At 71.4% G+C, this 111852-nt stretch carries 116 protein-coding genes and 1 pseudogene (2 of these 117 cut by a window edge); 54 read left to right on the top strand and 63 right to left on the bottom strand.

Features of this window, described 5'->3' with window-relative positions:
- Both ygfZ and J2S42_RS24220 read left to right on the top strand, forming a co-directional pair.
- Positions 1-439, top strand: partial view of a CAF17-like 4Fe-4S cluster assembly/insertion protein YgfZ gene (gene ygfZ / locus J2S42_RS24215; RefSeq protein ID WP_307242633.1) — the final stretch only. It extends 656 nt beyond the left edge of the window; only the last 439 of its 1095 coding nucleotides appear in the window; the start codon falls outside the window, past its left edge; its stop codon occupies positions 437-439.
- Between the two features lie 18 nt (positions 440-457).
- Positions 458-1285 (top strand): beta-keto acid cleavage family enzyme, encoded by an 828-nt coding sequence (locus J2S42_RS24220; protein ID WP_307242634.1) that lies wholly within the window; start codon positions 458-460, stop codon positions 1283-1285.
- A 42-nt stretch (positions 1286-1327) separates the two neighbouring features.
- Here J2S42_RS24220 and J2S42_RS24225 read toward each other — a convergent pair whose 3' ends face one another.
- Positions 1328-2137 (bottom strand): alpha/beta fold hydrolase, encoded by an 810-nt coding sequence (locus tag J2S42_RS24225; RefSeq protein WP_307242635.1) that lies wholly within the window; start codon positions 2135-2137, stop codon positions 1328-1330.
- Between the two features lie 137 nt (positions 2138-2274).
- Between J2S42_RS24225 and J2S42_RS24230 the strand changes: the two genes are divergently transcribed.
- The 7 genes from J2S42_RS24230 to J2S42_RS24260 all read left to right on the top strand — a co-directional run bounded on the left by J2S42_RS24230 (position 2275) and on the right by J2S42_RS24260 (position 6684).
- Complete coding sequence (locus tag J2S42_RS24230; protein ID WP_307242636.1) at positions 2275-2796, top strand: helix-turn-helix domain-containing protein; 522 nt, start codon at positions 2275-2277, stop codon at positions 2794-2796.
- Positions 2793-3392, top strand: coding sequence for a hypothetical protein (locus J2S42_RS24235; RefSeq protein ID WP_307242637.1), 600 nt, complete (start codon positions 2793-2795; stop codon positions 3390-3392). Before J2S42_RS24230 ends, J2S42_RS24235 begins: the two co-directional genes overlap by 4 nt.
- Before the next feature lie 77 nt (positions 3393-3469).
- Positions 3470-3781 (top strand): DUF2516 family protein, encoded by a 312-nt coding sequence (locus J2S42_RS24240; protein WP_307242638.1) that lies wholly within the window; start codon positions 3470-3472, stop codon positions 3779-3781.
- Positions 3778-4662 carry an alpha/beta fold hydrolase gene (locus J2S42_RS24245; RefSeq protein WP_307242639.1) on the top strand — a complete coding sequence of 295 codons (885 nt, stop codon included), beginning with the start codon at positions 3778-3780 and terminating at the stop codon, positions 4660-4662. The genes J2S42_RS24240 and J2S42_RS24245 overlap by 4 nt, the downstream gene beginning before the upstream one ends.
- Before the next feature lie 69 nt (positions 4663-4731).
- Positions 4732-5619 carry a hypothetical protein gene (locus J2S42_RS24250; protein ID WP_307242640.1) on the top strand — a complete coding sequence of 296 codons (888 nt, stop codon included), beginning with the start codon at positions 4732-4734 and terminating at the stop codon, positions 5617-5619.
- 95 nt (positions 5620-5714) lie between these two features.
- Positions 5715-6506 carry an EI24 domain-containing protein gene (locus J2S42_RS24255; RefSeq protein ID WP_370879427.1) on the top strand — a complete coding sequence of 264 codons (792 nt, stop codon included), beginning with the start codon at positions 5715-5717 and terminating at the stop codon, positions 6504-6506.
- Between the two features lie 37 nt (positions 6507-6543).
- Positions 6544-6684 carry a hypothetical protein gene (locus tag J2S42_RS24260; RefSeq protein WP_307242641.1) on the top strand — a complete coding sequence of 47 codons (141 nt, stop codon included), beginning with the start codon at positions 6544-6546 and terminating at the stop codon, positions 6682-6684.
- Between the two features lie 664 nt (positions 6685-7348).
- Here the strand turns inward: J2S42_RS24260 and J2S42_RS24265 are convergent.
- Positions 7349-8728: a GH1 family beta-glucosidase gene (locus J2S42_RS24265; RefSeq protein ID WP_307242642.1), complete on the bottom strand. Its 1380-nt coding sequence runs from the start codon at positions 8726-8728 to the stop codon at positions 7349-7351.
- A 39-nt stretch (positions 8729-8767) separates the two neighbouring features.
- The gene (locus J2S42_RS24270) at positions 8768-9529 is read right to left on the bottom strand and encodes a maleylpyruvate isomerase family mycothiol-dependent enzyme (protein WP_307242643.1); all 762 of its coding nucleotides are present in this window, start codon (positions 9527-9529) and stop codon (positions 8768-8770) included.
- 57 nt (positions 9530-9586) lie between these two features.
- Here J2S42_RS24270 and J2S42_RS24275 point away from each other — a divergent pair, with 57 nt between their 5' ends.
- Positions 9587-10672 (top strand): UDP-N-acetylmuramate dehydrogenase, encoded by a 1086-nt coding sequence (locus J2S42_RS24275; RefSeq protein WP_370879237.1) that lies wholly within the window; start codon positions 9587-9589, stop codon positions 10670-10672.
- A 75-nt stretch (positions 10673-10747) separates the two neighbouring features.
- On the opposite strand, the gene J2S42_RS24280 is transcribed toward J2S42_RS24275, so the two are convergent.
- The gene (locus tag J2S42_RS24280) at positions 10748-11224 is read right to left on the bottom strand and encodes a CAP domain-containing protein (protein ID WP_307242645.1); all 477 of its coding nucleotides are present in this window, start codon (positions 11222-11224) and stop codon (positions 10748-10750) included.
- Between the two features lie 233 nt (positions 11225-11457).
- Between J2S42_RS24280 and J2S42_RS24285 the strand changes: the two genes are divergently transcribed.
- On the top strand, positions 11458-11925 hold the full coding sequence (locus J2S42_RS24285; RefSeq protein WP_307242646.1) for a GGDEF domain-containing protein: 468 nt from the start codon (positions 11458-11460) through the stop codon (positions 11923-11925).
- Here J2S42_RS24285 and J2S42_RS24290 read toward each other — a convergent pair whose 3' ends face one another.
- On the bottom strand, positions 11926-12615 hold the full coding sequence (locus J2S42_RS24290) for a sensor histidine kinase (protein WP_307242647.1): 690 nt from the start codon (positions 12613-12615) through the stop codon (positions 11926-11928).
- Between the two features lie 189 nt (positions 12616-12804).
- Between J2S42_RS24290 and J2S42_RS24295 the strand changes: the two genes are divergently transcribed.
- The 11 genes from J2S42_RS24295 to J2S42_RS24345 all read left to right on the top strand — a co-directional run bounded on the left by J2S42_RS24295 (position 12805) and on the right by J2S42_RS24345 (position 22033).
- The gene (locus J2S42_RS24295) at positions 12805-13503 is read left to right on the top strand and encodes a response regulator transcription factor (protein WP_307242648.1); all 699 of its coding nucleotides are present in this window, start codon (positions 12805-12807) and stop codon (positions 13501-13503) included.
- A 61-nt stretch (positions 13504-13564) separates the two neighbouring features.
- Positions 13565-15979 (top strand): chemotaxis protein CheW, encoded by a 2415-nt coding sequence (locus J2S42_RS24300; RefSeq protein ID WP_307242649.1) that lies wholly within the window; start codon positions 13565-13567, stop codon positions 15977-15979.
- 1 nt (position 15980) lies between these two features.
- On the top strand, positions 15981-16424 hold the full coding sequence (locus J2S42_RS24305; protein WP_033346646.1) for a chemotaxis protein CheW: 444 nt from the start codon (positions 15981-15983) through the stop codon (positions 16422-16424).
- Between the two features lie 101 nt (positions 16425-16525).
- Positions 16526-17401 carry a hypothetical protein gene (locus J2S42_RS24310; RefSeq protein ID WP_307242650.1) on the top strand — a complete coding sequence of 292 codons (876 nt, stop codon included), beginning with the start codon at positions 16526-16528 and terminating at the stop codon, positions 17399-17401.
- 118 nt (positions 17402-17519) lie between these two features.
- Positions 17520-18677, top strand: a complete 1158-nt coding sequence (locus tag J2S42_RS24315) for a protein-glutamate methylesterase/protein-glutamine glutaminase (protein WP_307242651.1) — start codon at positions 17520-17522, stop codon at positions 18675-18677.
- Complete coding sequence (locus tag J2S42_RS24320; protein WP_307242652.1) at positions 18674-19519, top strand: CheR family methyltransferase; 846 nt, start codon at positions 18674-18676, stop codon at positions 19517-19519. Before J2S42_RS24315 ends, J2S42_RS24320 begins: the two co-directional genes overlap by 4 nt.
- 5 nt (positions 19520-19524) lie before the next feature.
- A complete protein-coding gene (locus J2S42_RS24325; protein WP_307242653.1) occupies positions 19525-19911 on the top strand; it encodes a response regulator in 387 nt (128 codons plus the stop codon).
- Positions 19908-20390: a chemotaxis protein CheX gene (locus J2S42_RS24330; RefSeq protein WP_307242654.1), complete on the top strand. Its 483-nt coding sequence runs from the start codon at positions 19908-19910 to the stop codon at positions 20388-20390. Before J2S42_RS24325 ends, J2S42_RS24330 begins: the two co-directional genes overlap by 4 nt.
- A complete protein-coding gene (locus J2S42_RS24335) occupies positions 20387-20749 on the top strand; it encodes a response regulator (RefSeq protein WP_307242655.1) in 363 nt (120 codons plus the stop codon). The genes J2S42_RS24330 and J2S42_RS24335 overlap by 4 nt, the downstream gene beginning before the upstream one ends.
- Positions 20750-20757: 8 nt before the next feature.
- A complete protein-coding gene (locus J2S42_RS24340) occupies positions 20758-21243 on the top strand; it encodes a hypothetical protein (RefSeq protein ID WP_307242656.1) in 486 nt (161 codons plus the stop codon).
- Between the two features lie 178 nt (positions 21244-21421).
- The gene (locus tag J2S42_RS24345; protein WP_307242657.1) at positions 21422-22033 is read left to right on the top strand and encodes a hypothetical protein; all 612 of its coding nucleotides are present in this window, start codon (positions 21422-21424) and stop codon (positions 22031-22033) included.
- 58 nt (positions 22034-22091) lie between these two features.
- Here the strand turns inward: J2S42_RS24345 and J2S42_RS24350 are convergent, their stop codons facing one another.
- A complete protein-coding gene (locus J2S42_RS24350; RefSeq protein ID WP_307242658.1) occupies positions 22092-22358 on the bottom strand; it encodes a hypothetical protein in 267 nt (88 codons plus the stop codon).
- Between the two features lie 14 nt (positions 22359-22372).
- Positions 22373-24025 carry a sodium:solute symporter family protein gene (locus J2S42_RS24355; protein ID WP_307242659.1) on the bottom strand — a complete coding sequence of 551 codons (1653 nt, stop codon included), beginning with the start codon at positions 24023-24025 and terminating at the stop codon, positions 22373-22375.
- Between the two features lie 153 nt (positions 24026-24178).
- On the opposite strand from J2S42_RS24355, the gene J2S42_RS24360 reads away from it, so the two are divergent.
- Positions 24179-25606, top strand: a complete 1428-nt coding sequence (locus tag J2S42_RS24360; protein ID WP_307242660.1) for a DHA2 family efflux MFS transporter permease subunit — start codon at positions 24179-24181, stop codon at positions 25604-25606.
- A gap of 193 nt (positions 25607-25799) precedes the next feature.
- On the opposite strand, the gene J2S42_RS24365 is transcribed toward J2S42_RS24360, so the two are convergent.
- The gene (locus tag J2S42_RS24365) at positions 25800-26165 is read right to left on the bottom strand and encodes a winged helix-turn-helix transcriptional regulator (RefSeq protein WP_307242661.1); all 366 of its coding nucleotides are present in this window, start codon (positions 26163-26165) and stop codon (positions 25800-25802) included.
- A 92-nt stretch (positions 26166-26257) separates the two neighbouring features.
- On the opposite strand from J2S42_RS24365, the gene J2S42_RS24370 reads away from it, so the two are divergent.
- A complete protein-coding gene (locus J2S42_RS24370) occupies positions 26258-27271 on the top strand; it encodes a zinc-binding alcohol dehydrogenase family protein (protein ID WP_307242662.1) in 1014 nt (337 codons plus the stop codon).
- A 46-nt stretch (positions 27272-27317) separates the two neighbouring features.
- Here J2S42_RS24370 and J2S42_RS24375 read toward each other — a convergent pair whose 3' ends face one another.
- The 36 genes from J2S42_RS24375 to J2S42_RS24550 form a co-directional block, all read right to left on the bottom strand.
- Complete coding sequence (locus J2S42_RS24375) at positions 27318-28097, bottom strand: S1 family peptidase (protein WP_307242663.1); 780 nt, start codon at positions 28095-28097, stop codon at positions 27318-27320.
- A gap of 110 nt (positions 28098-28207) precedes the next feature.
- Complete coding sequence (locus tag J2S42_RS24380; RefSeq protein ID WP_307242664.1) at positions 28208-29197, bottom strand: ABC transporter permease; 990 nt, start codon at positions 29195-29197, stop codon at positions 28208-28210.
- On the bottom strand, positions 29190-30710 hold the full coding sequence (locus J2S42_RS24385) for a sugar ABC transporter ATP-binding protein (protein ID WP_307242665.1): 1521 nt from the start codon (positions 30708-30710) through the stop codon (positions 29190-29192). Before J2S42_RS24385 ends, J2S42_RS24380 begins: the two co-directional genes overlap by 8 nt.
- Positions 30707-31747 carry an ABC transporter substrate-binding protein gene (locus tag J2S42_RS24390; protein ID WP_307242666.1) on the bottom strand — a complete coding sequence of 347 codons (1041 nt, stop codon included), beginning with the start codon at positions 31745-31747 and terminating at the stop codon, positions 30707-30709. Before J2S42_RS24390 ends, J2S42_RS24385 begins: the two co-directional genes overlap by 4 nt.
- Positions 31748-31870: 123 nt before the next feature.
- Complete coding sequence (locus tag J2S42_RS24395; protein WP_307242667.1) at positions 31871-32143, bottom strand: hypothetical protein; 273 nt, start codon at positions 32141-32143, stop codon at positions 31871-31873.
- Positions 32143-33744: a hypothetical protein gene (locus tag J2S42_RS24400; protein WP_307242668.1), complete on the bottom strand. Its 1602-nt coding sequence runs from the start codon at positions 33742-33744 to the stop codon at positions 32143-32145. The genes J2S42_RS24395 and J2S42_RS24400 overlap by 1 nt, the downstream gene beginning before the upstream one ends.
- Positions 33722-35773, bottom strand: a complete 2052-nt coding sequence (gene flhA, locus J2S42_RS24405; protein ID WP_307242669.1) for a flagellar biosynthesis protein FlhA — start codon at positions 35771-35773, stop codon at positions 33722-33724. The genes J2S42_RS24400 and flhA overlap by 23 nt, the downstream gene beginning before the upstream one ends.
- A 107-nt stretch (positions 35774-35880) precedes the next feature.
- Positions 35881-36954 carry a flagellar biosynthesis protein FlhB gene (gene flhB / locus J2S42_RS24410; protein ID WP_307242670.1) on the bottom strand — a complete coding sequence of 358 codons (1074 nt, stop codon included), beginning with the start codon at positions 36952-36954 and terminating at the stop codon, positions 35881-35883.
- 16 nt (positions 36955-36970) lie between these two features.
- Entirely contained in the window at positions 36971-37729 is a 759-nt protein-coding gene (fliR, locus tag J2S42_RS24415; RefSeq protein WP_307242671.1) for a flagellar biosynthetic protein FliR, read from the bottom strand.
- A gap of 28 nt (positions 37730-37757) precedes the next feature.
- Positions 37758-38027: a flagellar biosynthesis protein FliQ gene (gene fliQ, locus J2S42_RS24420; protein WP_307242672.1), complete on the bottom strand. Its 270-nt coding sequence runs from the start codon at positions 38025-38027 to the stop codon at positions 37758-37760.
- A 697-nt stretch (positions 38028-38724) separates the two neighbouring features.
- Entirely contained in the window at positions 38725-38994 is a 270-nt protein-coding gene (fliQ, locus tag J2S42_RS24425; RefSeq protein ID WP_307242673.1) for a flagellar biosynthesis protein FliQ, read from the bottom strand.
- Between the two features lie 110 nt (positions 38995-39104).
- On the bottom strand, positions 39105-39878 hold the full coding sequence (gene fliP / locus J2S42_RS24430; protein WP_307242674.1) for a flagellar type III secretion system pore protein FliP: 774 nt from the start codon (positions 39876-39878) through the stop codon (positions 39105-39107).
- Complete coding sequence (locus J2S42_RS24435; RefSeq protein ID WP_307242675.1) at positions 39875-40321, bottom strand: FliO/MopB family protein; 447 nt, start codon at positions 40319-40321, stop codon at positions 39875-39877. The genes fliP and J2S42_RS24435 overlap by 4 nt, the downstream gene beginning before the upstream one ends.
- 10 nt (positions 40322-40331) lie before the next feature.
- Positions 40332-41072, bottom strand: a complete 741-nt coding sequence (gene fliN / locus J2S42_RS24440) for a flagellar motor switch protein FliN (protein WP_307242676.1) — start codon at positions 41070-41072, stop codon at positions 40332-40334.
- A gap of 22 nt (positions 41073-41094) precedes the next feature.
- The gene (locus tag J2S42_RS24445; RefSeq protein WP_307242677.1) at positions 41095-42003 is read right to left on the bottom strand and encodes a flagellar motor switch protein FliM; all 909 of its coding nucleotides are present in this window, start codon (positions 42001-42003) and stop codon (positions 41095-41097) included.
- Between the two features lie 173 nt (positions 42004-42176).
- Complete coding sequence (locus J2S42_RS24450) at positions 42177-42629, bottom strand: flagellar basal body-associated FliL family protein (RefSeq protein WP_307242678.1); 453 nt, start codon at positions 42627-42629, stop codon at positions 42177-42179.
- A 43-nt stretch (positions 42630-42672) separates the two neighbouring features.
- Positions 42673-43572 carry an OmpA/MotB family protein gene (locus J2S42_RS24455; RefSeq protein WP_307242679.1) on the bottom strand — a complete coding sequence of 300 codons (900 nt, stop codon included), beginning with the start codon at positions 43570-43572 and terminating at the stop codon, positions 42673-42675.
- Positions 43573-43610: 38 nt separating this feature from the next.
- On the bottom strand, positions 43611-44396 hold the full coding sequence (locus J2S42_RS24460) for a motility protein A (RefSeq protein ID WP_307242680.1): 786 nt from the start codon (positions 44394-44396) through the stop codon (positions 43611-43613).
- On the bottom strand, positions 44396-44791 hold the full coding sequence (locus J2S42_RS24465) for a flagellar FlbD family protein (protein WP_307242681.1): 396 nt from the start codon (positions 44789-44791) through the stop codon (positions 44396-44398). The genes J2S42_RS24460 and J2S42_RS24465 overlap by 1 nt, the downstream gene beginning before the upstream one ends.
- 117 nt (positions 44792-44908) lie before the next feature.
- Positions 44909-46075, bottom strand: a complete 1167-nt coding sequence (locus J2S42_RS24470; RefSeq protein WP_307242682.1) for a flagellar hook protein FlgE — start codon at positions 46073-46075, stop codon at positions 44909-44911.
- Between the two features lie 59 nt (positions 46076-46134).
- On the bottom strand, positions 46135-46611 hold the full coding sequence (locus tag J2S42_RS24475; RefSeq protein WP_307242683.1) for a flagellar hook assembly protein FlgD: 477 nt from the start codon (positions 46609-46611) through the stop codon (positions 46135-46137).
- A gap of 9 nt (positions 46612-46620) precedes the next feature.
- Positions 46621-48360 carry a flagellar hook-length control protein FliK gene (locus tag J2S42_RS24480; protein WP_307242684.1) on the bottom strand — a complete coding sequence of 580 codons (1740 nt, stop codon included), beginning with the start codon at positions 48358-48360 and terminating at the stop codon, positions 46621-46623.
- A gap of 50 nt (positions 48361-48410) precedes the next feature.
- Entirely contained in the window at positions 48411-49406 is a 996-nt protein-coding gene (locus J2S42_RS24485) for a transglycosylase SLT domain-containing protein (protein ID WP_307242685.1), read from the bottom strand.
- Positions 49403-49816 carry a cell envelope biogenesis protein TolA gene (locus J2S42_RS24490; RefSeq protein ID WP_307242686.1) on the bottom strand — a complete coding sequence of 138 codons (414 nt, stop codon included), beginning with the start codon at positions 49814-49816 and terminating at the stop codon, positions 49403-49405. Before J2S42_RS24490 ends, J2S42_RS24485 begins: the two co-directional genes overlap by 4 nt.
- A gap of 29 nt (positions 49817-49845) precedes the next feature.
- On the bottom strand, positions 49846-51180 hold the full coding sequence (locus J2S42_RS24495; RefSeq protein ID WP_307242687.1) for a FliI/YscN family ATPase: 1335 nt from the start codon (positions 51178-51180) through the stop codon (positions 49846-49848).
- Positions 51177-51845 carry a FliH/SctL family protein gene (locus J2S42_RS24500; protein WP_307242688.1) on the bottom strand — a complete coding sequence of 223 codons (669 nt, stop codon included), beginning with the start codon at positions 51843-51845 and terminating at the stop codon, positions 51177-51179. The genes J2S42_RS24495 and J2S42_RS24500 overlap by 4 nt, the downstream gene beginning before the upstream one ends.
- Entirely contained in the window at positions 51829-52845 is a 1017-nt protein-coding gene (gene fliG, locus J2S42_RS24505) for a flagellar motor switch protein FliG (RefSeq protein ID WP_307242689.1), read from the bottom strand. The genes J2S42_RS24500 and fliG overlap by 17 nt, the downstream gene beginning before the upstream one ends.
- 67 nt (positions 52846-52912) lie before the next feature.
- On the bottom strand, positions 52913-54496 hold the full coding sequence (fliF, locus tag J2S42_RS24510; RefSeq protein WP_307242690.1) for a flagellar basal-body MS-ring/collar protein FliF: 1584 nt from the start codon (positions 54494-54496) through the stop codon (positions 52913-52915).
- The gene (fliE, locus tag J2S42_RS24515; protein WP_307242691.1) at positions 54496-54819 is read right to left on the bottom strand and encodes a flagellar hook-basal body complex protein FliE; all 324 of its coding nucleotides are present in this window, start codon (positions 54817-54819) and stop codon (positions 54496-54498) included. Before fliE ends, fliF begins: the two co-directional genes overlap by 1 nt.
- Positions 54819-55217 (bottom strand): flagellar basal body rod protein FlgC, encoded by a 399-nt coding sequence (locus tag J2S42_RS24520; protein WP_307242692.1) that lies wholly within the window; start codon positions 55215-55217, stop codon positions 54819-54821. Before J2S42_RS24520 ends, fliE begins: the two co-directional genes overlap by 1 nt.
- Positions 55218-55229: 12 nt before the next feature.
- Positions 55230-55571: a flagellar basal body rod protein FlgB gene (locus tag J2S42_RS24525; RefSeq protein WP_307242693.1), complete on the bottom strand. Its 342-nt coding sequence runs from the start codon at positions 55569-55571 to the stop codon at positions 55230-55232.
- Between the two features lie 228 nt (positions 55572-55799).
- Positions 55800-56141 carry a hypothetical protein gene (locus tag J2S42_RS24530; protein ID WP_307242694.1) on the bottom strand — a complete coding sequence of 114 codons (342 nt, stop codon included), beginning with the start codon at positions 56139-56141 and terminating at the stop codon, positions 55800-55802.
- Positions 56142-56152: 11 nt separating this feature from the next.
- Positions 56153-56536, bottom strand: a complete 384-nt coding sequence (fliS, locus tag J2S42_RS24535) for a flagellar export chaperone FliS (RefSeq protein ID WP_307242695.1) — start codon at positions 56534-56536, stop codon at positions 56153-56155.
- A 14-nt stretch (positions 56537-56550) separates the two neighbouring features.
- Positions 56551-57855 carry a flagellar filament capping protein FliD gene (gene fliD, locus J2S42_RS24540; RefSeq protein WP_307242696.1) on the bottom strand — a complete coding sequence of 435 codons (1305 nt, stop codon included), beginning with the start codon at positions 57853-57855 and terminating at the stop codon, positions 56551-56553.
- A gap of 125 nt (positions 57856-57980) precedes the next feature.
- Positions 57981-58808 (bottom strand): flagellin N-terminal helical domain-containing protein, encoded by an 828-nt coding sequence (locus tag J2S42_RS24545; protein WP_307242697.1) that lies wholly within the window; start codon positions 58806-58808, stop codon positions 57981-57983.
- 185 nt (positions 58809-58993) lie between these two features.
- Entirely contained in the window at positions 58994-59869 is an 876-nt protein-coding gene (locus J2S42_RS24550) for a sigma-70 family RNA polymerase sigma factor (RefSeq protein ID WP_307242698.1), read from the bottom strand.
- A gap of 216 nt (positions 59870-60085) precedes the next feature.
- On the opposite strand from J2S42_RS24550, the gene flgN reads away from it, so the two are divergent.
- From flgN to csrA, 5 genes are read left to right on the top strand one after another with little or no spacing between them, the layout of a single operon-like run.
- Positions 60086-60568 carry a flagellar export chaperone FlgN gene (gene flgN, locus J2S42_RS24555; protein ID WP_307242699.1) on the top strand — a complete coding sequence of 161 codons (483 nt, stop codon included), beginning with the start codon at positions 60086-60088 and terminating at the stop codon, positions 60566-60568.
- Complete coding sequence (gene flgK, locus J2S42_RS24560; protein WP_307242701.1) at positions 60568-61950, top strand: flagellar hook-associated protein FlgK; 1383 nt, start codon at positions 60568-60570, stop codon at positions 61948-61950. The genes flgN and flgK overlap by 1 nt, the downstream gene beginning before the upstream one ends.
- Before the next feature lie 12 nt (positions 61951-61962).
- Positions 61963-62865, top strand: a complete 903-nt coding sequence (flgL, locus tag J2S42_RS24565; RefSeq protein WP_307242703.1) for a flagellar hook-associated protein FlgL — start codon at positions 61963-61965, stop codon at positions 62863-62865.
- Positions 62866-62918: 53 nt separating this feature from the next.
- Positions 62919-63350 carry a flagellar assembly protein FliW gene (gene fliW, locus J2S42_RS24570; RefSeq protein WP_307242704.1) on the top strand — a complete coding sequence of 144 codons (432 nt, stop codon included), beginning with the start codon at positions 62919-62921 and terminating at the stop codon, positions 63348-63350.
- 51 nt (positions 63351-63401) lie between these two features.
- The gene (gene csrA / locus J2S42_RS24575) at positions 63402-63635 is read left to right on the top strand and encodes a carbon storage regulator CsrA (protein ID WP_033345968.1); all 234 of its coding nucleotides are present in this window, start codon (positions 63402-63404) and stop codon (positions 63633-63635) included.
- Positions 63636-63747: 112 nt separating this feature from the next.
- On the opposite strand, the gene J2S42_RS24580 is transcribed toward csrA, so the two are convergent.
- On the bottom strand, positions 63748-64593 hold the full coding sequence (locus tag J2S42_RS24580; protein WP_307242707.1) for a peptidoglycan DD-metalloendopeptidase family protein: 846 nt from the start codon (positions 64591-64593) through the stop codon (positions 63748-63750).
- 262 nt (positions 64594-64855) lie between these two features.
- Between J2S42_RS24580 and J2S42_RS24585 the strand changes: the two genes are divergently transcribed.
- The 3 genes from J2S42_RS24585 to J2S42_RS24595 all read left to right on the top strand — a co-directional run bounded on the left by J2S42_RS24585 (position 64856) and on the right by J2S42_RS24595 (position 68398).
- The gene (locus J2S42_RS24585) at positions 64856-66418 is read left to right on the top strand and encodes a methyl-accepting chemotaxis protein (RefSeq protein WP_307242709.1); all 1563 of its coding nucleotides are present in this window, start codon (positions 64856-64858) and stop codon (positions 66416-66418) included.
- A 197-nt stretch (positions 66419-66615) separates the two neighbouring features.
- Complete coding sequence (locus J2S42_RS24590; protein WP_307242710.1) at positions 66616-67350, top strand: hydrolase; 735 nt, start codon at positions 66616-66618, stop codon at positions 67348-67350.
- Positions 67351-67456: 106 nt separating this feature from the next.
- Positions 67457-68398: an SRPBCC family protein gene (locus J2S42_RS24595; protein WP_307242712.1), complete on the top strand. Its 942-nt coding sequence runs from the start codon at positions 67457-67459 to the stop codon at positions 68396-68398.
- Positions 68399-68781: 383 nt separating this feature from the next.
- Here the strand turns inward: J2S42_RS24595 and J2S42_RS24600 are convergent, their stop codons facing one another.
- Complete coding sequence (locus J2S42_RS24600) at positions 68782-69186, bottom strand: response regulator (RefSeq protein WP_307242714.1); 405 nt, start codon at positions 69184-69186, stop codon at positions 68782-68784.
- Positions 69187-69308: 122 nt separating this feature from the next.
- Positions 69309-70889, bottom strand: a complete 1581-nt coding sequence (locus J2S42_RS24605; protein WP_307242716.1) for a S8 family serine peptidase — start codon at positions 70887-70889, stop codon at positions 69309-69311.
- A gap of 344 nt (positions 70890-71233) precedes the next feature.
- On the opposite strand from J2S42_RS24605, the gene J2S42_RS24610 reads away from it, so the two are divergent.
- Positions 71234-71461, top strand: a complete 228-nt coding sequence (locus J2S42_RS24610; RefSeq protein ID WP_307242718.1) for a DUF7455 domain-containing protein — start codon at positions 71234-71236, stop codon at positions 71459-71461.
- A gap of 116 nt (positions 71462-71577) precedes the next feature.
- Positions 71578-73677: a sensor histidine kinase gene (locus tag J2S42_RS24615; protein ID WP_307242720.1), complete on the top strand. Its 2100-nt coding sequence runs from the start codon at positions 71578-71580 to the stop codon at positions 73675-73677.
- Positions 73678-73692: 15 nt separating this feature from the next.
- Here J2S42_RS24615 and J2S42_RS24620 read toward each other — a convergent pair whose 3' ends face one another.
- Positions 73693-75291, bottom strand: a complete 1599-nt coding sequence (locus J2S42_RS24620) for a PAS domain S-box protein (protein ID WP_307242722.1) — start codon at positions 75289-75291, stop codon at positions 73693-73695.
- A gap of 175 nt (positions 75292-75466) precedes the next feature.
- Between J2S42_RS24620 and J2S42_RS24625 the strand changes: the two genes are divergently transcribed.
- Positions 75467-77017 (top strand): CBM96 family carbohydrate-binding protein, encoded by a 1551-nt coding sequence (locus J2S42_RS24625; RefSeq protein WP_307242723.1) that lies wholly within the window; start codon positions 75467-75469, stop codon positions 77015-77017.
- 60 nt (positions 77018-77077) lie between these two features.
- Positions 77078-78814, top strand: a complete 1737-nt coding sequence (locus J2S42_RS24630; RefSeq protein WP_307242725.1) for a sensor histidine kinase — start codon at positions 77078-77080, stop codon at positions 78812-78814.
- Here J2S42_RS24630 and J2S42_RS24635 read toward each other — a convergent pair.
- The 3 genes from J2S42_RS24635 to J2S42_RS24645 are packed head-to-tail and all read right to left on the bottom strand — an operon-like array spanning position 78807 to position 81401.
- Positions 78807-79820: a tetratricopeptide repeat-containing glycosyltransferase family 2 protein gene (locus tag J2S42_RS24635; RefSeq protein ID WP_307242726.1), complete on the bottom strand. Its 1014-nt coding sequence runs from the start codon at positions 79818-79820 to the stop codon at positions 78807-78809. The genes J2S42_RS24630 and J2S42_RS24635 overlap by 8 nt on opposite strands.
- A 39-nt stretch (positions 79821-79859) precedes the next feature.
- Positions 79860-80639: a class I SAM-dependent methyltransferase gene (locus J2S42_RS24640; protein WP_307242728.1), complete on the bottom strand. Its 780-nt coding sequence runs from the start codon at positions 80637-80639 to the stop codon at positions 79860-79862.
- Positions 80640-81401, bottom strand: coding sequence for an SDR family NAD(P)-dependent oxidoreductase (locus tag J2S42_RS24645; protein ID WP_307242730.1), 762 nt, complete (start codon positions 81399-81401; stop codon positions 80640-80642).
- A gap of 229 nt (positions 81402-81630) precedes the next feature.
- On the opposite strand from J2S42_RS24645, the gene mshA reads away from it, so the two are divergent.
- Entirely contained in the window at positions 81631-82908 is a 1278-nt protein-coding gene (gene mshA / locus J2S42_RS24650; RefSeq protein WP_442320106.1) for a D-inositol-3-phosphate glycosyltransferase, read from the top strand.
- Entirely contained in the window at positions 82905-83393 is a 489-nt protein-coding gene (locus J2S42_RS24655) for a type III secretion system chaperone family protein (RefSeq protein ID WP_370879241.1), read from the top strand. The genes mshA and J2S42_RS24655 overlap by 4 nt, the downstream gene beginning before the upstream one ends.
- 167 nt (positions 83394-83560) lie before the next feature.
- Here the strand turns inward: J2S42_RS24655 and J2S42_RS24660 are convergent, their stop codons facing one another.
- Genes J2S42_RS24660 through J2S42_RS24670 form a run of 3 tightly spaced genes read right to left on the bottom strand, consistent with a single transcriptional unit; the run spans position 83561 to position 87588 of the window.
- Positions 83561-85078 (bottom strand): alpha/beta hydrolase, encoded by a 1518-nt coding sequence (locus J2S42_RS24660; protein ID WP_307242733.1) that lies wholly within the window; start codon positions 85076-85078, stop codon positions 83561-83563.
- A 21-nt stretch (positions 85079-85099) separates the two neighbouring features.
- Complete coding sequence (locus J2S42_RS24665) at positions 85100-86317, bottom strand: MFS transporter (RefSeq protein WP_307242735.1); 1218 nt, start codon at positions 86315-86317, stop codon at positions 85100-85102.
- Between the two features lie 23 nt (positions 86318-86340).
- A complete protein-coding gene (locus J2S42_RS24670) occupies positions 86341-87588 on the bottom strand; it encodes an MDR family MFS transporter (RefSeq protein ID WP_307242736.1) in 1248 nt (415 codons plus the stop codon).
- A 91-nt stretch (positions 87589-87679) separates the two neighbouring features.
- Between J2S42_RS24670 and J2S42_RS24675 the strand changes: the two genes are divergently transcribed.
- A complete protein-coding gene (locus J2S42_RS24675) occupies positions 87680-88429 on the top strand; it encodes a phosphoglyceromutase (protein WP_307242738.1) in 750 nt (249 codons plus the stop codon).
- 36 nt (positions 88430-88465) lie between these two features.
- On the opposite strand, the gene phoU is transcribed toward J2S42_RS24675, so the two are convergent.
- On the bottom strand, positions 88466-89131 hold the full coding sequence (gene phoU, locus J2S42_RS24680; protein ID WP_307242739.1) for a phosphate signaling complex protein PhoU: 666 nt from the start codon (positions 89129-89131) through the stop codon (positions 88466-88468).
- A gap of 258 nt (positions 89132-89389) precedes the next feature.
- Here phoU and J2S42_RS24685 point away from each other — a divergent pair, with 258 nt between their 5' ends.
- Together J2S42_RS24685 and J2S42_RS24690 are read left to right on the top strand one after the other, a co-directional pair.
- A complete protein-coding gene (locus tag J2S42_RS24685; RefSeq protein ID WP_370879428.1) occupies positions 89390-90613 on the top strand; it encodes a sensor histidine kinase in 1224 nt (407 codons plus the stop codon).
- Positions 90614-90642: 29 nt separating this feature from the next.
- Entirely contained in the window at positions 90643-91326 is a 684-nt protein-coding gene (locus tag J2S42_RS24690; RefSeq protein ID WP_306835638.1) for a response regulator, read from the top strand.
- Between the two features lie 40 nt (positions 91327-91366).
- Here J2S42_RS24690 and J2S42_RS24695 read toward each other — a convergent pair whose 3' ends face one another.
- Entirely contained in the window at positions 91367-92236 is an 870-nt protein-coding gene (locus tag J2S42_RS24695) for a DUF3109 family protein (protein WP_307242741.1), read from the bottom strand.
- 102 nt (positions 92237-92338) lie between these two features.
- Between J2S42_RS24695 and J2S42_RS24700 the strand changes: the two genes are divergently transcribed.
- Complete coding sequence (locus J2S42_RS24700) at positions 92339-93139, top strand: sugar phosphate isomerase/epimerase family protein (RefSeq protein ID WP_307242743.1); 801 nt, start codon at positions 92339-92341, stop codon at positions 93137-93139.
- 163 nt (positions 93140-93302) lie between these two features.
- Here the strand turns inward: J2S42_RS24700 and J2S42_RS24705 are convergent, their stop codons facing one another.
- The gene (locus J2S42_RS24705) at positions 93303-93869 is read right to left on the bottom strand and encodes a CGNR zinc finger domain-containing protein (protein ID WP_307242745.1); all 567 of its coding nucleotides are present in this window, start codon (positions 93867-93869) and stop codon (positions 93303-93305) included.
- A gap of 69 nt (positions 93870-93938) precedes the next feature.
- Here J2S42_RS24705 and J2S42_RS24710 point away from each other — a divergent pair, with 69 nt between their 5' ends.
- The 10 genes from J2S42_RS24710 to J2S42_RS24755 all read left to right on the top strand — a co-directional run bounded on the left by J2S42_RS24710 (position 93939) and on the right by J2S42_RS24755 (position 104296).
- Positions 93939-94859 (top strand): proline dehydrogenase family protein, encoded by a 921-nt coding sequence (locus J2S42_RS24710; RefSeq protein WP_307242747.1) that lies wholly within the window; start codon positions 93939-93941, stop codon positions 94857-94859.
- Between the two features lie 92 nt (positions 94860-94951).
- Positions 94952-96682 carry a hypothetical protein gene (locus J2S42_RS24715; RefSeq protein WP_307242749.1) on the top strand — a complete coding sequence of 577 codons (1731 nt, stop codon included), beginning with the start codon at positions 94952-94954 and terminating at the stop codon, positions 96680-96682.
- 4 nt (positions 96683-96686) lie between these two features.
- Complete coding sequence (locus tag J2S42_RS24720; RefSeq protein ID WP_307242751.1) at positions 96687-98018, top strand: efflux RND transporter periplasmic adaptor subunit; 1332 nt, start codon at positions 96687-96689, stop codon at positions 98016-98018.
- Complete coding sequence (locus J2S42_RS24725) at positions 98015-98704, top strand: ABC transporter ATP-binding protein (protein ID WP_307242752.1); 690 nt, start codon at positions 98015-98017, stop codon at positions 98702-98704. Before J2S42_RS24720 ends, J2S42_RS24725 begins: the two co-directional genes overlap by 4 nt.
- Positions 98701-99885 carry an ABC transporter permease gene (locus J2S42_RS24730; RefSeq protein ID WP_307242754.1) on the top strand — a complete coding sequence of 395 codons (1185 nt, stop codon included), beginning with the start codon at positions 98701-98703 and terminating at the stop codon, positions 99883-99885. Before J2S42_RS24725 ends, J2S42_RS24730 begins: the two co-directional genes overlap by 4 nt.
- 164 nt (positions 99886-100049) lie before the next feature.
- Positions 100050-100262, top strand: a complete 213-nt coding sequence (locus J2S42_RS24735; protein ID WP_033345947.1) for a helix-turn-helix domain-containing protein — start codon at positions 100050-100052, stop codon at positions 100260-100262.
- Positions 100263-100480: 218 nt separating this feature from the next.
- Positions 100481-100582 carry a 30S ribosomal protein bS22 gene (locus J2S42_RS24740; protein ID WP_007465623.1) on the top strand — a complete coding sequence of 34 codons (102 nt, stop codon included), beginning with the start codon at positions 100481-100483 and terminating at the stop codon, positions 100580-100582.
- A 104-nt stretch (positions 100583-100686) separates the two neighbouring features.
- Positions 100687-101745, top strand: a complete 1059-nt coding sequence (locus tag J2S42_RS24745; RefSeq protein WP_307242757.1) for an NAD-dependent epimerase/dehydratase family protein — start codon at positions 100687-100689, stop codon at positions 101743-101745.
- Positions 101742-102764, top strand: coding sequence for a lysophospholipid acyltransferase family protein (locus tag J2S42_RS24750; protein WP_307242758.1), 1023 nt, complete (start codon positions 101742-101744; stop codon positions 102762-102764). Before J2S42_RS24745 ends, J2S42_RS24750 begins: the two co-directional genes overlap by 4 nt.
- Before the next feature lie 656 nt (positions 102765-103420).
- The gene (locus tag J2S42_RS24755; protein WP_307242760.1) at positions 103421-104296 is read left to right on the top strand and encodes an LLM class flavin-dependent oxidoreductase; all 876 of its coding nucleotides are present in this window, start codon (positions 103421-103423) and stop codon (positions 104294-104296) included.
- Here the strand turns inward: J2S42_RS24755 and J2S42_RS24760 are convergent.
- From J2S42_RS24760 to J2S42_RS24775, 4 genes and pseudogenes are all read right to left on the bottom strand, one after another.
- The gene (locus tag J2S42_RS24760) at positions 104289-105413 is read right to left on the bottom strand and encodes a hypothetical protein (RefSeq protein WP_307242761.1); all 1125 of its coding nucleotides are present in this window, start codon (positions 105411-105413) and stop codon (positions 104289-104291) included. The two genes, J2S42_RS24755 and J2S42_RS24760, sit on opposite strands and share 8 nt — an antisense overlap.
- A complete protein-coding gene (locus J2S42_RS24765; RefSeq protein ID WP_307248998.1) occupies positions 105410-106267 on the bottom strand; it encodes an HAD family hydrolase in 858 nt (285 codons plus the stop codon). Before J2S42_RS24765 ends, J2S42_RS24760 begins: the two co-directional genes overlap by 4 nt.
- A 437-nt stretch (positions 106268-106704) precedes the next feature.
- A pseudogene (locus J2S42_RS24770) lies at positions 106705-107577 on the bottom strand (DUF5667 domain-containing protein); the annotation flags it as partial.
- Between the two features lie 155 nt (positions 107578-107732).
- Positions 107733-108518, bottom strand: coding sequence for an ECF subfamily RNA polymerase sigma factor, BldN family (locus J2S42_RS24775; RefSeq protein ID WP_307249000.1), 786 nt, complete (start codon positions 108516-108518; stop codon positions 107733-107735).
- Positions 108519-109016: 498 nt separating this feature from the next.
- Here J2S42_RS24775 and J2S42_RS24780 point away from each other — a divergent pair, with 498 nt between their 5' ends.
- Both J2S42_RS24780 and J2S42_RS24785 read left to right on the top strand, forming a co-directional pair.
- Positions 109017-109265 (top strand): glutaredoxin family protein, encoded by a 249-nt coding sequence (locus tag J2S42_RS24780; protein ID WP_307242764.1) that lies wholly within the window; start codon positions 109017-109019, stop codon positions 109263-109265.
- Positions 109266-109281: 16 nt separating this feature from the next.
- Positions 109282-109926: an HAD family hydrolase gene (locus tag J2S42_RS24785; RefSeq protein WP_307242766.1), complete on the top strand. Its 645-nt coding sequence runs from the start codon at positions 109282-109284 to the stop codon at positions 109924-109926.
- Here the strand turns inward: J2S42_RS24785 and J2S42_RS24790 are convergent.
- Positions 109923-110567 carry a response regulator gene (locus tag J2S42_RS24790; RefSeq protein WP_307242768.1) on the bottom strand — a complete coding sequence of 215 codons (645 nt, stop codon included), beginning with the start codon at positions 110565-110567 and terminating at the stop codon, positions 109923-109925. The genes J2S42_RS24785 and J2S42_RS24790 overlap by 4 nt on opposite strands.
- A 10-nt stretch (positions 110568-110577) precedes the next feature.
- On the bottom strand, positions 110578-111852 hold the 3' portion of the coding sequence (locus tag J2S42_RS24795; RefSeq protein ID WP_307242770.1) for a sensor histidine kinase. The gene runs 6 nt beyond the window's last position; the window shows 1275 of its 1281 coding nt (coding positions 7-1281); the start codon falls outside the window, past its right edge; its stop codon occupies positions 110578-110580.

The raw sequence follows: 111852 nt of genomic DNA on the forward strand, positions 1-111852 counted from the left end.
GGTGACGGCGCTCGGCGTACCCCCGGCTGGTCTGTGGGCCTATGAGGCGCTGCGGGTGGCGGCCGGCCTGCCGCGGGCCGGGTTCGAGACCGACCACCGGACGCTGCCGAGCGAGGTCGGGCTGATCGAGCCCGCGGTCCACCTGGACAAGGGGTGCTACCGCGGTCAGGAGACGATCGCGCGCGTGCACAACCTGGGCCGGCCGCCGCGCCGCATGGTGCTGCTGCACCTGGACGGGATCAGCTCGGACGAGCCGCCCGCGGTGCACACGCCGGTGACCAACGAGACCGGCAAGGAGATCGGTTTCGTCGGCACGGCCGTGCGGCACCACGAACTCGGTACGATCGCGCTGGCCGTGATCAAGCGGAACACGCCGGACGACGCGGCACTGCGCGTGGGCGTGGCGACCGCGGCGATCGACCCGACGATCACTCTGTAGCTCGCGGAAGGACGCCGGATGTCGCTCGGCACGTTGATCACCGTGGCGCCGACCGGGGCGGAGACGCGCAAGCAGGACGCGCCGGCGCTGCCGGTCACGCTCGACGAGCTGCTGGTCACCGCGAAGGAGTGCGCCGCGCTCGGCGCCGCGATGATCCACGTGCACGTGCGGGACGACGCCGGTGAGCCCACGCTCGACCCGGGCCGGCTACGCGAGACGGTGGCCGCGCTGCGCGCCGAGACCGACCTGATCGTGCAGCTCTCCACGGGCGGCGCGGTCGGCGACCCGGAGGACGCGCGCCGCGCGGTGCTGGACGCCGGGCCGGACGCGGCGTCGCTCACCATGGGCTCGGTCAACTTCGGCGACGGCGTGTTCCTGAACCGCTGGCCGTTCGTCGTCGACCTGCACCGCCGCATGCGGGAGCGCGGGATCGTGCCGGAGTACGAGATCTTCGACCTGGGCCAGCTGCACGCGCTGCGCCGGCTGCTGGCGGAGGACGGGCTGCCGGCCGGCGGGCACGTCCACCTCGACCTGGTGATGGGCGTGCCCGGCGGGATGGACGGCACCACGGAGACGCTCGCCGCGTGCCTGGCCGTGATGCGCGACCTGCCGGACGGTACGACGTTCACCGCGACCGGCATCGGCCGGACCACGATCCCGGTGATGCTTGCGGCGCTGTCCGCGGGCGGGCACCTGCGGGTCGGCATGGAGGACACGCTGACGTACGCCAAGCGCCGGCCGGTCGAGTCGAACATGCAGCTGGTGGCGCGGGCGGTGGGTCTCGCCCAGATCGCCCAGCGCCCGCCGCTGACGCCCGGGCAGGCCCGCGAGCTGCTCGGGCTGTGAGGCGCCGGTGGTGAGGCGCCCCGCGGGACGCCTCACCGCGCGTCAGCCCCGGAGTGCGCCGAGGAACGACAGCACGATGCGGTTGACCGCCTCCGGCTGTTCCAGCGGGGCCAGGTGCGCCGCGTCCGGGATGTCCGGCAGGCGGTGCGCGTTCGGGATCTCCGCGGCCATCCGGTCGGCCAGCCGGCGGATGTCCGGCACGTCCGCGGCACCGGCCGTGACCAGCGTCGGCGGGCGCACCTCGGCGAGCCGGTAGGTGGCGACCGGGTTCAGCTGGTGCACGTCCACCTGGCCCAGCGCGGCCTCGGCGGCGAGTGCGCGCCGGTCCATTCGCCAGGCGAGTTCGAGCAGGTCCGGGTCCATCTTCGCGATGTCCCGGCCGGGGCCGACCACCCAGAAGCGGACCTCCGCCTCGGCCATCGCGTCCACATCGTCCGTACCGACCTCGGCGGCGAGCGCCTCCCACAACTCGTCCACCTCTTCGGACCACTCGTGGCCGGAGAGCGCGGAGCCGATCAGCGCGAGCCCGGCGACCCGGTCCGGGTGGGCGATCGCGGTGTCGATCGCGACCGCGCCGCCGAACGACGCCCCGACCAGCACGGCCCGCTGGATCTGCAGCGCGTCGAGCAGCGCTGCCACGTCGTCGTGGTGTGCGAACGGCGTACGGGTCAACGTGGACTCACCGTAGCCACGCAGATCCAGCCGGATTACGCGGTGCATCACGGAGAGCGGGCCGACCTGCTCGCGCCACATGCGCCGATCGGCGATGCCCGCGTGCAGCAGGAGCACGGCGGGGCCGGTGCCGTCGTCGTCGTAGGCGAGGCTCGCCCCTGGAAGATCAAGATAAGGCACCTAGCGACAGTAGGTCGCATCGATGCCCGCGGCAATGCGAGTTCTGTCTACGTTCCGTAACGCGCGCGCAGTGACCGTGCTAACTCGCGCAAGCATTTTGCTTGCAACAGTTAGCACTCAGGGCTACCGTCGGAGGCATGGCACCGGCAGACCTCCCGCGCGACATCGGCGGATTCATCCGCGACATGCGGCGCAACGCGAAGATCTCGCTCCGGCAACTCGCCGAGCAGGCCGGGGTCAGCAATCCGTACCTGAGCCAGATCGAGCGTGGCCTGCGCAAGCCCAGCGCGGAGGTGTTGCAGCAGCTCGCGGGCGCGCTGCGGGTCTCCACCCCGGCCATGTACCTGCGGGCCGGGCTGCTGGAGGGCGACGCGCCCGGCGTGCTCGAGGCCATCGCGGGCGACCCGGACCTGACGATGGCGCAGAAGCAGTCACTCACCCAGATCTACGACACGTTCCGCCGGGAGAACGCACGCGAGGCGGCGGCCGCGGCTGCCGAGGCTGCGGACGCCACGGCCGAGGCGGCGGCCGCGGCTGCCGAGGTCGCGGACGCCACGGCCGAGGCGGCGGCGAAGACGGACGGTGACGCGGCCGCGCAGGCGCCCCCGGTGAAGAAGGCGCCGACCACGACCACCCCCACCACGGAGGAGACGTCATGACGAACCAGACCGAGACCACGACCCCGGCCGGCACCCGCATCCCCACGCCGCTCTACGCGGTGGCCGGTGCCGGTGACCTGGCGTACCAGCAGATCCGCAAGCTCCCCGAGGTGGTCGAGCAGCTGCGCGAGCGCGTGCCGGTCGCGGTGGCCGAGCTGCGCACCCGGGCCGAGGAGCTGAACGGGCGGCGCGACGAGATCCGTACCCGCGCGGTCGAGGGTTTGAAGGTCGCGCAGGCGCAGGCCGGCTCGCTGCGGCAGCGCGCCGCCGGCCCGGAGAGCGAGGTGGCGAAGCTGACCGAGGCCGCCAAGCGCAACGCGGTCGCCGCGCTCGCGGTCGCCCAGGCCGGTGCGCAGGTCGCGCAGCAGCGGGCGGTCAGCACGTACGCGGCGCTGGTCGCGCACGGCGAGCGCGTGGTCGGCACCGGTGTGGTGCAGGCCGCCGACACCGTGAACGCGGACATCGAGGCCACGGAGGCCCCGGCCGAGGTCACCGCGACCCCGGCGGACGTGACCGAGGCGATCGCCACCCCGGCCGACGTGGCCGCGGCGCCGCGGAAGCGGGTGGCGAAGAAGGCCGCACCGGCCGCGGAGTGACCCGGTGAGCGCGAGGCCCGGACCGCGGGCCTCGCGCTCCGCTACCCCGCGCCGGGGAACGCTCTAAGCTTGGGGGCATGGCAGCCGACGTCCCGATCTTCGCCTTCTACGTTCGCGGCATCATCGACCTGGTGATTCTCTTCCTGGCGCTGGTCGTCCTCGGCGTCTCGTTCGTGCACTGCCTCACCCAGCGGGCGGACGGTTTCCCCGCCATCGGCACCCTGCCCAAGGGCGGCTGGCTGGCGATCCTCGGTCTGTGCATGGTCTTCTGCCTCCTGCTGAGCCGGCAGACCATCTTCCAGATGATCGGCATCGCGGCCGGGATGGTGTACCTGCTGGACGTCCGCGTCGGCCTTCGGGACCTCTCCGACGGCAAAGGCTTCTGGTGAGGGATTTCCGCTGGCCGCCGCGACCCGACGGCGGCCCGCGGACCTACGGTCCCGGACCCTCCGCCCCACGCAGTGGCCGCCCCACGCTCCCCGAGCCGCCGACCGACATCGTGCAGACCCCGCACGGGGTACGGCTGGAGCGGCTGATCGGCGGCACCGGTGAGCCGGGCACCGTGTTCGCGCACGGGCTGGCCGGCAGCATCGCCGCGACCCGTCCGCTGGGCAGCGCCGTGCTCGGCCGCCGTGTCTTCTTCCAGTTCCGCGGCCACGGCCGATCGGAGGCGCCAGCCGGTCCGTGGGACTACGCCGACCTGGCCCGTGACCTGAGGGCCGTCGCCGACCTGTCGGACGCCACCCGCGCGCTCGGCGTCAGCATGGGCGCGGCCGCGCTGGCCCGTCTGCTCGCGGAGAGCCCCGGCCGGTTCGAGCGGGTGGTCTTCTTCCTGCCGATCCCGGTGGCCGAGCCGCGCGGCGACGCGCTGCGCGACCGGATCGAGACGCTGCTCGCGACCGTGCAGGACGGCGACCTGGCCGCGATCGCCGAGGCCGTCTCCGCCGAGCTGCCGCCGTCCGTGCGCAACACCCCGGCCGGCTGGGGCTACCTGCGGCAACGCGTCGAGCAGCTGTCCCGGGACGGGCTCGGCGCGGACCTCACCGGCCTGGCCGACGCGATCCCGGTGTCGGACCCCGGCGCGCTCGGCGCGGTGACCGCGGAGGCGCTGGTGATCGGCGCCCGCGGCGACGACCTGCACCCGGTGGAGGCGGCCGAGCACCTGGCAGGCCTGCTGCCGCGCGCGACGCTGCACGTCTACGACCGCCCCGGCCCGGTCTTCACCCACCGCGCCGACCTTCGCGAGCGCATCGCCGGCTTCCTGAACTGACCGTTCGGGAATCGGTGCCGGTAGCTGCGTAACCTTTAGCTTCCGTTTTGCGGTGATTCGGGTGTGAAGGTGTCGCCGAGGATCGTGTTCGCGGCCATCGTGGTGTGCGGCCTCCCATCCGCCATCCACGTGGGCTGGCGCCTGGGCGGCCTGTCCTCGCCGCTCGGCCCGTCCGGAGTAGGCCTGTTCGGCGACGCGCCCGCCGGCAGCGCCCCACCGAGCGCGGTCGCGACCTGGGGTACCGCGCCACCGGGCAGCACGCCGCACGACCCGCCCGGCACCGCCGCCGGTGCGGGCGTGGTGAGCCCGCTCCCCGGCGTGCCCGCACCGGCCGGCCAGCCGACCCCCGTCCGCCCCGGCACCGGCCCCACGCCACCGCCCACCACCGGCGGCGCGGCCACGCCGGCGCCACCGCCGTCCACCGGTTCCCCGTCCGCGCCGGCGACCTGCACGCCGGTGCCGCTGCTGCCGATCTGCGCGCCGACCGGCCCCAGCGGCCCGGCCGGCCCGGTCGAATCCGGTGGCCCCGGCAACCCGGAGGGCACGTTCTCCCCGGAGCCGATGCCCACCGCCGCATCACCCGAATCGACACCCTCCGGCGACTGGCCGGACTGGCCGGGCTGGCTGGAATCCGCCACGGCCGTGCCACCCCAGGAACCGCCTGCCGACCGGCCGGAACCAGAGCTACCGGACGAGTGGCTGGAGTCCGCCACGTCGGTACCGGAACCGTCCGGCGAGCGGCCGGAGTCGATCACGGTGCGCTCAGAAGCGGCTCGCGGGTGGCCGGAGCCGGCGGCGACGCAATCGGCGCCGTCCGGCGGGCTGCCGGGCGTGGCGTCTGCTGGTGGGTTGCCGGATCTGGCGCCGTCCGGCGAGCGGTCTACGGCCCGCCCCGAGCCGATCCCGACGCCGGACGGCGAGTGGTCCGGGGCAGAGCCGGGGGCGGAGCCCGCATAGGGCCGCGGTGGCCGGGAGGCGGTGATGGCGCGCTGCCCTTAGGCTTCCAGGTCGTGACGCTTCCGCAGCAGCCCGGGCCGCACGCCCGGCCCCCGATCACCGCACACCCGGCCGCCGTACGCGCCGGCAGCACCGCGCAGGAGTTCCTCGCCGGGATCCGGATGCTGCTGCGCGGCCTCGGGCTCTACGTCAGCAACCCGCGTCTGATGGCGTTCGGCCTGATCCCCGCGTTCATCTCCGGCCTGCTCTACCTCGCCGCGTTCGGCACGCTGTTCTACTTCGTCTCGGACATCTCGGAGTGGCTGACGCCGTTCGCCGACACCTGGGACCAGGGCTTCCAGGAGATCATCCGGCTCGCCGTGGCCGCGGCGGTGCTGGGCCTGTTCGTGTTGGTCGGCATGCTCACGTTCACCGCGATCACCCTGCTGATCGGCGACCCGTTCTACGAGAAGATCTCCGAGGCCGTCGAGAACCGCTACGGCGGCGTCCCCGACGAGGTCGACCTGCCCTGGCACCGGACCATGCGGCTGAGCCTGACCGACTCGATCCGCCTGATCGGCCTGACCGTCCTCTGCGGCATCCCGCTGTTCCTGCTCGGCTTCATCCCGCTGATCGGCCAGACCGTCGTCCCCGTGATCGCCGCGCTGGTCGGCGGATGGTTCCTGGCGATAGAACTGACCGGCTTCCCGTTCTACCGCCGCGGCCTCCGCCTCGCCGACCGCCGCCGCGTCCTCCGCGCCCACCGCCCCGCCGCACTCGGCTTCGGCGTCGGCGTCTTCATCTGCTTCCTCATCCCGCTCGGCGCCATCCTGGTCACCCCGGCCGCCGTCGCCGGCGCCGCGCTCCTCTCCCGCCGCTCTCTCGGCTTCCCCATCGATCACCACTGACCCAACTCGACAAAGGCCGATATTTCCGCTTCCGGTCGTGACCCTGAACGGTGCCGGCGCCGCGTTTGCGTCCATCGATGACGCGATCAAGAAGGTGCACGCTCTCGCGGACACCGACACCGACAACCGCCAGCCAACCTCGCCCCTCGGCTTCTCCGGCCACCCGGAGATCACTTAGAGGTGCGCTTCCTGGCCTTGCCGCCGGCCGCGTCATCGCGACAGGCCGCTCGAAGAGAAGGCGGGAGGCGAGGAAGGCAGAGGAAGCGGCACAAGCCCGCCGGACGCTCGCGGCCGAATCTGAGATGACCACCAGTCCGCCAGGCGGCCCGCCCGGAACTTCACGATAAAGACGAGATCCACAATCCTGCGGGGCGGTCGTTGCCGTGGACGTCGATCCGCGGTCTGGTCCGGACTCTCTTACGCAACATCGGCCACGCCAGCTTCGGGTCCTCGCTCGGAAGCGGGCCTCGGCCCCGGCTCGGGCTGGCCCCGGCTCGGCCTGGCCCCGGCTCGGCCTGGTCGGCGAGGACCCGGCCCGGATCGCGGCTGACCTGGTGCGACAGAGGACGGCGGCGCACATTTGAGCCAGGTAAGCAGAGCCAAGGTGGCGGGGAAGCTGGGCGCGGCTGGGGATTGAGTGCGGCCGGGGCCGGCGGGGGTCGGGAGTGGGCTGGGACCGGCTCCGTCGCGGAGGCCGGAGCGGAGCTGCCGGCGGAGTCGGAGGCCTCCGCGCGGTTTGCCCGCGGGAGCGTGCCCGACGTGGGCACGCCGGGAGCGGGAAGGTCGGTTCGGGGCGGTCGGGTGGGCGCCGGGTGGGGTGGAGGCCCGGCGCCCGGGGTGGGTCAGAGGCCGTTGTTGCGGATGACCTGGGAGTAGAAGCGGGCGCTGTCCTTCGGGATGCGGCGCTGGGTGTGGTAGTCGACGTAGACGACGCCGAAGCGTTTGCGGTAGCCCTCGGCCCACTCGTAGTTGTCCATCAGGGACCAGACGAAGTAGCCGCGCAGGTCGACGCCGCGGGCAATGGCGTCGTGGCAGGCGCGCAGGTGGCCGTCGAGGTAGGTGACGCGGTCGGTGTCGGGGACGCGGTCGCCGGTCTCGTCCGGGCCGGTGGGGTACGCGGCGCCGTTCTCGGTGATCATGAGTGGGGTGCCGGGATAGTCGCGGTGGATGCGTTCCAGCAGGCGGGTCAGCGCGGCCGGCTCGATCGCCCAGCCCATGTCGGTGACCGGGCCGGCGGCCGGCAGGAACTCGATGCCCTCGGTGCCGGGGGCGGTCGGGTTGCCGTCGATGCCGGGCTTCGACCGGACGTAGGTCGGCGAGTAGAAGTTGATGCCGAGCACGTCGATCGGCTGGTTGATGATCGTCTCGTCGCCGGTGCGCAGCCAGCTCAGGTCGGAGAACCGGCGGATGTGCTGGAGCACGTCGTCCGGGTAGGAGCCGCGCAGGATCGGGTCGAAGAAGATCCGGTTCTGCAGGCCGTCGACCAGGTGGGCGGCGGCCACGTCGGCCTCGCTCTCCGGGTCGGCGGGGGAGACCGCGGCGGGGTTGAGCGTGATGCCGAGCGTCTGCACGCCCGCGTCGCGGAGCGCGCGGGTGGCCAGGCCGTGGCCGAGCAGCAGGTGGTGGACGGCCTTGAACGCGGACTCCGGGTCCTGGACGCCGGGCGCGTGGATGCCGGCGGCGTAGCCGAGGTAGGCGGAGCACCACGGCTCGTTCAGCGTGGTCCAGGTCTCGACCCGGTCGCCGAGCCGCTTGTGGACGGCCTGCGCGTAGTCGGCGAACGCTAAGGCCGTGTCCCGGGAGGTCCAGCCGCCACGGTCCTCCAGCGACTGCGGCAGGTCCCAGTGGTAGAGCGTGACGACCGGGGTGATCCCCTTGCCGCGCAGCTCGTCCACCAGCCGGTCGTAGAAGTCCAGGCCGGCCGGGTTGACCGGGCCGGTGCCGTCCGGCTGGATGCGCGGCCATGCGATGGAGAACCGGTACGCCTGCAGGCCGAGGTCCGCCATCATGGCCACGTCGTCGCGGTACCGGTGGTAGTGGTCGCAGGCGACGTCGCCGGTGTGCCCGGCGTACACCTTGCCCGGTGTGCGGCTGAACGTGTCCCAGATCGAGGGGCCGCGGCCGTCTTCCCGGGCGGCGCCCTCGATCTGGTAGGAGGCGGTGGCGGCCCCCCAGAGGAAGCCCTTGGGGAACGTCACGCTCGGTGTTGGAGGGTTAGTCACGTCGCCATTATCACTCCCGGATCATGGCGGCGGGTGCGGTCAGCCGATGCGCAGGCCGTCCAGCAGAGAACGCTCTCCGGTGATCTCCAGAGTGTCGAACGGAATCCGGCCGTGCAGCGCGAGCAGAAGATCGCTGGCGGAACCGGCGGCGAGCACGCGCGCCCGGTGATCGTCGGAGTCCAGGATGGTGTCCGTGTCCAGCAGTGCCAGGCCCTCGCCGCGCAGCCGGACGAACCACTCGTGCTGGAGGTCGGACGCGACCAGGTGGATCATGCCGAACCGATCCCGCGGGCCGGTGCCACGCCCGGCCGGCAGCAGCGTGTCGAGCAACTCGGCCAGCCCGTCCGCGGCCAGCTTCGCCTCGATCGGCTCGGACAGCCCGATCGTCATCTGCGCGTCCCACCGGTGCAGCGTGGTCAGGTGCGCGGCGCGGCGCAGCCAGAACGCGGCCTTCTTCGGCGCGGGCATCGGATTCCACGCGGGCAGGTCCTCCTCCACGCCCTCCAGCGTGGCCAGGGCCGCCGCATACCGCTCGTCCCACCAGGTCAGCGGGTCGGCACCGGTCGGCGTGCCGGCCGGCTGCCGGGTCTCCTCGGGCGCGGTGGTCACGCCGCGGGTGACGTGCGTGGTGACCCACTCGTAGAAGCCGCCGAGGTGGCCGATCAGGTCCGTCACGGTCCACTCCGGACGCGTGGGAACGGGCGCGCCCGGCGTCTGTTCGGCGAGGGCCGCGCGGAACGCGGGACCCTCGGCGCGCAGTGCGCCGATCCAGAAGTCTTTCGTGGCATGCAGCTTCGTCATGACCGTTCCTCCCACGCGGCCGCCCAGTCCGCTCGCCCCCAGCCTAGGGTTAAGGGCGTGCACGACGTTAGCGCTGATTCGCCCACCGTCGCAGGGTCGACAGTCCCCAGTTCGCTCGCTCCGCACACCACGTTGCGGTTGGGCGGACCGGCCAGACGGCTGGTTTCCGCCGAAAATGCGGATGAACTGGTCGATTTGACGAGGACCGCGGGCCGAACGGGTGACCCGCTGTTGTTGCTGGCCGGTGGCAGCAACGTGGTGATCGGGGACGACGGATTCACCGGCACCGCGATTTTGGTCCGCAGCCGGGGCGTGGAGGTGATCAGCCGCCGCCCGGACCAGCTGATCGTCCGGGTCCAGGCCGGGCACCCGTGGGACGGGTTCGTGGCCGAGACGGTCGCGGCCGGCTGGGCCGGTGTCGAGTGCCTCTCCGGCATCCCCGGCTCGACCGGCGCCACCCCGATCCAGAACGTCGGGGCGTACGGGCAGGACGTGGCGGAGACGATCTCGTCGGTCACGGTCTACGACCGGTCCGAGGGCGTCGTCCGCGACATGCCGGCCGCCGACTGCGGCTTCGGCTACCGCGCGAGCATCTTCAAGCACAACGATCGGTACGTGGTGCTTTCCGTCGACTTCCGGCTGCGCCCCGCCGCGGAGTCCGGCCCGGTGCGCTACGCCGAGCTGGCCCGCACGCTCGGCGTGTCCCAGGGTGACCGGGTGCCGCTGACCGCCGCGCGCGAGACCGTGCTGTCGCTGCGCGCCGGCAAGGGCATGGTGCTCGACGCGGAGGACCGGGACACCTGGTCCGTCGGGTCGTTCTTCACCAACCCGGTGCTGGACGCCGCGGCCTGGGCGAAACTGCGCGAGGTCTCCGCCACCGAGCCGCCCGGCTGGCCCGGCGAGGGCGGCCGGGTGAAGGTCAGCGCGGCCTGGCTGATCGACCGGGCCGGGTTCGGCAAGGGCTACCCGGGCGGTGACGTGCCGGTCAGCATCTCCACCAAGCACACGCTGGCGCTGACCAACCGCGGCTCCGGCAGCGCCGCGCAGCTGCTCGGCCTGGCGCGGGAGATCCGCGACGGCGTGCGCGACCGCTTCGGCGTGGTGCTGCACCCGGAGCCGGTGCTGGTCGGCTGCACCCTCTGACCGAAACAGATCAAGGGATCGGCGTCCCGGAGGATGCCGATCCCTTGATCAACGGGGGGTGAGGGAGGTGTGTGGTCAGCCGCCGAATTCCTGGGTCCAGTAGATGGTGCCCTTGGTGTCGCGGGCGACGCCGACGCCGATCTTGATGGCTTTGCAGTTGAGGATGTTCTTGCGGTGGCCGGGGCTGTTCATCCAGCCGGTCATGACGCCGGTGGTGTCGCCGTAGCCCCAGGCGATGTTCTCGCCGACGGCGGGGGCGTAGCCGGCGGCTTTGACGCGGGCGGTGAAGGTGGAGCCGTTGCGGCCGGTGTGGGAGAAGTAGCCGTGCTTGGCCTGGTCGGAGGAGTGGCCGCGGGCGGCTTTGGTCAGGGCGGGGGAGATGATCAGCTTCTTGCAGCCGGCCTTGGCGCGTGCGGTGTTGGTGGCGGTGACGACCTGGGCCTCCAGCGTGGTGGCCGGCGTGACGGCGGCGGTCGCGGTGGTGGCGGTGCCACCGATGGCGAGGGCGGCGGTGACGGCGGTCAGGGCGGCGGAACGGACCAGCTTGCGCAAGGAGTCGGCCTTTCGGTCGGCGTTGCTTACGCCGGTCAAGTTCGGCCGGGTGTGCCACGCCTTGATAGATCGACCTGGTGCTATGCGGTGAGCGCTCGGTTCCCGGCCGGGTGCGGTAATCCACCACCGTTCGGCAACCCGACCGCTCAGGAACCACTCCCGCACGCCGATACGGCGGGTATGAGGCGGTCCGGGCCGGTGGCCTGCGCCGTACGACAGGAGGTTTCGCCGTTATGGACGCCCCGACCGGTGCCATCGACCGCAGCGCGTGGGAGGAGGAGCTGGAGCGTCGGGTCACCGCCGCGTACCGCGGCCGGTACCCGCTGGTGATCGTGCTGCTCGACCTGGACCACTTCGCGGCCTACCAGGCGGAGCACGGACGGGAGGCCGCCGAGCAGCTGCTCCTGGACTCCGGCGAGGCCTGGCGAGCCCATGTGCGCCCCGACGACCTGCTCGTCCGGTACGGCGAGGGGCAGTTCGGCGTGATACTCAGCCGGGTGCAGCTGCGCGCGGCGGAACGGATCATCGCGCGACTGCAGCAGGCCACCCCGGCCGCGCAGACGTTCTCCGCGGGCGTGGCGCTGTGGAACGGCTCCGAGGACTGGCAGTCACTCGTGGCGCGCGCGGTCGAGGCACTGGAGGCGGCGAAGGACGGCGGCCGCAACCGGTGCGTGGTGCACGGCACCTCCGCGCTGATCTGACTACCCGGCGGTCGGCAGCCGCACCGTGATCGCGGCGCCGGTCCGCGGGTCGAAGCCGATCGACACCGCCCCGCCGTGCCGGTGCGCGATCGCCCGGGCCAGCAACATCCAGAGCGCCAGGCTGCGGGTACGGCCGCCGCCGGGCACCGGCAGCGAGGTCGCCAGGAAGTACTCGTCGGTGAGCGTCTCGGCCTGCGTGCTGCGGATCGTGACGGTCCAGTGGTCGCCGAAGCAGGCGCCGTGGATCTCGCCGGTGCCGTCCAGCGCCCGCTCGGTCATCGCGCCGGTGACCGCGTAGAACAACTGGTGCAGCAGGTCCGCGTCGCCCGGGACGGGTGGACCGGGCTTCACCGTGCCGCGCACCGCCGCGGTCGGCACCACCCGTTCGACCTCGCGGCCGGCACCGGTGACCACCGGGGCCAGGTCGACCGGCTCGGACTGCACCGGCAGGTCACCGGACTCCAGGCGGGAGAGCAGCATCAGGTCCTCGATCAGCACCAGCATGCGCTCGGTGTTTCGTTGCACGACGGAGAGCGCGGTGGGACGTTCCCCCTCGGGCAGGTCGACGCCGGACAGCATCTCCGTGAACGCGGCGATGGAGGTCAGCGGCGTCCGCAACTCGTGCGAGACGACGGCAAGGAACTGGGCCTTGAATGCATCCCGTGATTCGGGCTCCGGTGCGGTTTTCACGAGCGGTCCTGTTTCGGATGCGGGCGCAAGCAGTGACTTCCCACGATAAACTCTGACTGTTCGGTTTTTTGCTCCTAATATCACCTTATAGGCATCGTAACCGATTCATGCCATATGGGCGGCTCTGGACGATGCTTCAGGGGGTGGGCTAATGCAGGGACCCATGTGTGCCCGGGCGGGGGCGATCCGGTGAGCAAGCTTCTGGTCGTCGAGGACGATCCGGACATCGCGCTGGCTCTGCGGATGCTCTTCGGTCGCGCCGGGTATGACATCTCACACGCCTCCGACGGCCGTAGCGGACTGCGCGAGGCCTACACGGAGAAGCCCGATCTGGTCGTCCTGGACGTGGGACTGCCGGAGATGGACGGCTGGCAGGTGCTGGAGCGGCTGCGGGACGTCTCGGACGTACCGGTGCTGGTCCTGACCGCGCACGGCCAGGAGGCGGAGAAGGTGCGCGGCCTGCGCGGCGGCGCCGACGACTACCTCACCAAGCCGTTCGCGAACGCGGAACTGCTGGCCCGTGTCGAGGCGCTGCTGCGCCGCTCGTCGTCCGGCCAGAACAGCTGGGCCAGCCAGGTCTACGACGACGGCGTCGTGCACCTGGACCCCACCCGGCGGCGCGTGTACGTCAAGGGGGAGGAGGTCCGGCTCACGCCGACCGAGTTCCGTCTGCTGAACGCGCTCGTCCGGCACGCCGGCGCGGTACTCAGCCCGAACCAGCTGCTGACCCAGGCGTGGGACGACCCGACCGGCATCGGCCAGGAGCGGGTGAAGTTCGCCGTGCTGCGCCTGCGCCGCAAGCTCGGCTGGTCCGACCCCGAAGAGTCACCCATCGAATCGGTACGAGGTTTCGGCTACCGGTACCGGAAGGCCAACCCCGATGCCTGATTCCTCAAGTACGTCCTTTTTCGGTCGATAGGGCTCCTGCACCGGAGCAGGAGGGAAGCCTGTGGAAGAGCTTGGCGAGATCGTCGGCGAGTTCCTGATGGAGAGCCACGAGAACCTGGACCAACTGGACCGGGACCTCGTGTCGCTGGAGCAGGACCCCGGATCGCGTGACCTGATCTCACGCATCTTTCGGACGATCCACACAATCAAGGGCACCAGCGGATTCCTCGCGTTCTCTCGGCTGGAGACCCTGACCCACGCCGGTGAGTCGCTGCTGTCGCGACTGCGCGACGGTGTGCAGCCGGTGACCGCGGAGACCATCACCGCACTGCTCGCGATGCTGGACGGCGTCCGAGCGCTGCTGGCCACGATCGAGGAGACCGGCGCCGAGGGCGACGTCGACGTGGACGGCATCATCGCCACCGTCAACGCGCAGATGGCCGAGCCGGGCGCCGCCCCCGCCGCGGCCAAGCCGGCCGCCGAGAAGCCCGCCGCCGAGGAAGCCCCGGCCGAGGCCGAGGCCGAGAAGCCCAAGGCGCCGGCCGGTGTGCCGTCCGCGTTCGAGGACGAGGCCGCATCGGACGAGTCCGGCGAGCAGCGCCCCACCCCGGAGCCGATCGAGGAGCAGCGCAAGCCGATCGGTGAGCAGCTGGTCGAGTCCGGCGCCGCCACCACCGCGGACGTCGCCTCCGCGCTGCAGCAGCAGATCGAGGGCGACGAGCGCAAGCTCGGCACGATCCTGCTCGACGAGGGCAAGACCGCACCGGCCGCGGTCAGCGACGCCGTGCAGAACCAGGCGCCGAAGCGCAGCGTCGCGGACAGCGCGATCCGCGTCGACGTCGACCTGCTCGACGGCCTGATGAACCTGGTCGGTGAGCTGGTGCTGGCCCGCAACCAGCTGGTCCGCGGCGTGGCCGAGACCGGCGACCAGGCGATGGTACGCAGCGCCCAGCGGCTCAACCTGATCACCAGTGAGCTGCAAGAGGGCATCATGAAGACCCGTATGCAGCCGATCGACCACATCTGGTCGAAGCTGCCGCGAGTCGTCCGGGACCTCTCCAAGGCGCTGGACAAGCAGATCAACCTGGTCATGGAGGGCAAGGAGACCGAGCTCGACCGGACGCTGCTGGAGGCGGTCAAGGACCCGCTGACCCACCTGGTCCGCAACGCGGTCGACCACGGCATCGAGGACGTACCCACCCGTCTCGCCGCCGGCAAGGGCCCGGAGGGCACGCTCACGCTGCGCGCGTTCCACGAGGGCGGCCACGTCACGGTGGAGGTCGCGGACGACGGCGCCGGCCTGAACGTGGAGCGGATCGCGAAGAAGGCCGTGGAGAACGGCCTGGCCAAGCCGGAGCAGATCGCGAACATGGACCGGCGCGAGATCATGTCGATGGTCTTCCAGCCCGGGTTCTCCACCGCCGCGAAGGTCACCAACGTCTCCGGCCGCGGCGTCGGCATGGACGTGGTGAAGACCAACATCGAGCGCGTCGGCGGCGCGGTCGGCGTCGACTCCATCCCGGGCAAGGGCACCACCTGGCGCCTCACCATCCCGCTGACGCTGGCGATCATCCAGGCGCTCACCATCGACTGCGCCGACCAGCGGTACGTGGTGCCGCAGGCCTCGGTGCTGGAACTGGTCTTCATCGACGGCAACTCGACGAAGATCGAGTACGCGTCCGGCGCGCCGGTCTACCGGCTGCGCGGCAAGCTGCTCCCGCTGGTCCGCCTGGACCGCACGCTCGGCCTGCCGGTCGGCGGCGACCAGGGCGTCTACATCGTGGTGCTGCAGGCCGACGGCCGCAGCTTCGGCCTGGTCGTGGACCGCGTCCTCAACACCGAGGAGGTCGTGGTCAAGGCGCTCAACTCGCGGTTCAAGGACGTCGGCCTGTACGCCGGCGCCACCATCCTGGGCCACGGCAAGGTCGGCCTGATCCTGGACGTCGCGTCGCTGGCCCGCCGGTCGAACCTGGCGACCAGCTCGGAGCGCGACTCCAGCATCAGCGCGCGGGACAGCCGCGGCCCGAGTGACAACGCGGAGCGCCTGCTGGTCACCGCGGTCGGCGAGCGCCGGGTGGCGATCCCGCTGGACACGGTCACCCGCCTGGAGGAGTTCCCGATCGCGAAGATCGAGCACGCCGGCAGCCGGGAGGTCGTGCAGTACCGCGGCCAGATCCTGCCGCTGGTCCGGCTGTCGTACCTGCTCGGTGCGATGCCGGAGGAGACCGGCGAGACGGTCTCCGTGGTGGTCTACAGCGAGGGCGAGCGCAGCGTCGCGCTGGTCGTCGACAAGATCGTGGACATCGTGGAGGACGCGATGACCGCCCGCCGGAACGTCGACGACGACGGCCTGGTCGGCACCGCGGTCATCCAGCAGCGGGTCACCGAGCTGCTCGACGTCCGCCGCGCGATCGTCGCGGCCGACCCGAACTTCTACAGCGACCTGCACGAGGACGAGATGCTGGTGGAGGCCTGAGATGGCGACCCGACAATTCGCCACGTTCGAGGTGGCGGGGCAGCTCTTCGGCGTCGAGGTGCACACGGTGCAGGAGGTGCTCTCCTACAACGAGTACACGATGGTGCCGCTGGCCCCGTCCGCGGTCGGCGGGCTGTTCAATCTGCGCGGCCAGGTGATCGCGGCGGTGGACCTGCGGGTGCAGCTGGGTCTGCCCCGGCAGTCGCTGGACGGCCCGGTGATGAACGTGATCCTGCGCGGCGACGAGGAGCCGGTCAGCCTGCTGGTCGACAAGATCGGCGAGGTGGTCGACCTGGACGAGGCCACGTTCGAACCGCCGCCGGACACGCTGAACGGCCCGACCCGCGAGCTGGTCGTCGGCACGTTCAAGCTGGAAGGCCGCCTGATGCTGGCGCTCAACGTGGCTCAGGCAGTTGACACCTACCGCACCCCGGCCGTGAGCTAGGGCCAGTGATCATCTCCGGACCCTCGCACCCCCGTGCCGCCGACCCGTCGGCGGGCGATGGGTGCGAGGGTTCGCTGTTTAAGGCCGGGTGCTGATTTCTCGTGTACAGCCTTGTCAGTGCGCCCGTGCTCGGCTTCGACCTGACCCGGTTGGCCGGTGGTGCCGCCACCGCCGAGGTGCTGCTGCGGGCGTTGCGGCTGAGCCGGGAGGACCTGCCGGTGCTGGCCGGCACGCTGCCGAGCGAGGAGATCCGCGCGCCGCTCTGGCTCGAGGTGGAGAGCGCGGCACGCCAGGTGCCGACGCTGCGCGGGCTGTCCGACATGGCGGACTCCGCGGCCGCGCTCACCATGGTCGAGCGCGCGCCGATCGGCAGCGTCGACTCGCTGCTCACCTGCGTGCGCTACGACGTGATGTCCTGGACCTGGGTCGGCAAGGGCCGCGGCGCCCGCCAGGACGACGTCGCGGAGAAGGCGACCGCGCTGCTCTGTGACGCGGTGGTCGCGTCGTACCTGCGCGAGGTCCTGGACGACACGGTGCGCCGCCGGCTCGGCGCCGGCTGGGTGGCCGCGGTCCGCCGGCTGCCCGGTGGCCCGCCGGTCGACCTCGGCCCGCACCACTACGTGGTCTCCTCGCTGCTGGAACGGCTGCGCTCGCTGACCGGGTCGGACGTGGAACGGCTGATCCGCTCCGGCGAGGACGCGCGGGTGAACTCCGGCGGCTGGTCCCCGGCCGTGCACTCGGCGTCCTGGGCGGCGTACCTGTCCGACCGGATCCGCACGGCCGCGGCCGCCCAGCTGCTGCTGGTGCAGGCGATCGACACGTCCGCGGTGCCGATGTCCGCGCGGGCCGGCGGCGTCTGGAACATGCTCAGCGGCGCGGTCCAGGCGCTGGTGGTCCGGGACCTGCTGGACACCGGTACCGCGCACCGGCTGCTGAGCCCGGTCGTAGCCGCTTTGGGGCCAGCATGGCTGTCCTGACCGTTATATCCCCGTTGCGAGAAAGCCTCAATTCGGTCGCGGTGGGGTCGATTCAAGGTTGCGGGTGGGGTGCGCACAGCGCGCAGACCCACCGGATGTGGCGCAGGGAGGCGAGGAAGTGACGATCGCAGTGATGGTGGTCGACGACTCAGTGGTCGTCCGCCGGCTGATCGTGGACGCGCTCGACGGCATGCCCGACATCAAGGTCGTCGGCACCGCCTCCAACGGCCGTCTGGCCCAGGCGAAGATCGACCAGCTGAAGCCGGACGTCATCACCATGGACATCGAGATGCCCGAGATGAACGGCATCGAGGCGGTCCGGGAGCTGCGCAAACGGCACAAGACGCCGGTGATCATGTTCAGTACGCTCAGCGCTGCGGGCGCCACCGCGACGCTGGACGCGCTGGCCGCCGGTGCCACCGACTACGTCACCAAACCGGCGAACGTCGGCAGCGTGCAGGCCTCCATCCAGGCGGTACGCGACCAGCTGGTGCCGAAGATCCACGCGCTGGCCGGACGCCGCGGCGGACCGCCGATGGCCGGCCGGCCACCGGCCCGCCCGACGGCCCCGATGGCCCCGGTCCGTCCCGGCGGTCCGATGGGCCGCCCCGGACTGCCGCCGCTGGCCGGCGGCCCGGCCCCGCACGGCGGTCCCGGGGCGCCCACCGGCCGGATCGACCTGATCGCGGTCGGCTGCTCGACCGGCGGCCCGGACGCGCTCGCCCGGGTGGTGCAGTCCTTCCCCGGAGACCTGCCGGTGCCGGTGGTGGTCACCCAGCACATGCCGCCGGTCTTCACGAAGATGTTCGCCGAACGGCTGGACCGCACGAACGCGATCCAGGTCGTCGAGGCGACGGACGGCATGACGCTCAAGCCGGGCGCCATGTACATCGCTCCCGGCGATCGCCACCTCGTCCTGGTCAAACGAGGAACCGGCGTGGTCACCCAGCTGTCCACGGCGCCACCGGAGAACTCATGCCGGCCCGCCGTGGACGTGATGTTCCGAGCGGTCGGCCGCGCCTACGGCGGCTCGACCCTCGCCGTGATCCTGACCGGCATGGGTCAGGACGGCCGCAATGGCTGCCAGGAACTCCGGGCGGCCGGCGCCGAGATCGTCGCGCAGGACGAGGCGACCTCGGTGGTGTGGGGAATGCCCGGCGCGGTGGTCACCGCGAACCTCGCCCATACCGTGCTGCCGCTGGACCAGATCGGCCCGTACCTGACCTCTCGTGTGAACGCCGGCCGCACGGCTCGGCCGAAGGTGGTGACTCGATGACACTGTCTCAACAAGACTTCTCATTCGTCGCTGGGCTCGTGCGACGCGAGGCGTCGATCGTGCTGGCACCGGGCAAGGAATACCTGGTCGAGGCACGGCTGATCCCGGTCGCCCGGCAGGTCGGCGCGGCCAGCGTGACCGAGTTCCTGGCGAACATGCAGCGCCGTCCGGATCCCACGCACCAGCGGATGATCGTGGACGCGCTGACCACGAACGAGACGTCCTGGTTCCGGGACCGTGAGCCGTTCACCGCCCTCACCGAGCAGATCCTGCCGGATCTGATCAGCGCCCGGGCGACCAGTCGCAAGCTGCGCTTCTGGTCGGCCGCGTGCTCCAGCGGGCAGGAGCCGTACAGCTTGGCGATCACGCTGCAGCAGGCGCTGCCGGCCGGCTGGAACTACGAGATCGTCGGCAGCGACATCTCCACCGAGATGATCAAGCGGGCCGAGGCCGGCGAGTTCAGCCAGGTGGAGATCAACCGGGGCCTGCCGGCCGCGCAGCTCGTGCACTACTTCGAGCGGGCCGGAGCGCACTGGCGGATCGCGCCCTCGCTGCGGCGCAACGTCTCCTTCACCCGGCTGAACCTGACCGCGCCGCTGCCGCCGATGCCGCCGTTCGACGTCGTGTTCCTGCGCAACGTGCTCATCTACTTCGACGTGGACACCAAGCGCACCGTGTTGCGCAACATCGGCCGGATGCTGCGGCCGGACGGGTGGCTCTTCCTGGGAGCCGCCGAGACAACAATCGGCATCGATGACAACTATGAGCGGGTCGTAGCCGGGCGCACGTCGGCGTACCGACTCAAGTCCGCGGTGCCGGCCGGCACCGCACGGAAGGGGTGAGCCACGTGCAGGCGATTTTGATCGACGACTCCCGGGCGATGCGTCTGATCCTGCGCCGCATCGTCGGGCAGATCGGCTTCGACGCGGTGGAGGCAGAGGACGGGCAGGCCGCCATCGACCTGCTCAACAGCATGGAGAAGGCGCCGGAACTGGCGCTCATTGACTGGAACATGCCCAACATGAACGGCCTCGAGTTCGTCACCGCGGTCCGCAAGGAACCGAAGTACCGCGAGATGACGCTCGTCATGGTCACGACCGAGAGCGAACAGAGCCAGATCGTACGAGCGCTCGCCGCCGGCGCGCACGAATACGTGATCAAGCCGTTCACCGCGGGCGCCATGATCGAAAAGCTGGCCCTGCTGGGCCTCGTCCCTCAGGGAGCGAGTTCATGAGTGATGTAGCTGCACTTCGGGTCGAAGACCTGCAGGAGATCGTCGAACAGGTGTGGTCGTCGTACCTCGATCCCGAGGGCATCGAGCCGCTGCTGCCGGTGTACGACGACATCGACGGCATGAAGACCGACATGCACGCGTCCGTGTCGATCACCGGCACCTGGCACGGGCACGTGGTCGTCGCCTGCAACGAGCCGGCCGCGAAGAACTGCTCGGCCGCCTTCCTGGCGATGGAGGTCGACGAGGTCGGCGAGGCCGACATGATGGACGTGCTGGGCGAGCTGGCCAACATCGTCGGCGGCAACGTGAAGAGCATGCTCCCGCCCGGCTGCTTCGTCTCGCTGCCGACCGTGGTGACCGGCGAGGCCCCGCACTACCCGTCCGCCGAGCCGGTCTGTCAGCTGGCCGGCACCTGGATGGGCGACCCGTTCGTCATCACCATGTGGCAGAGCCGCGGAGACGGAGGCGAGGCGGCATGAAGATCCTGATCGCTGACGACAGCCGGGTGATGCGCCAGATCGTCACCCGTACGCTGCGGCAGGCCGGTTTCGACGGGCACGACCTGGTCGAGGCGCAGGACGGCAAGCAGGCGTTCGACATGGTGCAGTCGGAGAAGCCGGACCTGGTGATCTCCGACTGGAACATGCCGGAGATGACCGGCGTCGAGTGCCTGCGTCAGCTGCGCGCGAACGGCAACAACGTCCGGTTCGGCTTCGTCACCTCGGAGTGCACGCCCGAGATGATGCAGCAGGCCGAAGCAGCCGGTGCCGAGTTCTTCATCATCAAGCCGTTCACAGCTGAACGATTTGATGAGGTCTTTAGTCCAATTTTGGGATGATATGAGCCATGTCTGACACTCTCGCAGTTCCCGCCTCTCTCGCGGTGCGCAACATGCTCGGGGACACCCTGGGCCGTGAGGTCACCGTCAATATCGGAAATCCGCTGACGCAGAAGGATCTGCCCACCGCCACGGTGGCGATCTATGTCGACTCCAGCAACCGGGTGGCGGCCGTCCTCGGGATGGACCTGAAGCTCGCCGCGTTCGCCGGTGCCGCGCTGGGTCTGCTGCCGGTCGGCGGAGCGGAGGACGCCATCGACGACAAGGAGCTCTACCCGAACCTGGCCGAGAACGTCGGCGAGCTCTGCAACATCCTGACCGGCCTGCTCAACAAGGAGGGCGCGCCGCACGTCAAGCTCGACCGCGTCGTCCTGCCGGGCGAGTCGCTGCCGAACGACGCGCAGGCCCACCTGCTCGCGCTCGGCCGCCGCATCGACCTGACGGTCGACATCCAGCGGTACGGCAGCGGCACGTTCTCGCTCTCGCTGGCCTGACCCCGTTCTCCCGCGCCGCCGGTCCCGCACGGGGCCGGCGGCGCGACGCGTTCCGGGACAGGAGACACCCGATCACGACGTGAGCCGCACCCCGTCCGGAATTCCTGGGATCCCGTCGCAACCGGCCGATAACCGGTTTACAGCGGGCCGTCTACCCCCGGTCCGGAAGGAGATCGACATGGGTTCCATCAGCAGCATCAGCGGTGGGGCGAACACCGCGTACGCGAACAGCGGCCGCGTCGAGCGCCGCGACCCGATGGCCACCGTCGCCAAGACGCTCGGCCTGGACAACAACACCCTCCGGGAGAAGATGAAGGAGGGGAACTCGCTCGCCGACATCGCGGAGACGCAGGGCGTCGCGAACGACGACCTGATCGCCGCGATCAAGCAGGGTCTGCCGGTGGACAAGGCCAACTCACCGCAGGCCACCGAGCTGGCGGAGTCGCTGGCCAATGCGACGAACGCGGGCGCGCTGGCCGCGGCCGGCGGTGCGGGCGGCCCGGGCGGCGCCGGTGCCGGCGGTCCGGGCGGCGGTCCCGGTGGCGGCCCGGGCGGCGGTCCCGGCGGCCAGCTCGGTGGTCCCGGGCTCAGCAGCCCGCCCCGCGCGACCACGGAATCGGAGTCGCTCAGCCGGATCAGCAATCTGCTGGAGATGTCCACCGACGAGGTCAGCGAGCAGGTGCACAGCGCCACCGACCTGCTCAACCTGGCCAGCTCCAAGGGCGTCACCACCGAGCAGCTGACCTCGGTCCTGCAGCGCAGCGGCAGCCTGGTCGACGTACGCGTCTGACCGGCCGCACACACGGCGAGGCCCGGGACGTACCGTCCCGGGCCTCTCGGGTTTTGATCTACTGCTCCTGGGCCGGTGGTTCCGGGGTCTCGGCCGGGCGCAGCCACTGCCAGGCCAGGAAGAGCAGGCCCAGCGCGAGCATGCCGAGGCCCATCCACAGGTTGATCCGGACGCCCTCGGCCTTGGCGATCTCGTCCTGGCCGTCGAAGAGGCCGACGGTGGTGACGATGATGCCGTAGAGCGTGAAGAGTCCGCCGATCACACGCCGGACGTCGAAGGTACGGGCGGCCGAGGCGCGCTTCTGTTCGAGTTCGTTGTCGGTCATCGTGGGTTCCCCCGTCACCAGATCGGGATGTAGAGCAGCACGGACAGGGCGAGGGCGATCACGCCCAGCAGCACCGGCGAGCGGTACCAGGCGGCGTCACCGGCCAGCGCGTCGCCGGCGCCGCCGGTGCCCTGCAGGCCGTAGACCAGGCCGCGCAGGTCGTCGTCGGACTTCGGGCGGGTCAGCGGCGTGATGATCAGCGCGACGACGACCACGGTGAAGAACGCGATGCCGGCGCCCCAGAAGCTCTCCTCGAGGTCGGAGCCGAACGGCAGCGTCCCGGCCTTGTAGAGCAGGTAGACCGTGAACGACGCGAGCGTGCCGAGCAGCAGCGACCAGAAACCGGCCTGCGCGGTCATGCGCTTCCAGAACATGCCGACGATAAATGTCGCGAACAATGGTGCATTGAATAAGCTGAATAGGGTTTGAATGTAGTTCATAATGTTGCTGAAATCGGCAGCGATAAATGCCGTGCCAATGCCGATCAGTACGCCGCAGACCGTGGCGATCCGGCCCACCCGAAGGTAGTGCTCGTCCGGCCGGTCCTTGCGGACATAGGCCTGCCAGATGTCGTACGTGAAGACCGTATTGAAACCGCTGACGTTCGCGGCCATGCCGGCCATGAACGACGCGATCAGACCGGTGACCGCGATGCCGAGCACGCCGTTCGGCAGCAGGTCACGCATCAGCAGCGGGATCGCGTTGTTGTACTGCAGCGCGCCGGATTCCGCGCCCAGCCCGGACACGGTCACCAGCGCGATCAGGCCGGGCACCACGACCACGGCCGGGATCAACAGCTTCGGGAACGCCGCGATGATCGGGGTACGCCGGGCCGCGCTCATGTTCCGGGCGCTCAGCGCGCGCTGCACCTCGGCGAAGTTCGTGGTCCAGTAACCGAACGAGAGCACGAAGCCGAGGCCGAAGACGATGCCGATCCAGCTCGCGCCCAGCGGGTTGTCCGAGCCGCCGGTGTTCGCCCAGGTGTGCAACCCGGCCTCGCCGAGCGTGCTGTTCCGGACCGCGTCCGCCAGGCCGTTCACGCCGCCCACCTTGACCAGGCCGATCACGGTCAGCGGGATCAGGCCGGCCAGGATCACGAAGAACTGCAGCACCTCGTTGTAGATCGCCGAGGTCAGGCCGCCGACCGTGATGTACGCCAGCACGATCAGCGCGCCGACCACGATGGAAACCCACAGCGGCCAGCCGAGCAGCGCCTCCAGAACCAGCGCCAGCGCGAACAGGTTCACGCCCGCGATCAGCACCTGGGCGACCGCGAAACTCAGCGCGTTCAGCAGGTGCGTCGGCCGGTTGAAGCGGCGGAGCAGGAACTCCGGCACGCTGCGAACCTTGGAGCCGTAGTAGAACGGCATCATCACGATGCCCAGGAAGACCATCGCCGGTACGGCGCCGATCAGGTAATAGTGCAGCGTCATCATGCCGTACTGCGCGCCGTTCGCGGCCATGCCGATGATCTCGAGCGCGCCCAGGTTGGCCGAGACGAACGCCAGGCCGGTCACCCACGCCGGCAGCGACCGGCCGGACAGGAAGAAGTCGACGCTGGTCTTGATCGCGCGCCGGGCCGCGAAGCCCACGCCCAGCACGGTGCCGAAGTAGAGCACCAGAATCAGATAGTCGATGATGCCAAGATCGAGTCTTAGCTCCTCCACGGAACACCTCCCCAGGTGCCGGCGTGGGGTGCCGGTCGCCGGGGCGTGGACTACCCCCCGGTAACGGCGCTTACACGCGCGAGATCGTGTTGCGCACCACGTGTCAGTTGATCACGAGCTAGGTAGGCTGCGGAGGTCGAAAAAGGGGGCGAAATGGGGCGTGGCCGTCGCCTGCTGATCCTGCTGATCTGCTGCATGAGCCTGCTGATCGTGGGCCTGGACAACACGATCGTCCAGGTCGCGCTGCCGTCCATTCGCGCCGACCTGGGCGCCTCCGTCTCCGGCCTGCAGTGGACCGTCGACGCGTACACGCTGGTCCTGGCGAGCCTCCTGATGCTGGCCGGCTCGACCGCGGACCGCGTCGGACGGCGGCGCGTGTTCCAGACCGGCCTGCTCGTCTTCGCGCTCGGCAGCCTGGCCTGCAGTCTCGCGCCCACCCTGGAGTGGCTGATCGCAGCGCGCGTGCTGCAGGCGATCGGCGGCTCGATGCTCAACCCGGTCGCCATGTCGATCATCACGAACACGTTCACCGACCCGCGCGAACGCGCCCAGGCGATCGGCGTCTGGGGCGCGGTCAGCGGCCTCGGCATGGCGCTCGGCCCGGTCCTCGGCGGCATCCTGATCAACAGCGTCGGCTGGGAGGCGATCTTCTGGATCAACATCCCGGTCGGCATCGCCGCGATCGCGCTGACCGCGCTCTACGTGCCGGAGTCGCGCGCCGAACATCCGCGCCGCCCGGACCCGGCCGGTCAGCTGCTGGTGCTGGCGTTCCTGGCCACGCTCACGTTCGGCATCATCGAGGGCCCGAACCTCGGCTGGACCTCGCCGGTCATCACCGGCGCGTTCGCCGTCGCCGCGCTGTCGCTGGCCGGACTGCTCCACTACGAACCGCGGCGTGACGAGCCCTTGCTCGACCTGCGCTTCTTCCGCAGCGCGCCGTTCTCCGGCGCGGTCGTCATCGCGATCAGCGGCTTCGCCGCGCTGGCCGGCATGCTCTTCCTCGGCACGCTCTACCTCCAGGAGGTGCGCGGCCTGTCCGCGCTGCACGCCGGCCTGTGGATGCTGCCGATCGCGGCCGCCACCGTCATCTTCTCGCCGATCGCCGGCCGGCTGGTCGGTGCGCGCGGCACCCGGCTCCCCCTGATCGTCGCGGGCGTCTCGATGACCGCGGCCGGTGCGATGCTCGCCGTGTTCACCGCCGCGACGCCGCTGCCGTGGATCCTGCTGCCGTACGCGCTGTTCGGCCTCGGGTTCGGCATGCTCAACACCCCGATCACCAACACCGCGGTCTCCGGCATGCCCCGCGCCCAGGCCGGACTGGCCGCCTCGGTCGCGTCCACCAGCCGTCAGGTCGGCCAGTCCCTCGGCGTGGCTGTGATCGGCGCCGTGGTCGCCACCGGCCTCGGCGACGCGACCGGCGCGTCGCTCGCCGCGGACTTCCCGGCCGCCAGCCGCCCCGGCTTCCTCGTCGTCGCCGCCGGCGGCCTCGTCGTGCTCCTCGTCGGCCTCGCCACCACCACACCGCGCGCCAGGGCCTCCGCCGCCCGCGTTGCCGCCGCTCTCGACCCGGTCCACACCTGACAACTCTCGCGCGGCATTCCCACGTAGCCCCCGCACCCGCGCGCTTTGCTCTGCTTACATGACCAGAAGCCACAAATCGCACCGGTACGATGATCGCCCCGGCGTACCGCACAGTCTGGTTTGGTGGGTTTTGGCGATGTAAGCAGAGCAAAGGTGGGCGGGGCGCGGGGCGGGGTGGGAATTGCGGGGGAGGCTAGGCGGCGGTCGGGAAGCGGTGGATGTTCTGCTCGACCCAGGTGCGCAGCAGCGCGAGCGGGGCGCAGGCGTCGCGGCCGAGGTCGGTCAGCGAGTACTCGACGTGCAGCGGTACGGCGGGGAAGACCGTGCGGTCGACCAGGCCGTGCGCCTCCAAGCCGCGCAGCGTGTGAGTGAGCACCTTCGGGCTGACGCCCTGCAGCCGGTCGCGGAGCGCGCCGAACCGCTGCGGGCCGTTCTCCAGCGCGCCGAGCGCGAGCGCGCTCCACTTGTTGGCCAGCAGGTCCAGCATGTCGCGGCAGGGGCAGGCGGCGGAGTAGACGTCGCGCGGGCCGCAGGTCTCGGCGTGGGGCTTGGCGGGCATCCGGCCAGGATAGTTCCCGAAGGGTAGTAGTTTCCTAGCGGTAACTACTGGTCATTGACGGTAACCACTACCCCGGGGATACCGTCCGGTCCATGAGCGAAACGATGCGCGCGGTCGCGTACCGCAAGAGTCTCCCGGCCGGCGAACCGGAGAGCCTGGTCGACGTGCAGCTGCCGGTGCCGGTGGCGCGCGGGCACGACCTGCTGGTGCGGGTGCACGCGGTCTCGGTCAACCCGGTGGACACGAAGGTGCGGCGCGGCGGGGACCCGAAGGACGGCCTGCGTGTGCTGGGCTTCGACGCGTCCGGCGTGGTCGAGGCGGTCGGACCGGACGTCACCCGGTTCGCGGTCGGCGACGAGGTCTATTACGCGGGCTCGATCGGCCGGTCCGGCAGCGACGCGGAACTGCACCTGGTCGACGAGCGGGTGACCGGGCCGAAACCGGCGACGCTGAGCCACGCGGAGGCGGCCGCGCTGCCGCTGACCACGATCACGGCGTGGGAGAGCCTGTTCGAGAAGCTGCGGGTGACCTCGGCCAGCACCGGCACGCTGCTGGTCGTCGGCGCGGCCGGTGGCGTCGGCTCGATGGTGATCCAGCTGGCCCGGCGGCTGACCGCGCTGACCGTGATCGCGACCGCGTCCCGGCCGGAGTCGCGCGAGTGGGCGCTGCGGATGGGCGCGCACCACGTGGTCGACCACCGCGGCGGGCTCGCGGACGCGGTGCTGGCGCTGGTGCCGGGCGGCGTGGACCACGTGTTCACGGCGTTCGCGGAGGCCTCGCCGATCAGCGAGTACGAGCGGCTGACCGCGCCGTTCGGGCAGATCGTGGCGATCGACGACCCGGAGACGCTGGATGTCGTGCCGCTGAAGGGGAAGAGCATCAGCTGGCACTGGGAACTGATGTTCACCAAGCCGCTGCACCTGCCGGCCGACGACGGACAGCACCGGCTGCTGACCGAGGTGGCCCGCCTGGTCGACGCGGGGGAGCTGCGGAGCACGCTCACCGAGGAGCTGGGCCCGATCGGCGCGGCGGCGCTGCGGAAGGCGCACACGCTGGTGGAGTCCGGCTCGGTGATCGGCAAGGTGGTCGTGTCCGGCGGGTTCTGAACCGGACGGAGGGCCGGCCGCCGAGACGGCCGGCCCTCCGAGGCCCTTACAACGTCGCGGCTGCCGCGGCGATCGCAGAGGCGAACGTGCTCACCTCGCTGTAGACACCCGGGTAGCCGGGACGGGCGCAGCCGGTGCCCCAGCTGACGATGCCGACCTGCACCAGGGCGCCGGTGGAGGTGGCCTTGAACATCGGGCCGCCGGAGTCACCCTGGCAGGTGTCCGTGCCGCCCTGCGCGTACCCGGCGCAGATCATGTCGCTGGCGACGAACCGGCCGGTGTAGGAGGACGCGCACGAGGTGTCGCTGACGAACGGCACCGACGCCTTGAGCAGGTACCGCTGCTGCGCGCCGCCCTCGGTCGCGGAACCCCAGCCGGCGACCGTGAACGTGCCCGAGTTGTTGGCGGTGTTCGTGGCGATCGGCAGCGTGGACAGACCGGTGACCGGCGAGGCCAGCTTGATCAGCGCCCAGTCCTTGCCGGTGGTGACGCTGCGGTAGCCGGGCGCCCGGTAGACGTAGCTGGACCGGACCGTGATTCGGCTGGAGGACTGCAGGTCGACCACGCCCAGCGTCGCGGTGATGCTGGTGTTCGCGCCGGTCGCGCCGACGCAGTGCGCCGCGGTCAGCACGATCTGCGACGTGTAGAGCGCGCCGCCGCAGCCCATCGAGAGCCGCACCATGAACGGGAACTCGCCCTGCGCGGCCCGCGTGCCGCCGACGACGTCCGGCCCGGCCTGCGCCACGCCGGGCATCGCGGTGCTGCCCAGCGCGACGGCCGTGATCAGCGCCAGCACCGTTCCGAGTGTCTTACGCCAACGAGTCATGTGTCCTCCCCGGACGCGTTCCGGTAAGCCTCGTGGGCGAACCGGTTCATTGGATTCAGGGGAGCCTATGGCCTCGGGGCCGGCGGAAGCACATATCGAATGAGACATACCTATGGTGTGGATCTGGAATTCCACTGGTCGAAGCCGACCGCGACCAGGATCAGCACGCCGATTGCGATCTGTAGATAGAACGCATTTATTGCCAGCAGGTTTCCGCCGTTGTTCAGCACGCCCATGATGAGTGCGCCGGTCGCCGCGCCGAGCGCGCTGCCCTTCGCACCGAACAGGCTGGCGCCGCCGATCACGCAGGCGGCGATCGCGTTGAGCTCGAACCCGGTGCCGGCGGTCGGGATGCCCGCGCCCAGCCGCGAGGTGAGCAGCACGCCGCCGAGCCCGGCCAGCAGCCCGGCGATCGCGTAGACCGAGATCGTCACGGCCCGGACCGGGACACCGGCCAGCCGCGCGGACTCCGGGTTGGAGCCGACCGCGTAGACGTACCGGCCGAATACCGTGCGGGTCAGCACGAACCACGCGGCCGCGACCACCAGCGCGGCGACGATCAGCAGGTTCGGTACGCCGGCGACGGTGCCGTTCGCGATCCGCTGAAAGCCCTCCGGCAGGCCCTGCACGGTCTGCGCGTCCGTGATCACCAGCACCACGCCGCGGGCGATGCCGAGCATGCCGAGCGTGGCGATGAACGGCGGGAGCTTCGCGCGCGTCACGAGCAGCCCGTTCACCAGCCCGAGCACGGTGCCGATCAGCACGCCGCAGAGGATCGCCAGCAGCGCCGGTACGCCCGCCACCAGCAGCTGCGCGGTGACGGCACCGGCCAGGCCGAGCACCGAGCCGACCGACAGGTCGATGCCCGCGGTGAGGATGACCAGCAGCTGACCGACCGCGATGATCGCGAAGATGGCCACCTGCCGGGCCAGGTTGGAAAGGTTTCCGGCGGTCAGGAAGTCGTCGCTGGCGAGCGTGAGCGCGCCGATCGCGACCAGCAGCACCACCAGCCCGCCGCTCTCCCGCCCGGCGAGGCTGCCGAGGGTGACGATCCGCCGGTCCACCGCCGGGACCGGTTCGCGCCAGACGAGCCTAGGCATCGCGATTCTCCTTCCCCGGGGTACGGGTGCCGGACGCCAGGTGCAGCACGTCCTCTTCGGACGCGTCGCCGGGCAGTTCGCCCGCGACCCGGCCGTCGCGCAGCACCACCACCCGGTCGGCGATCCCGAGCAGCTCCGGCAGGTACGACGAGACCACCACGATCGCGAGACCGCGCGCGGCCAGGTCGCCGATCACCGCGTACAGCTCGCCCTTCGCGCCCACGTCGATGCCTTTGGTCGGCTCGTCGAAGAGCAGTACCCGGGGCTCGGTGAGCAGCCACCGGGCGAGCAGCACCTTCTGCTGGTTGCCGCCGGACAGCGTGGCGACCGGCTGGTCGTACGACCCGGCGCGCAGCCGCAGCCCGTCCAGCAGCCGGTCCGCCGCCGCGGCGACCGCACGCCCGGGAAGCAGCCCGCGCCGGCCGGTGCGGTGCAGGCTGGCGATCGTCACGTTCTCCCGGATCGACAGCTGGGGTAGCAGGCCGAGCACCCTCCGGTCCTCGGAGAGCAGGCCGACACCGGCGCGCATCATCGCGCGCGGGCCGGCCGGCCGGACCGGCTCACCGTCGATCTCGATCGTGCCGCCGGCCACCGGCTCCGCACCGAAGATCGCCAGCAGCGTCTCGCTGCGCCCGGCGCCGAGCAGGCCGCCGATGCCGAGGACCTCGCCCTGGCGTACCGACAGGTCGACGGCCGGTCCGTCCGCGGACCGGCGCAGGCCGCGGGCCGTGAGCCGCTCCGGCCCCGGCGTGGCCGTGCGCTCCGGGTAGAGCGCGGTGATCTCCCGCCCGACCATCGCGGTGATCAGCCGGTCCTCGTCGTATCCGGAGATCGGCCCGGACTCGGAGAGCGCGCCGTCGCGCAGCACCGTGACGTGGTCACCGATCTCGAACATCTCCTCCAGCCGGTGCGAGACGTAGAGGATCGCCACGCCGCGGGCGCGGAGCCGGCGGATGTGGTCGAGCAGCCGGCCCGATTCCTCCTCGGTCAGCGCGGTGGTCGGCTCGTCGAACACGATCACCTTGACCCGCTCGGCCGTGAGCACCTTGGCGATCTCGACGAGCTGGCGGGTGGCGGCCGGCAGCGTCTCCACCAGGTCGCCGGGCTCGACCGCGTGCAGGCCCACCTCGTCCAGCGCGGCGCGCGCGGACCGGTGCAGCGCGCCGCGCCGGACCAGGCCACCGCGGGACGGCAGCCGTCCCATGTAGAGGTTCTCCGCCACCGACAGCTGCGGCAGCAGGCTCAGCTCCTGGTAGACGGCCTGCACCCCGGCCTGGCGGAGCGCGGCCGGCGTGGCGGCCGGCACCGGCCGCCCGTCGATCTCGAAGTCGCCGGAGTCGCGCGGCAACGCCCCGGTCAGCACCCTGATCAAGGTGGACTTGCCGGCGCCGTTCTCCCCGGCCAGGCAGTGCACCCGGCCGGCCGGCAGTCGCAGCGTGACGCCGTTGAGCGCGCGCACCGGGCCGAACGACTTGGTGATGTCCCGCAGCTCCAGGGCCGGTGGGGCGCTCATCCGCCGGTCTCCTCGGCCGGCGGTTCGAGCAGCGCCCGTACGGCCGGCTCGGTGCGGTTCCGCTGATCCGCCACGACCGCGCCCGGGTCGATGTCGGCCGGTGGGATCCGGCCGGCCGCGGCCATCGCGGCCGCGAGCACGCCCTGATAGCCGAAGAAGTACGGGTTCTGCACCACCAGCGCGTCGATCGAGCCGTCCGCGAGCGCCGCGTTCTCCTGCGGGTCGGAGTCGAACGCGACCACCGGCACCCGGTCCGCCGCCGCGTTGTCCTTCACCGCGCGCGCCGCGCCGACGCCGGACGTGTTGTTGTCCGCGAACACGCCGAGCAGCTCCCGGTTCGCCGTGAGCGCGTCGTTGACCTGCGCGGCCGCGGTGTTGATGTCGTTGTTGTTGTAGCGCTGCTGCGTCGCGTCGACCCGCGGGCACTTCTCCGCGAGCCCTTGGCGGAAGCCCGCGTCCCGGTCGGTGAGCGACTGGATGCCGGCCACCGACGACTCGATCAGGATCGCGCCGGTCGTCCGGTTCGCGGCCGTGAGCAGTTCGCACATCCGGCGCCCGGCCTGCGCGCCGGCCTTGACGTTGTCGGTGCCGATGAAGCCCTCGGTCGCCGTGGTCACCCGCGAGTCGACGGTGATCACCTTGACGCCGGCCTGGCGGGCCCGGTCGATCGCCGAGTTGAGCGCGCTGGACGAGTTCGCGGCCAGCACCAGGCCGTCGACGCCGCGGGAGACCGAGTTCTCCACCAGCTGGACCTGCTCGTCGATGTTGGTCTCCGAGGTGGGGCCGAACGTGCTCACCTCGATGCCGAAGTCGGCGGCGGCGTTGTTCGCCCCGGCCACCATGACCTGCCAGAACGACGAGTCGCTGGCCTTGATGATCACGTCGATGCGGGTGCCCGCGGCGTTGCCGACGCCACCTCCGCCCCGGGCCGGGCCGCCCGATCCGGTGGCGCGCCCGGTGACCACCCCGGCGACGAGCGCCACCAGCGCGATCACGGCGACGAAGGACAGTGAGAAGACGGTGCGGGATCTGGCCATGGCGGCCTCCTGGCCTCAGGCTTCGTACCGTGCGGCAGGAGTTCAGCATGCATCAATGTGTCGTTGCCGTAAACAGCGGCGAGCCGCCCCCGTGTGGGGAGCGGCTCGCCGTGCGATGTCGGGTCAGGCGGCGATGCGCGGGGTGGCGTCGGTGATCGTGCCCTCCAGCGGGGCCTCCGGGTGCTCGGTGACCATGCTCTTCGCCGGGTCAGGCCGGCCGTAGCCGAACGTCACGAACCGGAAGCCGGCCAACAGCAGCGCCGCGACCGGCACCGCGACCAGGAAGCGGATGAGCGCGTCCGTGACGTCCAGCGTCTGGAGCACCAGCGACTGGAAGAACGCCGGCAGGGAGAGGATCGCGGCGAACCACAGTGCAGACGGACGGATCAGCCCCATTAACGCCTCCGCTTTCGGGTCGACTTCTTCTCGGATTGGGTCAGACGCTGGCACAACATGGCGGCCCACGCGTGCGGTGACGCGTCCTGGCCGTCGATCGTGAAGATCGGTACTTCCAGACCCAGCACGGTGGCCGGATCCGCGGTCACGGCGGTGCCGTAGACCGCCACCGCGTCCACGTCACCCATTCCCTTAAGGTGGCGCAGCGTGTCCGCGGTCTTCCGGGTCGCGTCGACGGCCGCCCACACCTCGGTCGCACCGATGGCGTCGCAGACGTCCCGTACCCACTCCTCGTTCGGCTCGTTCACCGGCGCGTCCAGCACCACCACGTACGGTGTGTCGCCTCGGTGGATCTTGCGGGCCTTCTTCTCGGCCGCGCTCGGCCCGGAGATCTTCCGCGACGGGTGGATCCCGGTGCCGGCCGCGGACGGTCCGGCCAGCAGCAGCCGGGACGCGTCCAGCCGCAGCTGCTCGACCACCTTCCGGGCGACCGGCAGCGCGTGGCTCAGTTCCCCGGCCACCACCAGCACGTCACCGGCGCGGGCCGGCGGCTGCGGCCGGGCTGGCAGGTCGGCCAGCGCCTCCAGCACCCCGCCGTAGGCGTCCGGGCCGCTCGCCCGCTCCGCCATCGCGGCCGGCATGCCCAGCGCGACCAGCCTCTCGGCGATCGGGCTCCGCGCCACCTCGGCCGCGGCCTCCGGCTCCGGTTCCGGCACGGGCGCCGCCTTCGGCGCCGCGGGAGCGACGACCTCAGGAGCCTGCACCGGTACGGCTGGGAGCGCCGGATGCACCGGGACCAGCGCCGATCGTTCCGGTGGCGCCGGAGCGGCCGGGATGATCGGCGCCTCGGGCGCCATGGTCGCTGTTGCCATCGGTGTACTCATCGGCGGCGGCGCCGGTGCCGGCTGGGAAACCACGGGTGCCAACGGGTTTGTTTCCGCGATCAGCTGCTCCAGCAACGCCGGGCTGACCATCGGGGCGCCCGGTGCCGGTGGGCCGTCCGGCGACGTCGCGGCCGGTGGGCGGTACGGCCGCACGGTCGGCGCGGCCGGCTTGAGCGGCACGTCGATCGCGGGCGCGGCCCCGCCGGACGGCGCGGAGGGCGTGACGACGGGATACCCGGCCGGTGCTCCGGCGGTCACCGCACGCTCGGCCGGCGACCGGGTCAGGTGCCCGCTCTCCAGCCCGGCCATGATCTCGGCGAACGCCGGGCTCGCGGTGGAGACCAGCCCGGCGCGCGCGGGCAGCTCACCGCCGCCGCCCTGGCCGTACGTGTTCCGTACCGCCTGGGTGGTCTGCTGTTCCCGCGCGGCGGCCCGGCCGAAGCCGTCGTTGTCCGCGCGCTCCAGCAGCGCCGCCAGCGTGTCGGCCGGCTTCTCCCGCGACGGTGGCTGCTGACCGCCGCCGCCCGGCCGGCCGGACATCACGTCGTCCGGCACCTCCACGGACAGCTCGTACTTCTGTTTCGCGAAGAAGCCGCCGAAGCCGCCGGTGCGGACCTTTTCCGCGGAGATGATGCGCACCGACGTGCCGTACTCCCGGCGCACCTGCTCCAGCAGCGGCTCGATGGCCGGACCCTCAAGCAGCACCCGCGTAGGCACCGTTCACCACCCCCATCGTCTCGATCTGCGCGGTCGAACCGGCGATCTCGGAGTAGGACATGACCGCGGTCTTGCGCCCACCGGCCCGCAACAGCCGGTGCAGCGGCGGCCGCAGCTGCGGGGAGCAGGCCAGGACCGGGCTGGCGCCCTGCTGCTCCGCGGTCTCGGCGTGCATCCCGATCTGGTTCACCACGTTCTCGGCGAGCGCGGCGTCCAGCGCCAGGAACAGCCCGTTCTCGCTCGGCCGCAGCGACTCCAGCATCGCGTGCTCCAGCTGCGGGTCGAGCGTGATCACCGTCAGCGTGCCGCCGGTGGTGAACTGCTGCGCGATCGCCGGGCCGAGCGCCGCGCGGGCCGCCTCCACCAGGCCGTCGTGGTCGGTCGAGACCTTCGCGCGCAGCGACAGCGCCTCGAAGATGCGCACCAGGTCGCGGATGGCGACGCCCTCCTCCAGCAGCGACTGCAGCACGCGCTGGATCTGGCCGAGGCTGAGCAGCGACGGGGTCAGTTCCTCGACCACCACCGGGTGTGTGCGCTTGACCGTCTCCACCAGCGCCCGCACGTCCTCGCGGCCGAGCAGCCGGCTCGCGTTCGTGCGAACCACCTCGGCCAGATGCGTGATGATCACCGAGGCGCGGTCGACCACGGTGGCACCGGCCAGCTCCGCCTGGTAGTGCAGCTCGGCCGGGACCCACTTGCCGGCCAGCCCGAACACCGGCTCGATGCCGGCCCGGCCGGGCAGCGCGGAGAGGCCGTCGCCGATCGCCAGCACGGTGCCCGGCGGTGCCTGGCCGCGGCCGGTCTCCACGCCGCTGATCCGGATCGCGTAGCCGGACAGCGGAAGTTCAAGGTCATCGCGGGTACGGACCGGAGGCATCACCACGCCGAGCTCCAGCGCGATCTTGCGGCGCAGCGCGCGGACCCGGTCCAGCAGGTCACCGCCGGTCGGGTCGACCAGGTCCACCAGGTCGGGGGAGAGCGCCAGCTCCAGCGGGTCGACCCGCATCTCACCCATGATCGACTCGGTGGTGTCCGGGTTGACCGCGGCGGCCGCCGTACCCTCCGCGGCCTCGCCGTCCTTCGGCTCCTCCACCGGCGGCTTGAGCCGGGTGGACGCGAACAGCACCAGGCCACCGACCACCAGGAACGGCAACTTGGGCAGGCCCGGGATCACGCACAGCGCCAGCGCGGCACCGCCGCCGATCTGCAGCGCCAGCTTGTGCTGACTGAGCTGTTTGGTGACGCTGCTGCCCATGTCGCCCTCGGTGGCCGACCGGGTCACGATCAGACCGGTGGCCACCGACAGCAGCAGTGCCGGGATCTGCGAGACCAGGCCGTCACCCACGCTCAGCAGGCTGTACGTCTGGATCGCCTCGGCCGGTGCCATGCCCTTCTGCAGCATGCCCACGCCGAAGCCGCCGATCAGGTTGATCAGCGTGATGATGATGGCCGCGATCGCGTCACCCTTCACGAACTTCGAGGCACCGTCCATCGCGCCGTAGAAGTCCGCCTCCGCGGAGACCTCGGACCGTCGCTTCCGCGCCTCCGGCTCGTCGATCAGGCCCGCGTTCAGGTCCGCGTCGATCGCCATCTGCTTGCCGGGCATCGCGTCCAGCGTGAACCGGGCGCCGACCTCCGCGACCCGCTCCGCGCCCTTGGTCACCACGACCATCTGCACGATCACCAGAATGGTGAAGATGACCAGACCGACGATGAGCGAGCCGCCCACCACGAAGTGACCGAACGCCTCGATCACCTTGCCCGCGAAGCCGTCCATCAGCACCAGCCGGGTCGCGCTGATGTTCAGCGCCAGCCGGAACAGCGTGAAGATCAGAAGTAGCGCCGGGAAAATCGAGAACTCCAGCGGCTTTTGGACGAACATGCTGACCAGGACGATCAGGAGCGCGCCGGTGATGTTCAGCGCGATCAGCATGTCGAGCACCAGCGTCGGCAGCGGCACCACCATCATCACGATGATCGCGATGACCCCGATCGGTACGGCCAGCTGGCCCATCAGCCTCGTGTTCACGGCACCTTCCACGGGTGTGGGGGGTATTCCCGGGCTGGTCCGTGCCCCTGGGTGAAGGTGCCGTCCTGGCGACGTTCCGATCGGCAGCCCGGTGGGAGAGTTGAGGCTTACGCGGCCAGGCGGTGCGTGCCGGCCGCGGAACCGCGCGACTTCAGGCTCATCACGAACGCCAGCACCTTCGCCACCGCGCCGTAGAACTCGGCCGGGATCTCAGTGCCGATCTCGCAGCTGCCGTAGAGCGCGCGAGCCAGCGGCACGTCCTGGATCATCGGGATCCGGTTCTCGGTCGCCAGGTCGCGGATCTTCTGCGCGATGTTGCCCTGCCCCTTCGCGACCACCCGCGGCGCGCCCTTCTCCGGCTCGTAGCGCAGCGCCACCGCCACGTGCGTCGGGTTGACCAGCACCACGTCCGCCTTCGGCACGTCGGACATCATCCGGTTCCGTGCCATCGCGTGCTGCCGAGCCCGGATCTGGCCCTTGACGTGCGGGTCACCCTCGGTCTTCTTGTACTCGTCCTTCACCTCTTGCTTCGACATCTTCAGCTGCTTCATGGTGCGCATCCGCACCACGAAGTAGTCGGCCGCGGCCATCACCAGGCCGGCCACCGCGGCGGTCCGGATGATCGCGATGGTGGCGTCCTTGACCATGTCCAGCAGCACCGCGAGCGGCAGGTTGCCGGCCGTCATCAGCGACGGCACCAGGTCCTTGATCTGCATGTACAGCACGCCGGCCAGCACCAGCGTCTTGACCAGCGCCTTGACGCCCTCCCAGATCGCCTGCATGCCGAGGATCCGCTTGAAGCCCTGCAGCGGGTTGAGCCGGGAGAACTTCGGCATCAGCAGCTTGGTGGCGACGTGGATGCCGCCCTGCGCGCCCGAACCGGCGATGCCGATCAGCATCATCGCGACCGCGAGCGGCGCCACCGCGTACGCCGAACCCAGCAGGGCGTCCCGGAACATGTCCAGCGCGGACCCGACGTCCGGTCGCTCGACCACGTCCGGCAGCCGCAGAATCACCTCGCGCGCCTTCTCGACCGCCTTCTCCAGCGTCATCGGCACCAGCACGCTGGCCGCCGCGATGCCGGCCCAGGCACCCAGGTCCGGCGTCTTGCCGATCTGGCCCTCTTCGCGGGCCTTCTTGAGTTTCTGTGGTGTGGGTTTCTCGGTCTTCTCGCCGCTCACGTCTCACCTCCCCGCGTCAGGCCCCGGATAGGGTGACGACCGCGGAGACCGCCTTCTCGACGATGACGTCCAGCGCGCGTGGCAGCACCGCGATCGCGGTACCGCCCAGCATCAGCACCAGGAAGATCTTGGCGGGAAAGCCGAGCGAGAACGCGTTGAGCGCCGGCGCCACGCGGTTCAGCAGGCCGAAACCGACGTCCGTGAGGAACAGCACCGCGATCAGCGGACCGGCGATCTGGATCGCGGCCAGGAACATGTCCACCACGCCCTCGGTGAGCAGCCGGGACAGCGTCTCCAGGGACAGCGTGTCGTTCAGCGGCAGCGAGGTGTACGACATCATGAAGCCGCGCAGCACCATCTGGTGCCCCTCGGTCGCGAACAGCAGCGTCACGGCCAGCAGGTTGTAGAACCGGCCGAAGATCGAGCTTTGCACCTGGGACAGCGGGTCGAACGCCATGGCCAGTGTGAACCCGCCGAACAGGTCGATCATGTCACCGGCTGCCTGGATCGCGGCGAACAGCAGCGCGGTGATGAAGCCCAGCGCGGCGCCGACCAGCACCTGCTCGACCACGGAAACGAGAAGAGCCGATGTCGCCAGCTCCGGCACCTGACCGGCGAGCTTGGGCGACATCGGCAACGCGAGCGCGAGGGCGAGCAGGGCCTTGATCCGGGCCGGGATCAGCCGCGAGTTGAACGGCGGGCAGAGCGCCAGCCACGCGGACGCGCGAACCATGGCGAGCAGCAGCGCCGTGAGGTTCGCCGTCTGCAACTCCATCGACACCATCGCCCGGCCCGGCCCCCGCCTACCCGAGAAGGCTCGGGATCCGCTCGAACAGGTTGTGCGTGAAGGACATCATCTCGTGCAGCATCCAGTTGCCGCTGACCAGCAGCGCGACGCCACAGGCGATGGCCTTGGGCACGAAGCTGAGCGTAGCCTCCTGGATCTGGGTCACGGACTGGAACAGCGAAATGGCGAAGCCGATGGCCAGCGCGGTCAGCAGAACGGGCGCGCACAGCTTGGCCGCGATGGTCATGGCCTCAAGCCCGAGATGCACAACCTGCGTGTCCGTCAAGGTTTCGCCTTCCGTCGAGTTCCGCGGCGGCTCGTGCCCCGCTGACAACTACTCTCCGCCGCGCCCGTCGCAGCCCGGTTACCCTCCCGGTCACCGCTCGGTTGCCACGCCACTCCGCCGCCCCACATCGCCCGACACCGCGGACACCCGCCGGTGTACGCCAACCGCAGACCGGCGCCGCATCGCCGCTTCGGCCGCCGTCCGGACCGGCTCTACGCCACTTGCGACCATCGCGACTCGCTCGCGTTCGCCCTTCCACCGCCCCGTGGGAATCGCAGCCAGCCCGGGTCCGTGACTGCTTTCCGCCCGCCTTTGCTCTGCTTACATGCACAAAGCACGCGAATCGGCAGTCAGGGAGCGGCGTGCGCGCCGGCGGTTTGGAGGGTTTTGTTCATGTAAGCAGAGCAAAGCGCGCGCGGGAGGGGGCGGGGTGGTGCGGGTTGCGGCGCGTTGTGGGAGGTGAGAGACGTGGGAATCGCGAGGGTTGGTGAGTGGCTGGGACCGGCTCCGGCGCGGCGGCCGGAGCGGAGCGGAGCGCCAGCGGAGTCGGAGGCCTCCGCGCGGTTTGCCCGCGGGAGCATGCCCATCGCGACCACGCCGGGAGCGGGAAGATCGGTTTGGGGGGTTTCTGAGGTATTTGGGAGAAAGGGAGCAGGGCCCGGGTGGGGGAACCCGGGCCCTGCGGAGGAAGGACGTGTCAGCCGAGGAGGCTGGGGATGCGGTCGAAGAGCTGGTGGGTGAAGGACATCATCTCGTGGAGCATCCAGTTGCCGCTGACCAGCAGGGCGACGCCGCAGGCGATGGCCTTGGGGACGAAGGAGAGCGTGGCCTCCTGGATCTGGGTGACGGACTGGAAGAGGGAGATGGCGAAGCCGATGGCCAGCGCGGTGAGCAGAACGGGTGCGCAGAGCTTGGCCGCGATGGTCATAGCTTCGAGCCCGAGGTGCACGACCTGCGTGTCGGTCAAGGTTTCGCCTTTCGCCAGCGGTGTGCGGGGCGTTTGCCCCGCTGAGAAGTAATCTCCGGCACCGGCGTGGCGGGACGGGTACCGGCTCGGTGGCCGGCCGGTTGCAAGGGTCAGCCGTAGCTGCCGACGAGCGCGGTGATCACCAGGCCCCAGCCGTCGACGAGCACGAACAGCAGCAGCTTGAACGGGAGGGCCACGGTGACCGGCGGCAGCATCATCATGCCCAGTGACATCAGTGACGCGGACACCACGATGTCGATGATGAGGAACGGGATGAAGATGACGAAGCCGATGATGAACGCGGCGCGCAACTCGGACAGGATGAACGCGGGCACCAGCGTGGTGAGCGGTACGGCGTCCGGGTTGGCCGGTTTCTCGGCGTCGGCGACCTTGGTGAGCAGCGCGATCTCGTCCGGGCGGGTGTGCTCGAGCATGAACGCGCGCAGCGGGCGCACGCCGTCGTTGAACGCGGCGGTCTGGTCCTTGTCGCCCTTCAGGTAGGGCTGGACCCCGGTCGCGTTCACCTCGGACAGCACCGGGCTCATGATGAAGAACGTGATGAACAGCGCCAGGCCGGCGATCACCTGGTTCGGTGGCATCGAGGTGAGGCCGAGCGCGTTGCGGGTGATTCCGAGGACCATGAACACCTTGGTGAAGCACGTGCAGAGCAGCAGCAGCGCGGGCGCGACGGACAGCAGCGTGAGGCCGATCAGCAGCACGATCGAGGTGGACGGCTGGCCGGCGTCACCGCCGCCGTTGATGTTGATGTCGATCGTGCCGGCGTCGGTCGGCTGCGGCGCGGGCGCGGCCGCGACCGACGCGGGGCTGATCAGCAGCAGCGCGCCGAGCAGGAGCAGTAGTGCGACCGTACGCCTCGCGGTCATCGCCGGACCGTCCGCTCCCTCAGGAAGTTCAACGTCTGTGCCCAGGTACGACCGGAGGCCGCGCCGCCGTCCGACGGACGTTCCACGATCACGCTGTCCTCGGCGCCCTCACCGCTGAGGTCCTCGCCGGGCCGCACGTGCTCGGGCAGCGTGATCCGGTTGCGTTTCTCCAGCGGGCCCGCCAGCTGTCGCTCGACCGCGGCCAGGTCGGTCTCGCCGAGCAGCGTCACCTGGCCCTCGGTGACGCCCACGATCAGCGCGCGGTCCACCACCCGGATCAGCGCGACCGAGGAGCCCCGGCTGAGCTGCGCGCGGGACAGCACGTCCAGCGCGGCGCCGCTGTGCCGCCCGGTGAGCGGCTTCTTCAGCACGCGCGCCAGGCCCCACATCAGCCCGAAGACGATGGCCAGCGAGAAGGTGATCCGGAGGACCAGCTCGAGCACGAGGGTTCACCTACTCGTTCGGAGTCATGATCTCGGTGATCCGGATGCCGAAGTTCTCGTCGATCACGACCACCTCGCCGCGCGCGATCAGCCGGCCGTTGACCAGCAGGTCGGCCGGGCTGCCGGCGGCCCGGTCCAGCTCGACGATGGTGCCGGGGGTGACCGAGAGCAGGTCGCGCACGCTCATCCGGGTGCGCCCGAGCTCGGCCGAGACCTCCATCTCGACGTCGTGCAGCATCTCCAGGCCGGCCCGGACCGCGGTGGCCGGCGCGGTGGCGCGGGGTGCGACGTCACCGCCCTCGGACGGCCACGGTGAGAGCAGCACCGCCACCACGGCCCGGGTCTCGCCGCCCTCCAGCAGCGGCACGCTGACCGTCATGTCGCCCTTGACGGTCAGCGCGCTCATCGCGACCGCGGGCTCCATCACCTGTCCCGGATCCAGCACGACCGGGCCGAACGCGCGGGCCGCGCCCTCCAGCGCGGGCCGGACCGCGGTCGCCAGGTCGAGCTCGCCGAGCGGGCTGGTGCGCAGCGCGTCCGCGAGGTCCGCGCCGACGATCACGACCACCTCGCCGGTGGCCGCGCCGCTGAACCGCGCGGTGATCGCCTGGCCGTCCGGAAGGTCCGCGATCGCGCCCGAGACCGGCTGCCCGGCCTGCAGCGGCGTGCTGGTCGGCAGCACGGCGAGCGCGGCCTGGGCCGCGGAGCGCGCGAGCGTCAGCTGCGAGTCGGTGACGGTGGCCGCGGTCATGCGTGCACCCCCTGAGGCTGCGTCATTTGCGGGAGTCCTCCTTGGGCGAGGGCACGATCAGGCAGGCGAGACGCGCTCCCTGGGTCCCGGGGACGGCATGGGCGAAGACGGTGTCGTTGACCACGACGGAGAGGGGGACGGTGACCGGGTGGCCGAGCGGCACCACGTCACCGGGGCGCAGGTCGACGATGTCGTCCGTGCGCATCCGGATCGGCGCGAAGCGGACCGCCACGTCCAGCGGCGCGAGCGACAGGCCGGTGGTGAGGTTGGACTGCGCGCGCAGCAGGCTCATCCGTTCCTCCGGTGTCAGCTGCACGTCCTCGGTCGGCTTCTCCAGCACCGGCAGGATGCTGGCGAACGGGATGCAGATGCTGGCGATCGACTCCTCGGAGCCGACCCGGATCTCGAACGACGTGACCACCACGGCGTCGCCGGGCGCGATCGTGCGGACGAACTGCGGGTTGTACTCGATCGCGCCGAGCTTCGGCTGGACCGTGACCATGGCCTCCAGGCCGTACGCGAGCTCGCCCAGCATCTTCTCGATCAGACCGCGCAGCAGCGGCATCTCCAGATCGGTCAGCGGGCGTTCGGGCTGCGCGCCGCCGGGCCCGCCGAGCAGGTGGTCGATGCTGGCCATCGCGGTGCTGAGCGGCACCTCGAACAGGATCGAGCCGGTCAGCGGCTCCAGCGTGACCACGGCCAGCACGGTCGGGTTGTTGAGCTGGGTCTGGTACTCCTCGTAGGTGAGCTGCTCGATGGCGAGCAGGCCGACCTGGGAGACCGCCCGGAGCCGGGTGGTGAGCAGGGTCCCGCAGCTGCGCGCATACGTCTCGAAGGACATCTGCAGGTTCCGCATGTGCTCGCGGGACAGCTTGATCGGGCGCCGGAAGTCGTAGGGCTGCGGCCCCGTACCTCCACCGCGACGCGACATGCGGCCCGATGCGACTTTGCCTGAGACCGCGGACGGCGACTTGGTCACGCGGTTCCCATCGGCATCTTGAGAGCTTCACTGAGAAAACCGCCCAAACTCGCCTCGGGCGGTGCCGGCGTGCCCCGGCGGGCCCGGTGAACCGGAGCCCGCCTCGCACGTTACCGACATTTCGCTTATTGCGTGACGAAAGTCGTGTAGTAGATCGCCATGACCTCGTCCTCGTACGCTTCCTTGATCTTCTCGGTCAGCGCCTCCTTGAGCTTGGCCCGGCCCTCGGCCGTCTCCAGCTCGGCGACCTTCACGTTGGTGTACTGGTCGATCGCCAGGTTGAGCGCCTTGCTGCCGTCCGGCTCCTCGGTCGCGGTCGCGGTGGCCTGCAGCGCGATGCCGACCTTGAGGTAGTGCCCGGCGGCCAGGTTGATGGTGACCGGGTCCAGCGCCACGATCGCGCCCGGCTCCGGCGCCGGTGCGGCCTCCTCCTCGCTCGACCCGCCGGATAGCAGCATGAACGCGCCGCCGCCACCGCCACCGAGCAGCAGCACCGCCGCGATGATGATGATCAGGAGCTTCTTCTTGCCGCCCTTCTTGGGCGCGTCGCCCTCAGCGGCCTTCTCGTCCTTAGCCATGGAATTTCCCCTTTGAGCGTGTGGAAGCTGGTGTGTGTGTGTGCTACTTGTCGCCGACGACCGTGGGCAGCAGGCTCGCCTGCGTGGCCGGCAGGGTGGTCAGGATGATCACGTCGACCCGGCGGTTCATGGTCACCGAGCGCGGGTCCTTCGGGTCGATCAGCGGGCGGGTGTCCGCGAAGCCGTTCGCCATCAGGCGCTTGTCCGAGATGCCGTCCGCGATCAGCCGCCGGACCACCGACGACGCGCGGGCCGAGGAGAGCTCCCAGCCGCTCGGATACTCGCCGGCCGACACGTTGAGCTGGTTCGTGTGGCCGTCGACCTCGATGTTGTTCGGGATCTTCTTGAGCGCCGGCACCACCGAGTCAATGATCTTGTTGCCGCTCGGCCGCAGCTCGGCCTTGTTGCCGGCGAAGACCACCTCGTTGGTGACCACGGTGACGATCAGGCCGCGCGCGTCGATCGAGTACTTGACCTGATCCTGCAGACCGGCCTTCTTCAGCTCGGCGTCGATCTGCTGCTTGATCTTGTCCAGGTTCTCGGCCTCCGCCTGGGCGGCCGCCAGGTCCTGCGCCGCCTTCTGCCGGTCGTTCGCGGCCACGGCCTGCTCGATCTGGTCCTCGGTCGCGGTCTTCGGTACGCCGGACACCTCCTCGGCCAGGCCGGGGTTGATGTTCATGATGCTGGCGTCCGTGGCCGAGCCGTCGAGCAGCGAGATGTTGCCCTGCAGCGCGGCCGACTCGGCGCCGAAGCCCTGCTTGAGACCGGCCGCGAGCTCGGCGTACTTCGCCTTGTCCACGTTGCTCATCGAGTAGAGCACCACGAAGAGCACGAAGAGCAGGGTGAGCATGTCCGCGTACGACACGAGCCAGCGTTCGTGGTTGACGTGCTCCTCGTGCTCCTCGTGGCCGCCCTTCTTCTTGGGCTTGGCTGCCTTGGCCATTACTCACCTCCCTCGGATTCGATGTGACGTCGCATGGATCAGGCGGCCTTCTTGCCCTTGTCGTCCGCGGCCGGCTTGCCGCCCGGCGGGAGCAGGCTGCGCAGCTTCTGGGCGACCAGGCGCGGGTTGGAGCCGGACTGGATGGCCAGCACGCCCTCGATGGTCAGCTCCATCTGGTCGACCTCGAGCGCGCTGAGCCGGGTGAGCCGGTTCGCGATCGGCAGCCAGAGCACGTTCGCCGCGAGCACGCCCCAGAGCGTGGCGCAGAACGCCGCGGCGATCGCGTGGCCGAGACCCTCGGGCTTGTCCAGGTTCTCCAGCACGTGCACGAGGCCCATGACCGTACCGATGATGCCGATCGTCGGGGCGAAGCCGCCCATGTTCTCGAAGATCTTGATCCCGGCCTTGTCCGCCTTCTTCTTGGCGGTGATCTCGGCGTGCAGGATGTCGTGCAGCTCCTCCGGGTCGGTGCCGTCGATCGCCAGCTGCAGGCCGCGCTTCAGGAACGGGTGCGGCACCTCCTTGACCGCGTCCTCCAGCGCCAGCAGGCCCTCGCGGCGGGCCCGCTCGGCCAGCTTGACCACGTCGTCGACCAGCTTGTCCGAGGCGACGACCTTGGCCAGGAACGCCTTCTGCAGCGACGCGCCGACCCCGATGGTGTCCCGCATGATGCCGCCGGCCATGGCCGCACCGAGACCGCCGCCGAACACCAGGAGCATCGACGGGATCAGCAGGATGGAGCCGGCGTGACCGCCCTCGAGCGCCTGCACGACGAAGACGATGACGAGCGCACCGACTACTCCGATAATCGTTGCGAGGTCCATCAACGGTCCTTTCGGTGCAGCGGAAGGACCTTCGCGGTCTTTTCCGGATCAGGGTCAGTGGAGTCGGGGTCGTCGTCGAGCAGCTGGTGCGGCGTGTTGTCCAGGCGCTGCGCCTTGGCGATCAGGCCGGCGCGGTATCCCATGATCAGGTCGATGAACTCGGGCACGGATTCGGAGATGATGTACTTGGTGCCGTCGACCAGGGTCACGACCGTGTCCGGCGTGCAGTCGGCACGCTCGACGAGATCGGGGTTCAGGGCGAACACCGTGCCATTGAGGCGGGTAACCAGAATCACGGGATAAGCCGTCCTTTGGGGCGTCTTATTGGCTGGGCTGGAAGGCCGTCCGTGGCCTGCACATGACTCTTCGACGCCGGCGCCGGTGAGGTGAGTCATCGGAAGTAGCAGGGCGGTGGTAAGCCGTTGCCCGAACTGAGCGAAAAGCAGCTCTCAAAAAGCAACCGGGGCGGGCCACTGAGAGTGGCCCGCCCCGGCGGGTAACGCGACGAACGATTACCGCTTGATGTTGACCAGCTCCTCGAGGATCTGGTCGGAGGTGGTGATGATCCGGGAGTTCGCCTGGAAACCGCGCTGTGCGATGACCAGGTTGGTGAACTCGCTGGCGAGGTCGACGTTCGACATCTCCAGCATGCCGCTGGAGAGCGTGCCGAGTCCGCTGTCGGACGGCGTGCCCACCTGCGCCATGCCCGAGTTCACCGTGGTCCGGTACATCGAGTCTCCGACCTTCTCCAGGCCGCCGACGTTGTTGAAGTTCGCCAGCGCGACCTGACCCAGGGTCGACTTCATGCCGTTCGTGAAGACACCCACGATCTCACCGGTCTGCGAGATGTTGTACGAGGCCAGCGTGCCCGACGCGTTACCGTCCACCTGGTTCAGCTTCGGGTTGGTCTTGCCGCTGTACTCGGTCATCTTGCTGACGTCGACGGTGTAGTCGCCGAGCGTGATCGTGGGAGTGGTGGGGACACCGTCGGTGAAGTTGATCGTCGCGGTGCCTCCGCCGTCCGGCAGCTCGACGCTCCACGCGTCGTCGCCGGTCTTCGTGAAGCTGAGCGTCAGGCTCTTGGTCGCGCCGGTCTCCGTGAACACGCTGATCGGCAGCTCAACCGCGGGGTCGGTGGTGGCCGCCTCCGCGGAGAGGTTGCCGGTCAGCGTCACGGTGTCGGTCTCCTTCGGCGCGATGGTCTGGCCGAGCGGCAGCTTGATCGGCTCGATCGCGCCGTTGGCGTCGACCACACCGTCCGTCGCTTGCCAGCCCATCACCTTCTGGCCACCGACCGTGACCATGTTGCCCTGCGTGTCGAACGAGAACGAGCCAGCACGGGTGTACATGGTCTCGTTGCCGTTCTTCACCGCGAACATGCCGTCGCCCTGGATCATCAGGTCCGTGCTCCGACCGGTGGTCTGCGCGGAGCCCTGCGAGAAGTTGGTGTTGATGCCGGCGAGCTTCACGCCGAGTCCGATCTGAGCGGGGTTTGTCCCGCCAGCCGTGTCCTGCGGTGAGCCGGCTGAGCGAACCATCTGGCTGAGCGTGTCCTGGAAGACGGCGTTACTGGACTTGAATCCAGCCGTGTTCACGTTGGCAATGTTGTTGCCCGTGATATCCATCATCTGCTGGTGGACACGGAGGCCGCCGATACCCGAGAACAGCGAACGCAGCATAGAGGTGGTTTCCTTTGTTCGGTGGTGTGTTGCTGGACCGGTTGTTCACCACGAAGCGTTTAGCTGGGCTTCGCGGCCTGACGAACATCCTTGACGTCTGACAGCGCTACATCCTTGTCCCCGATTTTCAGCGTCGGGGTGCTGCCACCAAATGTCGCCGACGTGACGACACCAGTAATGTCGGCACCGCCGGCCGGATCCTTAGCGGTCACCGTCTTCCCGATCAGATTGCTCGCGCCCAGCATCAGCTGGCTCTGCAGCATCGACGCCTGCCCGCTGGCCAGCGTGTCCAGTTTCGCCACGCTGTCCGCGATCGCGCCGAGTTTCTCCACCTGGGTGAACTGCGCGGTCTGGGTGAGGAACTGGGTGGCGTCCGCCGGATTGCTCGGATCCTGGTATTTCATCTGCGCCACCAGCAGCTTCAGGAACGTGTCCTGGTCGAGCTTGTTGCTGGACTTCGCGGCCTCCTGGTTCGATTTGCCCAGCACATCGCTGATGTTGGTATATCCGGACCCGCCTACGGCGCCCGTGGTCATGTGTCCCCCTTAGGCCGTGGTGTCGACCCGGCGTGTGCCGCCGCGGTCGGTGAAGAAGCCGCGCGAGGCACCGGCCGGTGCGGCGGCCGGCTCCGCGACCGCGGACGCGTCGCCGTATCCACCGCGGTTCTGGTTGCGCAGCGCGAACTGGCGCTGGTACGCGTCCGTGTTCTGCTGCGGCGTGCCGGAGCCGAGGTCGAGGTTCGTGTTGCCGAAGCCGGCGTCCTGCAGCTCCTTGCGCAGGTCGTTCATCGAGTTGCGCAGCGCCTCCCGGCCCGCCTCGGTGCCGCCGGTCAGCTGCACGTTGATGTCGCCGTTGCGGATCTCCGCCACCACGCTCACCGGGCCGAGGTCGACCGGGTGCAGGTGCACGGTGAGCCGGTGGATGCCGTCCGCCTCCAGCCGCAGCGGCGCGATGTGCATCGCGACCTGGTGGGACGGCGGCGTGTTCGGCGTGCCGGTGTAGGCCGGTGCCGGCGTGACCGCGGTGACCGGTGCGGACGGTGCCGGCGCGGCGGGCTGCGCGATCGCACCCGCGGCCAGAGACGGGTCCGGCGTGCCGGCCGACCGCGCCGCGGCGCGTGCGGGATCCGGACCCGGCGTGGGTGTGGTCTGCGGCCCGGCCGCGGTCGCGTCCGGCGCGGTCTCCAGGGGCGTCGAGGGTACGGCCGGAGCCGCGGTCCCGGACGCGTCGCCACCCTGCTGCCCGCCGCCGGCCGTGGCGTCCTGGCCGGTGGCCGCCGTGGCGGTGGTGGCGGTCGTGGTGGACGCCGGGCCGGTGGTGCCGCCGGCGTCGGACGGGGCCGTGGTGAGCGCCGGGTCGGCGGCGAGCGCCGGGTCCGCCGGTGCGGCGGTGGCCGGTGCCGGGGTGAGCGCGCCGGGCAGCGCGACGGTCTCGCCGTCGGCCACCGGCGTGAGGCCCTCCGGCAGCGGGCCGCCGGTCCGCGTGACGTCGGCGGGGGTGATCGTGGTGGGCGCGGTGCCGGCGACCGGGCCGGCCGCCTGGGCGAGCCCGGCGCCGGCCGGGGTGATCGGCGTGGCCGCCGTGGCCTGTCCGGTCACGGCCGGTGCGGCGGTGGTGTCGGCCGGTGCGGTGGCGGCGCCGGCGGGCGCGGGCGAGGTCGGGATCACGGACGCGAGCAGCGCGGTGGCGGCGTCCATCGGCACGGCGGCCGGCTTCTGCGCGTCCCCCGCGTCGGCGGTGGTGGTCTCCGCGGCCTCGGCCTTCGCCTCGCCCTCGGCGGTCTGCTCGGTGCCCTCGGCCGCGCCGGTCTCCCGCGCTTCGCCGGTCTCCCGCGCTTCGCCGGTCTCCCGCCGCCCGCGGGCCTCCTTCGCACCGCCGGTCTCCCCGGTCTCGCGTGCGGCACGGGCGTCACCCGCGTCCCGCGAGTCACGGCTCTCCCGGGTGTCACGTGATTCCCGGACCTCACGGCTCGCGCGTACACCGCCGGCCTCGCCGGCGTCACGGGTCTCGCGGGTGCGGGTGTCGCGGACCTCGCGGCCGAGGCGGTTGTCCCGCGGCGGCCGGGCCGCGTCGTGGTCGCGGCGCTCGGCGGAGCGGTCGTCGTGACGCGGGGAGTCCGGGCGCTGCGACTGCGGGCGCTGGGTCTCCGGCCGCTTCGAGTCCACCTCGGTGGCCAGCATCGAGGAGAACGCGTCGGCGTCGCCGCCGGGCCGCTTGGCGGTGGCGCCGGAGGCGGTGGTCTTCGCCGTGGCGTTCGACGCGTTGATGGACATCGGGTTGGTCATCGGCTGGAACGTCTCCCTAAAAAAGGCGATATTTCCGGTCGCAGTCGGGGTCAGCCGAGGGCGGCCAGTGCGGCCTTCACCTTCGGCACGTACGCCTGGGTCTCCGCGAACGGCGGGATCCCGTCGTACTTGCGCACCGCACCGCCGCCGGCGTTGTAGGCCGCCAGCGCAAGGTCGAGCGACTTGAACTCCTTCAGGTTCGACTTCAGCAGCTTGGCCGCCCCCTCGATGGCCTGCTTCGGGTCGAACGCGTTGTCGACGCCGAGACCGCGTGCGGTCGACGGCATCAGCTGCATGAGGCCCTGCGCACCGGCCGGGCTGACCGCCCGCGGGTTGTAGCCGGACTCCACCTTCGCGACCGCGGCCAGCAGCTTCGCCGGTACGCCGTGCTTCGCCGCGGCCTGCGTGAACAGGTCCGCGTACGGCACGCCGCTCAGCGACGCACTGGTGCCGAGCGCGGCGGCGCGCAGCCCGGGCACCGCCGCGGCGGAGACCGGCCCGGTGGCGGCCGATTCGTCGATCACCCGGCGGATCGTGCTGGGCGTCTCGTACACCTTCTGGATCTTGACGTGGTCACCCGGCTTCGGCGCGGCGATCATCTTGTTGTCGCCGAGGTAGATGCCGACGTGGTCCACCGGCCGGTTGAACGCGAGGATGTCGCCCGGCTTGGCCTGCGCGAGGCTCTGCACCGCGGTGCCGGCCTTCGCCTGGTCGGCCGCGATGCGCGGAAGCTTGACGCCCATGTCGGAGTAGGCGCGTTGCACAAGAGACGAGCAGTCCAGGCCCTTGTCCGGATTCGTGCTGCCGAACACGTACGGCACGCCGAGGTACTTCTTCGCTGCCTCGACGATGCCGGCGCCGGTGGCGCCGCTCGTGGCCGGCGAGGACCCGGTCGCCGCGGTGAGCGCGGAGGCGAAGCTGGCGCCCTTCGCGGCGGTGGTGCTGGTGGTGCTGACCGTTACCGGGTTCGTGCTGGTCGGATTAAGGCCTAGCTGAGTCTGCAGTTGCGCGATGCGCTGCTGGACGTTAGCGATGCCTTTGATCACGCACTGGCTCCCCGGGCCGAAGCCCGCTGGCCGTTCGTCACGGCCAGTTCGTCGATCGCCTTCTGGTCACTTGCCATCTCGTGGGCCTTGCGAGCCTCGGCGTGCCGCTCGGCCAGCCGCTCCACCGCACGCCGCTTCTTGGCGGCGTCCGCGAGCAGCTGCTGCTGCAGCGCCGTGACCTCACCGGCCTCGACGACCTTCGCCTCCGCGGCGGCCAGGTTGGCGGCGAGCGCCTGCCGGGCCACCAGGGCGGCGACGATCGCCCGGGCGGTACCTTCGGTCGGCGCCTCCGCGCCGACCAGGTCGAGCGACGCCCGCTTCGCCAGGTCCTGAGCACTGCGCTCGGCGGACTTGGCACGGACGAGCTCGCCCTTCGCCGCGTCTTCCTGCGCCTGTCGAGCGCGGAGCACCGGTGCAAGGCGGAAGTGGCGGCGGTTCATCATGACCTTCCTTCAATCGGCAGGCTGTCGGCGTTCAGTAGGGAATTCAGCAAAGCCCAGGAATGCTCGGCCGGGGTCGGCTCGTCCAGGCTCTGCCGAAGGAAGGCGAGGATCTGTGGCCACATGGCGTTGGCCAGGTCGGCGTCCGGGTTGGTGCCGGGGACGTACGCGCCGATCTCGACCAGCTCGCGCACGTCGCGGTGTGCGGCCAGCAGCCGGCGCAGCCGGGTGGCGAGCGCACGCTGCTCCGGCGTGGTGACCACGTTCGCCACCCGGGAGATCGACTCCAGTGCCTCGATCGCCGGGAAGTGCCCGGCCGTCGCCAGCTTCCGGTCCAGCACGATGTGGCCGTCCAGGATGCCGCGCGCCGCGTCCGCGATCGGCTCGTTGTGGTCGTCGCCCTCGACCAGCACGGTATAGAGCGCGGTGATGCTGCCGACCGCGCCCGGACCGGCGCGTTCCAGCAGCGACGCCATCATGCCGAAGACCGACGGCGGGTAACCGCGGGTGGCCGGCGGCTCGCCGACCGACAGACCGACCTCACGCTGGGCCATCGCGGTACGCGTGACGCTGTCCATCATCAGCAGCACGTCGTTGCCCTCGTCGCGGAACCACTCGGCCATCCGGGTCGCCACGAACGCGGCCCGCAGGCGCACCAGCGGCGGCTGGTCACCGGTCGCGATCACCACCACGGACCGCGCCAGCCCCTCGGGGCCCAAGTCGCGCTCCAGGAACTCGCGGACCTCGCGGCCGCGCTCGCCGATCAGCCCGATCACCGCGATCTCGCAGTCGCAACCACGGGTGATCATGCTCATCAGCGAGGACTTGCCGACGCCGGAGCCGGCGAAGATGCCCATCCGCTGGCCGCGGCCGAGCGGGATCAGCGTGTCCAGCACCCGTACGCCGAGCGGCATCGGCCGCTCCACGGTCTGCCGGGCCAGCGCGGACGGTGGCACCGCGTCGATGCTGACCCGCTGACCGCGCAGCGGCGGGCCGCCGTCCATCGGCCGGCCCAGCCCGTCCAGCACCCGGCCGCGCAGGTCAGGGCCGACCGGCACCTGCAGCGGTGCGCCGGTGTTCACCACCGGCGCACCGGTGCCGATGCCGGTGATCGGGCCCAGCGGCAGGCAGCTGAGCCGCTCGCCCTCCAGCGCGACCACCTCGGCCAGGATCGGCTCGTCGTCGCCGCCGATCTGCAGCAGGTCGCCGACCCGGGCGCCGATGCCGCTGACCGTGACGCGCAGGCCGACCGCGCCGGTGACCTCGCCGACCGCCATCGGCCGGGCCGCACGCACCGCGGAGCTGAGCCGGTTGCGCAGTGTCGACGTGCTCACAGGTCCAGCACCTCCCTCACCCGGGCCATCGCGGCCGCGATGGTGGCGTCGATCGTCGTGGGACCGCATTCGGCGACCGCGTCGCCCGGCTGCAGGCCCGGATCGGGCTGCATCCGGATCACCCGTCCCTCATAAGTGAACTCGCCACCGGTAGCGCTGGTCAGCAGGTTTTGGTAATCGTTCGGGTGCAGCCGGACCCGGACGTCGCCGGTCGGCGGCGCCATCGCGAGCGCGCGGTGGATCGCGTCCAGCCCGCCGTTCGCCGCCGTCGCCAGCTCCCGGCCGATCACCGCCTCTGCCAGCTCCAGTGCGCTGGCCAGCACGGTCTCCTGCAGGTCGGCGAGGGTGGGCACGATCCGCGCGTCCAGCCGGGTCACGGCCGCGCCGATCGCGGCGATCGCGGAGGCCAGCGCGGCCTCCCGCCGGGCCTCGTGCGCGCGGTGCGCGGCCTCGGCCTGGTCGCGCGCGGCGTGCGCGGCGACCGCGGCGGCCTGCTGGCCCTGCGCCCAGCCCTCGGCGTAGCCGGCGGTGCGGGCCGCGGTCCGGGCTCGTTCCACCGCCTCCGGCGGCACCGGGGCCTCGTGGCGCAGGTCGATGTCGAACCGCGCGGCCGAGACGTGGCCGGCGTTCTCGGCCCGGATGATCGGATCAGGCGATGAGCTCATCCTCCGCGTCACCGCCGCCCCGCTGGATCTCGATCTGTCCGGAGTCCTCCAGCGCGCGGATGACCTGGACGATCTTGGTCTGTGCTTCCTCGACCATCCGGAGCCGGACCGGGCCCAGCAGGTCGATCTCCTCGAGCAGGTTCTCCCGGGCGCGCTCGGAGAGGTTGCGCACGACCTTGTCGCGTACCTCCTCGGCGACGCCCTTGAGCGCGGTGGCCAGGTCGTTCGACTCGACCTGACGCAGGATCAGCTGGATCGCGCGGTCGTCCAGCGTCTTGATGTCCTCGAACATGAACATCCGGCGCCGGATCTCCTCGGCCAGCTCCGGGTCACGGCCCTCCAGGCCCTCCAGGATGAGCCGCTCCGAGCCGCGGTCCGACCGGTTGATGATGTCCACCAGGGGTTGCAGGCCGCCGACCGTGGACAGCTCGGACGGCTGCAGCACGGTGCTGAGCTTCCGCTCGAACGCGATCTCGACCTGCCGGATGACCTCGGGGGAGGTGCGGTCCATCTTCGCGATCCGGTGCGCCACGTCGGACTGCGCGTTCGCGTCCAGGCCGGAGAGGATCTGCGAGGCGAGCGTGGACGGCAGGTGCGCCAGGACCAGCGCGATCGTCTGCGGGTGCTCGTGCTGCAGGAAGGACAGGACCTGCCGCGGGTCGGCGTGGCTGAGGAAGTTGAACGGCATGTCCGTCATCGACGCGTTCAGCCGGTCCAGGATCATCGAGGCGCGTTCCGGGCCGAGCGACGCCTCCAGCAGCTCCCGGGCGTATTCCAGGCCGCCCTGGCCGGCGTGCCGCACCGTGATCTGCGCGTGGAACTCGTCCATCACGGTGTCGGCGGTCTCCGACTCCACCCGGCCCAGCCGGGCGATCTCCGCGGAGAGTTCCTCGACCTCGCTCTCCTTCAGCTGGGCGAGCAGCTTGGCGGAGCGCTCCTTGTCCATCTGGACCAGCATCACGGCGGCCTTGCGCAGGCCGGTCATCGTTCCGCTTGCCACCCGGCACCCCCATCTCGCGAAAATGCGGCAGGCCCGGCCGGGTCTCCCCGGCCGGGCCTGTAGTTCACTAGCGGCGCTCCGACATCCAGCCGCGCAGCATCTGGGCGACCTCGTCCGGCTGGTCGTCGACCATGCGCTCGATCTCCTTCTGGCGCATCGCGCGATCCTCCGCGTGCTGGTCGTTCGCGCGCTCGATCTCGACCTGCGTGCTCATCGAGGCGCGGCGGGCGCGCTCGGCCTCCTCCTCCGCGGCCAGGCGGGCCAGCTCCTCCTCGGTCAGGCGCTGGCGGCGGGCCTTCCGGCCGGCACGCCAGGCCACGAAGACCAGGATCAGCAGGATCAGCACGACCGCGCCGGTCTTGGCCAGCGACAGGTAGGTGGCCTGCTTGTCCGCGGTGGTCGCCTGGTTCAGCGACGCGGCGGCGGCCTCCGCGGCCGTGGTGTCGAACGGCACGGCCGACACCGCGAGCGTGTCACCGCGGGTGGTGTCGATGCCGGCCGCGGACGCGACCAGCTTCTCCACCTCGGCCGGGTCCATGCCGCCCGCGGCCGCGCTGTTGATGATGACGCCCATGTTGAGCTTCTTCAGCGCGCCACCGGCGGCCTTGCGGACCTCCTCGGTCTTGTTGACCGCGTTGTTCTTGGTGGACGTGGTCGACTCGTACGAGCCGTTCGCACCGTTCGCGTTGCCGTTCGGCACCTGGATGTTGTCCGGGCCGAGCACGCCGGCCGCGGTGTTGCCGCCGTTCGCGTACGTCTCCCGGCTGTTCGACTCGGACAGCGCCGGCACGGTCGGGTCGTAGCTGTACTTCGTGGTCTTGGTCTCGGTGTTGTCGAAGTCCAGGTCCGCGGTGGTGGTGACGGTCGAGTTGCCCGGGCCGAGCACCTTGTCCAGCATCGCCTGGATCTTGTTGTTCATCTGGGTCTGGAACGCGGCGGTCTTCTGGTCGCCGTCGCCGCTGCCCGCGCCGACCGTGCTGCCGTCTCCGGCGGAGAGCACCTTGCCGGAGGAGTCGGCCACGGTCACCGCGGTCGGGTCGAGCCCGTCGACGCTGGACGCGACCAGGTGCACGACCGACTGGACCTGCTGGTTGGACAGCGGGGTGTTGCCCTGCGCGGCGATCAGGACGGAGGCGGTCGGCTTCTCCGCGTCGTCGGAGAAGACGTCCTTCTGCGGGATCGCCAGGTGCACGGTCGCGGCCTGGACGCCGTCGATCGAGCCGATGGTCTTGTTGAGCTCGCCCTCCAGCGCCCGCTGGTAGCCGACGTGCTGCATGAACTCCGAGGTGGTGATGCCCTGCTTGTCCAGCAGCGCGTAGCCGGAGTCGGAGTTGGCCGGCAGTCCCGCGCCGCTCATCTGGATCCGCAGGTCGTAGACCTGGTCCTTCGGAACCATGATGGTCGCGCCGCCGTCGGCGAGCTCGTAGGCGACACCCTCAGCCGTGAGATTCTCGACGATCGCGCTCGCGTCCTCACCGGAGAGGTTGTTGAACAACATCGCGTACGAGGGCTTCGAGGCCCAGGTGGCGAAGAAGTAACCGCCGATGGCCAGGGCGATGACCGCGAAGATCGTGACGGCCTTCTGGCCGGTGGTGAAGGAGGCGAACGAGTCGGTCAGGCGGCGGACGGGCGCCGGAAGCCGGTTCTTCATTAAGCCTGCATCCTCATAATCTCTGTGAAGGCCTCAACGGCCTTGTTCCGAACTGCCACGGTGAGTTGGGTCGCCAGCGCCGCTTCGGTGCTGGCCATCGTGTAGGCGGCTGGATCCGAGAGAGTGCCGTTAGCGGCTTGTACAGCCAGTTCATCGGCACGGCCCTGGACCTTCTGAAGGTTTTCCAGACCGCTGCTGAGCATCGAGGCGAAGTCCCCGTTCGGGCCGGAGACGGCCGGCGTGGACGACGGCGCGCTCGGTGCGACGGGCGCGATCGGCAGTGCGGCGCCGATGCCGGAGATGCCGGAGATCGGAGATGTCATCAGGAGCCCTTCCCGAGCTGGATGGCGGCGTTGTAGGAGTCCTTGGCGCGTTCGACGACGGAGAGGTTGGCCTGGTAGCCGCGCTGTGCCATGACCAGCTGGCCCATCTGGGAGCCGAGGTCGATGTCGGGCATGCGCACGTATCCGTCGGCGTCCGCGAGCGGGTGGTTCGGGTCGTGCACCAGCCGGCCCTCGGCACTGCCGAACGCGGCGCCGCCGACCTGCACGCCGTTGCCGTCACCGGCCTCCTGCGCGATGACGTAGCGCTCCCGGAACGCCGCCTCCGACGTCCGGGTGACCGTGTTCATGTTCGCGACGTTGTCCGACACCGCGTCCAGCCACTTGCGGTAGACCGTGACGCCGGTGCTGGCGACGCCGATCGCGTTGAATGTGCTCACCGGTTATCCCCCTCAGCCCTTCAGAACCGTGCTGATCAGGCCGTACTTGCTGTCCAGGGCGCGCAGCGTGAGCTGGTACCGCATGGACGTGTCGACGTGCGAGAGCGTCTCCTCGTCGAGGTTGACGTTGCTGCCGTTGAGCCGCGTCGGCTCCAGCGAGCGGTCCACGCTCGGCGCGACGCGGGTCGGCTGGCCGGTCTCGACGGCGTGCGAGAGCGCCTCCTCGAACTTGACCTTCTGGGCGTGGTAGCCCGGGGTCTCGATGTTGGCGATGTTGTTGGCGATCGCCTTCTGCCGGGCGGCGAGCCCGTTCACGGCGATACGCAGCGCTGACGACGTGACATCGTCGAACACGGCAGCGACTCCTTCCCCCTTGCGTGGCCGCCGGTCCGTGGCGAGTCGTTCCCTGAGCGCTCCGTGCTCGTGCCCTTCCCATCGGCCACGGCGGCGCGCGCTTGAGGCCGCACGGGTTTCCGCTCAGTTGCGGATTCCGCTATCGAGTTGTCAAGAGACTCGTCCCCACGGACCCAGAGCGCGGGTCCGTGGGGACAGGGCAGAACAAAAGCCTTATGGGGTACGGATTCACATGGCGCAGTCCAGGTACGCCGGCCTCGACGGCACCGAGTCGCGGGTTTCCACCTTCGCCACGGCCGCCACCTGCCGGCGCGTGCCGACCAGGCGCTGCGCGAGCAGCTGCGCGGCCGCGGTCTGCCGCTTGAGGATGCCGTCCGCGCGCGGCCGCAGGTCCAGCGGAAGCGGGCCGAGGCCCTCCGGCGGCGACCACGGGTCGGGCACCGGCGCGTCGTCCAGCCGGTGCGCGTCGGCCAGCATCGTCTCCACGGCGGAGACGTCCAGCTCCAGGCGGTCGAGCGCCTCGGTCCAGGCCGACCGCCAGTCGTCCTCCGTACCGTGTGCGGTGTTCATGGTGGTTTCTCTCAGCCGGCCGCCGCGGGCTGCGCGGCCGCCTCCCGCCACGCGTCCCGGACCGGTTCGATCTGTTCGCGCACCAGGCGGGCCCGCTCCGCGTCACCGCCCACGTTCGCGCCGATCAGCTCCGCCAGCCAGTACGCGTACAGCGCGGCCAGCCCGGCCGCGCCGGACCAGACGGACATGTCCAGCGTCGAGCGCAGCTCGATGATGATCTCCTGGGCGTGCTGGAGCCGGTCGGACGCGGTGGTCCGGTCGCCGGCCAGCAGCGCCTCCTCGCCCTGCGCCACGTCCAGCACCAGGCGGTCGTAGAGCATCACCAGCAGCCGCCCGGGCGAGGCGGTGTTGATCGAGTCGTTGAGATAGCGGTTGCGCAGCGCCGGGCTGGTCATCTCGGTTCATCCCCCTACAGGCTGGCGAGCTGTCCGGACAGCCAGCTGGACTGGTTGTTCAACGAACTCAGCGAGGTCTCCATGGCGGAGAACTGGCGGGTGAGCGCGGTCTTGCGCGCGGCGAGCCGGATATCCCAGCTGCTGATCTGGTCGTTCATGTTCTCGATGAGCGACTTGCGGCCGTTGATCACGTCAGTGACGCCGGTCTGCGACTTGTCCGACAGCTCCTTGACCTTGGTCGCGTACGACGTGGTGGCCGTCTTGATCGCGTCCGGGTTGGCCTCGTACGCGGCCTTGAACTTGGTCTCGTCGAACGAGACGGTGCCGTCCCGGGTGAGCGAGATGCCCAGTTTCGAGAGGCTGCCGAAGTCCTCCAGGCCACCGCTGACCGTACCGAGCAGCCGCTGGCTGATCTGCCGCACCGAGAAGTCGCCGGCCAGCGCGGCCGCGCTCGACTTGGTCGCCGACGTCGAGCTGTACGCGGTCTGCTTGCTGATCTCGGAGAACGCGCCGTTCATGGCGTCGACCAGCGACTTCACCTTGGCGGTGATCGCTGAGGTGTCCGAGGCGACGTCGACCGTCACGCCGGTCTCGCCCGCCTTGGTCACCGTGATCGAGGTGCCCGGGATCAGATTGGAGAACGTGTTGCTGGTGCTGGTCACGGAGTAGCCGCCGTCCGCGTCCGCGCCGCCCACCTGGAGCTTCGCGTCGGACGCCGCGGTCGGCGTCTTGATCTCGGTGTCGAAGCCGGCGTCGATGGTGAAGCCGTTCGCGACCCCGGCCTTGGTCGAGCTCATCTGCAGGACGCTCTCGCCGCCCTCCAGGGCGACGACCGTCGCCTTGATGCCGAGGCCGGCGCCGTTGATGGCGCTGGCGATGCCGGCGAGCGAACGGTCGGCCGAGATGTCGACGTTCGACTGCGTACCGTCGCCCTTGGTGATGCTGATACTGCTCTGACTGGTGGCGTCGCCGGTGCTCACGGCGCGCGTGGTGGACACCTGCGCCCGGGACAACGAGATCACGTCGAACGTGACCGTGCCGGTCTGCGTGGAGTTGCCGCTCGCGGTGGTCGCGGAGACGGTGCTGCTGGACGAGGTCGCCTTCGCGGACCGCCAGGTGGCGAGCTTGCCGAGTTCGTCGGCCGCGTTCTCGGCGGCCGCGAGCTTGGTGTTCACGGACTGATAGGCGGTGACCGCCTTCTCCTCCGTGCTCACCTTCGTCTTCAGACGGGTCTGACCTGCCGCCTCGACCTGCATGAGCTGGGAGACGAGCGTGCTGGTGTCCATGCCGCTGACGAGGCCGCTGACGCTGGTGGTCACGTGCGATCCCTCCGAAGGTAGGGAATGGGAATTCATGGGATAGGGGCGGCCGGCGCCGTCTGCCAGCCGCCCCCACCTATTCGATTGTGAGAAGCGATCTTCAGTTGATTAAGTTGTTGTGTGGCCTAGCGCAGCAGCGACAGAACGCCCTGCGGGGCCTGGTTCGCCTGGGCCAGCATCGAGGTGCCAGCCTGCGACAGGATCTGGGCCCGCGTGAACGAGACCATCTCCTGGGCCATGTCGGTGTCACGGATACGCGACTCCGACGCCGACAGGTTCTCGACCGACACGTTCAGGTTGTTGATCGTGTGCTCGAGACGGTTCTGGTACGCACCGAGCGTCGCACGGGTGGTGGAGACGTTCTTGATCGCGTCGTCGATGGACGCGATCGCGGCGTCCGCACCGGTGGTCAGGTCGATGCCGCCGACACCCAGGCTGGTGGAGTCCATGGCCTGCGTGATGGCGACGGTGAACTTACCGCCCGTGGCGGTGATGTCCTTCCAGTCCACCTGGAAGTCACCGCTGTAGTTGCCGTCGAGGAGCGCCTGGGATCCGAACTTGGTGGTGTTCGCAATCCGGTCGAGCTCCTTGCCCAGCTCCGCGAACTCGGTGTTGCTCGCGGTACGCGCGTCGAGGTCGTTGGAACCCGACGACGACGCCTGCACCGACAGGTCACGCATACGCTGGAGAATGCTGTGCACCTCGGTGAGCGCACCTTCAGCGGTCTGCACGACGCTGATACCGTCCTGCGCGTTGCGAACGGCGACCTTGAGGCCACCGGTCTGGGCGCGCAGGCCCTCGCTGATGCTCAGACCAGCCGCGTCGTCGGCCGCCCGGTTGATGCGGAAACCGCTGGACAGCTTCTCCAGCGACTTCGCCATCTGGCCGTCCGTGACGGACAGGTTCCGGTAGGCGTTCTGCGCGGCGATGTTCTGGTTGATACGAAGACCCATGTGAAATTCCTCCTTGAGATCGGGCCCCTGTGCGGCACATCCGTGCGCCGTACGCCATGACTATTCGGCGCGGGGGACTCGCTCCTGAGATTTCGCGAGAGATTTTCTGGCTTTCGGCGCCGGCCCGGAAAAGAGCCGGAACGCCTGCGGGAGAAGGATCGGCGGTGCCGGGCGCGGCCTGAGCGTCAGGCCGCTATCGCGATCGGGACACCGTGGTGGTCGGTGAACGCGAGCCTGGTGTGCAGGTTCCCGAGCGAGCCGACCTCCTGGTAGTAGGACGCCCGGCGGCGGGCCACGCACCCGTCCTTCCTGTCCTTGCGGTCCACCAGCTCCGGGTCCAGGTGCGTGTTGAGCCCCTCGCGCAGCAGCGTCAGTGCCTCCGCGCGCAGTTGCGAGACGCGGGACTCGGTCACGCCGAGTTCGGCCGCGATCGTCGCCATCGGCCGCTCCTGCATGAAGTAGCCGGTGACCACGGTGCGCAGCCGGTCCGGCAGCGCCTCGATGGCGTTGTGCAGGTAGCCGATCTTCTCCCGGTGCAGCAGCAGGTCCTCCGGGCCCGCGGTGCGCTCGGTGACCATGTCCTCCGCGGCGCCCGTGGTGAAGCCCTGCAGGCTGAGCACGACCGCGCGCTGCACGTCGTCCTCCACCTCCTTGAGCTCGTCCACCGCGATGCCGAGGAACGCGGCCAGCTCCTGCTGGGTCGGCGTCCGCCCGAGCGTGGCGGTCAGCTCCTGCCGGGCGGTGTCGGTCTTGCGGGCCCGGGACCGGACGGACCGGGAGGCCCAGTCCAGGTGGCGCAGCTCGTCGAGGAGCGCGCCGCGCACGCGGGTGGCGGCGAACCGGGCGAACGGGATGCCCCGCGACGGGTCGAAGCCGCGCGCGGCCGTGACCAGCGCGGCGAGGCCGGCCGAGGTCAGGTCGTCGCGATTGACGTGCGAGGGCACCCGGCTCAGCATGTCGCGGACCAGGTGGCCGACGAGCGGGATGTGTTCCCGGATCAAATGCTCCTGCTCGTGGGCGGTGGCGACGTTCGCGGCGGTGGCCGCGGCGACGGCAGTCATGGAGGTTCCCCCTCAGGCGTAGGCCCGCGCTCGCGCGAGCTGTTCACCGTGAACAAGAGAAACTCTCTGTTACTCAGGGTGCCGTGTCCGTGACTTACGGTTGCCATTTGGTTGCATCCGGCCCGGAATCCTCAGGTCAAAACGTCTCAGGGGCGGGGTGCAGCTGCCGACCTGCAAGGACGAACAGGGGACATCGTCCGGCAGGCGGAGGCACGCGTGAGCTTGATCGAACTGTCCAGCGTCCTGTGGCGTACCCGGGAGCTGATGGAGCTGCTGCTCTTCAAGCTCGAAGAGGAGCAGGTACTGCTCGCCTCCGGCCGCTCGCGGTGGCTCGCGCACGCGACCCGTGAGGTCGAGATGGTCCTCGAACAGATGCGTGAGACCGAGGTCATCCGCGCCGCCCACGCGCAGGCGGCCGCGGTCGAGCTCGGGCTCTCGCCCGAAGCCAGCCTGGGGGAGATCGCCGACGCGGCGGCCGCGCCGTGGAGCGACCTCCTCCATGAACACCGTAAGTCATTTCTGACGCTGACCGCGGAGATCAGCGGTCTTGCCGCCACCAACCGTGACCTGCTCTCAGCCGGGCAGCGCGCCGCGCGCGAGACCATGATGATCATCGCCGGTTCCGTCGAGACCTACGGCCCGCAGGGTCAGTCCGTGTCCGTCGGCCACCGTGCCCGCCTAGTGGATGAGGCGATTTGATGGCGAGTACCTTCTCCGGCATCACCACCGCGCTCAGCTCGCTCTACGCTCAGCGCCGGGCGCTGGACGTGGCGGGCCAGAACATCGCGAACGCGAACACCGAGGGATACACCCGGCAGCGCGTGCAGATGACGTCGGCCAGCGGCAACACCATGCCGACCATGTGGTCGACCTCGGACGGCATCGGCAACGGCGTCGCGATCTCCGACATCCGCCGTACCCGGGACGAGTTCCTGGAGGGACGCGGGCGCGAGGAGCGCGCGAACATCTCGTACCTGACGAACCAGAAGCAGCAGTTCGTCACGATCGAGAACACGTTCGCGGAGCCGAGCGACACCGCGCTGCAGCACCAGCTCGGCGAGCTGTGGGGTGCGTTCGGCGACGTGGCCAACAACCCGAACGACAAGGCGATCCGCACCGCGCTGATCCAGCAGGGCAACACCGTGGTGGACGGCATCCACTCCGCCTACAACGCGCTCGGCGCCCAGTGGAAGGCGAACCGCGACCAGGCCGACGCGCTGGCCACCGAGGTCAACACGCTGGCCAAGAACATCGCGCAGCTGAACACCACGATCCAGCGCGCCACCGCGGCCGGCCTGCCGGTCAACGAGATGGCCGACCAACGCGACGTGCAGCTGATGAAGCTCTCCGAGTTGACCGGCGCGACCGCGTCGATCCAGGCCGACGGCACCGCCGCGGTCTACCTCGGCGGCTCCGGCCTGGTGCAGGGCGTCACCGCCCGGGAGATCCGGGTGACCGGCGCGGACCGGTTGCAGAACCAGACCGGCGACCCGGCCAACAGCGTGGCCGTGCGGTGGGCCGACTCCGGCACGCCGGCGCAGGTCGGCGGCACGCTCGCGTCGATCCAGGACACGCTGGTCACCACGATCCCGAAGTACGCGAACTCGCTCGACGGCGTCGCCGCGAACCTGGCGAACACGGTCAACACCCTGCACGCCGGCGGGTACGGCCTGGACGGCGTGACCGGCCGCGCGTTCTTCACCGGCAGCACCGCCGAGTCGATCAAGGTGGCGTTCGACAACCCGGACTTCGTGGCGGCGTCCTCGACGGCCGGCACGTTCGACGCCGCGAACGCGGACGCGCTCGCGGACCTGGCGACCACGCCGGGCGGAGCGGGCGAGACGTACGCCGTCATGATCGCGAACCTCGGCGTGGAGGCGCAGTCGGTCGACCGCCGGCAGGCGATCCAGGCCGTGGTCACCCAGGACACCGACGCGGCGCGGGAGTCGTTCGCCGGCGTCAACCTGGATGAGGAGATGACCCAGCTGATCACGTACCAGCGTGGGTACGAGGCGGCATCCCGGGTGCTCACCGCGGTCGACGAGATGCTCGACGTACTGATCAACCGCATGGCGGTCTAGGAGGTCTGCGCGATGGCGATGCAGCTCAGGGTCACCGACGGTGCCATCACCAACCGGGTGCTGGCCAACCTGCAGGGAAACCTGACCCGGGTCGGCAACCTGCAGGAACAACTCTCCAGCGGCAAGCAGATCAGCCGCCCGTCCGACTCGCCGACCGGCACGGTCTCGGCCATGCAGCTGCGCGGCGAGTCGCGCGCGGTGCAGCAGTACACCCGCAACGCCTCGGACGGGCTGGGCTGGCTCGGCGTCATCGACACGGCGCTGACCAGTTCGCTCTCCCAGACCGGCAAGGTGCGGGAACTGGTGTTGCAGGGCATGTCGGCCGGCACCGCGTCCACGCCGGACGCGCGCGAGGCGATCGCCGCCGAGGTGGAGAACCTGCGCAAGTCGCTGATCGGCGTCGCGAACACGAAGTACCTGGACCGGCCGGTGTTCGGCGGCACCACCACCGGCGAGCGGGCGTTCGACGGGAACGGCTCGTTCGTCGGCGACACCGGGACCGTGATGCGCACGGTCGGCGACAACTCGAAGGTCCAGGTCGACGCGAACGGCGCCGCGGTCTTCGGCGCCAACGGCACGGACTCGCAGCTGTTCACCGTGCTGGAGTCGATCGCCGCCAATCTGCGCGGCTCGAACACCGCGGGCCTTGACGCCGATCTTCAGAATCTGGACGTCGCGATTGGTACGATCAAGACAAATCTGGCCGACGTCGGTGCGCGGTACAACCGCATCGAGACCAGCCGCACCGCCGCCGACGACCGGCTGCTGAACGTCAAGAGCAAGCTCTCGGAGATCGAAGACATCGATCTTCCCAACACCATCATGCAGATGCAGTTGCAGCAGACGGCTTACCAGGCGGCGCTGCAGGCGACCGCCAAGGTGATCCAGCCCTCGCTGATGGATTTCCTGCGCTAGCAGAAAGCTCACCCATCCACCGAAACGACCACCGAGAACGATCGAGGGAAGCCATGACCGCGCGCACGATCGAGCAAGAGATGAATGCAGACCTGCTGGATCTGCCGATCATCGACCTGGTCTCTCCGATGCCCGGTTTCCCGGACAACCGGCAGTTCGTCCTGGTCCGGCTGGACGACAACGGACTCCTCTACTCGCTGCGGGCGGTGGACAACGCCGACCTGCGTTTCCTGGTAATGCCTCCGTCGCCGTTCTTCCCGGACTACGCTCCGGAGATCGACGACGAAGCCGCCGAGATGCTCGGCTCCCCGAAGCCGGAGGACCTGATGGTCCTGCTCGTGGTGACGGCCGGCGACAGTGCCGCGCACGCCACCGCGAACCTGCTCGCCCCGATCGTCATCGACCGGGGCAACCGCCGGGGCATGCAGACCGTGCTCAGTGGGTCCGGGCTGCCGGTGCGCGCGGAGCTCGCCGTCGCGGGGTGAGTCCGGGGTTCCGCGTCGGTCCCGTGCGTCCAACCATGGAGGGAAAGCCGCATGCTCGTATTGACCCGGCGCTCCGGAGAGAGCGTGATGGTCGGCGACGACATCGTCATCACCGTGCTGGAGGTGCGGGGCGAGGTGATCCGGCTGGGGATCCGCGCGCCCCGCACCGTTCAGGTGCACCGCGAGGAGATCTACCGGGAGTTGCAGGCCGCCAACCGCGAGGCCGCGTCCCCGGCGGACAGTGCCGTGGAAGCGCTGGCCGGGGCGCTGCGCAAGCCCGACTGACACTCTGCGTGAAACCGTCCGGAAGGGCCGGCCGCCACTCGGCGCCGGCCCTTCCGACGTGTCCGGCCCGGTGACCGGGGCGTCGTCGTGGACTCCCCGGTCACCGCGGCGGTCACTTCACGGCCACGCCCTTGGCCTTCAGGAACAGGAACGGGTCGACCGCGTTCTCCACCGTCGCCGGGAACGCGGTGTGCACCTCGAAGTGCAGGTGCGGTCCGGTGGAGTGGCCGGACGAGCCGACCTGCCCGATCACGTCACCCGCGGTCACGGTCTGGCCGGGCACCACGGACGGGCGCCGCACCATGTGGCAGTACCGGGTGGTGACGCCGTCCGCGTCGCGGATCTCCACGAACCAGCCGCAGCCGCTCACCGTCAGGCCGCCGTCGGTGTCGCAGGTGCCGATCGATACCTGGCACAGCACGCGCATCACCACGCCGGAGTGCGCGGCCCGGATCGGGGTCTCCTTCGCGGCGGCCAGGTCCATGCCGTTGTGCGTGGGCCGCTGCGGCGTACGGAACGCGCTGTTCATCGCGGCCGGCACCGGCAGCACCCACGCGGGACCGGCCGCGCCCTCGGTGCTGCGGCTCGGGGTCGGCTTCGGCGGGTCGCAGACCGGCAGCTTCGTGGCCGGCCGCTTGATGTACGCGTCGGAGACGTAGCCGCCGTCGGAGAGCCGGTCCCACAGGTCGGTGGTGCGCACCGTACCGGTGACGCGGTTGCCCTTGGCCTGGCAGACGATGCTGACCTTGGCGCCCTCCTGGAGCGTGCCGATCCGCTTGGACGCGGTCTTGGCCGCCTTGCGGACGTTGAGCACCAGCCCGCCGGTGCTGACCGTGCCGGACACCGAGGAGGCCGCCTCCGCGGGGCTCGCGGTCACGGTGGCGAGGCCGCCGACCAGCAGGCCGAGTCCGGCGATGGCCGCCGCCGAGGCGCGGCGCCGGTTGCGTTTCGTGGGCAAGGTTTCTCCTCCCGCCCCGCCGGTCGGCGGGCACGGGAAGAAAGGTTGCCGGGCGTGCCTTGCCGTCCCGGTGCCTGCGAAGTGCGGACCGGTTGCGGACGCCGTGCACCCGTCCGGCACCGTGCAGCGACCCCGGTAAATCGTTCTAAACCTCCGCTTTTACCGACGAAGCAGGTTGATTGGCTCATGACGGTCGCCACACCGCCGATGTGGCCCATGTGCGGAGCCTCGCCTCGGTACCGCCCTCACCTAGGAGGTCGCTTTGGCTGGTCTGGCAGACGTGGGCGTGGGGAAACGCCTCTCCGTCATCGTGGTGTCCGGCGTCGTGGTGGCCGCCTGCGTCACCGGCATCGGCATGTGGTCGCAGAGCCGCCTCGCCGATCAGGCCGAGACGGTACGCGTGTTCGCGATGACCAAGGCCGCGCTCAACCACCTGGACACCCGGGAGAGCGAGCTGAAGGTGGACGCGTACCGCGCCGCCAACGGTGAGGACACCACCGGCGACGTGGCCGACGACGTGCAGTCCGCGCTGGACGCGCTCGCCGACGCGGAGCAGTACGACCTGCCGGGCGAGATCGACGACGACATCGCGGCGCTGGCCAGCAGCGTCGAGGGCTTCAACACGTTCACCACCCAGTTCGTCACGGACGCGGTGGCGAGCGCGGCGAGCGTACGGGACCGCTACGACCAGATCGCCGAGCAGAACAACGTGGTCGACGACCAGATCGGGGCGATCCACGAGAAGCTCGACGCCGCGATCGAACAGGAACAGGCCGACATGGCCGCCACCACCGCATCGTCCCGGCTGTGGATGCTGCTGGTCGCCGCCGTCGGCATGGCCGCGCTGATCGGCTTCGCGATCCCGCTGGTCCGCTCGATCCTGACCCCGGTCCGCCGGGTCGGCGAGGTGGTCGACGCGCTGGCCAACGGTGACCTGACGGTCCGGGCCGGCATCTCCTCGCACGATGAACTCGGCCGGATGGCGCAGGGGCTGGACCGCGCGGTGGACCGGATGCGGCAGGCGATGGAGGCGATGGCCGAGAACGCGCACACGCTGGCCGGCGCCGCCACCGAGCTCTCCGCGACCAGCTCCGAGATCGCCCACGCGGCGCAGGAGACGAACGGGCAGACCTCCGCCGCGTCCGCCGAGGCCGAGGAGATCTCCCGCAACGTGCAGACCGTCGCGGCCGGTGGCGAGGAGATGGGCTTGTCCATCCGGGAGATCTCGCAGAACACCAATGAGGCCGCGCAGATCGCCGGCCAGGCCGTGAGCGAGGCCGCGCTGGCCACCCAGAGCATCGAGCGGCTGGGCGAGTCCAGCGCCGAGATCGGCAACGTGATCAAGCTGATCACCTCGATCGCGGAGCAGACCAACCTGCTCGCGCTGAACGCCACCATCGAGGCCGCGCGGGCCGGTGACGCGGGCAAGGGCTTCGCGGTCGTCGCGTCCGAGGTCAAGGATCTGGCCCAGGAGACCGCGCGGGCCACCGAGGACATCTCCGCCCGGGTCGCCGCGATCCAGTCCGACACCGGCGGCGCGGTCGAGGTGATCAACCGGATCAGCGAGGTCATCGCGAAGATCAACGACTATCAGACCACGATCGCCAGCGCGGTCGAGGAACAGACCGCCACCACGGCCGAGATGTCCCGCAGCATCGCCGAGGTCGCCGCGGGCGCCAGCCGGATCGCGGGCAGCATCTCCGAGGTCTCCCAGGCCGGCGCGCAGTCCATGGAGGGCGTCAACCAGACCAACCAGGCCAGCCAGGAGGTCGCCCGTACCGCCGAGGAACTGCGCGCCCTGGTCAGCAGCTTCCGAATCGTATAACCCACCACTCCCGCATCGGGGGTACGGCGTGCACGCGCACGCCGTACCCCCGATGTCTTTGGATCCGGCGGTCAACTACCGGACTGCACCTGCGCGATACCCACGGGCACTACACGCCGGGCCGATTGTCATCTCGGGCGGGAGTCGCCCTACCGAAGGCGCCGACCGGCGCCCGGGCGAGATGCAGGGAGCACACCGTGAGCGCAGAGCGCACCGCCGCCGTCGAGGCGACGCCGATGCTTGACCTGTGCGCCGACGCGCACGTCCACACCGGCTTCTCCGCGGGGCGCGACAGTGTCGGCGTGGTCGTGATGGCCGCCGACCGGGCGGGTCTGACCGCGCTCACGTTCGCGGACCAGGCCGGCCCGGACAGCACGTGGCTGCCGGCCTACGGTGACTCGGTCCGCCGCGCTCAGCAGCGCACCGACATCCAGCTCTCGGTCGCGGCCGAGATCGAGATCATTCGGGCCGACGGCTGGCTGGCCTGGCCGCCGGACCTGGGCGGCCTGGACGCCATCTCGGTCTCGCTCAGCCGTCTCCCGCTGGCCGCCGGCCCGGCCACGCCGCAGCAGGTCCGTGGCCTGCTGGCGGCCGGCACGGTACGCCGTGCGGACGTGATCGAGCGCGCGGTGGAGGCCACGGTCCGCGGCGTCGAGCGCGCCGCCCGGTACGCGCCGGCTCGCCTGTCCCGCCCGCTGAGCCTGCTCAACCAGATCGGCATCGCCGAGGACGAGATCGACGCGCACCTGCTCACCCACCTGGTCGAGGGCTGCCGCGTCACGCACGCCACGGTCGAGGTCAGCGAGGCCTGGCGCACCCCGTCCGCGGGTCTGGTGCGCCGCCTGCTGGACGCCGGCGTGACCGTCTCCGCCGCCTCGGACGCGCGCTACGCGGCCCAGGTCGGGCGCTGGCAGTACGTCGCCACGCTCTGACGCGAGGTTCTTCGTTTCGCGGCTTTTGCTCACTTTGCCTGGCTACGCTCAGGGGAACCGGCCCCCTGCCCGGGCCGGGGTGATCTCCTAGTCGTTGGAGGATCCGATGAGCACCGTGAAGCAGGCCATCGAGGTGGGCGCGCCACTGCATGCGGTCTACGAGCAGCTGTCGCACTTCGAGAACTACCCGCAGTTCATGAGCGGGGTCCAAGAGGTCACGCAGCTGTCCAGCACGAAGACCCACTGGATCATGGATCTGGACGGTCAGCGGCGGGAGTTCGACGCGCAGATCACCGAGTGCCGCCCGGACGAGCTGGTCGCCTGGCGTGCCACGAACGGGCCCGCGTTCTCGGAGGTCATCACGCTGCGGCCGATGACCGCGGAACGAACCCAGATCATCGCGCAGATGGACGCGGACGTGGCCGCGCTGATGCCCAGCGACCGGCACGCACAGGACTCGCTCAGCCGCCGGCTGAAGGCGGACCTCACCAGCTTCAAGCGGCTGATGGAGAACGCCGGCTTCGGCCCGCACCAGGCGTCCGGCGTGCCGCTGGCCACCACGATGGGCCGCGCCGGTACGAACGCCGGGATGAACGTGGGGCTGAACAAGACGTACGGCACGAACGAGCCCGGCATCACCACCTCGGGCACGCTCTCCGACAGTCTGACCAAGCCCACCATCGGCGCCGGTTCCGGCATGGGGGCCAGTGCGAAGCGCGGCAACCAGCGCCCGGCCGCTCCCAGCCCCGCCATGATGCGCAACCGCCGCTCCGACCCGATCACCCAGCCGGCCGGCCGGATCAGCGGCGCCCAGCCCGCGGAGACCGCCGGCACCACCGAGGCGACGACCACCACCGGCGCCACCGCGTCCGCCGTCTCCACCACCGGCCCCACCACCGCCACGGCCGCGGTCACCGGCGGCACCCGCCGGGCCGGCGAGGGCATCAGCGGCGGCATGGGCGCCGACTCGACGATCGACCTGGCCGCCGCGGACGCCGCCACCGAGCGCGTCCCCAAGAACAGCCGGCGCACGACGAAGAAGTCCTGACGCGCCATCGCGAAGCCCCGGCCCGCTCCTCGGGCCGGGGCTTCGCGCATTCCGCGGTGCCCCTGCCGTGCTTACCTGCATAAAGCGGGCAAATCCGCGCCAGCTCCGCCGCGTCGCCGGCTGCTTGGGCGTGATGCGCCCGAATGTCCCCATGTCCCCCAGCCGGCCGGTGAGCCGTCCCGGCGGGCTGCTGCGACCACCCACGCGTCGGTTCCGGCGCGGCGGAGGCGGTCAGGGGGATCCTTTATGACGATATTTCGGGTACGAAGCGCCCGCTGCCCCCGGCTCCAGCCTGCGAAGCCGGGATCGCGGCAAGCCGAAGTAGCGCTGAGCTGAGCGTCGGCGGGGTGTCGACGCTGCGGGTAAGCAGAGCAAAAGCGCGGCTAGCCGGGGGGTGGGTCGTCGTGCAGGGCGGCGTTGACGGCGTCGATCAGGGCGCTGGTGGTGAACGGCTTCTGCAGCAGGCGTGCGTTCTCGTCGACCATGCCCTTGTCCACCGCTACCTCCTTCGGGAGGCCGGAGACGTAGATGACGCGGAGTCCGGGGCGCATCGCCGAGGCCTGTTCCGCAACCTCGCGGCCGGTGACGCCGGGCATGCTGAGGTCCGTCACGAGCAGGTCGATCCCGCCGTCGTGGTCGCGGCAGGCGACGATCGCGGCGTCGGCGTCGCCGGCGGTGAGCGCCGTGAAGCCCTTGCGCTCCAGCATCCGGCGCATGATGTCGCGCAGATCCTCCTCGTCATCGACGACGAGCACCGTGGGCGGCGGCGACTGCAGGTCCAGCGACATCGCACCCTCCTCCGACCGTATCGAAAGATAAGGCTATATCCGTTTTCTGGGTTTTTCCCGGAAATGCGAAAGCCCCGTCGTCCCGGAAGGGGACGACGGGGCTTTCGCCGGCAGGGTACGGGTCAGACCGTCAGGGTCCAGGCGTCGAGCAGGCCGGTCCGGCCCTGCGCGTCCTTGACCGTCAGCGTCCAGGTGCCGTTCTTCAGCGCGGACGAGGCGTCGAAGTTCCAGGTGGCGCTCAGGTCACCGGTGCCGCCGGCCGGCTTCAAGTTCCAGATCTTCCCGTTCGGGGAGGTGAGCTGGATCCGCAGGTCGCCGCGGACCGCCTGGCGCACGGTCACCTGCACGCTGGTCTTCGCGGACGCCGTGGTGGACGCGGAGCCGCAGTTCGCGACGGTCAGCTTCGACGTGGCGGGGAGCGCAACGTCGGTGAGCGACTCGAACCGGTCGCAGCGCGCGGTCGCCGGGGCCGGCGTCTGCACGGTCAGCGGCGCGGTGGCCGTGCCGGTGAAGAGCAGCCGGTTCGCCGAGCCGTTCGCGCCGGTCACCTTGCCGGTGGTGGCCGCGCCGGTCAGCGCGTCCCGCACCTGCTGCGGGGTGGCCAGCGGGTTCGCGCCGAGCACCAGCGCGGCCGCGCCGGCCACGTGCGGCGCCGCCATCGAGGTGCCGCTCATGGTGGCGGTGGCGGTGTCCCCGGTGCGGGCGGCCGACAGGATCCGTGCGCCGGGCGCGAAGAGGTCCAGGCAGCCGCCCCAGTTGGAGAACGACGCGCGCGCGTCGTTGCTCTCCGTGGCGCCGACCGTGATGCCGGCCGGCAGCCGCGCCGGGGAGGACGCGCAGGCGTCCCGGTTGTCGTTGCCGGCGGCCAGCACGTACGTCACGCCCGAGTTGATCGAGCGCTGCACCGCGTCGTCCAGCGACGCCGAGGCCGAGCCGCCGAGGCTCATGTTGACCACGGCCGGCTTCGCCGCGTTGCGGGTGACCCAGTCGACGCCCGCGATGATCTGCGAGTAGCTGCCGCTGCCGTCGCAGCCGAGCACGCGCACGGAGACCAGCTTGACGTCCTTGGCCACGCCGTACGCGGTGCCGCCGACCGTACCGGCGACGTGCGTGCCGTGGCCCTGGCAGTCGTCCGCGACCGCGTCGTTGTCGACGAAGTCCCAGCCGTGCCGGGCCCGGCCGCCGAAGTCCTGGTGGCTGATCCGCACGCCGGTGTCCAGCACGTACGCGGTCACGTTGGACGCGGACGTGGACGTGTAGCTCCGGCTCAGCGGCAGGTTGCGCTGGTCGACCCGGTCCAGGCCCCAGGTCGGGTTGCTCTGCGTGCCGCTGATCCTGACACGGCGGTCCTGCTCGACGAACTTGACGGCGGGGTCGGCCGCGAGGCGCCGGGCCGCGGTCCGGGACATCTCGGTGGTGAAGCCACGCACGGCCGAGCTGAACGACGCACGGACCTTGCCGCCGTACCGCTTGGCCAGGTCGCCCGCGACGTGCGCGGACCGGCCGGTCGCCGCGTCGTCCCGCAGGACCACGATGTAACTGTCCTTGATCGCGCCCGGCGCCCCGTCCTGGAGGACGGCGCCGGTGGCCGGTGCGGCCGCCTGGGCCACGCCCACGCCGGTCAGCGCGACGAACGCGGCGGCGGTGGCGGAGGCGATGGCGAGACCGGTGGTGCGCCGGCCGGTGCGGTGAAACGCGGTCATGAACTCCCTTTCCTCTGCCGGGACCCTGCTGGCCGCCGACCTGAACCAGGTTCGGCGTCCGGGGTCGCGGCCGGGGACCCGCGCGGTTGCGCTCCGGTAGCGGGTCGAAGGGCATCGCACAAGACCCCGCACGGGTTCGGTGTGCCGCCGTTGAGCTGGGGGTATGAGGTTCAAGGTGTGGCGAGCGTCGCAAATGACGGCCCCGGTAGCGGTAACCCGGGGTAGCGGCTTGGTTAGGAGCCGGGTGCCGCGCTAAAACGGGTGGAACGGAGACCGATGTTGACCTCGTCCGGGCCACAAGGCCGCGCCGACGCATCGTTCGACCGACCAAGGAGGCCAACGCCATGAACGCACTGCTGAACCCCACTCAGGTGGAGATCGTCAACACCGTCACCGAGCGCTGCGACAGCTGCGGGGCGGCCGCGAAGCTGGGCGTGCGCCTCTCCGGGGGCGGCGAGCTCTCGTTCTGCGGGCACCACGCGAACCGGCACGCCGGCGAGATCGCCAAGATGGCCAACCGCGTGCTGGTCGAGGCCGGCTTCGCCTGGACCGGATCCGCCCGCACCGCCTGACCCGTCACCCAGACCGCAGAGCGCACCGAGCCCGCCCGGGCTCGGTGCGCTTTTTGCGTAACGACAGTCAATTGCCTGATAGGCTCCTTTAGTCCGTTTATGAGGAGCTTTCGGCCGTGGACATCCCGCAGTACGGGCGCCGACTCCACGGCGCGTTCGCTATCGGTGCCGGCGTCGCCGTCGCCTCCCTCGGCATGGTCACGCTGCTGACCTGGGGGGACGGCTCCTCGGACGGGGATCTCTTCGGCCCCGGTACGCCCGCGCCGCTGGTCGCGGTCGCGCTCGCCACGGCCGGCTGCGGCCTGATCGCGCTGGCCCCGAGCCGTCCACAGCCGCAAGCCCGGCTGGCCGGGCGTTTCCTCGGGCTGGTCACCGTGCTGGCGGGTGCGGCCGGGTTGATCGCCCGCCTGTTCGGGCCGGGCCGGATCGGACCGGCCGCGCTCGACTTCCTCGGCATCCACGACGCGCCGCTCGGCCGTACCTCGACCACCACTGCGCTCACGCTGATGCTGGTCGGGTCCGCGCTGATCACGCTGGACCGCACGCCCGAGCCCCGCACGCCGCGCCCGGCCGCGCCCGGCGCCGAACCCACGATCATCAGCGGTACGGTCACCACTGCGGACCCGGCCGCGGACCAGCGGCGCGGCGGCGGCGACCGGCGGGCCGGCGGCGGTGACCGGCGCGCGGGCGGCGACCGGCGCGGTGGCGACCGGCGCGGCCTGAGCGCGGAGACCGCGGGTGCGGCCGACCTGCTCGGGCTCGGCGCCGCCACGATCGCGGTGGTGGCGCTGGTGGTGCAGATCTTCGGCCAGGCCTACCGGGAGGGCACCGGCGCCGCCACGGTCATGTCACCGATCACCGCGCTCGCCGTGCTCGCGCTCTGCCTCGGCCTGCTGGTCGCGCGCCCCCAGCGCGGCCCGCTCGCGGCGCTGACCGGCACCAGCCGGGGCGCGTCGGTCGGCCGCCGGCTCGCGTTCGCGCTGGTGCTGCTGCCGGTGGTGGCCGGCCTGCTGGCGATCGCGGCCGTCTACGCCGGCGTGGACCACCCGGGCACCGCGATCACCGGCGCCGCGATCCTGGCCACGCTCGCGCTGCTGGTGGTGCTGGCCCGGCTGGTCCGCGAGCTGAACGTGTCCGACCGGGTGCAGCAGCAGCTGGTCGACGCGCTGGAGGAACGGCGGGAGTTCACCGAGACGCTGCTGCAATCGATCAACGAGGGCGTGGTGGTGCTCGACAAGGACCACCGCGTGCTCGACGTGAACCGGCACTGGTGCGAGCTGACCGGCCGGACCCCGCGCGAGGCGATCGGCCACCTCCCGCCGTACCCGTGGGATCCGCCCCTGGAGGTCGCGGAGCGACCCGGCGGCGACACCGTGCTGCGCCGCCCGAACGGGGAGGACGTGCCGGTCCTGGCGTCGATGGCCGCGCTGCCCGGCCCGGGCGGGCCGCGCGCGTACGTGGTGACCTACGTCGACATCACCGGGCGGAAACGGACCGAGGACGCGGTCGCCGCGCACGCCGCCGAGACCGAGACCGCGAACGCGGAGCTGGTCGAGGCGAACCAGCGGCTGGAGCGCGCGGTCGAGTTCAAGTCCGACCTGATGTCGATGGTGTCGCACGAGCTGGCCCAGCCGCTGAGCTCGATCGCCAGCCTCGCGGAGCTGCTCACGGTCGACTGGAACGACCTTGAGGACGACATCCGCCTGGAGCTCAGCACGAAGATCGACAAGAACACCCGGCGGCTGATCGGCATGATGAACGATCTGACGCTGCTGTTCCGCCTGGACGCCGGCAAGGTCACCGCACGCCGCACGCCGGTGCCGGTGCGGGACGTGGCCGAGTCCGCGATCAGCAACCTGCCGCCCACCGCGCCGCCGGTCCGGGTCGAGGTGGAGCCGGACCTGGCCGCGCTCGCCGACCGCGGCCACCTCTGGCAGATACTGCTCAACATACTGAGCAACGCCGTGAAGTACGGCCGGCCGCCGATCGCGCTGACCGGGCGCCGGGAGGGCGACCAGCTGATCATTGAGATCAGCGATCACGGCCCCGGCGTGCCGGACCACCTCGTGCCGACGCTGTTCGACCGCTTCATGCGCGGCGCCGGCCTCGGCCTGTTCATCGTCCGTCACCTGGCCGAGGCGAACGGCGGCACCGTCCGCTACCAGCCGGTCGAGCCGCACGGCGCGCTGTTCGTCCTGACCGTCGAGGCCGCCTGACCGCCGCCCGCGGGATCAGTCGTCGAGGACCGCGCGGACCGACTTGAGCAGCCCGCGCTCGGAGAACGGCTTGGCGACCAGCGTGACGTCGTCGCCGAGCGTGCCGTTCTCGGTGAGCACCGGGCGGGCGTAGCCGGACATGAACAGCACGCGGGTGTCCGGCCGCAGCGCGGTGACCCGCTCGGCGACCTCCTTGCCCAGCATCTTCGGCATGATGACGTCACTGAGCAGCAGGTGGATCGGCCCGTCGTGGTGGCGGGCCAGCTCCAGCGCGCGATCGCCGCCGGGCGCGGTCAGCACGCGGTACCCGTTCCGGGTGAGGATGCGGTGGGTGACGTCGCGCATCGCGTCCTCGTCCTCGACCACCAGCACGGTCTCGCCGCCGCCGGCCGCGATCTCGGGCAGCGACGAGGTCTGCTGCTCCACCACCGGCAGCGCCTCCTCGCTGGCCGGGACCAGCGCGGAGATCGTGGTGCCGACGTCCGGCTCCGAGTAGATGCTCACCTGCCCGCCGGTCTGCGCGATCGTCCCGTACACCGTGGCCAGGCCGAGCCCGGTGGCCTCGCCCTTCGGCTTGGTGGTGAAGAACGGCTCGAACGCGCGGTCCGCGACCTCCTTCGGCATGCCGCCGCCGGTGTCGCTGACCTGCAACCGCACGTACGGCCCGGGGTGCAGGCCGGGCCGGCCGGCCAGGTAGCTCTCGTCCACCGTCACGTTGCCGGTGCCGATCGTCAGGCTGCCGCCGCCGGGCATCGCGTCCCGCGCGTTGACCGCGAGGTTGACCAGCACCTGGGTGAGCTGGCCGGGATCCGCGCGGATCGGCCAGAGATCGTCGGCGAGCGAGGTCTCCAGGCGCACGTGCTCGCCGATCGTGCGCTGCAGCAGCGCCTCCACCTCGCGTACCACCGTGTTGAGGTTGAGGACCCGCGGCTTGACCACCTCGCGCCGGCCGAACGCGAGCAGCTGATGGGTGAGCGTAATGGCGCGTTCCGCCGCGCGCTGGATCTGGTTGATGTCCTTCAGCACCGGCTCCCAGCGCTCCGGGTCGCCGGTCGCGGCGTCGCCGACCTCCTCCGCGATGAACGCGATGTAGTTGAGCACCACCGCGAGCAGGTTGTTGAAGTCGTGCGCGACGCCGCCGGCCAGCTGGCCGAGGCTCTCCAGCCGCTGCGACTGCTGCAATCGGGCCTCAAGCCGCTCCCGCTCCGCGATCGCGGTCAGCCGTTCCCGCTCGGCCTGCGCCTCCAGCCGGTCGGTGACGTCCCGGATCGCCGCGGCGATCAACAGACCCTCGGGGGTACGGACGGCGGAGAGCGAGATCTCGGCCGGGAACTCGGAGCCGTCGCGCCGGCGTGCGGCCAGCGTGCCGGAGCCCATCGGCCGTGGGCGCGCGGCCTGCATGTACTCCTGCCGGTGCAGCGGGTGGGCGTCCCGCGCCGTGGCCGGGACCAGGATCTCCACGGTACGGCCGACCAGCTCGTCCCGCCGGTAGCCGAGCAGGCGCTCGGCCTGCGCATTGATCAGCGTGATCCGGCCGTCCTCGGCCACTACGACGATCGCGTCCGGCGCCGCCTCGAGCAGCCCCTGCGCGTAATCGGTGGACCAGTCCTGCACGACGACTCCGGGCTCCGACGTAAAACCCCCTGATCCGCGAATTCTCCCATAAATCGGGCGGGTCGGATGCGCAACCGGCTCGCACCGTCACGGGTCCGGGACCTGCTACGGGCGGACCCGAATCTAGTTCCTGTCAGGCGGTGAGCCGCGGGGGCGGCCGACGGAAGGGGACACATTGCGCAGGACTCGGGGAGTCTTCGGGACGCTGCTGGCGGGCTCGCTGGCGGTCGGTGCTCTCGCGGGCGTGCCCGCGCAGGCGGCCGCGACCACCACGACGCAGCTGTCGGTCTCCGCCTCGGACGACGCCTACACGTCCTCCGCCCGGAAGGGCCTGACCACCGGCTCGGAGACGAAGCTGGTCGCGGGCACGGTCTCCGGTGACCGCAAGGTCTCCTACCTGAAGTTCACCACCGGCAAGGCCGCGACCGGCGCGAAGCTGGCGCTGACGCTGGACGGCACGCCGGCCGGCAGCACGCTGACCGTCACCCGGGTGCTCACCAGTTCCTGGGCCGAGTCCACGCTGACCTCGGCGAACGCGCCGGCGCTGGGCACCACCACGGTCTCCGCGAAGCTCGCCGCCGGCCAGCGCGAGGTCATCTTCGACCTCGGCGCCCAGATCAAGGCGGCCGGCACCTACTCGTTCGCGATCAGCTCCAGCTCGACCACCGCGGCGACCCGGATCCACTCCACCGAGCACGGCACCGCGGGCCTGCGCCCGGCACTGCGGCTGACCGTGGCCGGCGCGGCCGTCCCGGCCCCGGCGACCCCGGCCACCCCGGCGGCCGGCTGCACCACCGGCGCGAAGCTGGTTCCGACCTGCGGCGTGCTGTGGGGCGCGGCGGCGGGCGGCTTCACCTCCACGCCGCGGGACACCGCGCTGAAGCAGTGGGAGGCCGCGACCGGCCGTACCGCCGCGATCTACCACACGTACCACAAGGGCAACGAGCTGTTCCCGACCAAGGCCGAGATCGCCATGACGCAGGACGCCGCGAAGCCGCGCACGCTGCTGCTGAACTGGAAGGTCGCGTACGGCGACACCTGGGCCGGGGTGAAGGCGGGCAAGCAGGACAAGCGGATCGACCGCTGGTCGGCGTACGTCAAGGCCAACTTCACGAAGCCGTTCTTCCTGGCGCTGCACCACGAGCCGGAGAACGACGTCAACACCAACCCGGAGTCGGGCATGACCGCCAAGGACTACGCCGGCATGTACCGGCACGTGATCCAGCGGCTGCGCGCGAACGGCGTCACCAACGCGATCAACGTGGTCGCCTACATGGGCAACGAGACCTACCTGGCCAAGTCCTGGTGGCCGGACCTGTACCCGGGCGACGACGTCGTGGACTGGATCGGCCTGGACTCGTACCTGAACGCGGAGAAGGGCTACCACTACGGCGACTTCAACAACCTGCTCGACCGCGGCCCGGTGGCCGGCACGAACAAGCTCGGCTTCTACGGCTGGGCGACCACCAAGCACGCCGGTAAGCCGATCATGGTCGCGGAGTGGGGCGTCTACCACAGCCTGAAGCGCACCGCGGACAAGGGCGCGGTCTTCGACACCGTGCTGAACCAGCTCAAGGCGCGTCCGGCGGTCAAGGCGATGGTCTACTTCGACTGCCCGGCCGACGACACCGGCGACCGCAACATCGCGGTCACCAGCAGCGCGTCCGCGCTGACCGCGTTCAAGCGGATCGCCGCCGACCCGATCTTCAACGTGACCCTCAAGTAAGCCGCACGGGCCGCCCGGATTTCGATCCGGGCGGCCCGTTCTGGTGCTTAATCTGAGGAAATGCCGAGATTGCAGCGGAGCGTTCCCGCGCTCGCCGCCGGTGTCGCCGCGCTCGGTCTCCTGGCCACGGTCTCGCTCTGCGGCGCGCTGAACGGGCTGGCCGACCGCAACCAGCGGCAGGCGCTGGACCGCCGCGTGGACCTGGTCCGGATCGGCGTGTCCGCCGAGGCCGCGCGGTACGTCGACGCGCTCACCGACGTCGCCACCGCGCTCGGCGCCCAGACCGACCTGACCGCGGAGGACTTCGCCCGGATCAGCGCCGCGCTCTCCACCCGCCGGCTGCCCGCGATCACCGCGGTCTCCGTACTGGTCACCGCGGACACCGCGGCGGTGCCGGCCACCCAGGCGTACTGGCGGGCGCAGGGCGCGACCGGGCTGACGCTGCGTCCCGACCCGGCCGAGGACGAGCACGTCTTCGCCGTGCTCACCCGCGACTTCGACGGCCGGCCGCAGATGCTCGGCCCGGACCTGGCCAAGCGCGCGGAGCTGCGCGGCGCGCTGCGGCAGTCCGCGAACACCGGCGCGGCCGCGATCAGCCGGACGTACGTGCTGGCCCGCGACGAGAACCTGCCGGCCGGCCGGCGCCAGCTGTCGTTCGTGGTGGCCGTGCCGTTCTACCGGCCGACCGCGGACCGGGTCAGCGGCTGGGCGGTGCTGGGCCTGCGCGGCGGCACGTTCCTCGACGCGGCCATGCGCAACAGCGCGCTCAGCATGATCGAGGTGGAGCTGCTCGACTCGTCCGCGGAGGGCATCCGTACGCCGGTGGCGAGCTGGCCGGCCGGCGAGGTGCACGGCGACGGCGACCTCACCCGTACCGTCTCGGTCGGGGTCGCGCAGCGGACCTGGCAGCTGACCGTGAAGCCGGCCGGCACGCTGGCCGAGGGCGAGGCACCCTGGCTGGTACCGGCGACCGCGCTGACCGGGGCGCTGATCACCGCGTTGGCCGTGGTCATCATCGGCATCCTCGGCACGTCCCGCGGGCGGGCACTGGCCCGGGTCGCGGACGCCACGGCCGCGCTCCAGGCGGACATCGCACGCCGCGAGGAGACCGAGCGGCAGCTCCGCCGCACCGAGGGCGAACTGCGCGGCTTCCTGGCCATGGCCGGGCACGACCTGAAGTCGCCGCTGGCCTCGGTGGCCGGTCACCTGGAACTGCTCCGCGGCGCACCGGACGGCGACGACGACGCGGACTGGCGGGCCGTGCGGCGCGGGCTGGCCCGGATGAACCGGCTGGTCGACGACCTGCTGGCGTACGCCACCGCGGACGCGGCACCGCTCGACCCGCGGCCGGTCGACCTGGGCGCGCTGGCCACCGACGTCGCGGCGGACCAGGAGGCGGCCGACCATGCCACGGTACGGATCGGTGCGCTGCCGACCGTGATGGCCGACCCCGGCATGCTGCGGCACGTCCTGGAGAACCTGGTCGGGAACGCGGTCAAGTACGCGCGGCCCGGCGAGACCCCGCAGATCGAGATCGTCTCGGTACCGGCCGGCGCCCGCACCCGGATCGAGGTCGCGGACCACGGCATCGGTGTACCGGAGGCGGACCGGGCCCGGGTCTTCGACGCGTTCCACCGCTCCCCGAACGGCGCCGGGCGTCCCGGGACCGGGCTCGGCCTGGCCATCTGCCAGCGGATCGTGGAGCGGCACGGCGGCGAGATCGGCGTGGAGGCCAACGCCGGCGGCGGCAGCCGGTTCTGGTTCACGCTGCCCGGCGGCGGCAGCGACGCTAACTGACCCCGGTCAACTTCGCCTGCAACGCGGAGACCAGCATCTTCATCTCGGTCAGCGCGGCCGGCCCGTGCCGGCGCCCGGCCGTGTCCACCACCCGGCCGACGTTGTTCAGCAGCCGCGCGGCCTCGTCCACCTCGCCGAGCTGGGCCAGCGCCTGCGCGGCCAGCCAGTCGCAGTACGCGGACTCGGCACCGGCCGCGCGCAGGTCCTCGACCAGCACCAGCGCGACCTCGTCCATCCCCTCGGCCAGCATCAGCTGGGCCAGCTGGTCGGTGCCCTGCAGCCGCTCCCGGGTGCGCGGGAACAACTCACGCAACATCTCCAGCGTGTCCACCGCGTCCTGCTTGTGCCCGGCCACCACGCAGCTGCGGCCCAGGTCGAGCAGCGTGCGGGCGATCTGGTCCCGGTTGCCGGCCGGGTCCGCGGCCAGGTCGTCCAGCTGCACCCGGCCGAGCAGCACGTTCCGCAGCGCCTTGGCCTCGCGGCGCTCCGCGGTCGCGTACCCGGCGTGCACGATTCGGGCCACGTCGCGGGGGAGCGCGGCGAGGCGCAGCGTGCCGTCCCGCGCGGTGATCCGCTCGTGGATGCGCCCGGTCCACACCGTGCGGTCCGGGCGGAACAGCCGCGGCGCCCGGAACGTGACGTCGCTGTCCTGCCGGTCACTGTCGATCTCCAGCGTGGCCGCGTCCGCGTCCGTACCGGCGAGCAGCTCGCGCAGGCGGCCGGCGTCCACGACGACGTGCTCGTCCGCGTCCACCGACAGCACCCAGTCCGCGGTCCAGCCGTCCAGCGCGGCGTTGCGTGCGTCCGCGAAATGGTCGGTCCAGAGTCCGGTGGTGACGCACGCGCCGGCCCGGGTCGCGACGTCCGGGCTGCCGTCGGTGGAGCCGGTGTCGTGCACGTGGATCTCGTCGACGACGCCGCGCAGCGAGTCCAGGCAGCGGGCCAGCAGCTCCGCCTCGTCGCGCACGATGATCGCGGCGGCCAGCTTGAGGTTCGCGCTCACCACCGGCCGATCGGCCGTATCGCGGCGGTTCTGAGGTTTTTGCTACCCGGCCGCAACCGATTCCCACCCGATCGTCAACTCGCCCAGGCGCCAGCGGCGCGGGCCGTCGCGGACCGGCCAGCCCGCGTCCCGGACCGCCCGGACCGCCCGCATCCAGCGCTGGCGGGGGCCGAACACCGCGAACGGCGCCGCGTCCCGCCAGCCGTCGTCCAGCGCGCGAATCAGCGCGTGCACCGGTTCGCCCGGCACGTTGCGGTGGATCAGCGCCTTCGGCAGCCGTTCCGCGAGCGTCGCCGGGGTGTCCAGGTTCGCCAGGCGGGCCGCGAGCGTGAGCGTGCGCGGGCCGGCCGCGTCCAGCGCGATCCAGGCGGCCAGCCTGCCCGGCTCGTCGCAGGTTCCCTCGACCAGCACCCCGCCGGGCGCGAGCCGGGAGACGATCAGGCCCCAGGCGGCCGCGACCTCGGCCTCCGGGTACTGCCGGAGCACGTTGAACGCGCGGACCACGACCGGCCGCAGCCCGGCCAGCTCGAAGCCGCCGCGCCGGAACTCAAGCCACGGCGGGTCGGCGGCCGGCTGCGCGGCCGCCACCCGGGCCGGGTCGATCTCCAGGCCGGTCACCCGCGCGTCCGGGCGCACCCGGCGGGCCAGCCGGGCGCGCAACTCCACGGCGGTGACCGGGGTGGCGCCGTAGCCGAGGTCCACGACCAGCGGGTCGGCCGCGTCCCGGAGCAGATCGCCGTACCGGTCCGCGATCCAGTGGTCGACCCGGCGCAGCCGGTTGGGATTCGTGGTGCCCCGGGTGACGAACCCCTCCGCGCGCATCTACGAGGTCCGGTGCACCTTGTGCTGTGCGGCCTGGGCGAGCGGGCGGACCACGAGCCGGTCCACGTTCACGTGGTGCGGGCGGGTGGCGACCCAGGAGACGCAGTCCGCGATGTCCTCGGCCAGCAGCGGCTCGGCCACGCCCCGGTAGACCGCCTCGGCGCGCGCGGCGTCGCCGTCGAACCGGGTCAGCGAGAACTCCTCCGTCCTCACCATGCCCGGGTCGATCTCGATCACCCGGACCGGGCGGCCGTTCAGTTCCAGGCGCAGCGTGCCGGCCAGCGCGGTCTGGGCGTGCTTGGCGGCGGCGTACCCGCCACCGCCCTCGTACGGCGTGAAGGCCGCGGTGGAACCGATCACGACGATCGTCCCGGCGCCGGACGCCTCCAGGGCGGGCAGCAGCGCCTGCGTGACGCGGAGCGTGCCGAGCACGTTCGTGTCGTACATCCGCTGCCAGTCGGCGACCGCGCCGCTCTCCACCGGGTCCAGCCCGAGCGCGCCACCGGCGTTGTTGACCAGCAGCGTCACCGGGCCGGGCACGGCCTCGGCCAGCGCGCGCACGGACGCGTCGTCGGTGACGTCGGTGACGACCGCGGTGGCCCGGCCACCGGCCGCCTCGATCCGAGCGACCAGCGCGGTCAGGCGCTCGGCACGCCGGGCGGTGGCGATCACGTGGAAACCGTCGGCCGCGAGCCGGCGGGCGCTGGCCGCGCCGATGCCGCTGGAGGCGCCGGTGACGACGGCGATGGGGGTATCAGTCACACCACGATCCTGCCGTACTCGCCGGAACGGCCCGTGACGCCGGGGGCACGCGGAGGAATGAGTTGGATCACGTGAGGCCGCGGGCGTGCATGTCCGGCGAAAATCTGCGGGGAAGATGGGTCCGCGCGCCGTGGTTGGAAACCACGGCGTAAAAATCGCAACAATTGATCCGCTGGAGGCGACCGTGTCAGTGGCTCGGCAGCGAACGGCCTGGCCAACACCCCGGCGGATAGCGACGCTCTCCGTGCACACCTCGCCGCTCGATCAACCGGGCAGCGGTGATGCCGGCGGCATGAACGTCTATATCGTCGAGGTCGCCCGGCGCCTGGCCGAGCTGGGTGTCGAGGTGGAGATCTTCACCCGGGCCACCCGCGGCGGGCTGCCACCGGTGGTCGAGATGAGCCCCGGCGTGCTGGTCCGGCACGTGACCGCCGGCCCGTACGAGGGACTGGCCAAGGAGGACCTGCCGGCCCAGCTGTGCGCGTTCACCAACGGCGTGCTGCGCGCGGAGGCGTCTCGGGCACCCGGCCACTACGACGTGATCCACTCCCACTACTGGTTGTCCGGCCAGGTCGGCTGGCTGGCCAAGGACCGCTGGGGCGTGCCGCTGGTGCACACCGCGCACACGCTCGCCAAGGTCAAGAACGCGCAGCTCGCGGCCGGTGACCGCCCGGAGCCGAAGGCCCGGGTGATCGGCGAGGAACAGGTGGTGGCCGAGTCCGACCGGCTGGTCGCGAACACGCTGGCCGAGGCCGACGACCTGACCCGGCTGTACGGCGCGGACCCGTCCCGGGTGGCGATCGTCGAGCCCGGCGTGGACCTGGACCGGTTCCGCCCCGCACCGCCCGGGCGTGCCGAGGCCGACCGGCTCGCCGCCCGCCGCCTGCTCGACCTGCCGGAACGCAGCCGGATCGTCACGTTCGTCGGCCGGATACAGCCGCTCAAGGCGCCGGACGTCCTGGTCCGCGCGGCCGCGGAACTGGAGTCGCGGGACGGCCTGACCGTGGTGATCTGCGGCGGTCCGAGCGGCAGCGGGCTGGACCGGCCGACCGCATTGATCGAGCTGGCCCACCGGCTCGGCATCGCGGACTCGGTGCGCTTCCTGCCGCCGCAGGCCGGTGCCGGGCTGCCCGCGCTGTACCGGGCGTCGGACCTGGTCGCGGTGCCGTCGCACAACGAGTCGTTCGGGCTGGTCGCGCTGGAGGCCCAGGCGTGCGGCACGCCGGTGGTGGCCGCGAACGTGGGCGGGCTCAGCCGCGCGGTCGCGGACGGCGTGAGCGGCGCGCTGGTCGACGGGCACTCCGCCGCGGAGTGGGCGCGCGTGCTCGGCGGGCTGCTGGCCGAGCCGGGCCGGCTGCGTGAGCTGTCGCTGGGCGCGGTCCAGCACGCCCGCCAGTTCTCCTGGCAGCGCACTGCGGCCGGGCTGCTGGACGTCTACCGTGGTGCGGTGACCGCGCACCGCCGGCGGATCACGGCGGAGCTGGCCGGGGCCTACGGAGGGGCATGATGACGGATGTCGCGCGGTTGATCGAGGACGTCTGCGCGGAGCGGGAGCTGCCGTGCGAGCTGACCGGTGACCGGTCGTTCGCGGTGACGCTGCCCGGCACGCACAAGCTCAAGACCGTCTGCAATCTGATCGTCGGCGAGCACTCGCTGCGGATCGAGGCTTTCGTGATGCGCCGCCCGGACGAGAACGCGGAGGCGTTGTGGGCCTGGCTGCTGCGCCGCAACGCGCGCCTGTACGGCGTCGCGTTCTCCATCGACGCGGCCGGTGACGTCTACCTGACCGGCCGGGTCGCGCTGACCGGTCTGGACGCGGACGAGCTGGACCGGCTGCTCGGCTCGGTCCTGACGTACGCGGACGAGTCGTTCGACCAGATGCTGGAGATCGGCTTCGGCAGCTCGATCAAGCGCGAGTGGGAGTGGCGGGTCAAGCGCGGCGAGTCACTGGCGAACCTGCAGGCGTTCGCGCACCTGTTCCCGGAGCGTTGACGGACATCACGTTCTGTGATGATTCGAACATGTGTTTGCCGTTGTGCCACGATCTGCTTCGGAACTACCGTCGGTACGGGCGGTATGTGGGGGAATCGGTGACCCGGGGGGACACCGAGCGGCCCACGGGCGGGCCTGTGGGGGCAGGCCCGCCCGTCTCCGCCCGCTCAGGCTGACGGGAACGGCGCGACGTCCTGCGCGCACCGGGTTCCGGCCGGTGGCAGCGCCCCGTCGACCAGGTAACGGCTGTACCAGCCGGACACGCACGCGCTGTCGCCGCTGGTGTGGCCGAAGCCGTCCAGCGTGAGCAGCCGGGCGTTGCCGAGTTGCCGCGTCATCCGGACCGCGAAGTCGTAGCGGGTGGCCGGGTCGAACGTCGGGTTCACCACCAGCACGGTCCGCGCGGTGCGCCGGTGCCACGGCCCGGCGTACCGCTCCTCGATCCGCGGCCAGTTCGCGCAGCCGACCTCGCTGAACGCCTCGGCCCGCCCGAACGTCCGGTGCGCGGCCTCGAACGCGGCCGCGAAGCCCGGATAGCGCGCCGGGTCGCGGGGCGGCGGCGCGTCCGCGCAGTTCACCGCGAAGAACGCGTCGTTGCTGTTGAAGGCGTAGGCGTCGCCGAGCCCGCCGCGCGGCGGAAGAGCCTCCAGGGCCATCGGGGGTACGGCGGCGGAGCGCGCGGCCGTGCCGGACAGTGCCTCGTGCAGCAGCTGCAGCGTGGCCGCCGCGTCCGGGAACGCGCGCACGTCGTAGAGCACACTGCTGATGAACCCGGTCAGGTCGTCGATGGTCACGGTGCCGAACGGCGGCGCGTCGGCCGGCCCCTGGCGCAGCCGCTCGCGCATCGCGTCGAACTTCGCCCGGGCGCCACCGGCGAACGCGCAGCCCGGCCCGGCCGCGTCGCAGGCCCGCAGGAAGCCGTCCAGCGCGATCTCGAAGCCGCCCGCCCGGTCGAACTTGTTGGCCAGCCGCCGGTTCGCCCGCTGGTCCGGGTCGACGTTGCCGTCCAGGATCACGGCGCGCACCCGCTGCGGGAACAGGTTCACGTAGGTGGCGCCGATCATCGTGCCGTACGAGTAGCCGACATAGGTCAGCCGCTCGTCGCCGGCCGCGCGCCGCAGCAGGTCCAGGTCCTTCGCCACGTTCAGCGTGCTCATGTGCGGCAGCAGCGCGCCCATGTTCCGCTTGCAGGCCTCGGTGTACTCGTGGTTGGCGCGCAGCGTCGCGGAGATCTGCGCCGTGGTCAGCGGCACCCCGCTCATCTGCTCCAGGAGCGCGATCGCCTCCTCGTCGGTGGCGAAGCACTGCACCGGGTCGCTGGCGCCGATGCCGCGCGGGTCGAAGCCGACCACGTCGAACCGGGCCAGCACCTCCGGCGGCAGGACCCGGTCCGCGACCGCGGCCAGGAACCGGCCGGGGCCGCCGGGCCCACCCGGGTTGACGAACAGCGTGCCGATCCGCCGGTCCGGGTCGGTGGCCGGGCGCCGGGCGAGCGCGATCGTGGTGGTCGCGCCGCGTGGCCGGTCATGGTCGAGCGGCACCTCGAAGCCGGCGCAGTCCAGCCCGAGCAGGTCCTCCTCGGTGCAGGGGGCCCAGGCGAGCGCGGGTGCGGCCACGGCCGCACCGGGGGTGAGGACCACCGCGGCGAGCACGGCGGCCGCGACGGCGGAGCGCAGTAGCGTCATGACCGTCGATCATTGCATTGATCATAGTCGAACGGTGTCCGGTTCCGGACGCGCGCGCATGGCGGACAGGTACCGCTCCCGGCGCGGTCCGGCCAGCAGGTGCAGCCCCGCCGCGGCCAGCCCGAGCGCACCCGCGATCAGCCAGTGCGCGTCGCCCAGGTGCTCCAGCGTGAATCCGCCCGCGGCCGGTGCCAGGAACGCGGCGGCCGGGAACGTCAGGTAGAAGACCGACTGGTACCGGCCGCGCAGCGCGGGCGGTGCCAGCTCCGCGTTTATCTGCGCGTTCGGCGGCGCGGCCAGCATCTGCCCGGCGGTCCAGCCGATCGCGGCGAGCAGGTAGAACCAGAGGTGGCCGGCGAACGCCAGCGCGCCGTAGCCGAGCGCGGTCAGCGCGGTGGCCAGCGCCAGCACCCGGTGCTTGGGCCGGCCGGCGATCAGCGCCGGCACGAACAGCTGCCCGGCGATGATGAGCAGCGCGCCGAGCGCCATCACCCGGCCGTACGCGCTGGGCCCGAGCCCGTCCTGGGCCATCGCGATCGGCATGATCGTCGGCGCCTGCGTTACCACCACCGCGAACAGTAGCGTCAGCCCGGTGAACGCGAGAAAGTGCCGGTCGGCGAGCACCCGCCGCAACCCGCCGTGCGCGGATCGCGGCGCCGGCCGGAACGTCTCCGGCACCTTCCACAGCACCAGCGCCAGCGCGACCGCGGTGGCAGCCGCGTCGACCACGAACAGCGCGGTGTAGCTGGCCTCGGCGAGCTGGCCGGCCAGGAACGACGCGATCGCGGTGCCCAGGTTCAGCGCCCAGTACTCCAGGTTGAACGCGCGCGGCCGGTCCGCCTCCGGGACCACGTCCACCATCGCGGCGATCAGTGCGGGACCGGGCATCGACTGCACCAGGCCGAGCACGCCGATCAGCGCGCCGATCGCGGGCAGCGCCGTGGTGAACGCGAGCGCGAGCAGCGTGGCGACCATGGCGAGATATGCGGTGATCAGCGTGCGCCGCCGCCCCCACCGGTCGGTGAGGACGCCGCTGACCAGGCTGCCGGCCATGCCGCCGACGCCGTACGCGCCGATCAGCAGTCCGGCCAGGGACGGCGGCGCACCGCGATCGGCGGTCAGGTAGAGGCTGAGGAACAGCACCACGAAGCCGCCGGCCCGGGTGATCAGCATGCCGGTCCACAGATACCAGAACGTGCCCGGCAGCCCGCCGGCGTTGCTCGCGAGCCAGCGCCGCATACCGCTCCTTCGGTTAAGTTTCCTTACCGTACCGCCGGCTCCTTGACCGTGGCCTCCGCGGCCGCCACCGCGGCGATCCGGCGGATCCGGGACGGGCGGGCGAGCAGGTGACCGGCCGCTGCGAGCACGCAGACCACGGCCGTGGCCAGCCAGAGCGCGGCGTGGCCGGCGTGCTCCTGGACGTAGCCGCCGGCCACCGGCGCGATCGCGGACGCGCCGGCCCAGGACAGCGACGAGACGCCCTGGTAGCGGCCGCGCAGCGCGACCGGGGACAGCTCGGCCATCAGCGCGGAGTTGGACGGCGCGTTGAGCATCTCGCCGAGCGTCCAGATGAGCACGGTGAGCGCGTACAGCGGCGCGGTGTGCGCGATCGCGGTCAGGCCGAAGCCGACGCCGACCACGATCGCGGCCAGCGCCATCACCCGGGAATGGTCCCGGCCCTTGAGCAGCCGCGGCACGAACAGCTGGCCGACCACGATCAGCACGCCGTTCAGCGCGATCACCACGCCGTACGTGGCCGGGGAGAGCCCGTCCGCGGTCATCGCGATCGGCAGCGTGGACAGGTGCTGCATGAACACCAGCGCGATCAGCAGGTTCAGCGCCACGTACACCAGGAACACGTGGTCGCGCAGCAGCGACAGCATCCCGGAGGTGCGTGGCGTCAGCGCGCCCGCCTGGATCACTCGTACGGCCGGCCGGCTCTCCGGCACGCGCAGGAAGATGATGGTCGCGGTGACCAGCATCGTCGTGGCGTCGACCAGGAACAGCAGCATGTAGTTCGCCTGTGCGGCGAAGCCTGCCAGGATCGCGGACGACGCGAAGCCGAGATTGATCGCCCAGTAGTTCAGCGTGAACGCGCGCAGCCGGTCCTTCGGCTCGACCACGTCGACCAGCATCGCGGAGAACGCGGGCCGGGCCGCCTCGGCGAACAGGCCGAGCGCGGCCGCGCCGATCGTGATCACCAGGATGTCCCGGGCGAACGCCAGGTTGACCATCATGGCGGACGCGCCGAGGTGCGCGATCAGCAGCGTGGGACGGCGGCCGAACCGGTCCGCGGCGACGCCACCGATCATCGTGCCGGCCGCGGCGCCGGCGCCGTAGAGGCCGAGGATCAGGCCGGCCTGGCTCTCCGACAGGCCCCGCGCGCTGGTCAGGTAGATCGCCAGGAAGATGACGACGAACCCGCCCATCCGGTTGATCAGATTGCCGGTCCAGAGGTACCAGAAGGTTCTCGGTAGTCCTCCGGCCGTCTCCGACAGCCACGCCCGCACGCCGTACCCCCGTGTAATGAATGATTTTCGTTCGGGACCTTACAACCTAGTCCCAGGTGGCCCGGCGGGGCACGCGGAATATCCTGATCGCATGACTGTGGGGACCCTGGTGCTGTTGCGGCACGGCGAGAGCGAGTGGAACGCCAAGAACCTCTTCACCGGCTGGGTCGACGTCGACCTGAACGCCAAGGGTGAGGCAGAGGCCCGGCGCGGCGGCGAACTGCTCAAGGAGCACGGCCTGCTGCCCGACGTGGTGCACACCAGCGTGCTGCGTCGCGCGATCCGGACGTCGGAGCTGGCGCTGCACGCAGCCGACCGGCACTGGATCGCGGTGCGCCGCTCGTGGCGGCTGAACGAGCGCCACTACGGTGCGCTTCAGGGCAAGAACAAGAAGGAGACGCTGGACGCGTACGGCGAGGAGCAGTTCATGCTCTGGCGCCGCTCCTACGACACGCCCCCGCCGCCGATCGAGGACGGCGACGAGTGGTCGCAGATCGGCGACCCGCGCTACGCCACGCTGCCGCCGGAGCTGGCGCCGCGCACCGAGTGCCTGAAGGACGTCGTGCAGCGCATGCTGCCTTACTGGTACGACGGCATCGTGCCGGACCTGCTGGCCGGCCGCACCGTGCTGGTCACCGCGCACGGCAACTCGCTGCGCGCGCTGGTCAAGCACCTCGACCAGATCTCGGACGAGGCGATCGCGAAGCTGAACATCCCGACCGGCATCCCGCTGCGCTACGACCTCGGCGCGGACCTGCGGCCGACCGTGGCCGGCGGCACCTACCTGGACCCGGAGGCGGCCAAGGAGGCGGCCGCCGCGGTGGCCAACCAGGGCAAGTGACGTGGTGGGGCCCGGCACCGCCGGGCCCCACTCCCGCTAGCTGCCGGCGACCGACCCGTCGGTCACGGTCTCGCCGGTGAGCAGGTAGATGACCCGGCGGCCGGAGTTCACCGCGTGGTCGGCGAAGCGCTCGTAGAAGCGGCCCAGCAGCGCGCCGTCGATCGCGGTCTCCGCACCGTACGGCCAGTCGTCGCCGAGCAGCACCTTGAACAGCTCGCGGTGCAGGTTGTCCATCACGTCGTCGTCGGCCTCGAGCTCGGCCGCGAGCTTCGCGTCCGGCTCGGCCAGCACGGTCGCCACCTTGCCGGCGATCGCGTCGGCCACGTTCGCCATCTCCTTGAAGACGCCGCGCAGCTCGGCCGGGACCGCGGGGGACGGGTGCCGGCGCAGCGCGGTCTTGGCCACGTGGTCGGCCAGGTCGCCCATCCGCTCCAGGTCCGCCGCGATGTGCAGCGCGGTGATCAGCAGCCGCAGGTCGGAGGCGACCGGCGCCTGCCGGGCCAGGATGTCCGCCACCTTCTCCTCGACCTGCCGGTACAGATCGTCGAGGTCGGCGTCCTGCTCGATGACCGCCTCGCCGGCGGCGCGGTCGGCGGCGAGCAGCGCCGTCGTGGCGCGGCGCATGGCGACGCGCGCACCCTCGGCCAGCTCGACCAGCAGCCGGCTGACCTCCCTCAGGTCTGCCTGAAATTCAACGCGCATGATCACGTCCTCGTTGTCTGTGTATGCGGGGTTACCGTAGGTCGCGGGGGCGGCCCACCGGTGAACTGCGATGAACGACGCCGAGCCGGGAGTTGAACATTACGAAACCCAGGCCGGTTTTGCCGCTTTTGTCGAGGGCTTCAGGTAAACAATCCCCCTACCATCGCTGGCGTGAGGTGGGCGGTGGAGTCAGGCGTGGCCGGTGCGACAGTGATCGGGCTGGCCCTCGGCGTGCTCTTCGGGCTCCTCTACGGACGTATGCGATGGGCCCGGCACCGGCACTCCGGGCTGGGCCCGGACTCCGCCGTCGAGGTCCAGGTCGATGGGAGGCCGGCGATAGGCACGAAGGATCAGGCCCCGATGTCCGGCCTGGGGCGCAAGAGCCTCGACTCGCTGCGGGTCGGCGTGGTCGTGCTGGACGCGACCGACACCCCGGTGCTGGTCAACCCGGCGGCGCGCGCGATGGGCCTGCTGCGCGCCGGCACCGGGCCCGGGACGATAGCGGCACACCCGATCCTGCGTACCCTCGCCGGGCAGGTCCGCCGCACCGGCGTGCGCCGCGAGGTGGAGCTGGACCTGCGCCGGGGCCGCGAGGGCGGCCCGCAGGCACCGCTCGGCGTGCATCTGCGCGCGGTCGCGCTCGGCGGTGAGTTCGTCGCGGTCGAGGCGGCGGACGTCACCGAGTCGCACCGGGTCGACCGGGTCCGCCGCGACTTCGTGGCCAACGTCAGCCACGAGCTGAAGACCCCGATCGGCGCGCTCCAGCTGCTCTCCGAGGCGCTGCTGGACGCGACCGACCCGATCACCGCCGGTAGCTCGCCGGACCCGGCCGAGGACGTGGCCGCGGCCCGGCGCTTCGCCGAGCGCATCCACCACGAGTCGTTGCGGATGGGCCGGTTGGTCAGCGAGCTCCTCGAACTGAGCCGGTTGCAGGGCGCCGAACCGCTGCCCACGCCGGAACCGGTCTCCGTCGACTGGGTGGTGGCCGAGACGATCGACCGCACCCGTACCGCCGCCGCGGCCAAGTCGATCGAGGTGGCCGTGGAGGGCGGGCGCGGCCTGCTCGTCTACGGCAACGACAGCCAGGTCGCCACGGCCGTCACCAACCTGGTGGAGAACGCGATCGCCTACTCGCCGGAGGACACCAGGGTCACGGTCGTGATCAGCGCGGACGACGAGAACGTGCAGATCGCGGTCACCGACCAGGGGATCGGCATCGGCGGCGCGGACATCGACCGGATCTTCGAACGCTTCTACCGGGCCGATCAGGCGCGGTCCCGGTCCACCGGCGGGACGGGACTCGGGCTGGCCATCGTCAAGCACATCGCCACCAACCACGGTGGCCGGGTGGACGTGACGAGCACACTGGGGGAGGGGTCGACGTTCACTCTTCGGCTGCCTGCCCGACCGCTGGCGGACGGCATGCCGCTAACCACGTCGGTTGAGATCGAGTCCGGTCCGGCCGTGCTCGGGCAGTCCTGAGCTGCCGGACATAGGAAAGGAAGTTACTGGTGGCCCGTGTGCTGGTCGTCGAGGACGAGGAGTCGTTCTCCGACGCGCTCTCCTACATGCTCCGCAAGGAGGGGTTCGAGGTCTCGGTCGCGGAGACCGGCGTCTCGGCGCTGACCGAGTTCGACCGCACCGGCGCGGACATCGTGCTCCTGGACCTGATGCTGCCGGAGATGTCCGGCACCGAGGTCTGCCGCCAGCTGCGGCAGCGCTCGCACGTGCCGATCATCATGGTCACCGCGCGGGACAGCGAGATCGACAAGGTGGTCGGCCTGGAGATCGGCGCCGACGACTACGTCACCAAGCCGTACTCGCCGCGCGAACTGGTCGCCCGGATCCGCGCCGTGCTCCGCCGCAACCAGACGGAGACGGTCGAGGACAGCACGCCCACGCTCGCCGCCGGCCCGGTCCGGATGGACGTGGAACGGCACGTGGTCACCGTCGACGGCGCCGCCGTGCAGCTGCCGCTCAAGGAGTTCGAGCTGCTCGAACTGCTGCTGCGCAACGCCGGCCGGGTGCTCACCCGCGGCCAGCTGATCGACCGCGTCTGGGGCGCCGACTACGTCGGCGACACGAAGACCCTCGACGTGCACGTCAAGCGGCTCCGCTCCAAGGTCGAGCCGGAGCCGTCCGCACCGCGCTACATCGTCACGGTCCGCGGTCTCGGCTACAAGTTCGAGCCGTAGGACGGCCCACCGGCCGGCAGCCCGCTGCCGGCCGGACCGGCTAGCGCCGCGCCTGCGGTGGGGTGGCCGGCTCGCGGCCGCCGGGCAGCTCGGCGGCGCCGGCCGCGACCGTGGCCGGGTGGACCGCGATCAGGCCCTGCCGGAGGCGGGTCGTGCACAGCTCGGCCAGCTTGGTGTAGGCGTCCTTGCCGATCAGGGCGATCAGCTCCGGCTCGTAGGAGCGGAACATCGCGTCCGTGCCGACGTGGGCGTCCGGCGACGAGGTGCACCACCAGTGCAGGTCGTGGCCGCCCTCGCCCCAGCCGCGGCGGTCGAACTCGGTGAGCGTGGAGACCAGCACCTTCGTGCCGTCGGGGCGGCTGACCCAGTCCTGGGCGCGGCGGACCGGCAGCTGCCAGCAGACGTCCGGCTTGTACTCCAGCGGGTGGACGCCGTCGCGCAGCGCCTGGGCGTGCAGCGCGCAGCCGCCACCGGCCGGGAAGTCCGGGTCGTTGAGGAAGACGCACGGGCCGCCCGCGCGCTGGGTGGCGGTGCGGCGGGCCGGGGCGTCACCGTCGATGGTGTCGACCTCGGTGTAGTTCTTGAAGCCGCGCCGGTAGTGCTGCCAGGTCTCCGGCGTGAGGCGCTTGACCGCCTTCTTCAGCCGGTCCTCGTCGTCGGAGTCGGTGAAGAACGCGCCGTGCGAACAGCAGCCGTCCTGCGCGCGGCCCGGCACGATGCCGTGGCAGGCCTTGCCGAACACGCACGTCCAGCGGGACAGCAGCCAGGTGAGGTCCGCGCGGATCACGTGCTTCGGATCGGCGGGGTCGGCGAACTCGATCCACTCGCGGGGGAAGTCGAGGCCGACCTCCCGGGCGCGGGGGTCGTCCGGGGAGTCGACCAGTACCTGAAGCTGCGTTCGGCTTGCCACCCGGTCACCCTACGCCCGGACCTGCGACTCAGCAGCGCGACAAGCGGTGGCCGGGTGACACTTCGCCGGGCGGTACGGCCGTCGCGAGTTACGCTGAGGGGTGTGACCGAGCGAGTGCCAGTTCTTCTGTCCAGCTCCTCCGTCTTCCCGGAGCCGACCGCCGCGGCCTTTCAGATGGCCGCCCACCTCGGCTTCGACGGCGTCGAGGTGATGGTGTGGACGGACGTGGTGAGCCAGGACGCCGGCGCGCTGCAGGGCCTCGCGGCGCACTACGGCGTACCGGTGATGTCCGTACACGCGCCCTGCCTGCTGGTGACGCAGCGGGTGTGGAGCCCCGACCCGTGGGAGCGGCTGCGCCGGGCCGCGGTCCTGGCCGAGAAGCTGGGTGCCACGACCGTGGTCGTGCACCCGCCGTTCACCTGGCAGCGGGACTACGCGAAACGCTTCCAGGAGGGCCTGCACAAGATGACCCTCAAACACCCGGGCCTCAAGTTTGCGGTGGAGAACATGTACCCGGTGAAGATGGCCGGCCGCGACTTCGTGCCGTACGTCCCGGGCTGGAACCCGGTCGAGACCGGCTACGACGCGTACACGCTGGACATCTCGCACTGCTCCGCCGCGCGCACCGACCCGCTCGCGATGGCCGAGTCGATGGGTGACAAGCTCGCCCACCTGCACCTGGGCGACGGCACCGGCGAGGGCCGCGACGAGCACCTGGTGCCGGGCCGCGGCACGATGCCGTGCGCCGAGGTGCTCGCGTCGCTCTCCCGGAACGGGTTCCGCGGGTCGGTCGCGCTGGAGGTCGCCACCCGGAAGTCGAGCAGCCGCGCCGAACGTGAGGCCGACCTGGCCGAGTCGCTGCGCTTCGCCCGCGAACACCTCGGCGTGCTGACCAGCCACTGAACAGCGATATACCCGCTTCCGGCGGCACCGGTTCCGCACGCTCCCGCAGGCACCGGTCGTCGCGGGGGCAGAGCGTTTACTCCGTGCAGGGGTGTGTGGCCGGGTCGGCGGCAGGGCCCCCTGCATGATCCGAGGGCGCAAGGCCGGACCGGCACGCCGGTGCTCAGACGCGGGTCAGCTGCGGGCTCTCGGCGGCGGCGGGATCGGCGGAGGCGGCGCGCTTGCGGGCGCGGTGGGCGGCCACGTGCGAGCGGGTCGCGCAGCGCTCGGAGCAGAAGCGGCGGCAGCAGTTCGAGGACGTGTCCAGGTAGACGTTGCCGCAGCGCTCGTCGGCGCAGATGCCGAAGCGCGAGCTGCCGTACTCGCACAGCCAGACGGCCAGGCCCCAGACGGCACCGGCCAGGTACTCCGCGCTGACCGACGCGCCGCGGCTGGTCACGTGCATGTGCCAGTCGGCCGCGTCATGGCCGGAGATGCGCGGCTGGACCGGGAAAGCCTCCAGCAGCGAGTTCAGCTCGGAGACGGTCTCGGTGTCGCGTCCGGCGGCGCCGGACTCGAAGACCTCGCGCAGGCGCTTCTGCGCCCGGCGGAGCGTCGCGAGGTCCCGGTCGGCGACCTCGTCGCGCATGTACGCGTTCTCGTCGGTGAAGAGACCCCGGAGGTCGTCGACGGTCGCGAGCTGCGTGTTGACGAGGTCGACCGCGGTGCGGGCGTACGCATCGAAGTTCACCCGACAACCGTAGACGATTCGTTCGACTACGTCGGTCGTCCGTAAGGGCGGGGCGTATACGCTCCCCGTATGCTCCGTTCGGCCATCCTCGCCGCCTCCCGCTCCGCCCGGCTGGAGAATCTGGTCTCGAAGGCACCGTTCGGCCGGGACGTGGCACGGCGTTTCGTCGCCGGCGACGGCGTGGCGGACGCGATCCGGGTCGCCACCGAGCTGGCGGCGGACGGTCTGTCCACCACGGTCGAGCACCTCGGCCCGGTGACGGCCACCGAGGCGGGCGCCCACGCGGCCCGCGACGAGTACCGCCGGCTGCTGCACCGCGTCGCGGAGGCGGGCCTGTCCGACACGGCCGAGGTCAGCGTGAAACTGTCCGCGCTCGGCCGGTCCGTGGACGAGCAACTGGCCCGGGAGCTGGCGCGGGACGTCTGCACGGCTGCGGCCGAGGCCGGCACCACGGTCACCGTGGACATGGAGGAGAGCGCGGCCACCGACTTCGTGCTGGACACGGTCGGCAAGCTGCGCGGCGACGTACCGTCCACCGGCGTGGCGGTGCAGGCCTACCTGCGCCGGACCGAGGCGGACTGCCGGGAGCTGGCACACCCCGGTTCCCGGGTGCGGTTGTGCAAGGGCGCCTATCCGGAGCCGGAGTCGGTGGCCTGGCAGGCCGCGCTGGAGGTCGACAAGTCGTTCGTCCGCTGCCTGAACGCGCTGCTTTCCGGCCCGGCGTACCCGATGGTCGCCACGCACGACGCGCGGCTGATCGCGATCGCGGAGGACCGGGCGCGGTGGTTCGACCGGGGGGCCGGCGAGTTCGAGTTCCAGATGCTCTACGGCGTGCGGCCGGCCGAGCAGGCGCGGCTCGCGGCCGAGGGCCACACGGTCCGCGTCTATCTGCCGTACGGCACGCACTGGTACGGCTACCTTGCGCGCCGGCTTGCCGAGCGGCCGGGTAGCGCGGCGTTCCTGGGCCGGGCGCTGACCAACCGACGGTGATCCCGGCCGAACCGAGCACCCGGCGGTAAACCGCGCGATTCGAGCCAAAAGGCCTATGCCCGCGGCGTGACACGCGGTTCTAGGCTGCGCTCGTGAGCACGCCGGACGGTCACTCAGAGTCAGCAGCGTCACCGCCCCCGGGCGCCGTACCGCCGGTCCCCGTCTTCGACGCGATCGTGGTCTACAACCCGGCGGCTGTCCCGGCCCAGCCTGGCCCGCCCCGGGCGGAGAACCCGGCGCCGCCCGGCCCGCCACCGGCGGCGCCCCCACAGCCCGGCCCGGCGGTGATTCCCGCGCAGGCGGGCCCGCCCGCGGCGGAGACCCCGGCGCGACCCGGCTACCCCGCGATCCCCGCCCAGCCGGGCCCGCCGCCGGCCGAGAGCGTGCCGCACGGCGTACCCGCACAGTGGCGTTCCCCGTTGGCGGGTTCGGCGCCGATCCCGGACGACTACCCGTTCCCGCGCCTGCCGCAGTTCGACTCGGTCCCGGCGGCCTGGTACGGACCGCCGCCACCCCCGCCCCCGCGGAAGCGGCGCGGCCGTACCGCCGTGGTGGTCCTGGCGGTCTTCGCGGCGCTCGCCGCGGCCACCGCGGTCGCGGTCTACCCGGTCCTGACCGGCCGGGACGCCGACGCCACCGCCGCGCCCGCGGAGACCGGCCCGCCGCCCAGCCCGGCGCCGAACGCGCTCTCCTACGAGCGCGTCCCGTGGATCCGCTACCAGATCGACGCCGCGCTCCAGGCCCAGGCGGCCGCGCTGCTGGCCGGTGACGAGAACGGCTTCCTGGCGCCGGTCGCGGAGGGCAGCACCGAGCTGACCCGGGATCTGCGCCGCCGGTTCGAGACGCTGCGCGCGATGCAGGTGACCGGCTGGTCCGAGGAGATGATCGGCGCCCCCACACCGGTGACCGGCCAGGGCGGCCGGGACGAGTGGCGCGTCGTGGTCGACCTGCGGCACTGCTTCGTGGTCCCCGGGTGCACCGTGGACGGGCTGCGCGCCGAGACGCGCTGGATCGAGACACCCGCGCAGGGCCTGCGGATGGTCGCGTTCGCACCGTCCGAGCCGGAGGAGAACGGGCCGCGCCCGTGGGAGGTCACGAACCTGACCGTCGCGGTCGGCGCGCGCACCATCGTCGGCGTCACCCCGAAGTACGCCAAGCGCCTGCCCGAGCTGCAGAAGCAGGCCGAGGCCGCGGCGCTGCTGGCGGACCGGTACGTACGCGGCGACGCCGGCCCGGTGGACCGCTACCGGATCTTCATGGCCGACGGCAAGGAGTGGCAGCGCTGGTACGGCGGCGAGGACCTGGAGTGGGCCGCCGGCTTCGCGGTCCCGACCGGTGAGGCGCGGCTGGACGTGGTGCTGAACCTCAGCGAGATGGCCGAGGACTACATCGACGACACGCTGCGGCACGAGCTGGCGCACGTGGCGACGCTGCGCGCGGCCGGCTACTCGGACGACGACGACTTCTGGTGGCTGATCGAGGGCATCGCCGACTACGTGGACGAGCTGGGCGTGCCGGTAACCGAGTACGAGGAGGCCGAGCTGGTCGCCCGGTACGCGGACGAGGTCGACATGAAGACCGGCGTGGTCGTCCCGCCGCCGGACGCGAACACCGAGGACTGGCAGGTCGCGGCCCGGTACGGCGTCGGCTACTACGCGGTCCGCCGGATCTCCGAGCGGTTCGGCGAGCCCGCGATGCTGGCCTTCTTCGACGCGGTCGTCCGCGACGGAAAATCACTGAAAGATGCGGCACCGCTTACTTTGGGCAAGGATTGGGACGACGTGAACCGCGACTGCCTCGCCTATCTGAAAGAGGTCACCTGACGCGATGATCGCCCGGAGCCGCCCGCTCGCCCTTCTGGCCGCCGTCACGCTGGCGGCCGGTGCGACCGCGGCCTCGTGCGAGGAGGAGCCGTCCGGCGTGGACGTCGGCGAGGTGCGGCTCGGCGCGGTGAGCGAGGTCGTGGACGCGCCCGCGACCGTGACCGCCCGGTCCGCGGCCACGCTCACCGCCGCGTCCGCCGGCACGCTCAAGGAGTTGCTGGTCCGCCCGGGTGACACGGTCCGGCCCGGCCAGGTACTCGCCGTGATCGACTCGCCGGAGGCGACGGCCCGCCTGGACTCGGCCGCGCGCACGCTGGACGCGGCCGCGCAGACCGGCAGTCCCGGCTTCACCGCCGGTGGGCTGGACGGCGCGCAGCGGGAGACGGACGCGGCCGCCGCGGACTCGTTCGCCGCGGCCCGCGCCGCCGCGAAGCAGGTCGCCGACCGGGGCGTCCGGGACACACTGCTGCGCCAGGTGGACGCGGCCCAGCACCGGTACGACGCGGCGTCCGCGGCCGTGGCCGACGCGACCCGGTCCGTGCAGGCGGGCGTGGCCGGTCTCGGTACCGCGCTCGGTGCGCTCTCCACCGCGCAGCGGCTACAGGCGGAGGCCGCGTACGACCTGGCCAAGGGCACGGTCGACGCGCTCACGCTGCGGGCGCCGATCGGCGGTGTGGTCCAGCTCGGCGGCGCCGCGGCCGCACCGGCCGGCGTGGACCTCACCGAGATCCTGCAGGGCGCCGCACCGCCCACCGGCACCGGTGGACCGCCCGCCGGCGTCGACCCGGCCGTGCCGGAGGGCGGGTACGTGGGCGCCGGCACCACCGTGCTGACCATCGTGGACGTCTCCGAGCTGAGCGTCACCGCGGAGGTCGACGAGACCGACGTGCTGCTGGTCACCGAGGGCGCGGCCGCGGACGTGGAACTGGACGCCGCGACCGGTGCCGGCTACCCCGGCAAGGTGACCTCGGTCGACCTGCTGCCGACCACGTCGGCGCGCGGCGGGGTCTCGTACCGGGTGCGGATCTCGCTCGGCCCGGGCACGCTCGCGGACGGCGGGGCCGCGCCGGCGCCGCGGCCCGGCATGAGCGCGGTTGCCCACCTGCGGGTCCGGGAGGCGGCGAACACGGTGACGGTCCCGGCCGCCGCGGTCTTCTCCACCGAGTCGGGCGGCGAGGCGGTCTGGGTCGTCGACGGCGGACGCGCGGAACGGGTGGACGTGTCCGTCGGTGTGCAGGGCCAGGACGCGGTGCAGATCACGCGCGGCCTGCGGGCCGGGCAAACGATCGTGGTGCGCGGGACGGACCGGGTGGCGGCCGGGCAGCGGGTGCCGTGACCGGGCCGGCGGTCGAGGCGGAGCGGGTGTCCCGGACGTACCGGCTGGAGGGTTTCTCGGTGACCGCGCTGCACGAGGTCAGCCTGACCGTGGCACGCGGCGAGTACACCGCCGTGGTCGGCCCGTCCGGTTCCGGCAAGAGCACACTGATGCACCTGCTCGGCGGCCTGGACCGGCCGACCGGCGGGCGGCTGCGGCTGGACGGCCGCGACGTGGCCGGCCTGTCCGCGGCGGAACTGGCCCGGCTGCGCAACGAGGTGATCGGCTTCGTCTTCCAGGCGTTCCATCTGCTGCCCCGGACCAGCGCGGTGGAGAACGTGGCGCTGCCGCTGGTCTACCGCGGGCTCGGCACCCGGAAGCGGCGCGCGGCCGCGGCGGAGATGCTGCACCGGGTCGGTCTCGGCCATCGCCTCGACCACCGTCCGAACCAGATGTCCGGCGGTGAGCAGCAGCGCGTCGCGATCGCCCGCGCGCTGGTCACCGGCCCGTCCCTGCTGCTGGCGGACGAGCCCACCGGCAACCTGGACACCGCCACCGGCGCGGCGGTGCTGCACCTGCTGGAGGAGCTGAACGCGGAGTCCGGCGTCGCGGTCGTGCTGGTCACCCACGACCGGGAGGTGGCCGCCCGGGCCCGCCGCCGGATCGCGATGCGCGACGGCCGGGTCGAGAGCGACAGCGCGGCATGAGGCTCGCCGAGGCCTGGCGGGTCGCGCTCGGCGCGCTCCGGGCCAACCGGCTGCGCAGCCTGCTGACCATGCTGGGTGTGATCATCGGGGTCGGCGCGGTGGTGGTTCTGGTGGCGATCGGCACCGGCGCGAAGAACGAGGTCGAGGCGCAGGTCGAGGGTCTCGGCTCGAACCTGATGCTGGTGGTGCCGGGCCGGCTGGAGTTCGGGTCCGCGCCGTCCGCGTCCCGGCTGTCGCTGCGCGACGCGGAGGCTGTGGCGGAGGTGGTCGGCGACCCGTCCCGGGTGACGGCCACGGTCGCGTCCGGCGAGACGGTCCGGGCCGGTGCGCGCGAACGGTTCACCACGGTCCAGGGCGTGCTCGAGACGACACCGCAGGTCTTCGACCGCCCGGTCGGCCGCGGCCGCTACTTCACCGCCTCGGACGTGCAGACCGGCCGGCGCGTCGCGGTGCTCGGCGCGACCGTGGCGGCGGCGCTGTTCCCGGACCGCGACCCGATAGGACAGCAGGTGTCGATCGCGGGCGTCCGGTTCCGGGTCAGCGGCCTGTTCGCGCCGCTCGGCCAGAGCCTCGGCGTGGACCGGGACGACGAGGTGCACATCCCGGTCAGCGCGGCGCAGCGGCTGATCGGCGTGGACCGGATCGACGGGCTGGCGATCAAGGCGCCGGACCGGGAGCGGATCGACGAGCTGAGCGCACGGGTGGTGGCGGAGCTGACCCGGCGGCACCCGGACACCGAGTTCAGCGCGGTCACCCAGGAGCAGATCCTCGGCGTGCTCGGCGACATCCTGGGCGTGCTGACCGGCGTGCTGGCCGCGATCGCCGGCATCTCGCTGCTGGTGGGCGGCGTCGGCGTCTCCAACATCATGCTGGTCTCGGTCCGGGAGCGGACGAAGGAGATCGGCCTGCGCAAGGCGGTCGGCGCCCGGCCGCGCGACATCGGGCTGCAGTTCCTGCTGGAGGCGGTGCTGCTCACCTCGGTGGGCGGCGTGCTCGGGATGGGCCTGGGCGTCGGCTCGGCGCTGCTGGTCGGCGCGCTGTCACCGGTACCGGCCGCGATCACCTGGTGGTCGCTGGCGCTCGCGTTCGGCGTGTCCGCCGCGGTCGGCATCGTCTTCGGCGTGGTGCCGGCGCAACGGGCTGGCCGGCTCGACCCGGTGGTGGCGCTTCGGAGCGAGTAACGGACATACAATGATAAAACCGAAATATTCGGAGTGTCGCCTTGACGGGATCACTCTGAGTTTCCAGAAGGTCTCGCGCCGTTAACAGCTGCCCCGTTACCGTACTAATTACACGCGCGTTGCCCGGAGGGGGTGCGCGCTCGGGGTCGATGGGTTGTGAGCGCATGGCCGGAGCATCACACGCCGAGGGCCGGCTGCCGGAGGTCCGTTTCCTCACCGTTGCCGAGGTCGCCACGCTGATGCGGGTGTCCAAGATGACCGTCTACCGGCTGGTGCACAGCAACGAGCTGACCGCCGTCCGGGTGGGCCGATCGTTCCGGGTACCGGAGCACGCGGTCCACGAATATCTGCGTGGCGCGTTCTCCGAGTCGGCCTGACCGGCAGGGTCGTGTTTGTCGCCGCGTCGCGCACGGGTACCCTGGAGCGGACTCGGACCCGAACCCAGCTGGCTCGCGCCGGTGCCCGGCCGCTGAAGCCCGGCGCATGACGCGCTCGCTGAGGTTCCCGGTCCACCGTCTCACCGGTGCCCGGCGTCACGCCCCGTGACCTGCCGAGCCCGGAGGATCGCATCAACAACGATTGAAGGGGCTGTCGTATGGGCTCGGTGGTCAAGAAGCGCCGCAAGCGTATGGCCAAGAAGAAGCACCGCAAGCTGCTGCGCAAGACCCGCGTCCAGCGTCGCCGTCTCGGCAAGTAATCCCGCGTCGCGCCGGGCCGCTGTCGCAAAGGCCCGGCGCGGGGTGTTGCTTGCCTGAGGTTCACTAGCTGGTCGCAGGTGTCGAGAAGGCCACGGAGGCGCGAGTGACCGAATCGCCGGGGACCGTCGTGGTCACCGGGGTCAGCCGGTTCCTGGGCGCGCACGTGGCCGCGCGCCTCGCCGCCGACCCGCGCATCGGGCAGGTCATCGGGCTCGACCCGGCCGATCCGCCCGCCGCGCTGGCCGAGACGCTGCGCGGCGTCGAGCTGGTCCGCGTCGACCTCCGGTCCGCCGGCACGGTCCTCGCCGACCTCGGCGCCGAGGCGGTCGTCCACCTCGCGATCACCAGCTCGCCGGACGCCATCCAGGGCGGCCGGGGCGCGATGAAGGAACACAACGTCATCGGCGCCATGCAGCTGCTCGCGGCCGCCCAGCAGGCGCCGAGACTGCGCAAGCTGGTCATGCGGTCGTCGACCGCCGCCTACGGTGCCTCGTTCCGCGACCCGGGCGTCTTCACCGAGGACACCGAGCCGCGCGAGGTGCCACGCGGCGGCTTCGCCCGCGACATCCTGGACATCGAAGGTTACGTCCGCGGCTTCCGCCGCCGGCGTCCCGACGTGGTCGCCACCGTTCTGCGCTTCGCGCCGTTCATCGGCTCCCGCGCGGAGACGTCGCTGACCCGCTACTTCTCCCAGCCGTTCGTCCCGACCGTGTTCGGGCGCGACGCCCGGCTGCAGTTCGTGCACGTCGACGACGCGCTCGAGGTGATGCACCGCGCGGTCGCCGAGGACCACCCCGGCACGTTCAACGTGGCCGGCGAGGGCGTGCTCGCCCTCTCCCAGGCGATCCGCCGGGCCGGCCGCGTCCCGGTGCCGGTCCCCGAGCCGGGCCTGGCCGGCGCCATGTCGATCGCGCGGGCCATGGGCCTCGGCCAGAACGGCCTGGACCAGGTCGACCTGTTCGTGCACGGCCGGGTCGTCGACACCACCCGCCTGATCCGCGAGTTCGGCTTCACGCCCCGGTCCACCGCCGCCGCTTTCGACGACTTCATCCAGGCCCACCTCGGCGGTGCGCTGGTCTCGCCGGAACGCCTGGCCACGGCCGAACAGTCGATCCTGGACACCATCCGCCGGGTGCGCGTGGCCCGCCAGGAGGCGTCATGAGCGATTCCCTGCCCGGCGCGGAGTTCCGGCCGGCCGATCCGGCGCCGATGCCGCGCCGCAGCAACGGCCACCACCCGTCCGTACCCGCGCAGAACGGTTTTCCGCCCGTCGACCGGCCGCCGGTGAAGAAGCCGGCGGAGAACCCGCCCGCCGGGGACGCCCCGGATGGCATCGTCGATGACGTGTGGGATCAGCGGGTGGCCGGTGCGCTGTCGTTCCTGCGCCGCCGGCTCTCCGGGCAGTACGACGTCGACGAGTTCGGCTTCGACCCCGAACTCACCGACCAGGTCTTCCACCCGCTGCTCAAGCCGCTCTACCGCGAGTGGTTCCGCACCGAGGTGCTCGACGTGGACAACGTCCCCGCGGACGGCGGCGCGCTGGTCGTCGGCAACCACTCCGGCACGATCGCGCTGGACGCGCTGATGCTCTCCGTCGCGCTCCGCGACACCCACCCGCAGGAGCGCCACCTGCGCCTGCTCGGCGCCGACCTGATCTTCCGCATGCCGGTCGTCTCCGAGCTGGCCCGCAAGTCCGGCGTCACGGTCGCCTGCAATCCGGACGCCGAGCGCCTGCTGCGCACCGGCGAGGTCGTCGGTGTGTTCCCCGAGGGCTTCAAGGGCATCGGCAAGCACTACTCCCAGCGCTACAAGCTTCAGCGCTTCGGCCGCGGCGGCTTCGTCGCCGCCGCGCTGCGCACCGGCGCCCCGATCGTCCCGGCCGCCATCGTCGGTGCCGAGGAGTCCTACCCCATGCTCGCCGACGTGAAGCCGCTCGCCCGTCTCCTCGGCCTCCCGTACTTCCCGGTCACCCCGACCTTCCCGCTGCTCGGCCCGCTCGGCCTGGTGCCCCTGCCCAGTAAGTGGCTGATCCAGTTCTGCCCCCCGATCCCCACCGCGCACCTGATGGACCAGGCCGACGACCCGCTGGTCGTCTACAACCTCGCCGACCAGGTCCGCGAGACCATCCAGCACACCCTCCACACGCTCCTCAAGTCCCGCCCGGACCCCTTCGGCCTCTGACTGGGACCCCAACCCCAAAGCGGATCTTCCCGCTCCCGGCGGCTCCAATCCCGCATGCTCCCGGGCCCCGGTCGGCCGTGGCCGGCCTCCCTGCCGGTCCCGCTTCCCAAGACCACCCCTTCCCCGGCCACGCCGCCCACCCGCCATCACCATGCGTGACGCCCCACCCCTCCCGTCACCCCCAAACGATCTTCCCCGCCCCCTTCCACCCCACTCCCCACGCCGCTTTGCTCTGCTTACATGCTCGCGCCCCGTGGTGATTCGGACGCTATCCCCGATAGGGGCAGAAGGCCGGTTCTCCAGGCCAAAGACCGTTTCACGACGAAAGTCGCGGCCGTTTCGGGCGATTCGTCAATGTAAGCAGAGCAAAGGTGGGCAGGGAGAGGGCTGTGCGGGGTGTGGGGTTGCGCAGCGTGACGGGGCGCGGTGGAGAAAGCCGGGTGCGGGGGTCGCGGGGGTTGGGGTGAGTGGTGCGGGAATGGCTCCGTGGCGGTGGCCGGAGCCGAGCGTCAGCGGAGTCGGAGGCCGCCGCGAGGTTTGCCCGCGGGAGCGTGCGGGCCGGACCGGGCCGGAAGCGGGTAACGCACGAAGGGTTTGATCCTCGGGGGGGCGATCGGGATCTTTGGATTGTCATGCGGGGTGGGGAGGATGGGGGCATGACGAAGCTTGGGGCGGTGTTCGTGCCGCAGTGGGAGCCGGAGCGGCTGCGGGGCGTGGCGCGGGCGGCGGACGAGGCGGGGCTGGAGGAGCTGTGGCTCTGGGAGGACTGCTTCTTCGAGAGCGGGGTGGCGAGCGCGGCGGCGGCGCTGGCGTGGACGGAACGGCTGCGGGTGGTGGTGGGGCTACTGCCGGTGCCGCTGCGGAACGTGGCGGTGACCGCGATGGAGGCGGCGAACCTGGAGCGGATGTTCCCGGGGCGGTCGATGCTCGGGCTCGGGCACGGCGTGCAGGACTGGATGGGGCAGGCGGGGGCGCGGGCGGAGTCGCCGGTGACGCTGATGCGGGAGTACGCGACGGCGTTGCGCGCACTGCTCGGTGGCGAGAAGGTCACGGTGTCCGGGCGGTACGTCAACCTGGACGGCGTCGAGCTGGTCTGGAAGCCGGCCGGGGCGCCGCCGCTGCTGGTGGGCGCGTCGGGGCCGCGATCGCTGCGGCTGTGCGGTGAGGTCGGCGACGTGGTGATCCTGTCCGGCGGGACGACGCCGGAGGGGACGGCGCGGGCCCGGGCGCTGGTCGAGGAGGGGCGCGCGGCGGCGGGGCGGACCGATCCGGTCACGCTGGCGGTGTACCTGATCGCGGCGACCGGGGACGATCACCAGGAGCGGCTGCGGCGGGCGCACGCGACGTGGGGGATGACGGAACCGGTCGGGGACGTGACGGTCGGCGGTGACGCGGCGGCGATCGCGGCGGGACTGCGGCGCTGGGCGGACGCGGGCGCGGACACGATCGTGCTGCAGCCGACCGAGGACGAGCCGTCGCCGGAGGACTTCGTCCGGTTCGTCGCGACCGAACTGCGGCCGCTGGTCAGCTGATCGCGCTGAGCGGCAGCGTGTGCCAGACGATCTCGGTGTCGGCGCCGGTCGACCACCAGAGGACGCCGTTGCGGGACTGGATCATGCCGACTGCGTCGGCCACCCGAACCGTCTGCTGCTTCTCGATGTCGTAGACGTAGAGAATCTGGCTGCTGGTCGGGACGGTGTCCGGTCCCGCCTCGGTGAGCACCTCGAACCGGTCGAGCAGCGCCACGTCGGTGACCGCGGACATCGCGGCGCCACCGGCCATCCGGCGCCGGTCGGAGCCGTCCGGGCGCATCAGGTCGGTGCGGGCCGGTCCGTCCGCGGAGATGACCAGCACTCGGCACCAGACGCTGCCGCAGGTCACCAACTCGGTGCCGGTGGCGGCGACGGTCAGCTCCCGGTGATTCTTCCAGTCGCGGAGCTGGGGTAGCGACGCCTGGCCACTCTCCGCGCTGACCAGCCACGGGAACTTCGTCATCGCCCACGCGCCGTCCTCGGTGCGGGTGGTGACGTCGCCACCGGCCAGCGGCACTGACCGGATCAGCGTGGCGGGCTCCTCACCGGGCGCGACCTCGGCCCAGTGCAGCGCGCCCTCGGCGATCAGCATGTCGTACTCGGAGTTGAAGAAGACCACGTCGCCGGTGTCCGCGGTGAGCCGGCGCGGCTCGCCGTCCGGCAGCCGCATCGACCACATCTCGGTGCGCGTCACGTTGTCGTTCCCGGCCAGCGACTCGGCCCAGGCCAGCTCCGTGCCGTCGGTGGCGAAGCCGCCGAACTGCGGCGTGCCGGAGTAGGGGAGCCGGCGCAGCTCGCGCAGCGTGCCGTCACCGGCCCGGCGGACCAGCCGCATGAAGGCGCCGTCTGGGCTGGGTGCGGTGCCGATCGCGGTCTGCGCGTCCAGGAAGTACGACGGGGAGAACGCCGGGCCGTCCGACACGTTGCCGGGGAACTGGCCGATCGTCACGCCCGGCCAGGCCTCGGCCGGACCGATCGGGCCGGTCTGCGCCGGGCTCTGCGCCCGGTCCGCGTTGCCCGGCAGCACGATCAGCGCGACCGCGGCGAGCACCGCGACCAGCAGGCCGATCTGCGCGAACCCGATCCGGCGGCGGGGCAGGGCAGTGCTCGCGGTCATCGGGCCGCCCGGCGGCGCAGCGCGACGGTCAGCGCGGTGCCCGCGACCAGGCCGGTGGCGACCGCGACCGGCACCGCTATCCGCGCCGCCTTCCGCGCGGTCCGGAAGTCGCGGACCTGCCAGCCGCGGATCCGGGCGATCCGGCGCAGCGCCGCGTCCGGGTTCGTCGCGACGGCGTTGCCGACCGCGGTCAGCATCGGCATGTCGTTGGCCGAGTCGCTGTACGCGGTGCACCGCCTCAGGTCCAAGCCCTCGACCACGGCGAGCTGGCGTACCGCGTCCGCCTTGGCCGCACCGTGCATCATGTCGCCGACCAGCCGCCCGGTGTAGGCGCCGTCGACGATCTCCGCGACGGTGCCTATCGCACCGGTCAGCCCGAGCCGCTGCGCGATCACCCGTCCTATCTCGATCGGCGCGGCGGTGACCAGCCAGACCCGCTCGCCCCCGTCCAGGTGGGTCCGGGCGAGCGCGTGCGTGCCCGGCCAGATGCGGGCCGCCATCGACTCCTCGAAGATTTCCTCGGCCAGGCGCTCGACGTCCTCGACCGTCCAGCCGTGGAAGAACGCCAGCGCGATGTCCTTGGCGCTGCTGATGTGCCCGCGGTGCTCGCTGAGCAGCCGGAACCGGGCCTGCTGCCAGGCGAACCGGGCGACGTCCCGGGCGGTGAAGTAGCGCCGGGAGGCGAGGCCGCGGGCGAACCAGTACAGCGACGCGCCCTGCATCATCGTGTTGTCCAGGTCGAAGAAGGCGGCGGCGCTCGGGTCCGGCCGCGGTACCAGCGCGGCCTCCAGATCGGTCGAGACCCAGCCTGCGGTGTGACCCCGTGCGTCCGTGCTCACGGTCACCTTGCGCATGCGCGGCACCAGGGCCCCCTTCTCGTAGCGATCGCTCACGCGAGCCTAGCCGCCGCCCACAGCGGATCGTGCGGATCCCGGGGGGTGAAAACGCGCCGAGGGCCGCCTGACCGGGTGGTCGGGCGGCCCTCGTGCGTCAGTGCGGATCAGCCGCCGAGCAGGCCGCCGAGCAGGTCCTCCAGCACGTTCTTGCCGGCCGGCGTGGGGCTCGGCGCGGGCGCGCTGGGCTCCGGCTCCTCCAGGACCGGCTCGTCGGCGGTGCCGCTCGCGGGCTCGTCGGCCGCGGGGGCCGGCGTCGCGGTGGCCGGGGCGGGCGTGCCGGTGGCGGCCGGCGCACCGGTCGCGGGCGTGCCGCCGTCGGTCTCCCGGGCGGCCGGGACCTGATCCTGCGACCGCTGTCCGCCGCCGTGCACCGGCGTGCCGACCGGGTCGTCGACGGCGTCGCACAGGTTCGGCAGCGGGCCGAGCGCGTCGGTCCGCGGCAGCGCCTCCGCGGCCGGGCAGGCGAATCCGTCGGTCAGCGCGCGGGACCGCTTGTCGACGGAGTCGAGCAGGATCAGCGAGCCGAGCGCGCGGTCCCGGTTCGCCCCGGAGAGCGTGTCCAGGAAGCCGCCGATCTGCCGGCGCTGAGCGGTGACGAACGGGTCCACCGGCTGCAGCGGCGTGCCGCTGTGCTTCCGGGTCGCGGCGCCGGCCAGCAGCTTCACGCCCTCGCGGGTGTCCGCGTCCATGTCGTTGAGCACGGCCTCGAACCCGGCGGTGTCGCCGGTGACGGCCCGTGCCTCGCGCAGCCGGGTGGCCGCGAACTCCAGGTACAGCCGGCCCTTGTCCTCGTCCGAGCCGGCGAGTGCCAGCTGAGCCTGTTCCGAGTGCCGTTTGACGCTGTACAGCGCGTCGCCCGGGTTCGCGTCGGAGCTGGCCGCGGACATGCCGGAGACCACGACCGCGCCGGCGATCACGCCGATCGCGATCGCGCCGCGGGCACGCAGCCGGCGTCCGGCCGCGTCCGCGGCGGTGCCGGCCTTGATCAGGCGGGCGACCGGGCCGTCGGCGCTCTCCGGGTCCGTCGAGGTCACGCCGATGCCCTCGCGCTCCGCGGTCGCCATCAACATGGCACGCAGCCCGGTACGGAAGTCGGGGTCGATCTCGGGGCCCGGCGGTGCGCTGTTGAGCTCGTGGCCGAGCGCCACGAGTTCGGCCATCTGGTCATCGGACCGGGACCGGCCGTGGTGGCGCGGTCCGCCGTCGGCCTCGTCCAGCAGCTGGGCGAAGCGTTCGGCACGACGACGATCGAAGATGACGTTTCTCACCGAGGGCACCTCCCTTCAGTCGTCGCGGTTACCCGGACGGCGTCTGCACCGGCCAGGGCGACCGCGATGCGGGGAAATGCCGGAACCACCATGGGTCGCACCGGGACAAACGGGGGACGGGCACGCGTGGTTACGGGACGATCCGGGGGAACGGGTCACGGTTGGAAGCCGTCCGGCAGGAGCCGGGCGAGCGTACGGACCGCACGGTACTGCAACGCCTTGATCGCGCCTTCGTTCTTGCCCATCGCCTGCGCGGTCTCCGCCACCGAGAAGCCCTGCAGGAAGCGGAGCACGATGCACTCCTGCTGTTCCGGGTTGAGCTGCTTGACCGCGGTGAGCAGGGCCACGTTCGTGATGTGGTCGACGACCGCGGCCTCCGGGCTGCCCTCCGGCCCGCGGTCCTCCCGGTCGGCGTCGAGCACGTCGCCGGTGGTCACCTCCAGCCGGTAGCGGCCGGACTTGAAGTGGTCGGCGACCAGGTTCCGGGCGATGGTGACCAGCCAGGCGCCGAGGTCGCGGCCCTGCCAGGTGAAGCTGCCGATCCGCTTGAGCGCGCGCAGGAACGTGTCCGACGTCAGGTCCTCGGCGAGCTGCCGGTTGCCGACCCGGAAGTAGATGAAGCGGAAGACGGTGTCCACGTACCGGTCGTAGATCAGGCCGAACGCCTCGGCCTCACCGGCCTGGGCGCGTTCGACCAGCGCCCACACCTCGGCGGCCGCGTCGGACGGGTCCGGCCGGGACGGGCGCTGCGGCGCGTCCGGCCCGGTGGCCGGCAGCGGCGCGGTATCCGTGGTGCGCTGCCCGGGTGGGGCCGGCTTGGTGGGCGCGCCGACCCGGCCGCCGTTGGTCGGCGTGCCGGTCCGTGGCGGTGCCTGGTTCGGCGGTGCGTTGGGCGGACGGTTCCGGGTGCGTTCGCTGCCGCTGCTCTCCGCGCGCGCCATCCCGATGGTCACGCCCAGGTGGTGGAGGCCGTCGTTGAGCGCGAGCCGGGCCGAAAAGACGATCCCGTCCGCGGCGTATCGGTACGTCACTGGGCCTCCTCCGCGCAGCCCCGTACTGAGGGCATATCGGCGCATCCGGCGGGTAAGGGGGGTCGGCGATCCAGGAGCGGACACGCACCCATGAGGTGCAGTTGCGGTGCAAGATCGGGCACAACGGCCTCCTCTGGGTGAGGGGTGTCAACTCATAACAAAAGGGGTGAGTCGACCCTTTGAGATGATAGGGCCTGCCTCACCCACACGTGTGGAGTCCGTTACATAGAGCAGGAGTATTTCGCGGAAACCGCCCTTCCGTGTCGCACACGGTGTGCGTCCGGCCAAACCATACGTGTGGTGACCAGGCGCTTACCTCGGGCTATGCCGCAACACGCCCGACCGCACTTGCACCGCGACACGCCGTGACGGGTGTCCACCGGGGGTCACTCTGGCACACTGGACCGGGTGCAGGAGCCCCGTCTGACCCTCATCACCCGGCCCGGCTGCCACCTGTGCGAGGTGGCCAAGGAAGCGGTCGGCCGGGTGGTCGCCGCGACCGGTGACCGCTACGTCGAGATCGACGTGGAAAGCGACATCGAGCTGGAGCGGGAGTACGGCGAACGCGTCCCCGTGGTGCTGCTGGACGGCCGCGAGCACGGCTACTGGCGGGTCGAGGAGGCCCGTCTGCTGGCCGATCTGGCGCAGCCCCGCTGAGCGTTAGCATCGCGCGATGGGCACTCGCACACACCTCGTCTGGGACTGGAACGGCACGCTCCTCAACGACCTGCAACTTGTCGTCGAGGCGACCAACGCGGCCTTCGCCAGCGTCGCCGGCCCCGCGGTCACGCCGGACGAGCACCGGCGGCACTTCCGGCGGCCGATCTCGGAATATTACGCGCAGGTGCTGGACCGGGCCGTCGACGCGGACGAGTTCAGCGTCCTCGACCGGATCTTCCACGACGCGTACCGGGACGGGCTGACCTCCGTCGCACTCGCCGCGGACGCGGCCGAGGCGATGCGCGAGTGGGGACCGCACCAGTCGCTGCTGTCCATGTGGTTCCACACCGAGCTGGTCCCGGTCGTCGAGCGGTACGGCCTGACCTCGCAGTTCCTCCGCGTCGACGGCCTGCCGCACGAGGTCGGCGGCGGGCTCAAGTCCGCGTACCTGGTCAGTCACCTCGCGGCACTCGGCATCGACGGCGCCGACGTGGTGCTGATCGGCGACTCGCTGGACGACGCGGACGCGGCGCACTCGGTCGGCGGCGCGGTCGTGCTCTACACCGGCGGCTTCACCGACCCGGACCGGCTGCGGGCCTCCGGGCTGCCCGTCGCGGACTCGCTCACCGACGCCGTGCGACTCGCGAAGCGCTGTTAACCACCCAGGTACGTCAGCACCGCCAGCACCCGGCGGTGCTGCTCCTCGTCCGGCGGCAGCTGCAACTTGGTGAAGATGTTGCGCACGTGCTTCTCCACCGCGCCGTCGCTGACCACCAGCTTCCGGGCGATCGCGGTGTTCGACCGGCCCTCCGCCATCAGCCCGAGCACCTCCCGCTCGCGCGGCGTCAGCTGACGCAGCGGATCGTCCCGGCGGCGCCGCGCGAACAGCTGCGCCACCACCTCCGGGTCGAGCACGGTGCCACCGGCCGCGACCCGGCCGAGCCCGTCGAGGAAGTCCGCGACCGCGGCCACCCGGTCCTTGAGCAGGTAACCGATGGCCCCGGCCCGGTCGGCGAGCAGGTCGTCGGCGTAGGAGACCTCGACGTACTGGGACAGCACCAGGATCGGCGTGCCCGGCACCAGGCTGCGTGCCTCGACCGCGGCGCGCAGCCCTTCGTCGGTGTGCGTCGGCGGCATCCGCACGTCCACGATCGACACGTCCGGCCGGTGCTCCCGCACGGCCGCGACCAGCGCCGGTCCGGTGTCCACGGCCGCGACCACCGCGTGCCCGTGCTCGGTCAGCAGCCGGATGAGACCTTCCCGCAACAGCACCGCGTCCTCGGCGATCACGACCCGCATGACCCCGTGTCTAGCACGGCAGGTCGACCCGCAGCTCCGTCGGCCCGCCCATCGGGCTGTCGATGCGCAGCGTGCCACCGGCCGCCTGCACCCGGTCGGCCAGGCCGGCCAGCCCGTGCCCCTTCGCCACGTGCGCGCCACCGGCACCGTTGTCCAGCACCGAGATGCCGAGCCGGCCGGCCACGTGCGCCACGGTCAGCCACGCCTCGGACGCGTTGCTGTGCTTGTTCACGTTGGCCAGCGCCTCGGCCACCACGAAGTAGGCCGCGTTCTCCACGGCCGGGTCCAGCCGCCCCAGGTCACGGTCAACAGCCAGTTCCACCGGTACGGTCGACCGCCCGGCCAGCGCGGCCAGCGCGCTCGGCAGCCCGCGGTCGGCCAGGACCGGCGGTGCGATGCCCCGGGACAGTGCCCGCAGCTCGTTGAGTGTGTCCACGGTGTGCTCGAGCGCCTCACCGAGCGTGGCCCGCGCGGCGTCCGGGTCCGTCTCCAGCTGCTGCTGCGCGCGGCCCAGGTCCATGGCCAGCCGGACCAGGCGCTGCTGCGGCCCGTCGTGGATGTCCCGCTCCAGCCGGCGCAGCGCGTGCGCCTCGGCGGAGACCGCGGCCCGGCGCTGCCCCTCCAGCGTGCTGATCCGGGTCTGGAACTGCGCCATGCCGGTCAGCAGCGCCCGGCCGGTGCCGGCGCTGAGCAGCGCGGCGCCGCGGACGACCAGCGGCAGCGTGGCGGCGAAGAAGAGGCCGAGCACGGTGTAGGTCGCGATCCGCGAGCCGCTGGTGTCCGGCAGGCCGAGCAGCTCGGGCAGGTCGGTGTTGTCCGGCTCGGACGGCAGTGCCCAGTCCCACATCCAGTACGTGACGCCGGCCGCCGCGCCGGCCCACCACACCACGGTGATCAGGAACGATACGGCGGAGATCGGCAGCCGCAACAGCGCGTGGGCGAAGTCGAGCCAGGACTGGACGTCCAGGATCGGCGCGAACACCCGGGACCACAGCCCGCCGTTCTCCCGGCCCTTCCGGTACGCCGGCCGGATGTAGGACGTGCGCAGCACCGCGGGCAGGCGCAGCCGTTCCAGGTCCGCGAACCCGCGGGCGACGAGCAGGCCACCCGCCATGATCGGCAAGCCGATGACGGTGACCGCCATCCCCGCACCCAGCGTCACGATGACGATCGTCAGGATGAACCCGATCAGGGCGAGCGGCAGACCGATCAGGACGTATCCGGAATCGATCAGCAATTGCCGCATCGGGGCGGGTGCCCGGGTCTCCGATTCGGCGGTGAGCGT

Origin of the sequence: Catenuloplanes indicus (genome assembly GCF_030813715.1) — a bacterium.
GTDB lineage: Bacteria > Actinomycetota > Actinomycetes > Mycobacteriales > Micromonosporaceae > Catenuloplanes > Catenuloplanes indicus.

What these genes read in the sequence shown, in the direction of transcription:
- J2S42_RS24220 (WP_307242634.1), top strand. Translation starts at nt 458, where the DNA reads ATGTCGCTCGGCACGTTGATCACCGTGGCGCCGACCGGGGCGGAGACG.
- J2S42_RS24230 (WP_307242636.1), top strand. Translation starts at nt 2,275, where the DNA reads ATGGCACCGGCAGACCTCCCGCGCGACATCGGCGGATTCATCCGCGAC.
- J2S42_RS24235 (WP_307242637.1), top strand. Translation starts at nt 2,793, where the DNA reads ATGACGAACCAGACCGAGACCACGACCCCGGCCGGCACCCGCATCCCC.
- J2S42_RS24240 (WP_307242638.1), top strand. Translation starts at nt 3,470, where the DNA reads ATGGCAGCCGACGTCCCGATCTTCGCCTTCTACGTTCGCGGCATCATC.
- J2S42_RS24270 (WP_307242643.1), bottom strand. Translation starts at nt 9,529, where the DNA reads ATGACGAAGCTGCATGCCACGAAAGACTTCTGGATCGGCGCACTGCGC.
- J2S42_RS24285 (WP_307242646.1), top strand. Translation starts at nt 11,458, where the DNA reads ATGGACGCCCCGACCGGTGCCATCGACCGCAGCGCGTGGGAGGAGGAG.
- J2S42_RS24305 (WP_033346646.1), top strand. Translation starts at nt 15,981, where the DNA reads ATGGCGACCCGACAATTCGCCACGTTCGAGGTGGCGGGGCAGCTCTTC.
- J2S42_RS24320 (WP_307242652.1), top strand. Translation starts at nt 18,674, where the DNA reads ATGACACTGTCTCAACAAGACTTCTCATTCGTCGCTGGGCTCGTGCGA.
- J2S42_RS24330 (WP_307242654.1), top strand. Translation starts at nt 19,908, where the DNA reads ATGAGTGATGTAGCTGCACTTCGGGTCGAAGACCTGCAGGAGATCGTC.
- J2S42_RS24335 (WP_307242655.1), top strand. Translation starts at nt 20,387, where the DNA reads ATGAAGATCCTGATCGCTGACGACAGCCGGGTGATGCGCCAGATCGTC.
- J2S42_RS24340 (WP_307242656.1), top strand. Translation starts at nt 20,758, where the DNA reads ATGTCTGACACTCTCGCAGTTCCCGCCTCTCTCGCGGTGCGCAACATG.
- J2S42_RS24345 (WP_307242657.1), top strand. Translation starts at nt 21,422, where the DNA reads ATGGGTTCCATCAGCAGCATCAGCGGTGGGGCGAACACCGCGTACGCG.
- J2S42_RS24350 (WP_307242658.1), bottom strand. Translation starts at nt 22,358, where the DNA reads ATGACCGACAACGAACTCGAACAGAAGCGCGCCTCGGCCGCCCGTACC.
- J2S42_RS24360 (WP_307242660.1), top strand. Translation starts at nt 24,179, where the DNA reads ATGGGGCGTGGCCGTCGCCTGCTGATCCTGCTGATCTGCTGCATGAGC.
- J2S42_RS24365 (WP_307242661.1), bottom strand. Translation starts at nt 26,165, where the DNA reads ATGCCCGCCAAGCCCCACGCCGAGACCTGCGGCCCGCGCGACGTCTAC.
- J2S42_RS24370 (WP_307242662.1), top strand. Translation starts at nt 26,258, where the DNA reads ATGAGCGAAACGATGCGCGCGGTCGCGTACCGCAAGAGTCTCCCGGCC.
- J2S42_RS24375 (WP_307242663.1), bottom strand. Translation starts at nt 28,097, where the DNA reads ATGACTCGTTGGCGTAAGACACTCGGAACGGTGCTGGCGCTGATCACG.
- J2S42_RS24380 (WP_307242664.1), bottom strand. Translation starts at nt 29,197, where the DNA reads ATGCCTAGGCTCGTCTGGCGCGAACCGGTCCCGGCGGTGGACCGGCGG.
- J2S42_RS24385 (WP_307242665.1), bottom strand. Translation starts at nt 30,710, where the DNA reads ATGAGCGCCCCACCGGCCCTGGAGCTGCGGGACATCACCAAGTCGTTC.
- J2S42_RS24390 (WP_307242666.1), bottom strand. Translation starts at nt 31,747, where the DNA reads ATGGCCAGATCCCGCACCGTCTTCTCACTGTCCTTCGTCGCCGTGATC.
- J2S42_RS24395 (WP_307242667.1), bottom strand. Translation starts at nt 32,143, where the DNA reads ATGGGGCTGATCCGTCCGTCTGCACTGTGGTTCGCCGCGATCCTCTCC.
- fliR (WP_307242671.1), bottom strand. Translation starts at nt 37,729, where the DNA reads ATGGAGTTGCAGACGGCGAACCTCACGGCGCTGCTGCTCGCCATGGTT.
- fliP (WP_307242674.1), bottom strand. Translation starts at nt 39,878, where the DNA reads ATGACCGCGAGGCGTACGGTCGCACTACTGCTCCTGCTCGGCGCGCTG.
- fliN (WP_307242676.1), bottom strand. Translation starts at nt 41,072, where the DNA reads ATGACCGCGGCCACCGTCACCGACTCGCAGCTGACGCTCGCGCGCTCC.
- J2S42_RS24445 (WP_307242677.1), bottom strand. Translation starts at nt 42,003, where the DNA reads ATGTCGCGTCGCGGTGGAGGTACGGGGCCGCAGCCCTACGACTTCCGG.
- J2S42_RS24450 (WP_307242678.1), bottom strand. Translation starts at nt 42,629, where the DNA reads ATGGCTAAGGACGAGAAGGCCGCTGAGGGCGACGCGCCCAAGAAGGGC.
- J2S42_RS24455 (WP_307242679.1), bottom strand. Translation starts at nt 43,572, where the DNA reads ATGGCCAAGGCAGCCAAGCCCAAGAAGAAGGGCGGCCACGAGGAGCAC.
- J2S42_RS24460 (WP_307242680.1), bottom strand. Translation starts at nt 44,396, where the DNA reads ATGGACCTCGCAACGATTATCGGAGTAGTCGGTGCGCTCGTCATCGTC.
- J2S42_RS24465 (WP_307242681.1), bottom strand. Translation starts at nt 44,791, where the DNA reads ATGACTCACCTCACCGGCGCCGGCGTCGAAGAGTCATGTGCAGGCCAC.
- J2S42_RS24470 (WP_307242682.1), bottom strand. Translation starts at nt 46,075, where the DNA reads ATGCTGCGTTCGCTGTTCTCGGGTATCGGCGGCCTCCGTGTCCACCAG.
- J2S42_RS24475 (WP_307242683.1), bottom strand. Translation starts at nt 46,611, where the DNA reads ATGACCACGGGCGCCGTAGGCGGGTCCGGATATACCAACATCAGCGAT.
- J2S42_RS24480 (WP_307242684.1), bottom strand. Translation starts at nt 48,360, where the DNA reads ATGACCAACCCGATGTCCATCAACGCGTCGAACGCCACGGCGAAGACC.
- J2S42_RS24500 (WP_307242688.1), bottom strand. Translation starts at nt 51,845, where the DNA reads ATGAGCTCATCGCCTGATCCGATCATCCGGGCCGAGAACGCCGGCCAC.
- fliF (WP_307242690.1), bottom strand. Translation starts at nt 54,496, where the DNA reads ATGAAGAACCGGCTTCCGGCGCCCGTCCGCCGCCTGACCGACTCGTTC.
- fliE (WP_307242691.1), bottom strand. Translation starts at nt 54,819, where the DNA reads ATGACATCTCCGATCTCCGGCATCTCCGGCATCGGCGCCGCACTGCCG.
- J2S42_RS24530 (WP_307242694.1), bottom strand. Translation starts at nt 56,141, where the DNA reads ATGAACACCGCACACGGTACGGAGGACGACTGGCGGTCGGCCTGGACC.
- fliS (WP_307242695.1), bottom strand. Translation starts at nt 56,536, where the DNA reads ATGACCAGCCCGGCGCTGCGCAACCGCTATCTCAACGACTCGATCAAC.
- J2S42_RS24545 (WP_307242697.1), bottom strand. Translation starts at nt 58,808, where the DNA reads ATGGGTCTTCGTATCAACCAGAACATCGCCGCGCAGAACGCCTACCGG.
- J2S42_RS24550 (WP_307242698.1), bottom strand. Translation starts at nt 59,869, where the DNA reads ATGACTGCCGTCGCCGCGGCCACCGCCGCGAACGTCGCCACCGCCCAC.
- flgK (WP_307242701.1), top strand. Translation starts at nt 60,568, where the DNA reads ATGGCGAGTACCTTCTCCGGCATCACCACCGCGCTCAGCTCGCTCTAC.
- flgL (WP_307242703.1), top strand. Translation starts at nt 61,963, where the DNA reads ATGGCGATGCAGCTCAGGGTCACCGACGGTGCCATCACCAACCGGGTG.
- fliW (WP_307242704.1), top strand. Translation starts at nt 62,919, where the DNA reads ATGACCGCGCGCACGATCGAGCAAGAGATGAATGCAGACCTGCTGGAT.
- csrA (WP_033345968.1), top strand. Translation starts at nt 63,402, where the DNA reads ATGCTCGTATTGACCCGGCGCTCCGGAGAGAGCGTGATGGTCGGCGAC.
- J2S42_RS24595 (WP_307242712.1), top strand. Translation starts at nt 67,457, where the DNA reads ATGAGCACCGTGAAGCAGGCCATCGAGGTGGGCGCGCCACTGCATGCG.
- J2S42_RS24600 (WP_307242714.1), bottom strand. Translation starts at nt 69,186, where the DNA reads ATGTCGCTGGACCTGCAGTCGCCGCCGCCCACGGTGCTCGTCGTCGAT.
- J2S42_RS24605 (WP_307242716.1), bottom strand. Translation starts at nt 70,889, where the DNA reads ATGACCGCGTTTCACCGCACCGGCCGGCGCACCACCGGTCTCGCCATC.
- J2S42_RS24610 (WP_307242718.1), top strand. Translation starts at nt 71,234, where the DNA reads ATGAACGCACTGCTGAACCCCACTCAGGTGGAGATCGTCAACACCGTC.
- J2S42_RS24630 (WP_307242725.1), top strand. Translation starts at nt 77,078, where the DNA reads ATGCCGAGATTGCAGCGGAGCGTTCCCGCGCTCGCCGCCGGTGTCGCC.
- J2S42_RS24640 (WP_307242728.1), bottom strand. Translation starts at nt 80,639, where the DNA reads ATGCGCGCGGAGGGGTTCGTCACCCGGGGCACCACGAATCCCAACCGG.
- J2S42_RS24655 (WP_370879241.1), top strand. Translation starts at nt 82,905, where the DNA reads ATGATGACGGATGTCGCGCGGTTGATCGAGGACGTCTGCGCGGAGCGG.
- J2S42_RS24660 (WP_307242733.1), bottom strand. Translation starts at nt 85,078, where the DNA reads ATGACGCTACTGCGCTCCGCCGTCGCGGCCGCCGTGCTCGCCGCGGTG.
- J2S42_RS24665 (WP_307242735.1), bottom strand. Translation starts at nt 86,317, where the DNA reads ATGCGGCGCTGGCTCGCGAGCAACGCCGGCGGGCTGCCGGGCACGTTC.
- J2S42_RS24675 (WP_307242738.1), top strand. Translation starts at nt 87,680, where the DNA reads ATGACTGTGGGGACCCTGGTGCTGTTGCGGCACGGCGAGAGCGAGTGG.
- phoU (WP_307242739.1), bottom strand. Translation starts at nt 89,131, where the DNA reads ATGCGCGTTGAATTTCAGGCAGACCTGAGGGAGGTCAGCCGGCTGCTG.
- J2S42_RS24685 (WP_370879428.1), top strand. Translation starts at nt 89,390, where the DNA reads ATGCGATGGGCCCGGCACCGGCACTCCGGGCTGGGCCCGGACTCCGCC.
- J2S42_RS24710 (WP_307242747.1), top strand. Translation starts at nt 93,939, where the DNA reads ATGCTCCGTTCGGCCATCCTCGCCGCCTCCCGCTCCGCCCGGCTGGAG.
- J2S42_RS24720 (WP_307242751.1), top strand. Translation starts at nt 96,687, where the DNA reads ATGATCGCCCGGAGCCGCCCGCTCGCCCTTCTGGCCGCCGTCACGCTG.
- J2S42_RS24730 (WP_307242754.1), top strand. Translation starts at nt 98,701, where the DNA reads ATGAGGCTCGCCGAGGCCTGGCGGGTCGCGCTCGGCGCGCTCCGGGCC.
- J2S42_RS24735 (WP_033345947.1), top strand. Translation starts at nt 100,050, where the DNA reads ATGGCCGGAGCATCACACGCCGAGGGCCGGCTGCCGGAGGTCCGTTTC.
- J2S42_RS24740 (WP_007465623.1), top strand. Translation starts at nt 100,481, where the DNA reads ATGGGCTCGGTGGTCAAGAAGCGCCGCAAGCGTATGGCCAAGAAGAAG.
- J2S42_RS24750 (WP_307242758.1), top strand. Translation starts at nt 101,742, where the DNA reads ATGAGCGATTCCCTGCCCGGCGCGGAGTTCCGGCCGGCCGATCCGGCG.
- J2S42_RS24755 (WP_307242760.1), top strand. Translation starts at nt 103,421, where the DNA reads ATGACGAAGCTTGGGGCGGTGTTCGTGCCGCAGTGGGAGCCGGAGCGG.
- J2S42_RS24760 (WP_307242761.1), bottom strand. Translation starts at nt 105,413, where the DNA reads ATGACCGCGAGCACTGCCCTGCCCCGCCGCCGGATCGGGTTCGCGCAG.
- J2S42_RS24765 (WP_307248998.1), bottom strand. Translation starts at nt 106,267, where the DNA reads ATGCGCAAGGTGACCGTGAGCACGGACGCACGGGGTCACACCGCAGGC.
- J2S42_RS24775 (WP_307249000.1), bottom strand. Translation starts at nt 108,518, where the DNA reads ATGGCGCGCGCGGAGAGCAGCGGCAGCGAACGCACCCGGAACCGTCCG.
- J2S42_RS24785 (WP_307242766.1), top strand. Translation starts at nt 109,282, where the DNA reads ATGGGCACTCGCACACACCTCGTCTGGGACTGGAACGGCACGCTCCTC.
- J2S42_RS24790 (WP_307242768.1), bottom strand. Translation starts at nt 110,567, where the DNA reads ATGCGGGTCGTGATCGCCGAGGACGCGGTGCTGTTGCGGGAAGGTCTC.